The sequence below is a fragment of the Microbacterium marinilacus genome, assembly GCF_019753765.1.
Classification (GTDB): Bacteria; Actinomycetota; Actinomycetes; order Actinomycetales; family Microbacteriaceae; genus Microbacterium; species Microbacterium marinilacus.
Genome location: NZ_JAIJZW010000003.1, coordinates 167,015 through 280,993, shown reverse-complemented (window position 1 = coordinate 280,993; position 113,979 = coordinate 167,015). Strand labels below are relative to the sequence as shown.

105 protein-coding genes and 1 pseudogene (2 of these 106 only partly in view) are annotated in these 113,979 nt (G+C 72.0%); 44 read left to right on the top strand and 62 right to left on the bottom strand.

Annotation, left to right across the window (positions count from 1 at the left end):
• Positions 1-97, bottom strand: partial view of a hypothetical protein gene (locus tag K5S26_RS06995; protein ID WP_221857250.1) — the beginning only. Its footprint begins 2,102 nt before the window's first position; 97 of the gene's 2,199 nt are visible here — the first part of the coding sequence; its start codon is at positions 95-97; its stop codon lies off the left edge, out of view.
• Positions 98-287: 190 nt separating this feature from the next.
• Between K5S26_RS06995 and K5S26_RS06990 the strand changes: the two genes are divergently transcribed.
• The 6 genes from K5S26_RS06990 to K5S26_RS06965 all read left to right on the top strand — a co-directional run bounded on the left by K5S26_RS06990 (position 288) and on the right by K5S26_RS06965 (position 9,388).
• Positions 288-1,400, top strand: a complete 1,113-nt coding sequence (locus tag K5S26_RS06990) for a heme/hemin ABC transporter substrate-binding protein (protein WP_221857249.1) — start codon at positions 288-290, stop codon at positions 1,398-1,400.
• The gene (locus K5S26_RS06985; RefSeq protein WP_221857248.1) at positions 1,397-2,488 is read left to right on the top strand and encodes a FecCD family ABC transporter permease; all 1,092 of its coding nucleotides are present in this window, start codon (positions 1,397-1,399) and stop codon (positions 2,486-2,488) included. The genes K5S26_RS06990 and K5S26_RS06985 overlap by 4 nt, the downstream gene beginning before the upstream one ends.
• Entirely contained in the window at positions 2,485-3,354 is an 870-nt protein-coding gene (locus tag K5S26_RS06980) for a heme ABC transporter ATP-binding protein (RefSeq protein ID WP_221857247.1), read from the top strand. The genes K5S26_RS06985 and K5S26_RS06980 overlap by 4 nt, the downstream gene beginning before the upstream one ends.
• Before the next feature lie 58 nt (positions 3,355-3,412).
• Positions 3,413-4,330 (top strand): hypothetical protein, encoded by a 918-nt coding sequence (locus K5S26_RS06975; RefSeq protein WP_221857246.1) that lies wholly within the window; start codon positions 3,413-3,415, stop codon positions 4,328-4,330.
• Positions 4,327-8,040, top strand: a complete 3,714-nt coding sequence (locus K5S26_RS06970; RefSeq protein WP_221857245.1) for an immunoglobulin domain-containing protein — start codon at positions 4,327-4,329, stop codon at positions 8,038-8,040. Before K5S26_RS06975 ends, K5S26_RS06970 begins: the two co-directional genes overlap by 4 nt.
• Before the next feature lie 121 nt (positions 8,041-8,161).
• The gene (locus K5S26_RS06965) at positions 8,162-9,388 is read left to right on the top strand and encodes a DUF3137 domain-containing protein (protein WP_221857244.1); all 1,227 of its coding nucleotides are present in this window, start codon (positions 8,162-8,164) and stop codon (positions 9,386-9,388) included.
• Positions 9,389-9,415: 27 nt separating this feature from the next.
• Here K5S26_RS06965 and K5S26_RS06960 read toward each other — a convergent pair whose 3' ends face one another.
• The 5 genes and pseudogenes from K5S26_RS06960 to K5S26_RS06940 form a co-directional block, all read right to left on the bottom strand.
• Positions 9,416-10,201: an amino acid ABC transporter ATP-binding protein gene (locus K5S26_RS06960; protein WP_221857243.1), complete on the bottom strand. Its 786-nt coding sequence runs from the start codon at positions 10,199-10,201 to the stop codon at positions 9,416-9,418.
• A pseudogene (locus tag K5S26_RS06955) lies at positions 10,188-10,846 on the bottom strand (amino acid ABC transporter permease). Before K5S26_RS06955 ends, K5S26_RS06960 begins: the two are co-directional and overlap by 14 nt.
• 126 nt (positions 10,847-10,972) lie before the next feature.
• Positions 10,973-11,785, bottom strand: coding sequence for an amino acid ABC transporter substrate-binding protein (locus K5S26_RS06950; RefSeq protein ID WP_221857242.1), 813 nt, complete (start codon positions 11,783-11,785; stop codon positions 10,973-10,975).
• 119 nt (positions 11,786-11,904) lie between these two features.
• Positions 11,905-13,005: an NAD(P)-dependent alcohol dehydrogenase gene (locus tag K5S26_RS06945; protein ID WP_221857241.1), complete on the bottom strand. Its 1,101-nt coding sequence runs from the start codon at positions 13,003-13,005 to the stop codon at positions 11,905-11,907.
• 101 nt (positions 13,006-13,106) lie between these two features.
• Entirely contained in the window at positions 13,107-14,768 is a 1,662-nt protein-coding gene (locus K5S26_RS06940; protein WP_221857240.1) for a hypothetical protein, read from the bottom strand.
• Positions 14,769-14,850: 82 nt separating this feature from the next.
• On the opposite strand from K5S26_RS06940, the gene K5S26_RS06935 reads away from it, so the two are divergent.
• The 3 genes from K5S26_RS06935 to K5S26_RS06925 all read left to right on the top strand — a co-directional run bounded on the left by K5S26_RS06935 (position 14,851) and on the right by K5S26_RS06925 (position 18,368).
• The gene (locus K5S26_RS06935; RefSeq protein WP_221857238.1) at positions 14,851-15,807 is read left to right on the top strand and encodes an ABC transporter ATP-binding protein; all 957 of its coding nucleotides are present in this window, start codon (positions 14,851-14,853) and stop codon (positions 15,805-15,807) included.
• Positions 15,804-16,859: an ABC transporter permease gene (locus K5S26_RS06930; protein WP_308122821.1), complete on the top strand. Its 1,056-nt coding sequence runs from the start codon at positions 15,804-15,806 to the stop codon at positions 16,857-16,859. The genes K5S26_RS06935 and K5S26_RS06930 overlap by 4 nt, the downstream gene beginning before the upstream one ends.
• A gap of 294 nt (positions 16,860-17,153) precedes the next feature.
• On the top strand, positions 17,154-18,368 hold the full coding sequence (locus K5S26_RS06925; RefSeq protein ID WP_221857237.1) for a Fic family protein: 1,215 nt from the start codon (positions 17,154-17,156) through the stop codon (positions 18,366-18,368).
• A 207-nt stretch (positions 18,369-18,575) separates the two neighbouring features.
• Here K5S26_RS06925 and K5S26_RS06920 read toward each other — a convergent pair whose 3' ends face one another.
• Positions 18,576-20,126, bottom strand: a complete 1,551-nt coding sequence (locus K5S26_RS06920) for an OmpA family protein (RefSeq protein WP_221857236.1) — start codon at positions 20,124-20,126, stop codon at positions 18,576-18,578.
• 119 nt (positions 20,127-20,245) lie between these two features.
• On the opposite strand from K5S26_RS06920, the gene purL reads away from it, so the two are divergent.
• From purL to K5S26_RS06900, 4 genes are all read left to right on the top strand, one after another.
• On the top strand, positions 20,246-22,567 hold the full coding sequence (purL, locus tag K5S26_RS06915) for a phosphoribosylformylglycinamidine synthase subunit PurL (RefSeq protein WP_221857235.1): 2,322 nt from the start codon (positions 20,246-20,248) through the stop codon (positions 22,565-22,567).
• Complete coding sequence (locus K5S26_RS06910) at positions 22,567-22,728, top strand: hypothetical protein (protein WP_221857417.1); 162 nt, start codon at positions 22,567-22,569, stop codon at positions 22,726-22,728. The genes purL and K5S26_RS06910 overlap by 1 nt, the downstream gene beginning before the upstream one ends.
• A gap of 5 nt (positions 22,729-22,733) precedes the next feature.
• Positions 22,734-23,135 carry a hypothetical protein gene (locus tag K5S26_RS06905; RefSeq protein WP_221857234.1) on the top strand — a complete coding sequence of 134 codons (402 nt, stop codon included), beginning with the start codon at positions 22,734-22,736 and terminating at the stop codon, positions 23,133-23,135.
• Between the two features lie 139 nt (positions 23,136-23,274).
• Positions 23,275-23,982, top strand: coding sequence for a hypothetical protein (locus tag K5S26_RS06900; protein ID WP_221857233.1), 708 nt, complete (start codon positions 23,275-23,277; stop codon positions 23,980-23,982).
• A gap of 95 nt (positions 23,983-24,077) precedes the next feature.
• Here the strand turns inward: K5S26_RS06900 and K5S26_RS06895 are convergent, their stop codons facing one another.
• Positions 24,078-24,257, bottom strand: coding sequence for a hypothetical protein (locus K5S26_RS06895; RefSeq protein ID WP_221857232.1), 180 nt, complete (start codon positions 24,255-24,257; stop codon positions 24,078-24,080).
• A gap of 195 nt (positions 24,258-24,452) precedes the next feature.
• Here K5S26_RS06895 and K5S26_RS06890 point away from each other — a divergent pair, with 195 nt between their 5' ends.
• Positions 24,453-25,760, top strand: coding sequence for an RNA polymerase sigma factor (locus K5S26_RS06890; RefSeq protein WP_221857231.1), 1,308 nt, complete (start codon positions 24,453-24,455; stop codon positions 25,758-25,760).
• Positions 25,757-26,107, top strand: coding sequence for a YciI family protein (locus K5S26_RS06885; protein WP_221857230.1), 351 nt, complete (start codon positions 25,757-25,759; stop codon positions 26,105-26,107). The genes K5S26_RS06890 and K5S26_RS06885 overlap by 4 nt, the downstream gene beginning before the upstream one ends.
• Positions 26,108-26,231: 124 nt before the next feature.
• Here K5S26_RS06885 and K5S26_RS06880 read toward each other — a convergent pair whose 3' ends face one another.
• From K5S26_RS06880 to K5S26_RS06865, 4 genes are all read right to left on the bottom strand, one after another.
• Positions 26,232-27,062, bottom strand: a complete 831-nt coding sequence (locus tag K5S26_RS06880) for a DUF4303 domain-containing protein (protein WP_221857228.1) — start codon at positions 27,060-27,062, stop codon at positions 26,232-26,234.
• A 139-nt stretch (positions 27,063-27,201) separates the two neighbouring features.
• A complete protein-coding gene (gdhA, locus tag K5S26_RS06875) occupies positions 27,202-28,548 on the bottom strand; it encodes an NADP-specific glutamate dehydrogenase (RefSeq protein WP_221857226.1) in 1,347 nt (448 codons plus the stop codon).
• 98 nt (positions 28,549-28,646) lie between these two features.
• Positions 28,647-29,060: a GreA/GreB family elongation factor gene (locus tag K5S26_RS06870; RefSeq protein WP_221857224.1), complete on the bottom strand. Its 414-nt coding sequence runs from the start codon at positions 29,058-29,060 to the stop codon at positions 28,647-28,649.
• A gap of 102 nt (positions 29,061-29,162) precedes the next feature.
• Entirely contained in the window at positions 29,163-30,617 is a 1,455-nt protein-coding gene (locus K5S26_RS06865; protein WP_221857222.1) for a lyase family protein, read from the bottom strand.
• Positions 30,618-30,757: 140 nt separating this feature from the next.
• Here K5S26_RS06865 and K5S26_RS06860 point away from each other — a divergent pair, with 140 nt between their 5' ends.
• From K5S26_RS06860 to K5S26_RS06850, 3 genes are read left to right on the top strand one after another with little or no spacing between them, the layout of a single operon-like run.
• Entirely contained in the window at positions 30,758-31,150 is a 393-nt protein-coding gene (locus K5S26_RS06860; protein ID WP_221857221.1) for a GntR family transcriptional regulator, read from the top strand.
• A complete protein-coding gene (locus K5S26_RS06855) occupies positions 31,147-32,076 on the top strand; it encodes an ABC transporter ATP-binding protein (RefSeq protein WP_221857219.1) in 930 nt (309 codons plus the stop codon). The genes K5S26_RS06860 and K5S26_RS06855 overlap by 4 nt, the downstream gene beginning before the upstream one ends.
• Entirely contained in the window at positions 32,073-32,813 is a 741-nt protein-coding gene (locus K5S26_RS06850) for a hypothetical protein (RefSeq protein ID WP_221857217.1), read from the top strand. Before K5S26_RS06855 ends, K5S26_RS06850 begins: the two co-directional genes overlap by 4 nt.
• Before the next feature lie 2 nt (positions 32,814-32,815).
• On the opposite strand, the gene K5S26_RS06845 is transcribed toward K5S26_RS06850, so the two are convergent.
• The 8 genes from K5S26_RS06845 to K5S26_RS06810 all read right to left on the bottom strand — a co-directional run bounded on the left by K5S26_RS06845 (position 32,816) and on the right by K5S26_RS06810 (position 43,997).
• Positions 32,816-33,148: a chorismate mutase gene (locus K5S26_RS06845; RefSeq protein WP_308122819.1), complete on the bottom strand. Its 333-nt coding sequence runs from the start codon at positions 33,146-33,148 to the stop codon at positions 32,816-32,818.
• 140 nt (positions 33,149-33,288) lie between these two features.
• A complete protein-coding gene (locus K5S26_RS06840; RefSeq protein ID WP_308122831.1) occupies positions 33,289-34,581 on the bottom strand; it encodes a lactonase family protein in 1,293 nt (430 codons plus the stop codon).
• A gap of 163 nt (positions 34,582-34,744) precedes the next feature.
• Positions 34,745-36,031 carry an adenylosuccinate synthase gene (locus K5S26_RS06835; RefSeq protein ID WP_221857212.1) on the bottom strand — a complete coding sequence of 429 codons (1,287 nt, stop codon included), beginning with the start codon at positions 36,029-36,031 and terminating at the stop codon, positions 34,745-34,747.
• A 129-nt stretch (positions 36,032-36,160) separates the two neighbouring features.
• A complete protein-coding gene (locus K5S26_RS06830; RefSeq protein ID WP_221857210.1) occupies positions 36,161-36,967 on the bottom strand; it encodes a TerC family protein in 807 nt (268 codons plus the stop codon).
• Positions 36,968-37,086: 119 nt separating this feature from the next.
• Entirely contained in the window at positions 37,087-40,500 is a 3,414-nt protein-coding gene (locus K5S26_RS06825) for a DEAD/DEAH box helicase family protein (RefSeq protein ID WP_221857208.1), read from the bottom strand.
• 214 nt (positions 40,501-40,714) lie between these two features.
• Positions 40,715-41,428 carry an NYN domain-containing protein gene (locus K5S26_RS06820; protein WP_221857207.1) on the bottom strand — a complete coding sequence of 238 codons (714 nt, stop codon included), beginning with the start codon at positions 41,426-41,428 and terminating at the stop codon, positions 40,715-40,717.
• Positions 41,428-42,528, bottom strand: coding sequence for a restriction endonuclease subunit S (locus K5S26_RS06815; RefSeq protein ID WP_221857206.1), 1,101 nt, complete (start codon positions 42,526-42,528; stop codon positions 41,428-41,430). The genes K5S26_RS06820 and K5S26_RS06815 overlap by 1 nt, the downstream gene beginning before the upstream one ends.
• Positions 42,525-43,997, bottom strand: a complete 1,473-nt coding sequence (locus K5S26_RS06810) for a type I restriction-modification system subunit M (RefSeq protein WP_221857205.1) — start codon at positions 43,995-43,997, stop codon at positions 42,525-42,527. The genes K5S26_RS06815 and K5S26_RS06810 overlap by 4 nt, the downstream gene beginning before the upstream one ends.
• Positions 43,998-44,064: 67 nt before the next feature.
• Between K5S26_RS06810 and K5S26_RS06805 the strand changes: the two genes are divergently transcribed.
• From K5S26_RS06805 to K5S26_RS06765, 9 genes are all read left to right on the top strand, one after another.
• Positions 44,065-45,066, top strand: a complete 1,002-nt coding sequence (locus K5S26_RS06805) for an AAA family ATPase (protein ID WP_221857204.1) — start codon at positions 44,065-44,067, stop codon at positions 45,064-45,066.
• 34 nt (positions 45,067-45,100) lie between these two features.
• On the top strand, positions 45,101-45,994 hold the full coding sequence (locus K5S26_RS06800) for a DUF58 domain-containing protein (RefSeq protein ID WP_221857203.1): 894 nt from the start codon (positions 45,101-45,103) through the stop codon (positions 45,992-45,994).
• Complete coding sequence (locus K5S26_RS06795; protein WP_221857202.1) at positions 45,981-46,457, top strand: hypothetical protein; 477 nt, start codon at positions 45,981-45,983, stop codon at positions 46,455-46,457. Before K5S26_RS06800 ends, K5S26_RS06795 begins: the two co-directional genes overlap by 14 nt.
• Positions 46,448-47,440, top strand: a complete 993-nt coding sequence (locus K5S26_RS06790) for a VWA domain-containing protein (RefSeq protein WP_221857200.1) — start codon at positions 46,448-46,450, stop codon at positions 47,438-47,440. Before K5S26_RS06795 ends, K5S26_RS06790 begins: the two co-directional genes overlap by 10 nt.
• The gene (locus K5S26_RS06785) at positions 47,437-48,501 is read left to right on the top strand and encodes a vWA domain-containing protein (protein WP_221857198.1); all 1,065 of its coding nucleotides are present in this window, start codon (positions 47,437-47,439) and stop codon (positions 48,499-48,501) included. The genes K5S26_RS06790 and K5S26_RS06785 overlap by 4 nt, the downstream gene beginning before the upstream one ends.
• Complete coding sequence (locus K5S26_RS06780; protein WP_221857196.1) at positions 48,498-49,277, top strand: hypothetical protein; 780 nt, start codon at positions 48,498-48,500, stop codon at positions 49,275-49,277. Before K5S26_RS06785 ends, K5S26_RS06780 begins: the two co-directional genes overlap by 4 nt.
• Complete coding sequence (locus K5S26_RS06775; RefSeq protein ID WP_221857194.1) at positions 49,271-50,395, top strand: hypothetical protein; 1,125 nt, start codon at positions 49,271-49,273, stop codon at positions 50,393-50,395. The genes K5S26_RS06780 and K5S26_RS06775 overlap by 7 nt, the downstream gene beginning before the upstream one ends.
• A 139-nt stretch (positions 50,396-50,534) precedes the next feature.
• Complete coding sequence (locus K5S26_RS06770; protein ID WP_246603696.1) at positions 50,535-52,769, top strand: ABC transporter permease subunit; 2,235 nt, start codon at positions 50,535-50,537, stop codon at positions 52,767-52,769.
• A complete protein-coding gene (locus tag K5S26_RS06765) occupies positions 52,766-53,494 on the top strand; it encodes an amino acid ABC transporter ATP-binding protein (RefSeq protein WP_221857192.1) in 729 nt (242 codons plus the stop codon). The genes K5S26_RS06770 and K5S26_RS06765 overlap by 4 nt, the downstream gene beginning before the upstream one ends.
• 26 nt (positions 53,495-53,520) lie before the next feature.
• Here the strand turns inward: K5S26_RS06765 and K5S26_RS06760 are convergent, their stop codons facing one another.
• On the bottom strand, positions 53,521-54,234 hold the full coding sequence (locus K5S26_RS06760) for a ZIP family metal transporter (protein ID WP_221857191.1): 714 nt from the start codon (positions 54,232-54,234) through the stop codon (positions 53,521-53,523).
• A gap of 61 nt (positions 54,235-54,295) precedes the next feature.
• On the opposite strand from K5S26_RS06760, the gene K5S26_RS06755 reads away from it, so the two are divergent.
• The 5 genes from K5S26_RS06755 (at position 54,296) to K5S26_RS06735 (ending at position 58,339) form a co-directional block, all read left to right on the top strand.
• Positions 54,296-54,544, top strand: coding sequence for a hypothetical protein (locus K5S26_RS06755; protein WP_246603695.1), 249 nt, complete (start codon positions 54,296-54,298; stop codon positions 54,542-54,544).
• Positions 54,545-54,718: 174 nt separating this feature from the next.
• The gene (locus K5S26_RS06750) at positions 54,719-55,693 is read left to right on the top strand and encodes an ornithine cyclodeaminase family protein (protein WP_221857187.1); all 975 of its coding nucleotides are present in this window, start codon (positions 54,719-54,721) and stop codon (positions 55,691-55,693) included.
• A gap of 59 nt (positions 55,694-55,752) precedes the next feature.
• The gene (locus tag K5S26_RS06745) at positions 55,753-56,496 is read left to right on the top strand and encodes an IclR family transcriptional regulator (protein ID WP_221857186.1); all 744 of its coding nucleotides are present in this window, start codon (positions 55,753-55,755) and stop codon (positions 56,494-56,496) included.
• 14 nt (positions 56,497-56,510) lie between these two features.
• Positions 56,511-57,764: a dihydroorotase gene (locus K5S26_RS06740; RefSeq protein WP_221857184.1), complete on the top strand. Its 1,254-nt coding sequence runs from the start codon at positions 56,511-56,513 to the stop codon at positions 57,762-57,764.
• Positions 57,761-58,339, top strand: a complete 579-nt coding sequence (locus tag K5S26_RS06735; protein ID WP_221857182.1) for a UbiX family flavin prenyltransferase — start codon at positions 57,761-57,763, stop codon at positions 58,337-58,339. The genes K5S26_RS06740 and K5S26_RS06735 overlap by 4 nt, the downstream gene beginning before the upstream one ends.
• 31 nt (positions 58,340-58,370) lie before the next feature.
• Here K5S26_RS06735 and K5S26_RS06730 read toward each other — a convergent pair whose 3' ends face one another.
• The 10 genes from K5S26_RS06730 to K5S26_RS06685 form a co-directional block, all read right to left on the bottom strand.
• Positions 58,371-58,796 (bottom strand): hypothetical protein, encoded by a 426-nt coding sequence (locus tag K5S26_RS06730; RefSeq protein WP_221857180.1) that lies wholly within the window; start codon positions 58,794-58,796, stop codon positions 58,371-58,373.
• A 44-nt stretch (positions 58,797-58,840) separates the two neighbouring features.
• A complete protein-coding gene (locus K5S26_RS06725; protein WP_221857179.1) occupies positions 58,841-60,118 on the bottom strand; it encodes a Zn-dependent hydrolase in 1,278 nt (425 codons plus the stop codon).
• A complete protein-coding gene (locus K5S26_RS06720) occupies positions 60,115-60,702 on the bottom strand; it encodes an orotate phosphoribosyltransferase (RefSeq protein WP_221857178.1) in 588 nt (195 codons plus the stop codon). Before K5S26_RS06720 ends, K5S26_RS06725 begins: the two co-directional genes overlap by 4 nt.
• Positions 60,703-60,736: 34 nt before the next feature.
• Positions 60,737-61,507, bottom strand: coding sequence for an ABC transporter permease (locus tag K5S26_RS06715; RefSeq protein WP_221857177.1), 771 nt, complete (start codon positions 61,505-61,507; stop codon positions 60,737-60,739).
• A complete protein-coding gene (locus tag K5S26_RS06710; protein WP_221857176.1) occupies positions 61,504-62,274 on the bottom strand; it encodes an ABC transporter ATP-binding protein in 771 nt (256 codons plus the stop codon). Before K5S26_RS06710 ends, K5S26_RS06715 begins: the two co-directional genes overlap by 4 nt.
• 11 nt (positions 62,275-62,285) lie before the next feature.
• On the bottom strand, positions 62,286-63,089 hold the full coding sequence (locus K5S26_RS06705; protein ID WP_221857175.1) for an ABC transporter permease: 804 nt from the start codon (positions 63,087-63,089) through the stop codon (positions 62,286-62,288).
• Complete coding sequence (locus K5S26_RS06700) at positions 63,086-64,081, bottom strand: ABC transporter substrate-binding protein (RefSeq protein ID WP_221857174.1); 996 nt, start codon at positions 64,079-64,081, stop codon at positions 63,086-63,088. The genes K5S26_RS06705 and K5S26_RS06700 overlap by 4 nt, the downstream gene beginning before the upstream one ends.
• 180 nt (positions 64,082-64,261) lie before the next feature.
• On the bottom strand, positions 64,262-65,011 hold the full coding sequence (locus tag K5S26_RS06695; protein ID WP_246603737.1) for an SDR family NAD(P)-dependent oxidoreductase: 750 nt from the start codon (positions 65,009-65,011) through the stop codon (positions 64,262-64,264).
• Positions 65,011-65,757 (bottom strand): aspartate racemase/maleate isomerase family protein, encoded by a 747-nt coding sequence (locus tag K5S26_RS06690; protein ID WP_221857172.1) that lies wholly within the window; start codon positions 65,755-65,757, stop codon positions 65,011-65,013. The genes K5S26_RS06695 and K5S26_RS06690 overlap by 1 nt, the downstream gene beginning before the upstream one ends.
• Positions 65,754-67,181: a UbiD family decarboxylase gene (locus K5S26_RS06685; RefSeq protein WP_221857171.1), complete on the bottom strand. Its 1,428-nt coding sequence runs from the start codon at positions 67,179-67,181 to the stop codon at positions 65,754-65,756. Before K5S26_RS06685 ends, K5S26_RS06690 begins: the two co-directional genes overlap by 4 nt.
• Positions 67,182-67,315: 134 nt before the next feature.
• Between K5S26_RS06685 and argG the strand changes: the two genes are divergently transcribed.
• On the top strand, positions 67,316-68,758 hold the full coding sequence (argG, locus tag K5S26_RS06680) for an argininosuccinate synthase (protein WP_221857170.1): 1,443 nt from the start codon (positions 67,316-67,318) through the stop codon (positions 68,756-68,758).
• A gap of 222 nt (positions 68,759-68,980) precedes the next feature.
• The gene (locus K5S26_RS06675) at positions 68,981-69,403 is read left to right on the top strand and encodes a VOC family protein (protein WP_221857169.1); all 423 of its coding nucleotides are present in this window, start codon (positions 68,981-68,983) and stop codon (positions 69,401-69,403) included.
• On the opposite strand, the gene K5S26_RS06670 is transcribed toward K5S26_RS06675, so the two are convergent.
• The 4 genes from K5S26_RS06670 to K5S26_RS06655 all read right to left on the bottom strand — a co-directional run bounded on the left by K5S26_RS06670 (position 69,404) and on the right by K5S26_RS06655 (position 72,722).
• Positions 69,404-70,075: a methionine ABC transporter permease gene (locus K5S26_RS06670; RefSeq protein ID WP_308122815.1), complete on the bottom strand. Its 672-nt coding sequence runs from the start codon at positions 70,073-70,075 to the stop codon at positions 69,404-69,406.
• The gene (locus tag K5S26_RS06665; protein ID WP_221857168.1) at positions 70,072-71,103 is read right to left on the bottom strand and encodes a methionine ABC transporter ATP-binding protein; all 1,032 of its coding nucleotides are present in this window, start codon (positions 71,101-71,103) and stop codon (positions 70,072-70,074) included. Before K5S26_RS06665 ends, K5S26_RS06670 begins: the two co-directional genes overlap by 4 nt.
• Before the next feature lie 105 nt (positions 71,104-71,208).
• On the bottom strand, positions 71,209-72,117 hold the full coding sequence (locus K5S26_RS06660) for a MetQ/NlpA family ABC transporter substrate-binding protein (RefSeq protein WP_221857167.1): 909 nt from the start codon (positions 72,115-72,117) through the stop codon (positions 71,209-71,211).
• A gap of 95 nt (positions 72,118-72,212) precedes the next feature.
• Positions 72,213-72,722 carry an Lrp/AsnC family transcriptional regulator gene (locus tag K5S26_RS06655; RefSeq protein ID WP_221857165.1) on the bottom strand — a complete coding sequence of 170 codons (510 nt, stop codon included), beginning with the start codon at positions 72,720-72,722 and terminating at the stop codon, positions 72,213-72,215.
• A 117-nt stretch (positions 72,723-72,839) separates the two neighbouring features.
• Here K5S26_RS06655 and ald point away from each other — a divergent pair, with 117 nt between their 5' ends.
• Complete coding sequence (gene ald, locus K5S26_RS06650; protein ID WP_221857163.1) at positions 72,840-73,940, top strand: alanine dehydrogenase; 1,101 nt, start codon at positions 72,840-72,842, stop codon at positions 73,938-73,940.
• Between the two features lie 134 nt (positions 73,941-74,074).
• Here ald and K5S26_RS06645 read toward each other — a convergent pair whose 3' ends face one another.
• Positions 74,075-74,755: a helix-turn-helix domain-containing protein gene (locus K5S26_RS06645; RefSeq protein WP_221857161.1), complete on the bottom strand. Its 681-nt coding sequence runs from the start codon at positions 74,753-74,755 to the stop codon at positions 74,075-74,077.
• Entirely contained in the window at positions 74,752-76,224 is a 1,473-nt protein-coding gene (locus K5S26_RS06640; protein ID WP_221857159.1) for an APC family permease, read from the bottom strand. The genes K5S26_RS06645 and K5S26_RS06640 overlap by 4 nt, the downstream gene beginning before the upstream one ends.
• 216 nt (positions 76,225-76,440) lie before the next feature.
• Here K5S26_RS06640 and K5S26_RS06635 point away from each other — a divergent pair, with 216 nt between their 5' ends.
• The 3 genes from K5S26_RS06635 to K5S26_RS06625 are packed head-to-tail and all read left to right on the top strand — an operon-like array spanning position 76,441 to position 80,476.
• Positions 76,441-77,916, top strand: a complete 1,476-nt coding sequence (locus K5S26_RS06635) for an APC family permease (RefSeq protein ID WP_221857158.1) — start codon at positions 76,441-76,443, stop codon at positions 77,914-77,916.
• Between the two features lie 41 nt (positions 77,917-77,957).
• Positions 77,958-79,976 (top strand): primary-amine oxidase, encoded by a 2,019-nt coding sequence (locus tag K5S26_RS06630; protein WP_221857157.1) that lies wholly within the window; start codon positions 77,958-77,960, stop codon positions 79,974-79,976.
• The gene (locus K5S26_RS06625) at positions 79,964-80,476 is read left to right on the top strand and encodes a hypothetical protein (protein ID WP_221857156.1); all 513 of its coding nucleotides are present in this window, start codon (positions 79,964-79,966) and stop codon (positions 80,474-80,476) included. Before K5S26_RS06630 ends, K5S26_RS06625 begins: the two co-directional genes overlap by 13 nt.
• A gap of 3 nt (positions 80,477-80,479) precedes the next feature.
• Here K5S26_RS06625 and mnhG read toward each other — a convergent pair whose 3' ends face one another.
• The 6 genes from mnhG to K5S26_RS06595 form a co-directional block, all read right to left on the bottom strand.
• A complete protein-coding gene (gene mnhG, locus K5S26_RS06620; RefSeq protein ID WP_221857155.1) occupies positions 80,480-80,845 on the bottom strand; it encodes a monovalent cation/H(+) antiporter subunit G in 366 nt (121 codons plus the stop codon).
• Entirely contained in the window at positions 80,842-81,120 is a 279-nt protein-coding gene (locus K5S26_RS06615; protein ID WP_221857154.1) for an MrpF/PhaF family protein, read from the bottom strand. Before K5S26_RS06615 ends, mnhG begins: the two co-directional genes overlap by 4 nt.
• Positions 81,117-81,680: a Na+/H+ antiporter subunit E gene (locus tag K5S26_RS06610; RefSeq protein ID WP_221857153.1), complete on the bottom strand. Its 564-nt coding sequence runs from the start codon at positions 81,678-81,680 to the stop codon at positions 81,117-81,119. Before K5S26_RS06610 ends, K5S26_RS06615 begins: the two co-directional genes overlap by 4 nt.
• Before the next feature lie 70 nt (positions 81,681-81,750).
• Entirely contained in the window at positions 81,751-83,313 is a 1,563-nt protein-coding gene (locus K5S26_RS06605) for a Na+/H+ antiporter subunit D (RefSeq protein ID WP_221857152.1), read from the bottom strand.
• Positions 83,310-83,918, bottom strand: coding sequence for a Na(+)/H(+) antiporter subunit C (locus K5S26_RS06600; RefSeq protein WP_221857151.1), 609 nt, complete (start codon positions 83,916-83,918; stop codon positions 83,310-83,312). The genes K5S26_RS06605 and K5S26_RS06600 overlap by 4 nt, the downstream gene beginning before the upstream one ends.
• The gene (locus K5S26_RS06595; RefSeq protein ID WP_221857149.1) at positions 83,915-86,878 is read right to left on the bottom strand and encodes a Na+/H+ antiporter subunit A; all 2,964 of its coding nucleotides are present in this window, start codon (positions 86,876-86,878) and stop codon (positions 83,915-83,917) included. Before K5S26_RS06595 ends, K5S26_RS06600 begins: the two co-directional genes overlap by 4 nt.
• A 319-nt stretch (positions 86,879-87,197) precedes the next feature.
• Here K5S26_RS06595 and K5S26_RS06590 point away from each other — a divergent pair, with 319 nt between their 5' ends.
• A complete protein-coding gene (locus K5S26_RS06590; protein ID WP_221857147.1) occupies positions 87,198-91,097 on the top strand; it encodes an immunoglobulin domain-containing protein in 3,900 nt (1,299 codons plus the stop codon).
• Between the two features lie 94 nt (positions 91,098-91,191).
• Here K5S26_RS06590 and hemL read toward each other — a convergent pair whose 3' ends face one another.
• Positions 91,192-92,514 carry a glutamate-1-semialdehyde 2,1-aminomutase gene (gene hemL, locus K5S26_RS06585; protein ID WP_221857145.1) on the bottom strand — a complete coding sequence of 441 codons (1,323 nt, stop codon included), beginning with the start codon at positions 92,512-92,514 and terminating at the stop codon, positions 91,192-91,194.
• Positions 92,515-92,680: 166 nt separating this feature from the next.
• On the opposite strand from hemL, the gene K5S26_RS06580 reads away from it, so the two are divergent.
• Positions 92,681-92,908, top strand: a complete 228-nt coding sequence (locus K5S26_RS06580; protein ID WP_221857143.1) for an AbrB/MazE/SpoVT family DNA-binding domain-containing protein — start codon at positions 92,681-92,683, stop codon at positions 92,906-92,908.
• On the top strand, positions 92,898-93,311 hold the full coding sequence (locus tag K5S26_RS06575; protein ID WP_221857141.1) for a type II toxin-antitoxin system VapC family toxin: 414 nt from the start codon (positions 92,898-92,900) through the stop codon (positions 93,309-93,311). The genes K5S26_RS06580 and K5S26_RS06575 overlap by 11 nt, the downstream gene beginning before the upstream one ends.
• A 12-nt stretch (positions 93,312-93,323) precedes the next feature.
• Here K5S26_RS06575 and hemB read toward each other — a convergent pair whose 3' ends face one another.
• The 9 genes from hemB to hemE all read right to left on the bottom strand — a co-directional run bounded on the left by hemB (position 93,324) and on the right by hemE (position 100,721).
• On the bottom strand, positions 93,324-94,340 hold the full coding sequence (gene hemB / locus K5S26_RS06570; protein WP_221857139.1) for a porphobilinogen synthase: 1,017 nt from the start codon (positions 94,338-94,340) through the stop codon (positions 93,324-93,326).
• Complete coding sequence (locus tag K5S26_RS06565; protein ID WP_221857137.1) at positions 94,337-95,242, bottom strand: uroporphyrinogen-III synthase; 906 nt, start codon at positions 95,240-95,242, stop codon at positions 94,337-94,339. The genes hemB and K5S26_RS06565 overlap by 4 nt, the downstream gene beginning before the upstream one ends.
• A complete protein-coding gene (gene hemC, locus K5S26_RS06560; protein ID WP_221857135.1) occupies positions 95,239-96,273 on the bottom strand; it encodes a hydroxymethylbilane synthase in 1,035 nt (344 codons plus the stop codon). The genes K5S26_RS06565 and hemC overlap by 4 nt, the downstream gene beginning before the upstream one ends.
• Positions 96,273-96,977, bottom strand: coding sequence for a hydrogen peroxide-dependent heme synthase (gene hemQ / locus K5S26_RS06555; RefSeq protein ID WP_221857133.1), 705 nt, complete (start codon positions 96,975-96,977; stop codon positions 96,273-96,275). Before hemQ ends, hemC begins: the two co-directional genes overlap by 1 nt.
• A gap of 84 nt (positions 96,978-97,061) precedes the next feature.
• Entirely contained in the window at positions 97,062-97,349 is a 288-nt protein-coding gene (locus K5S26_RS06550; protein ID WP_221857131.1) for a hypothetical protein, read from the bottom strand.
• Complete coding sequence (locus K5S26_RS06545) at positions 97,339-97,761, bottom strand: phage holin family protein (RefSeq protein ID WP_221857129.1); 423 nt, start codon at positions 97,759-97,761, stop codon at positions 97,339-97,341. The genes K5S26_RS06550 and K5S26_RS06545 overlap by 11 nt, the downstream gene beginning before the upstream one ends.
• Complete coding sequence (locus K5S26_RS06540; protein WP_221857416.1) at positions 97,758-98,078, bottom strand: hypothetical protein; 321 nt, start codon at positions 98,076-98,078, stop codon at positions 97,758-97,760. Before K5S26_RS06540 ends, K5S26_RS06545 begins: the two co-directional genes overlap by 4 nt.
• A 157-nt stretch (positions 98,079-98,235) precedes the next feature.
• Complete coding sequence (locus K5S26_RS06535) at positions 98,236-99,669, bottom strand: protoporphyrinogen/coproporphyrinogen oxidase (protein ID WP_221857127.1); 1,434 nt, start codon at positions 99,667-99,669, stop codon at positions 98,236-98,238.
• 2 nt (positions 99,670-99,671) lie between these two features.
• The gene (gene hemE / locus K5S26_RS06530) at positions 99,672-100,721 is read right to left on the bottom strand and encodes a uroporphyrinogen decarboxylase (RefSeq protein WP_221857125.1); all 1,050 of its coding nucleotides are present in this window, start codon (positions 100,719-100,721) and stop codon (positions 99,672-99,674) included.
• A 143-nt stretch (positions 100,722-100,864) separates the two neighbouring features.
• Between hemE and K5S26_RS06525 the strand changes: the two genes are divergently transcribed.
• On the top strand, positions 100,865-102,154 hold the full coding sequence (locus tag K5S26_RS06525; RefSeq protein ID WP_221857123.1) for a glutamyl-tRNA reductase: 1,290 nt from the start codon (positions 100,865-100,867) through the stop codon (positions 102,152-102,154).
• Positions 102,155-102,190: 36 nt separating this feature from the next.
• Here the strand turns inward: K5S26_RS06525 and K5S26_RS06520 are convergent, their stop codons facing one another.
• Positions 102,191-104,002, bottom strand: coding sequence for a DUF2207 family protein (locus K5S26_RS06520; RefSeq protein WP_221857122.1), 1,812 nt, complete (start codon positions 104,000-104,002; stop codon positions 102,191-102,193).
• 173 nt (positions 104,003-104,175) lie between these two features.
• Here K5S26_RS06520 and K5S26_RS06515 point away from each other — a divergent pair, with 173 nt between their 5' ends.
• The gene (locus K5S26_RS06515; RefSeq protein ID WP_221857120.1) at positions 104,176-104,748 is read left to right on the top strand and encodes an HhH-GPD-type base excision DNA repair protein; all 573 of its coding nucleotides are present in this window, start codon (positions 104,176-104,178) and stop codon (positions 104,746-104,748) included.
• A 31-nt stretch (positions 104,749-104,779) separates the two neighbouring features.
• On the opposite strand, the gene K5S26_RS06510 is transcribed toward K5S26_RS06515, so the two are convergent.
• From K5S26_RS06510 to K5S26_RS06475, 8 genes are all read right to left on the bottom strand, one after another.
• Entirely contained in the window at positions 104,780-105,874 is a 1,095-nt protein-coding gene (locus tag K5S26_RS06510) for a tetratricopeptide repeat protein (RefSeq protein ID WP_221857118.1), read from the bottom strand.
• Positions 105,871-107,229 carry an ATP-binding protein gene (locus K5S26_RS06505; protein WP_221857116.1) on the bottom strand — a complete coding sequence of 453 codons (1,359 nt, stop codon included), beginning with the start codon at positions 107,227-107,229 and terminating at the stop codon, positions 105,871-105,873. Before K5S26_RS06505 ends, K5S26_RS06510 begins: the two co-directional genes overlap by 4 nt.
• A 169-nt stretch (positions 107,230-107,398) precedes the next feature.
• Entirely contained in the window at positions 107,399-108,730 is a 1,332-nt protein-coding gene (locus K5S26_RS06500; protein WP_221857114.1) for a CapA family protein, read from the bottom strand.
• Between the two features lie 8 nt (positions 108,731-108,738).
• Positions 108,739-109,857: an adenosine deaminase family protein gene (locus K5S26_RS06495; protein WP_246603694.1), complete on the bottom strand. Its 1,119-nt coding sequence runs from the start codon at positions 109,855-109,857 to the stop codon at positions 108,739-108,741.
• A gap of 91 nt (positions 109,858-109,948) precedes the next feature.
• A complete protein-coding gene (locus K5S26_RS06490) occupies positions 109,949-111,019 on the bottom strand; it encodes an extracellular solute-binding protein (RefSeq protein WP_221857112.1) in 1,071 nt (356 codons plus the stop codon).
• Between the two features lie 80 nt (positions 111,020-111,099).
• A complete protein-coding gene (locus K5S26_RS06485; RefSeq protein ID WP_221857110.1) occupies positions 111,100-112,095 on the bottom strand; it encodes an ABC transporter ATP-binding protein in 996 nt (331 codons plus the stop codon).
• Complete coding sequence (locus K5S26_RS06480) at positions 112,092-112,889, bottom strand: ABC transporter permease (protein ID WP_308122812.1); 798 nt, start codon at positions 112,887-112,889, stop codon at positions 112,092-112,094. Before K5S26_RS06480 ends, K5S26_RS06485 begins: the two co-directional genes overlap by 4 nt.
• A complete protein-coding gene (locus tag K5S26_RS06475) occupies positions 112,886-113,710 on the bottom strand; it encodes an ABC transporter permease (RefSeq protein ID WP_221857108.1) in 825 nt (274 codons plus the stop codon). The genes K5S26_RS06480 and K5S26_RS06475 overlap by 4 nt, the downstream gene beginning before the upstream one ends.
• A gap of 171 nt (positions 113,711-113,881) precedes the next feature.
• Here K5S26_RS06475 and K5S26_RS06470 point away from each other — a divergent pair, with 171 nt between their 5' ends.
• Positions 113,882-113,979 carry the 5' end (the start) of a LacI family DNA-binding transcriptional regulator gene (locus tag K5S26_RS06470; RefSeq protein WP_221857106.1) on the top strand. It continues 853 nt past the right edge of the window, so only the first 98 of its 951 coding nucleotides appear in the window; the start codon lies at positions 113,882-113,884; its stop codon lies off the right edge, out of view.

Sequence of the window (113,979 nt, the reverse complement as noted above, 5' to 3'; positions counted from 1 at the left end):
CGGTGGGCAGGGCGACGGCGCCGCCGAGGCCCAAGAGGCCGGCTATGCCGGCCGCGAGCGCGCGCCTCACGCGCCGCGGTGATGATGCATGACTCACGGGTGACTCCTTCGGGAAAGGACGATCCGTCGGCGCGGGACAGCCGCGGACCGGAGAAGAGCGACGAGACGTCGCGATTTGCTTAGGTTAGGCTTAGCTGGCCTGACCGTTCGCGGTTAGCGTAGCCTAACCTCACCCGCTCCCGACAGTCGCCGCCGAGACGCGCTCCCGCGCACGGCGGCTGAGGCCCATGAACAGAACCCCTCGTCTCGCCGCGCTCCTGATCGCCGCCGCGTTCGCCCTCACCGCCTGCGCTCCCGCGGCCTCACAGGCAGCGGGTGAGGACGCCACCGGCTGCCGCGACAGCGATGTGGCGCTCGCCGACCTCGCGATCCTCGAGGCGCCCCGCGAGCACGTCGGCGAGTCCACGGCGTGCCTGCCCACGACCTCGATCGAGCCCGTCGCCGACGACGTCACGCCGAGCCTGCCGGCGACCGTGACCGACAACCAGGGCACCGAGGTCACCGTGACCGACACCAGTCGGATCCTGGCGCTCGACATCTACGGCTCGCTCGCCGCGACGGTGTTCGGGCTGGGCCTCGGCGACAGCGTCGTGGGGCGGGACACGTCGACAGGCTTCCCCGAGGCCGCCGACCTCCCGCTGGTCACGCAGAACGGGCACGAGCTGAACGGCGAGGCGATCCTCGACCTGCAGCCGACGGTCATCATCACCGACTCGTCCATCGGCCCGTGGGACGTCGTGCTGCAGATGCGCGACGCGGGCGTTCCCGTCGTCGTCGTCACCCCCGAGCGCAGCATCGAGAACACCGGCGAGGTCATCATGGCCGTCGCCGACGCCCTCGGCGTGCACGACGCCGGCGTCGAGCTGGCCGAGCGCGTGCAGGCCGAGATCGACGACGTGGTGGCGCAGGTGGCGGGCATCGCGCCCGAGGACGTCGCCGACCGCCCGCGCATCATGTTCTTCTACGTGCGCGGCAACGCGGGCATCTATTACATCTTCGGCGCCGGCTCGGGCACGGACTCGCTCATCACGAGCCTCGGCGGCGTGGACGTCGCGACCGAGATCGGCTGGCAGGGCATGCGCCCGATGACGGCGGAGGCGCTCGTGGACGCGGCGCCGGACGTGATCCTGATGATGACCAAGGGGCTCGAGTCGGTCGACGGCGTGGACGGGCTTCTCGAGACCGTGCCCGCGATCGCCGAGACGCCCGCCGGTCAGCACCGACGGATCGTCGACATGAGCGACTACGAGGTGCTGAGCTTCGGACCGCGCACGGCCGCCGTGATCGAGGCGCTCGCCCGCGCGATCTACGCCCCGGAGCAGAGCGGGCCCGTGGAATGACCGCGACGCTGCCCGCGAGGTCCCGCGACCGCACCGCCCCCGCGGGGCGGCCTCCGGCCGGGCGACGCGTCGCGCTGATCGTCGGGCTCGTCGCCGCGCTCGCGGTCCTCGTCCTGTTCTCCGCGGGCACCGGGCAGCTCTACGTCGCACCGCTCGAGGTGCTGGGGTCGATCCTCCACGCCGTCGGCATCGACGCGCTCCCCCTGCCGGAGCACCCGAACGGCTACAGCGCTCTCTGGACCATCCGGTTCCCCCGCGTCGCGATGGCCGTGTTCATCGGCGCGGCGTTGGCCGCCGCGGGCCTGCTGATGCAGGCGATCTTCGGCAACCCCCTGGCCGAGCCCGGCGTCGTCGGCGTCTCGTCCGGCGCGGCGCTGGGCGCCGCCGCCACGATCGTCTTCGGCTGGACCTTCCTCGGCGAGTGGACGACGGCCGCCGTGGCGTTCGCGACCGGCCTGGCCGCGACGCTGCTCGTGTACGCCATGAGCCGCGCGAACGGGCGCACCGAGGTGGTCACGCTGGTGCTCACCGGCATCGCCGTCAACGCGTTCACCGGCGCCGGGCTGGCCTTCATGACGTTCCTCGGCGACCAGCAGGCCCGCGAGCAGATCGTGTTCTGGCAGCTCGGCAGCCTCAACGGCTCGCGGTGGGAGCAGTTCGGGATCGTCGCGCCGATCGTGATCGTCGGCGTCGTCGCGGCCTTCGCGCTCGCACGGCGACTCGATCTGCTCGCGCTGGGCGAGAAGAGCGCGCGCCACCTGGGCGTCAACGTCGAGGCGCTGCGCATCGTCGCGATCGTCGTCACCGCGCTGCTGGTCGGCGCCGCCGTCGCGTTCGCGGGCATCATCGCGTTCGTGGGGCTCGTGATCCCGCACCTGATGCGCATGATCATCGGCCCCGCGCACCTTCCCCTGCTGATCACCAGCACGCTCGGAGGATCGGTGCTGCTGCTGGCCGCCGACCTCGTGGCGCGCACCGCGGTGCCGATGGCCGACCTGCCGATCGGCATGCTCACCTCGCTCGTCGGCGGGCCGTTCTTCTTCTGGCTGCTGCGCCGCACCCGCAGCCAGGCGGGAGGCTGGGGATGAGCGTCCTGTTCGCCGCACGGGCGGCCGAGCTGCCGCGGGCCCTGGCGCCGGGCGAGCCGGCGATCGAGGCGGAGGGCGTCGGCGTCGAGATCGACGGCAAGCGCATTCTGCACGACGTCGACCTGACCGTGCGGTCGGGCGAGGTGGTCGCGCTGATCGGGCCGAACGGCGCCGGCAAGTCGACGCTGCTCGCCGCGATCGCCGGCGACCAGCGGATGACGGCCGGCACCGTGCGCTTCGCCGGCATGCCGCTCGGGGAATGGAATCTGCGCGACCTCTCGCGTCGGCGCGCCGTCCTGCTGCAGGAGCAGCGGGTCTCGTTCCCGTTCACGGTCGAGCAGGTCGTCGAGATGGGCAGGGCGCCCTGGAGGCGCACGGAGCGCGAGGACGACGACGAGGCCGCCGTCGACGACGCCCTCCGGCAGACCGACATCGAGCGCTTCCGGCCGCGACACGTCCCCTCCCTCTCCGGCGGCGAGCGCGCCCGGGCAGGTCTCGCCCGCGTGCTCGCGCAGCGCACCGGCATCCTGCTGCTCGACGAGCCCACGGCCGCGCTCGACCTGCGCCATCAGGAGGACGTGCTGCGTCTCGCCCGGGAGCGCGCGGCGCGCGGCGACGCGGTCGCCGTGGTGCTGCACGACCTCAACCTCGCGGGCGCGTACGCCGACCGGATCGCGCTGCTCTCGGACGGCCGGGTCGTCGCGACCGGGGCCCCCGGGGAGGTCCTGACGCCCGAGCGCATCGAGCAGGTGTACCGCCAGCGCGTCGAGATCCTGACGCACCCCGTGTCGGGGGCCACCGTGATCCTGCCCGTCCGAGACGCCGGCCCCTCGCCCGATCCCTCCGCACCCGCGAGTGCCACCTGACACTCGCCCGATACCCGTGAGTGCCGGACGGCACTCGAACGCACCGAAGGAAGCAGCCATGACCGCAGCAGCCACATCACGACCCGCTGCCTTCGCCCGCCTGCGCTCCCGACTGGCCGCGGCGCTGACCGTCGCCGCGATCGCGGGCGGCGCGCTCGCCGTGACGGGGCCGGCCTCGCCCGCCCACGCGGCGGCCGCCGTGTCCGTCTCCGTCGAGGGCAGCCCCGAGCTGACCAACGTCGCCGACCCGACGTACCTCACCCAGCTGCGGCTGAGCGGATCGGGGTTCCAGTCGATCCAGAGCGGCTTCGGCGGGATCTACGTGATGTTCGGCTGGGTGTCCGGCGACGGCTGGCAGCCGAGCCAGGGCGGATCCACCGGGGCGAACTACCGCTACGTGCCGGACGACGAGACCAACCCGACCGGTTACATCGCCTTCGTGACGTTCCCGGGCAGCTCGACCGCGTACGCGGCGAACGGCGGCGAGCTCGCCGCCGATGGAAGCTGGTCGACCGTCCTGAGCGTGCCGGGCTCGACGTTCACGGCCCTCGATCGCGAGGGCAACCCGAGCGAGGTGAACTGCCTCGAGATGCAGTGCGGCATCATCACGATGGGCGCCCACGGCGTGAAGAACGCCAACAACGAGACGTTCACGCCGATCGACTTCCGCGATCTCTACAGCGAGGGCGAGGCGCCCGCCGCGGCGGAGGCCGTGGAGGAGACCGCCGCGCCCGAGCCGTCGGAGACGGCCGCCGCCGTCCCGCAGCCCGCACAGACCACGTACATCGTCGAGGAGGCCGCGGCTCCGGTCGCCGTCGCGGACGACGAGGAGGACCCGCTGCTGCAGGTGCTGCTGTGGGCCGCCCTGGGCGTCGGGGTGCTCGCCGTGGGATCGATCGTCTTCCTCGTCTGGGCCGTGCTGTCGTCGCGACGCCGCCGGCCGGCGGGCGCCACGACGGGCGGGGGCGCCTCGTGATCCGCGCGGCCCGCCGTCCCGGCCGGCTGCTGGCTGCAGCGGCGGCCGTCGTCGCCCTGGTCGCCGCTCCCCTCGCGGCCGCCGCGCCCGCCTCGGCGGCCGCCGACGCGGGCGGCACGCGGACGGTCTCCGGTGCGGTGTTCGACTGGGGCCTCAACAACGAGACCAACGGCGGCGCGTACTTCGGCGGCTGCAACTTCCTCTCCGCCGGCATCGCCGGGGACACCGGCTCGGCCCGGCTCTGGGCGCAGGGTGACGGCTTCTACAAGACGCGCGACGGCAACACGACCATCGTGCGGCCGACCGCCAACGGCCAGGGCGTCGCCCAGCCCAGCTGGGCGACGAAGTGCCAGACGCCGAGCGGCGCGAGCGTGAACGGGAAGACGACCAACGCGGCCGACAGCTACACGCAGACGCGCGTGCAGATCGCGAACGGCACCGGCGTCGCGGACGCGGACGCCGACACGGCGCAGATCTCCTGGGAGGGGTCGTTCACCGTCGCCTACTACGGCGGCATGACCTACTGGTCGGCGTCCGACCCCGTGCTGACGGTCGAGGGCGGCGTGGGCACGATCACGGCGACGCTGTCCGGCTACGGCACCGACATGGACGACATGTCGATCTGGAAGAAGCTGACGCCGCGCGAGGTGACGATCGCGACCCTCACCGGCGTCGACGTCACCGCGGAGGGCCTCGTCGTCACCCCCGACTACCTCGGGGTCTCGATCCCCTCCGACGTGGCGGGGCGCAACCCGCAGGCGGCGCGCACCTCGGACAACGCGGCGTGGTGGGGGTCCTTCCCCGCCGACTTCCTCCGCTTCCAGGTCGACACCGGTCAGAACTCCTACTGGTTCACCACCGACGGCGGCGCGAACACCATCCAGCCCCGCAAGGTGACCCAGCCGGTCACCGTGGGGTACGCGCTCGGCGACCTCGTCGGGGACGCGCCGACCATCACCGGCCACCCGGCGACGCAGACGGTCGCAGAAGGCGCCACGGCCGCGTTCCAGGTGCGCGCCACGGGCACCGATCTCGCCTATCAGTGGCAGCGGACCCTCGACGGCACGACCTGGACCGACATCGCCGGCGCCACATCGGCCTCCTACTCGCTCACCGCCGCCGCGGATGCCGACGGCAGCCAGTATCGCGTGCGGGTGTCCAACCCGGTCGCCCCCGACGGCGTGCTCTCGCGGGCGGCGACGCTGAACGTCGCCGTGGAGACGCCGTCGCCGTCGCCCACGCCGACGCCGACCCCCACGTCGACCCCGACCCAGACGCCGACGCCGACCCCGACGCCCACGCCCGACGACGACGCGGACCCGGACGACGCGGATCCGTCGACATCCGACGACGGCCCGCTGCTGGCCTCGGGAGTCGTGTTCGACTGGGGGCTGAACGACGAGTCCAACGGCGGCGCCTACTTCGGCGGCTGCAACTTCCTCTCCGCCGGCGTCGCCGGGAACACCGGCTCGGCGCGGCTGTGGGCGGAGGGCGACGGCTTCTACAGGACCGAGGACGGCAACACCGCGCTCGTTCGGCCGACGGCCGACGGCGCGGATCTGACGCAGCCGACCTGGGCGACGAAGTGCGAGAACCCGGCCGGGACGACCGTGAACGGCAAGACCGACGGATCCGACCCGGCGACGTCCACCCAGACCCGGGTGCAGATCTCCGAGGGATCCGGCATCGTCGACCCCGCCGCAGAGGACGCGGACATCTCCTGGGACGGGTCGTTCACCGTCGCCTACTACGGCGGCATGACCTATTGGTCGGTCACCGACCCGCGCCTGGTCGTGGAGGACGGGAAGGGCACCGTCACCGCGACGCTCTCCGGCTACGGGACCGACATGGACGACATGTCGATCTGGACGCAGATCCCGCCGCGCGAGGTCGTGATCGCCACCCTCACGGACGTGGACGTCACGGCCGAGGGCTTCGTCGTCACCCCCGACTACCTGGGCGTGTCGATCCCGGACGACATCGCCGGACGCAACGACCAGGCCGCGCGCACCTCGACGAACGAGTCGTGGTGGGGCGCGTTCCCCGCCGAATTCCTGCGCTTCCAGCAGCTGACCGGCCAGAACTCGTACTGGTTCACGACCGACGGCGGGGCGAACACGATCCAGCCGCGCAAGGTCACCCTGCCGCTGACCGTCGAGATCGCGAGCGCCGAGCCGGCCCCGCGCGCCCCGGAGATCGCACGGCAGCCGCAGGACCGCACCGCGACGGAGGGCACCGACGTGGTCTTCTCCGTGACGGCGACGGGCGCCGACCTCGAGTACCAGTGGTCGTCGAGCACCGACGGCGAGAACTGGGAGGACGTGGCCGGGGCGACCGAGTCCGCGTACCGCGTCACGGCCGACGCCGATCTCGACGGCACGAGCTACCGCGTGCGGGTGAGCAACGAGCTGGGCGACGCCGAGTCCGACCCGGCGAGCCTGACCGTCGTCCCGGCGGACACGGATGATCAGGGCACGGTGCCCGGTGACGACGAGCCCGTCGAGAAGCCCGATGAGGGAAAGAAGGACGACGAGGACGACGAGACGGTCGACGCGTCGGGCGCGCTGTTCGACTGGGGGCTCAACAACGAGTCCAACGGCGGCGCGTACTTCGGCGGGTGCAACTTCCTCTCCGCCGGCATCGCCGGGGACACCGGCTCCGCCCGGCTGTGGACCGAGGCCGACGGCTTCTACAAGACGCGCGACGGCAACACCACCATCGTCCAGCCCGGCGCCGACGGCGAGAGCCTCGTCCAGCCCGACTGGGACAGCAAGTGCGACACCCCGACCGGATCGACCGTGAACGGCAAGACGACAGCGGCGGCCGACACGTACACGCAGACGCGCGTGCGCATCGCCGGCGGCACCGGCTCGCTCGACGCCGAGGCCAACACCGCGGAGCTGTCGTGGGAGGGGTCCTTCACGGTGGCCTACTACGGCGGGATGACGTACTGGTCGGCGTCCGACCCGAAGGTCGTCGTCGAGGCCGACGGCTCGGGGACGGTCACGGCGACGCTGTCCGGCTATGGGGCCGACATGGACGACATGTCGAAGTGGAGCCGGCTCGCCGAGCGCGAGGTCGTGATCGCGACGCTGAGCGGTGTGAAGGTGACGGAGAAGGGCCTCACCGTCACCCCCGACTACCTCGGCGTCTCGGTTCCCGAGGACGTCGCCGGTCGCAACGCGCAGGCGCAGCGCACCAGCGAGAACGAGTCGTGGTGGGGCGCGTTCCCGGCCGATTTCGTGAGGTTCCAGACCGAGACCGGCCAGTCGTCGTACTGGTACACGACCGAGGGCAGCGCGGGCACGATCCAGCCCCGCAAGGTTCCGCTGCCGCTGACCGTGTGCGCCACCGCCGACTGCTCGGTGACCTCGCAGGCGGCGACGTCCGGGCCCGCCTCGATCGACATCGTGCAGCAGGCGATCCAGCCCCCGGGGGCGCCCACGCCGCCGCGCGCGCTCACGGCGCCCGAGGCGCAGGCGGTCGCCGTGGCGGGAGCCGCGGCCCCCGTGCCCGCCGCAGAGCAGGTGGTCGTGATGCAGCGACAGGCGGCGCCGATCGTCGGCGACGGCGGCGCGGCGGATCGACGAGCCCTGGCGGCCCTCGCGCTGATCGGCGCGCTGGGCATGCTGACCCTGGCCGGAGCGGTGGGCGGCACGCTCTTCGCGACCGGTTCCCTCGGAGCCACGGCCCCCTCGCGGGCCGGCTGAGACCGGCGGCGGGCCGACAGTCGGGCGCCCGCCGCCACCGGGGCCGTGAGCAACGGATGGGGATTCATGCTCACGGCCCCATTCCGACTCGAGCGCGAACGGCCGCGCTAACGTGGCGGACGTGACGACGCCCCATCCCGCCCCGCGCACGTACCCGTTCGACGCGCGCCCGCTGACCGACCCGGTCGATCCACAGGCGGTCAAGCGCTTCCACACGGAGCTCACACGGCGGTTCCCCGGCACCGGCATGAACGTGGTCGCGCTGGTCGTGGTGCTGGCGGTGACGGTGCCGCTGATGCTCGGGATGCTGGGCGCCGTCACCGCGTTCATCAGCGTCGTCGCCGTGGGTGGGCTCGGCCTGCTCGTCGTCCCCGCCGTGCTGGGCGTGATCGCCGTCGTCGGCGTCCTGATCTGGCTGGCGGTGCGCCACTTCGGCGGCTCCGCCAAGGAGCGCCGCTACCGCCTCGACGGCTTCGCCCGCGCCAACGCGATGCAGTACATGCCCCGCCTCGCCACGCCCCCGCTGCCCGGGATGATCTTTGACCGCGGCAGCAGCCGGCTGGCCACCGACCTGCTGCGCGGCGAGCAGCCTCGGTTCGCCGAGTTCGCGAACTACCAGTACACGACGGGATCGGGCAAGAACCAGACGACGCACCGCTGGGGATACGTCGCGATCCACCTCGACACCCCGCTGCCCCACATCGTGCTCGACGCCGTCGGCAACAACGGCCTGTTCGGGTCGAACCTGCCGGCGTCCTTCTCGAAGCAGCAACGGCTGAGCCTCGAGGGCGACTTCGACCAGTACTTCACGCTGTACTGCCCGCAGGGATACGAGGCCGACGCGCTCTACCTCTTCACGCCCGACATCATGGTGCGGTTCATGGACAACCTGGCGCAGCTCGACGTCGAGATCGTCGACGACTGGCTGTTCCTCTACGCGGGGCGCCCGGTCTCGACGACCGATCCCGCCACCTGGGCCTGGCTGTTCTCGGCCGTCTCCGCGCTCATGGACAAGCTCGCTCAGTGGGCCCGGTGGCGCGACGAGCGCCTCGCCGCCGAGCACGCGCGACTCGCGCAGGCGGCGGCGCTCCCCGCGACGGCCGCCGCGCCCCCGGGATCTCCGGTGGCGGCCGGGATGCCGATGCCGCTGCAGCCGCACGCGCAGGCGCCGTCCGCCGTGGCGCCCCCGACGCCGACGGCATGGCTCGGCCCGAAGGGCGTCGCCCAGCCCGGTCGCCGCCTCCGCAGCGGCATCCCCTGGGCAGCGGTGGTCATCATCGTGGTGGCACTCGGCTTCATCGCCGTCCCGATGCTGCTGGGCCCGCTCAGCCTTCTGCTGTTCCGCTGATCCGCGCGCCCGGCGATCCGGTGCCGGTCAGTCGAAGGGGCGCAGGATGCGATCGAGGAAGCGCCGCGTGCGCTCCTCGCGCGGGGCACGGAAGATCTGCTCGGGGGCGCCGCGCTCGGCGACCACTCCCCCGTCGAGGAACAGCACCTCGTCGGCCACCTCGCGCGCGAACTGGAGCTCGTGGGTGACGACGACCATCGTCCATCCCTCGTCGGCGAGCTCCTTCATCACGACCAGCACCTCGCCGACGAGCTCGGGATCGAGCGCCGACGTCGGCTCGTCGAACAGCAGCAGGTCGGGCCGCAGCGCGAGCGCCCGCACGATGCCGACGCGCTGCTGCTGACCGCCCGACAGCTCGTGGGGGTAGGCGTCGCGCTTCTCGGCCAGCCCGACGCGCTCGAGCAGCGCCTCCGCGCGCAGCACGGCGTCGGCGCGCGGCTCGCGCTGCACCGTGACGGGCCCCTCGATCACGTTCTGGATCACGGTGCGGTGCGGGAAGAGGTTGTGGTGCTGGAACACCATCGCCGAGCGGTCCCGCACGGCGAAGCGCTGCTGCTTCGCGACGCCGCGGGCGAAGTCCACCTCGGGACCGCCGTCGAACGCCAGCACTCCGGCGTCGGGCGTCTCGAGCCCGTTGAGCGAGCGCAGCACGGTGGTCTTGCCCGAGCCGCTCGGCCCGATCAGCGCGATGACCTGGCCCCGACGCACCTCCAGGTCGATGCCGCGCAGCACCTCGTGATCGCCGAAGGCCTTGCGGAGCCCGGTGGCGCGCAGGAGGGGCGTCTTCTGCGCCGAGGGGTCAGTGGGCGACATAGCGGTCCAGCCTCTTCTCGAGCCGGTCCTGAGCGGCGGCCAGCACCGTGCAGAACAGCCAGTAGATGAACGCCGCCTCGATGTAGAGCGTCATGAACTCGAAGGTGACCGACGCGATCCGCTGCGCCTCCTTGAACATTCGGTGACGAGGATCATCGACGTCAGGGAGGTGTCCTTCACGAGCGAGATGAACGTGTTGGACAGCGGCGGCACGCTCACCCGGGCCGCCTGCGGCAGGATGATGCGCCGCAGGGTCGTGGCGTTGCTCATGCCGATCGTGTACCCGGCCTCCCACTGCCCCTTGGGAACCGAGAGGATCGCCGCGCGCACCACCTCGGCGGCGTACCCGCCCACGTTCAGCGAGAGCGCGATGATCGCGCTGGGCCACGGCTCCAGCGTGACGCCGATCGACGGCAGGCCGTAGAAGATCACGAAGAGCTGGACGAGCATCGGCGTGCCGCGGATCGCGGAGACGTACGCCCGCCCGATCCACGACAGCACCCGGTTGGGCGACAGCCGCAGCAGCGCGATCCCGATCGCGATGACGAGGCCGATCGCGAACGACGCCAGCGCCAGCGGGATCGTCGCCGTCAGCCCGCCGACCAGCAGCGGCCAGAACGACTGACCGATCAGCTCCCAGTCCATCCGGCTCCTCCCCTCCTCCGGTCATGTCCCACTTCGCGCCGCTCTCACGACGAGTGTGTCCCACTTCGCGCCGGAATGCGGATGCAGAGCGGCACGAAGTGGGACACACTCGTCGAGAGCGGGGGCCTACTGCGAGACGTCGGTGCCGAAGAACTGCTCGCCGAGCTCGGCCAGCGTGCCGTCCTCGGCCAGCTCGGCCAGCGCGCCGTCGACCGCCTCGGCAAGGTCGGCGTTGTCGTTCGTGAAGACGAACGCCGCCTCGCCGGCCTCGGGCGTCTCGGCCGCGATCTTGATCGGCGCGTCGGGGTTCTGCTGCTGGTAGTCGAGCACCGTCAGCTTGTCGTTGATGGTCGCGTCGATGCGACCCTGCTCGAGCAGCGCGACCGCCTGCGCCCATCCCTCGACGCTCTCCACGTTCGCGCCCGACTCCTCGGCCAGGGCGCCCCAGTTGCTGGACAGCGACTGCGCCGTGGTCTTGCCGTCGAGGTCGTCGAACGACGCGATGTCGGTGTTGTCCTCGGGAACCACGATGACTCCCGGCGACACGGTGTACGGCGCCGAGAACGTGTACTTCTCCTGGCGTTCCTCGTTGATCGTCACCTGGTTGGCGATGGTCTCGAAGCGCCCGGCGTCCAGCCCGGCGAAGATCGCGTCCCACTGCGTCTCCTGGAACTCGATCTCGACGCCCAGCTTCTCGGCGACGGCGCGTGCGACCTCCACGTCGTAGCCGGTGAGGTCGCCCGATCCGTCCTCGTGGTAGCTGAACGGAGGGTAGGTGCCCTCGGTGGCGACGACCAGCGTGCCGTCCGAGAGGGCGGCCGGGCCGTCGCCGTCAGCCGTCTCCTCGGCGGGCTGCGAGCACCCGGCGAGCGCGAGCAGGGCGACGGCGGCCGTGGCGCCGGCGGCGATGCGGGCAGGGGCGGTTCGGGTGATGCGCATGTGACTGGACCTCGTGGGATCGGGAAGGGATCGATCGATCAGGTCGTCAAGCACAGCACGTCGGGTGCGGGATGTCGAGCCGGTGTGACGCTTCGTATCGCCGCGGCGCGTCCGCGCGCTCAGAACACGACGACCGGCTTGAGCACCTCACCCGACTCGGAGTCGGCGAACGCCGTCGCGATGTCGTCGAAGGGGTACGTCTTCACGAGCCTGTCGTAGGGGAACTGCCCGGCGCGGTGGAGCGCGATCAGCTCGGGGATGAACAGCTGCGGCACGGCGTCGCCCTCGACCACCCACGTGATCCGGATGCCGCGGGACAGCGCGGTCGGCAGGTCGATCACGCCCTCGCTGCCGGCCGACGCCGCCCCGAGCGCCGCGGCGTGCCCCGCGACCCCGAGCGCGGCGACCATCTGCCGGAAGACCGCCGCGTTGCCCGTCGTGTCGAGGGCCGTCTGCACGCCGCCGCCGGTGATCTCCAGGATCCGGGCCACCGCGTCCTCGGAGGAGCCGTTGATCGTGTGGGTGGCGCCCAGCTCGCGCGCGAGCGCCAGGCGCCCGTCGTTGACGTCGACCGCGACGATCGTGCCGACGCGGCCGGCGACCGCTGCGAGCAGCGCGGACATCCCGACCGCCCCGGCCCCGAACACCACGAAGCTGCCGCCCGGCGCCGGACGCAGCACGTTCAGCACGGCGCCGGCGCCGGTCTGGATGCCGCAGCCGAGCGGGCCCGCGAGCTCGAGGGGGAAGTCGTCGGGGATCTTCACGACGCTGCGCACCGACGCGTTGACGACCTCGGCGAAGGAGGACTGCCCGAAGAAGTGCGAGCGGACGACGCTGCCGTCGTCCGCGGAGAACGCGCTGGACCCGTCGATCCGCCCGCCGGCGAAGTTGTGCGCATAGCTGTCCTCGCAGTACGCGGGGTGTCCGGCGAGGCACGAGCGGCAGGCTCCGCAGCTGTTCACGCTGAGCACCACGTGGTCCCCCGGCTGCAGGTGGGTCACGGCGGCGCCCACCCGTTCGACCACGCCCGCTCCCTCGTGGCCCAGCACGAGCGGCAGCGTGGTCGGGATCCAGCCGTCCCTGACCACGGCGTCCGTGTGGCACACGCCCGTGGCCGTCATCCGCACCTGCACCTCGTTCGCGCGCGGCTCGTCGAGCGCGAGCTCGCGGATCTCGAGCGGGCTTCCCAGCTCTTCCGCGACGGCAGCCTTGACCTTCATCCCGTACCTCCTGTGCCGGATGGCCCCGCCACGCTGCGGGCGCCTGATCGGACTCTACGCGCAGCGGCACGGGCCGCGCCCGCCTGGGGACGGCCCGCCTTTCAGGGGCGGGCGAGTCGCTCCCGCAGCTCGTCGCGGCGCGCGATGATGCGGGCCCGCGCGGCCGCGGTCAGCAGAGACGGATCGTCGAGGGCGGGATCGGCCGCCCACTCGGCGGGGTCGGGGACGCCGAGCAGGCCGAGGTAGGCCTCGGCGCGCGTCTGCGGCGATCGCCCGCGAAGGCCGAGCGCACGCATCAGCGCGACCTCGCGGTCGGCGTCGTCGACGCCCAGGGCGTCGTTCGCGCGCCCGGCGATCCAGCACACGGCGGCGGCCGCCAGCTGCGGCTTGCCGGCGACGAACACCCGCGGCGCGGCCTCGGCGAGCAGGTCGGCGACGCGCGCCGCCGCGATCGCGAGCTCGGCGTCGTCGAAGACCGCCCCCGCCGCGCGCTCGATCAGCCCGTGGACGGTCTCGAGCCCGGCGCGCGAGCGATCGTCCACGCCCCGCAGGTCGGGCACCACGCGCGTGATGGGGAGGCGGTCGAGAGCGTCGAGCCGGCGCCGACCTCCGACGCGCAGGGCGAGCAGCGCGAGCTCGTGCGCGACGGGGTCGTCGTCGGGGCTCTCGGCCTCCTCGGCCGTCGCGAGGTCGAGGAAGTCGCGCGCGAGCTCGTCGATCGCGTCGAGCGTGTGGCGGGTGAGCCGCTCCGCGACCCCCGCCGCGTCGTGGCCGGCCTCGACGAGCGCGCGCAGCGCGGCGAGGGCGCCGTCCGGGTCGGCGGCGGCCGCGTCGTCGAACGGCAGCAGGTCGAGCAGCAGGTCCTCGACGAAGGTGTCGCTCCACAGACGGGGGTCGCCCGACCCGCTGTGGGCGCGGTTCAGCGCGATGAGGGCTCGCACGTGGGAGTCGCCGCCTGCCGACCGTCGGGCGACGTCGGCGACCAGCGCGTCGTCCGTGGCCGGGTCCTCCTCGGTCCGCGCGAAGCCGGTGCCGCCCTCCGGGAGCGCGCGCAGGATCCAGGCCAGCATCGGACGGCAAGCCGGCCAGGTCTCGGTGACGAGCGGCGGGTCGACGGCGAGATCCTCGGCGACGGCACGCTCGATCCGCACGCGGGCGTCGGCCGGTGAGATCTCCTGCCGCGGGAACTCGTCGGCGTCGACCCCCTTCGCTCCTGCCGCGAGGGCCGCCTCGAACGTCTCCGGCGCGATGAACGCGTCGCCGACGACGGCCCCGGCGTCGCGGTCGATGAACACCGTGGCGGTGGCGGGCGTCCCGTCGGCCAGCTCGGCGCCGACGATGATCGTCGCGTCGGCGCCGAGGACGTGGCCGAACGCGGCGACGCCGGTGATCGTGGGGCTGCCGTCGCCGCGCGCCCCGGGCACGGCCGCTCGCGCATGCGTCGCGAGCCATTGCGGCAGGCTGCGCCAGCGCCCGGCCGCCTCGGCGCGGATCCGCCCGGCGAGGGCCGAGTCGGCCGCCCCCGCGCCGTCGAGCAGCGGAGCCATCGCGAGCAGCAGCGCGTCGCTCTGGCGCACCGCGTCCGCGAGCGTGCGGTCCACCATCTCGCCGAGCGTGGGCATGCCCGCCACGGGGGCGCCGTTCGGATCGAGGGGCCGGCGCAGCATCTCGAGCACGCGTCCGGCGTAGGAGACCAGGTCGAACGCGTCTCCTCGCAGTGCCTCGTCGACGTTGCGGATGAGGTCGAGGTCGCGCCGGGCCATGGTCCGAGGCTATCCGGGCTGGGGGCGCTCGTCCGCCGTGAGGCGCCGCTGCCGGCCGGGCGGCGGGGCATAGGGTCGAGACGTGGCAGACAATCCCGGCATCGCCGTCCGCGGCGTCCGTCGCTCGTTCGGAGACGTGAACGCCGTGTCGGACGCGACGTTCGAGGCCCCCGCCGGCCGCGTCACCGCGCTGGTCGGGCCGAACGGCTCCGGCAAGACGACGCTCCTGCTCATGCTCGCCTCGCTGCTGCGCCCCGACGCCGGCTCGATCGCGATCGCGGGGGCCGACCCCGTGTCGAGCCCGGCGGTCGTGCGGTCCCGCGTCGGCTGGATGCCCGACGCGCTCGGCGCGTGGCCCTCGCTCACGGCGCGCGAGACCCTCGCCGTGACGGGCCGTCTATATCGGCTGTCGGCGCAGCGCGCGGCCGCCCGGGCCGCCGAGCTGCTCGCCGTCGTCGGCCTGACGGACCTGGCGGATCGGCCCGCCCGTGTCCTCTCTCGTGGGCAGAAGCAGCGCCTCGGCCTGGCCCGAGCGCTCGTGCACGACCCGGCGGTGCTGCTGCTCGACGAGCCGGCCTCGGGCCTCGATCCGCAGGCCCGCATCGAGCTGCGATCGCTGCTGCGCAGCCTCGCGGCGGGCGGCCGCACGGTCCTGGTCTCGAGCCACGTGCTCTCGGAGCTCGAGGAGATCGCCGACGACGCCGTCTTCATGGTGAGGGGCACGGTCGTGTCGGAGGGCGACGTCGCCCGTGCCAGCGCCGGCGAGCGCGACTGGCGGATCCGGCTGCTGCCGGGCCAGGGCGATCCAGCCGGCAACCGCGAGATCGTCGTCCTGCTCGCGACAGCCGGCGTGAACACGGCGGCGCTCCGCCGTGACCGCGGCGATCTCGTGGCGCCGTTCCCCTCGGACGAGGCGGCGGCCGCGGCCCTCTCGGCGATGGTGACGGCGGGTCTGCGGATCACCGAGTTCGCCCCGGTCGCGGGGCGGCTCGAACAGACGTTCCTGGGTCTGAGCGCACCGGAGGGCCACGCATCGTGAGCACGCATCAGAGCGGCGCCGGCTACCTGCGCGGCATCGGGACCATCGTCGGCCTCGAGCTGCGCCAGCGGGTGCGGAGCGTGGCCTGGTACGTGCTGCTGGGGGTGTTCGCGGCGCTGCTGCTGGCGGTCACCGGTCTCGCCTTCGCCGTGTCCAGCAGCTGGGACTCGACGGGCGACACCGTCTATTCGATCGTCGTCTTCTTCGTGCTGCTGCTCGCCACGCTCGTCTCCCCCGCGCTGAGCGGCAACGCGATCAACGGCGACCGGGACGCCGCGACGCTCGCCCCGGTGCAGGTGACGCTCGCGACCACCGGCCAGATCATCCTCGGGAAGCTCCTCGCGGCGTGGGTCACAGGGCTCGCGTTCCTGGCGGTGGCGGTGCCGTTCCTGCTGGTGGCGACGCTCGCGGGCGGCGTCGAGCCGGGCGTGGTCGCGGTGTCGCTCCTGGTCCTCGTGTTCGAGGTGGGCGTCGTCGCGGCCGTGGGCGTGGGCCTGTCGGGCGTGCTCGCCCGGCCCCTGTTCTCGGTCGCCGTGACCTACCTCGTCGTCGCCGCACTGAGCATCGGCACCTTGATCGCGTTCGGGCTCGGCGGCGCGGCCGTGCGCAGCGAGGTCGTCGAGACCAGCCGCTACCTCTCCTACGGCGACGACAGCACGTACGACTGCGAGGAGTGGCAGACGTCCACGTACGACTCCCCCCGCTACGACAGGGTGTGGGGCTTCCTCGCGGCGAACCCGTACGTGATCCTCGCGGATGCGACGCCCACGACCTTCGACGGCAACGGGTATCCGGTCGACCTGTTCGGGCAGATCAAGCTCGGGATCCGCTACGCGCAGCAGACCCCCGAGCTCGAGCGCGTCTACGACGAATGCGAGCAGTCGGAAGAGGAGCTGTATCCGACCGGCGAGGAGATCATCGCGTCCACCACGCCGAGCTGGTTCGTCGGCATGGGCATCCACCTCGTGCTCGCCGCCGGAGCGCTGTGGTGGGCCTGGTGGCGCACCCGCACCCCCGCCGGGCGGCTGGCGCGCGGCACGCGCATCGCCTGACGGGCGCGCGCGACGTCCGGTGCCGACGGCGGTGAAACAGCGGAGACTCCCCCGTCCGGCCCCGGAACAGAACACCGCCACATGTCCAGGCTTGGTGTCAAGGATCGCTTCGGGCAGGATGCTCAGCGCGGGCCAGTGTCTGCGCTGAGCAGAGCGCCGAGGAACGGCTTAGGTCACGTGACGATCCGACCGCCACCGGGCGAGCCGCGCGAATCCTCGCGGAGGGCTTAATCATACAGATCGCCGCACGTATTATGAGTAACTGAATTACCCATACAGACATGAGTGGGGCGTATGACTTCCGCAGATCACCGCGCCTGGCCGGCTCTCGAGCACGAGACGCTCGAGTGGGTACCCGCGTCCGCGTGGGGACTCGCCGCGGGAGCCGACGGGCGTGGGCTGTACGACGCTGCCGCTCCCGCGTTCATTGCGGCGCGCATCCCCGACCTGTCTGCCCCCCTCGTCGCCGAGGCAGGCGCCGCCACGAGCGAGCTCGCGCGCTTCGACGCAGAACTGGGCAGCCGGATCCAGGGCTTCGCACCGCTGCTGCTGCGGTCCGAAGCCGCCTCGTCGTCGCAGATCGAGAACCTCACCGCGAGCGCACGGGCGATCTTCTCGGCCGAGTTGGGCGCGAGCCGCAGCCGCAACGCCGAGCTGATCGCGGCCAACACCCGCACGATGACGGCGGCACTCGACCTGGCCGACAGGATCGATGCCGACACGATCCTGCGGATGCACGCCGTGCTGATGCAGGATCAGCCGCGCCACACGCCCGGCGCGTGGCGCGGCGAGCCCGTCTGGATCGGCACGCGATCCGACTCGCCGATCGGGGCCGACTACGTCGCCCCGCACCACGCGCGGATCCCGGCACTGATCGAGGACCTCACCGCGTTCGCCCGGCGACCCGACCTCCCACCACTGGTCGCGGTGGCGATCGCCCATGCGCAGTTCGAGACCATCCACCCGTTCAGCGACGGCAACGGCCGCACCGGGCGCGCGCTGGCGCAGGCGATGCTGCGCGGACGCGGTGTGACCCGCAACGTCGCCGTTCCCGTATCCGCCGGGCTGCTCGCGGACGTCGACGGCTACCACCAAGCACTCACGTCCTACCGCGCGGGCGACCCGGCGGCGATCGTATCCGCGTTCGCGCACGCGGCGCTCCGCGCGATCGCCAATGCCCGGCAGCTCGTCGCGGAGATCGACGCGACCCGCGGCCGGTGGGAGACGCAGCTCACCGTGCGCCGCTCAAGCAACGCGTGGCGCCTGCTCGACGTGATCGTCCGGCGACCGGTGATCGACGCCGAGACCGCCGCCTCCGAGATCGGCGCGCAACGCCCGAACATCTACCCGCCGCTTCAAGCACTGGTGGACGCCGGAATCCTGAAGCCCAAGGCCGAGCATCGCCTGGGCCCGTTCTGGCGCAGCGACGAGATCCTCGCGGCGTTGGACCGGTTCGCCGAGCGGGCCGGCCGACGGAACGCGACGGGTCGGATCACTCGACGATCATGACCGTCAGCGACGTGAACCGCGAGAATCCCCGGTCGCGGGTGATCACCGGCCCCCAGGCTCAGCGCATGCCCCGCGATGAGCGCGTCCTTCCCCCGCATCGCCTGAGCGGAGGACGCCGCAGCCTCGCGTCGCCGCCCGAGGCGCGAGCGCCTTCATCGCGGCTCGTCGGCGAGACCCTGACCGCACGGGCGCAAGCGGCGCTGCGCCTCACTCCACGGGGATGTCCGTGAGGCGGTAGTTCGTGCTCGCGGCGCCCCCGAGGTTCTCGATCGTGATCTCGTCCGCGCCGGCCACGTCGGGGTAGAGCGCGACGAAGCTCAGCGTCTGGCCGCCACCGGCTCCCTGCTGCGCGTCGTTGTCGCCGGCGAGGCGGTACTCCTCGGTGCCGCTCTCCTGCGCGCCGATCGCGTAGTCGAGCGGGTACACGGCCGTGTCCCCGACGAGCAGCCGCGGCGAGAACGGGTACAGGTCCATCGACGTGCCCTCGCCGCGGTAGCCGAACGCGCTGGCCGAGAGGTTGACCGCCCACCCGCTGTCGTACGCGCCCTCGTCGGTGCGGGTCGCCTCGACGGTGACGGCGATCAGCCCGCCCACGCGGCGGGCCGACGGAGCGGAGACGTGGAACTCGCCCGCCCGCGACTCCTCGAGGTCGAAGCCCTCCGCACCGGTCGCGACGGGGCCGTCCTCGAACGGGGGCAGCTCGCCCGTCGTGGGGATCTCCGAGCGGGTGATCTCCTGGGTCGTGAGCGTCAGCGTCACCCGGCGGTTGAGCTGGCGGTTCTCCTCGGAGTCGTTCGCGACGAGCGGCTCCGACTCGCCGCGACCGGACGCCCGGATGTCGAACGCGTCGGTGTCGACGCGCTCCGACAGGGCCTGCGCCACCGAGTCGGCGCGCTCCTCGGAGAGCGTCTGGTTCGACGCGTCGTCGCCAACGTCGTCGGTGTGCCCCACGACGTCGACCTCGCCCGCCCCGCGGGCCTCGAGCGTGGCGACGGCGGCGTCGACCACCGCGTCCGCGTCGGGCCCAAGCTCGGCCGACCCGAACTCGAACAGCACGTCGCCGCTGAGGTCGATCCGCACCTCCTCGGTCGACTCGACCACCTGCACGGCGCCGTCGAGCTGGCGGGTGATGCTGTCCAGCGACGTCACCGTCGCCGACGCGACCTCGGCCACGTCGAGCGGATCGGCCGCGTCGTCGTCCGACAGCGTCGGGGCCGGGGGCTCCCCCTCGACCACGGGCAGCTCGTCGATGTAGTCGCCGGGCAGAAGCAGCCCCAGCGGCACGCCGTCCTCCGGCGCGGCGTAGACCTGCTGCACGCGCAGGCCGTCCGCGTCGACCGTGAACGATCCGCCGCTCGTGCCCACCGGCTCCTCGGCGTCGTCGAGGCCCGGCAGGTGGATGCGGAGGCCCTCGGCGTCGATGAGGCGCAGCATCCCTGCCGGCACGTACGCACCCTGCGCCGCGTCGAGCCCGAAGACGGATCCCGAGACCGTGGTCTCGCCGTCCGGCAGCTGCGTCGCCACGAGGTCCGCGGTGAGCACCACGTACTCGCCGACGCGGACCAACGGGTGGACGCCGACCTCGATCTCGCCGCCGTCGGTCGTGACCGTGCGCGTCTCCACGACCTCGTCGACGTCGGCGGCGGACGTCTGGGCCGCAGGCTCCTCCGTCTCGGGCGCGGGCGCCGGCGTTCCCGTGCATCCCGTCAGCAGCATCACGGCCGCGATCGCCGCCGCCGTCCCAACCCGCGCGCGCATCCGCACCATCCCCCGGAGAGTCTCGATCTACGGCCACCCTAGTGGGCGGCGCCGCGGCCCCCAGAAGCGCCGACTAGAATCGTGGCGTCCGGCCCGCTGCCCGCCGAGGAGCCTCCCGCGTGACCAACGCCCCCATCGACACCGTCGCCCACGCCGCCGCCACGCCCGAGCGCGAGCAGCCTTACGAGGCCCTCGGCCTCAAGCCAGACGAGTACGCCAGGATCCGCGAGATCCTGGGCCGTCGCCCCACCTCGGGCGAGCTGGCGATGTACTCGGTCATGTGGTCGGAGCACTGCTCGTACAAGTCGAGCAAGATCTACCTGCGCCGCTTCGGCGACAAGGTCTCGGAAGAGATGAAGCAGCGACTCATGGTGGGCATGGGCCAGAACGCCGGCGTCGTCGACGTCGGCGAGGGCTGGGCGGTGACCTTCAAGGTCGAGTCGCACAACCACCCCTCCTACATCGAGCCGTTCCAGGGCGCCGCGACCGGCGTCGGCGGCATCGTCCGCGACATCATCTCGATGGGCGCCCGCCCCGTCGCCGTCATGGACCAGCTGCGCTTCGGCGCGATCGACCACCCGGACACCGCGCGCGTGGTGCACGGCGTCGTGTCGGGCATCTCGTCCTACGGCAACTGCCTCGGCCTGCCCAACATCGGCGGAGAGACCGTGTTCGACGGCGTCTACCAGGCCAACCCGCTCGTCAACGCGCTCGCGGTCGGCGTGATGCGCCACGAGGACATCCGCCTCGCCAACGCCACCGGCGCGGGCAACAAGGTCGTGCTGTTCGGCGCCCGCACCGGCGGCGACGGCATCGGCGGCGCGTCCATCCTCGCGTCCGACACCTTCGCCGACGGCGGCCCCACCAAGCGCCCGGCCGTGCAGGTCGGCGACCCGTTCGCCGAGAAGGTGCTCATCGAGTGCTGCCTGGAGCTGTACGCGGGCGATCTCGTCGAGGCGATCCAGGACCTCGGCGCCGCCGGGATCTCGTGCGCCACGAGCGAGCTGGCCGCCAACGGCGGCTCGGGCATGAACGTCGAGCTCACGAACGTGCTGCTGCGCGACCCCACGCTGACCGCCGAGGAGATCCTCATGAGCGAGTCGCAGGAGCGCATGATGGCGATCGTCGCCCCGGAGAAGCTCGACGCCTTCCTGGCCGTCGTGCAGAAGTGGGACGTCGAGACCAGCGTGCTCGGCGAGGTCACCGGTGACGGACGCCTCGTCATCACCTGGGACGGCGAGACCATCGTCGACGTCGACCCGTCCACCGTCGCGGTCGACGGCCCGGTGTACGAGCGGCCCGTGGCGTACCCCGGATGGATCGACGCGCTGCAGGCCGACTCGGCCGCCGTGCTCCCCCGCCCGACCGACGGCGGGGAGATCCTGGATCAGGTGAAGAGGCTGGTGGCGTCGCCGAACCTGGCGGACGCCGGCTGGATCACGAACCAGTACGACTACTACGTGCTCGGCAACACGGCGCTGGCCTTCCCCGACGACGCCGGCATGATCCGCGTCGACGAGGAGTCGGGCCTGGGCGTCTCGATCGCCACCGACGCGAACGGCCGCTACTGCCAGCTCGACCCGTACGCGGGGGCGCAGCTCGCGCTGGCGGAGGCCTACCGCAACGTCGCCGTCACCGGCGCGATGCCGACCGCCGTCACCGACTGCCTCAACTTCGGCTCGCCGGAGAACCCCGAGGTGATGTGGCAGTTCTCGCAGGCCGTCGACGGCCTCTCCGACGCGTGCCTCGAGCTCGGCGTGCCGGTCACGGGCGGCAACGTGTCGTTCTACAACCAGACCGGTGACACCCCGATCCACCCGACCCCCGTGGTCGGCGTGCTCGGCATCATCGACGACGTCGCGCGCCGCATCCCGAGCGGATGGCAGGACGCGGGCGAGAACATCTACCTGCTCGGCACCACGGCGACCGAGCTGGACGGGTCGGCCTGGGCCGGCACGATCCACGGCCACCTCGGCGGACGTCCGCCCCGGGTCGACCTGGCGGCCGAGCGTCGCCTGGCGGGCCTGATCCAGGGCGCGAAGGACGAGATGCTCGTCTCGAGCGCGCACGACCTGTCCGAGGGCGGTCTCGCCCAGGCGCTGGTCGACGGCGTGCTGCGGTTCGGCGTCGGCGCCCGCGTCTGGCTGCGCGAGATCATGGAGCGCGACGGCGTGGACGCCGCGACCGCGCTGTTCTCGGAGTCGACCGGCCGCGTCATCGTGACGGTGCCGCGCGAGGAGGACGTGAAGTTCCGCGGGCTGTGCGAGGGCCGCGGGTACCCGGTGCTTCGGATCGGCGTGACCGACGCGGGCTCCCCCGAGGAGGGTCCGTCGCTCGACGTCCAGGAGCTCTTCGAGGTGCCCGTCGCCGAGCTGCGCGCCCTGTCGACCGGCACGCTGCCCGCGGCGTTCGGGGCGACCGTCGAGGAGCCCGTGGCCTGATGACGATGATCAACCACTCCGAGCTCGAGCCCGACGGCGAGGCCTCCGACTACCCGCTGGAGCGCCGCAACCGGCGGATCCGCGCGGTGGCGTGGATCGTCATCGGGGCCTTGCTCGTCACCGGCGGAGGCGCGACGCTGTTCGCGCTCCTGTTCGGCTGACCGCCGTGGCCGGGCGACGAGCGCAGACCCCGCTCCCCGCGGAGCCGTGGACCGGCGCGGAGACGACGGCGCGCGCGGAGAGCGTCGAGCTGCCGGGCGTGTTCGGACGGCGGCAGGTCGGCTGCGTGCGCTTCGAGGACGGGTCGGCGTTCCTCGTCGATGACGTGCGGGACGCCGTCCAAGGCCGCGCGACGATCCTCGAGACCCTCCGCGGAGAGCCCCTCGCGTTCCTCTTCCGAGCCGACGCGCCGTCGCCGAGCTCCGCGCTCGCACCGCTCTCGGACGGCGCCGCCCCCTCGTCCTGGCTGCTCGCTCAGGCCACCGGTCACGATGCCGCGGTGTTCCTCTCCGCGGTGCTGACGCCCGCCGAGCTGACCGCGCTCGGAGCCTGGCTCGACGGCGCGTAGCGCCGGGCATCCCACGAACCCGCACGACATCGTCGACCCGGCATCGAAACGCCTGCCGACTCGACGGAAAGTGGCGGGCTCGCCCGGTCGGCCTCGACCGGCGACGGCGGACGAGCGCGTCGGCGCCTAGAGTCGACCCGTGGAGCAGCTCTTCGGATTCCTCGGCAGCTACTGGTGGCTCTGGTTCGTCTTCGGCGGATCGATCGTCGCCGGCGTGCGCGGGATCGCCGCGTGGTCCGAGCGCGCGGCGAAGCGACGCCACAAGCGGCGCATGGAGCTCCTGCGCGCGAAGGCGTCGAGCCGGCCGCTGCCCTCCGGCGTCGAGGAGTCGGACGTCCGCAGCCGGGCCGACCGGCTGAAGCGGCTGATGGCGGCGCACGACGACGTCACCCGGCGCTGGCTGGAGTACGAGCTCGACGTCGGCAAGCTCATCGCGTTCCCGACCATGAGCGACGGTCGCGAGCCGCTCACCGCCGCCTTCCTGCGGGCCAAGAAGGCCGCGGACGGCCTGCGGCCCGCCTCGGTCGAGACGAGGCTCGACGCCGAGGCCCTGTCGGAGTACCGCGACGCCGTGCACGACTACGAGGTCGCCTTCGACGTCGCGGAGCAGGAGGCGCGTCGCGTCCGCGACAGCGGCTTCACCGACGCCGAGCGCAAGCGGCTCGACCGCGCCCACCAGCTGCTGCAGGTGGCGGTGGACCAGTCGGCGACGGCGGCGGAGCGGCAGGTCGCCTATCGCCGAGTGCGCGACGAGCTCGACGGGCTCATCGCGCTGTCCGACGCCGCGATCGAGAGCCTCGAGAAGCGCGTCGCGCCCGAGATCGAGCGCCGCCGCCGCGACGGATAGGCGTCCCCGCCGCCCGTGAGTGCCATGTGGCACTCACGGAACGCCGGCGAGTGCCATACGGCACTCACGGAACGTCGGCGAGTGCCATACGGCACTCACGGACGGGCGAGAAGGAACACCGCGGCCGGCAGCTCCAGGAGCCCGTCGGCCACGCGCAGCCAGAAGCCGCGAGGGCCACGCGCGCCCTCCTCGTCCCCGTCCTCGCGCTGCGGTCGATCGACGGACGACGACGGACGCACGGTGCTTTCCGTCGTGACGGTGACGTTCTGGATCATGCTGCTCGCCTGCTCTCATCGGGCGGCCCCAGCGGCCCCCTCACGCCCACCACGAACGCGGATGGCGCGTTCCGACGACGAGCGGACGCCCGCACCCCTTGAATCGGGGACGACGGACGTGTCGAATCGGAGCGGTGCCGTTCGTGGCACTGTCAGGCGCGGTCGCCGGACCGCCGGACACCCCGAGGAGCGATCATGGCGAACGAGACGCTCCGTGCGACGGCAGGACGCGAGGGTGTCGCGGACGCGATCGCGCGCGTCCACCGAGAGGAATGGGCTCGCATCGTCGCGGGGCTCGCCCGCCGCTATGGCGACCTGTCCATCGCCGAGGAGACGGCGGCGGACGCTTTCGCCACGGCGGTGGAGCGCTGGCCGCAGGACGGGGTGCCGCCCAATCCCGGCGCGTGGCTGACCACCACGGCGCACCGCCGGGCGATCGACCGGCTCCGCCGGGAGACGCGGCGCGACGAGAAGCAGCGCGAGGCGCTCAGACTGCGCGACGACTCGCCGGCCGAGGAGGTCGGCGCCGTGGAGGACGACCGGCTCCGTCTGCTGTTCACGTGCTGCCATCCTGTGCTGTCCCTCGATGCGCGCGCGGCCCTGACCCTGCGCATCGTCGGGGGGCTGACCGTGGCCGAGATCGCCCACGCCTTCCTCGTGCAGGAGACGACGATGGGGCAGCGCATCACCCGCGCGAAGGCCAGGATCAAGGCCGCCGGGGTGCCGTACCGCATGCCGCGCGCGGCCGACCTGCCGGAGCGCACCGGGGGCGTGCTGACCGTCCTGTACCTGATCTTCAACGAGGGGTACCTCACCTCGGGCCCGGGCTCCGCGCCCCTCCGCCACGACCTCACGGGCGAGGCGATCCGCCTGACCCGCCTGCTGCGCGAGCTGCGTCCGGAAGACGGGGAGGTCACGGGCCTTCTCGCGCTCATGCTGCTGACGCAGGCCCGCGCCCCGGCGCGGCTGTCGCCGGACGGCGAGCTCGTACGGCTGGACGAGCAGGACCGACGGGCGTGGGATCGCGCCCTGATCGACGAGGGCCTGGCGCTCGTGGGCGAGGGAGCCGACATCGCGCGACGCGGCACCGGCCGTGCGGGGCGCCACCAGCTGCTCGCCCGGATCAACGCCGTGCACGTCTCCGCACGGCACCCGCGGGACACCGACTGGGCACGGATCGTCGCCCTCTACGAGCAGCTGGAGCGTCTCGATCCGAGCCCGGTCGTGACGCTCAACCGGGCGATCGCGGTCGCCGAGCTGCGCTCTCCCCGCGCCGGCCTGGCCATCGTCGACGCGCTCGGAGAACGGCTCGCCGGGCACCACGCGTTCCACGCCACCCGCGCGGAGCTGCTGCGCCTGCTCGGCCGCGCGTCCGAGGCCCGGTCGGCCTACGACCGCGCCATCGCCCTCGCGCAGAACAGCGCCGAGGTCGTCCACCTGACCGGCCGCCGCGACCTGTCGGCGACGACGGCGCCGACGCCGACCGAAGGAGAACACTCGTGAACAAGTACCTCGTCATCCACATGACCGACTCGTCCGCCTCGCCGCTGCCGCAGGCCGACGACCAGCGGATGCTGGACGACTGGCTGGAGGAGGGCAGAGCCGACGGGCGCCTCGGCGACGGGTCTCCCGTCGCCGGCCCCGAGCGGGCCAAGTCGGTCGCGGTGCGCGGGGGCGAGACGCTGATCGCCGACGGCCCCTTCCCCGAGTTCAAGGAGTGGTTCGCCGGCTACGACGTGCTCGAGGCCGAGACGATCGGCGAGGCCGCGAGGTACATGGCGAAGCACCCCAGCGCCCTGCTCGGCAAGGTCTTCATCCTGCCGGTCGTCCCCCTTCCCTGGGAGGAGTGAGCCGGCACCGCCACGGTCTCTCTCCCGGCGCGGACGAGCCGCGCGCGTTCGCCTGCTCGGCGATCCTCTTCGAAGCCGCGACGGGGAGGACACCATGTGGTCGCCGGCGTTGTCACCGGCGTTGTCACCGTGTCGAAGCGCGCGGATACCCCTCGGCGGCCTCATCCAGCCAGGCGCTGAGGAGTTCGCCGGGAGGATTGAGTCTGCGCGCGAATCCTGCGTCGGAGTGGTCGGGCGGCATCGGAGACACCAGCAGCAGTGTCTGGGCCCGTTCTGCACCGACGCCGAAGAAGCCCTCGTCGTCCAGCGCGTGCAGGGCGGCTTCCATAGAGGCGAGACGTCGCCAGTACTCTGCGTCGGCGTCCGCGGGTGCCATGTCGAACAGGTCGCCTCGTGCGTCGTAGACCTGAGCCAACGGCGCGAAGAACTCGTCCCCGGCGAGCGCGAACGGGCTGTCGGCGAGGTCCCACCGGCCGGGACCGTGAAGCGTCACGGACAGATAGGGGCGCAGCGCCTCTCCGGAGGTGAGGAGCGCGTACACGCAGAAGGGCCCCGACGCCTGCGAGCGCAGTCGCGTGATCGCCTTCCTCGTGGCATCGGCGATCGAAGCCGTCAGCGCGGGGTCGGGCTCGCCGGGTGCGGAACCGGCCGCCTCGGGAGCAAGACCGGAGAGGGTCTGTCGCAACACCTCTATCGTGACCTCGTTCGTCGGTGACGGCGATTCACGACCGGCGCACTCGTGGATCGAGTGGTCGGTTTCTGCCAGCTGCTCGAGAACTGCTTCCACGACGCGCGACACCTCGTCGTGATCGTCGCGGAACAACTCGGCGTCGAGAAGCGGCCGCCCGGTCTGGATCCGCGCCCGGACCTCCGACAGGCCCATGCCGAGAGCACGGTGCAGGCCCATCAGCCCCCGCCCGGAAGGAACGCCGCGAACGACGATCACGACGCGCATCGTGTCATCCAGCTCGGTCACCCCTCTCGTCGCCCGACGGCAGTCTCGCAGAGAGAGGGCGGTCGCCGCCGATCGCGCCGGGACGCGGGAGTGCCATACGGCACTCGCGGAAGCGGCGTGGCCCTCCCCGCGACGGCCGTCAGATGACGCCGAGGGCGAGCATCGCGTCGGCGACCCTCGTGAAGCCGGCGATGTTCGCGCCGACCACGTAGTCGCCCGGGGTGCCGTAGCCGTCGGCGGTCTCGAGGCAGCGGTCGTGGATCGCGCGCATGGTCTCGGACAGGCGCTCCTCGGTGTGCTCGAACGTCCACGAGTCGCGCGAGGCGTTCTGCTGCATCTCCAGCGCGCTGGTCGCGACGCCGCCGGCGTTGACCGCCTTGCCGGGCGCGAACATCACGCCCGCCTCGCGCAGCACCCGGATCGCGTCGGGGGTGGTGGGCATGTTCGCTCCCTCGGCGACGATCTTCACCCCGCCGCGCACGAGCGCCGCCGCGCCGTCCGCGCCCAGCTCGTTCTGCGTGGCCGACGGCAGCGCGATGTCGCACGGCACGTCCCAGATCGACCCGCCGTCGACGTAGTGCGCGCCGGTGCGCTCGTTGACGTACTCGCTGATCCGGCCGCGGCGGCCGTTCTTGATGTCCTTGACGAGGTCGAGGTCGATGCCGTCCTCGTCCACGACGTAGCCCGCCGAGTCCGAGCAGGCGACGACGCGCCCGCCGAGCTGGTGGACCTTCTCGATCGCGAAGGTGGCGACGTTGCCGGATCCCGACACGACGACGCGCTTGCCGTCGAACGAGTCGCCGTGGTCGCGGAGCATCTCGTCGACGAAGAACACGGTCCCGTAGCCGGTCGACTCGGTGCGCACGAGCGAGCCGCCCCAGCTGATGCCCTTGCCGGTCAGCACACCCGACTCGTAGCGGTTCGTGATGCGCTTGTACTGGCCGAACAGGTAACCGATCTCGCGGCCGCCCACGCCGATGTCGCCCGCGGGGACGTCCGTGTACTCGCCGATGTGGCGATACAGCTCGGTCATGAAGGACTGGCAGAAGCGCATGACCTCCGCGTCCGACTTGCCCTTCGGGTCGAAGTCGCTGCCGCCCTTCCCGCCGCCGATCGGCATGCCGGTGAGCGCGTTCTTGAAGATCTGCTCGAACCCGAGGAACTTCACGATGCCGAGGTTCACCGACGGGTGGAAGCGCAGGCCGCCCTTGTACGGGCCGAGTGCCGAGTTGAACTCCACCCGGAAGCCGCGGTTCACCTGCGTGCGCCCCGCGTCGTCCACCCACGGCACCCGGAAGATGATCTGCCGCTCCGGCTCGCACAGACGCCGGATGACCTCGGCGTCGGCGTACTCGGGGTGCTTCTGCACCACCGGGCCGAGGCTCTCGAGCACCTCGTGGGCGGCCTGGTGGAACTCGGACTCTCCGGGATTGCGGCGGACGATCTCGTCGAAGATCGGGACAAGGTGAACGTGCAGCTGCGGCATGGGGCTCTCCATCAGCATCGGGGCGCGGGTCGGTGGGGACGTACCCGCGTGCAGGGGGTGGATACCGGGCGACGTCGGCCGGTGCTGACGCGATCGCGTCAGACGAAGGGGACGGCCGAGACGACCGTGACCTCGATGAGGCTACCGCTCGGCGCGCTGTACGAGAGGCGGTCGCCGACGTGGCGGCCGTTCAGCGCCGAGCCGAGGGGAGACGACGGGGACGACACGTCGACGTCCTCGCGTCCGCCCAGCAGCTCGCGGTCGCCGAGCAGGAAGGTCTCCGTCGAGCCGTCGGCCTCGAAGCGCACCGTCACGGTCATGCCGGGCTCGACGAGACCGTCGTCCGGCTTCGTGCCGACCTCGGCGCGCCGGATCAGCTCGCGCAGCCGCACGGCTCGGGCCGTCTCCTCGGACGACTGCTCGTGACCCGGGCGGGTCAGCTCCGACAGCTCGTCCTGGAGGCTCGTGAGCGCCTCCGACGTCATCCACAGCGGATCGCTCGCGAGAGACATGCGACGCATCCCCTTCCACCTCTGGCAGCGCAGAACAGAACCTTCACCGTACTACGGAACCGGGAGGAGGCCCGGACCCGACCGGTCGCGGCCGGCGGCGGCTCAGTCGTCGTCGCCGAGGACCGCCTGTCGCGCGCGTCGGGCGGCCTCCCGCGCGATCTGCGGGGCGAGGCCCACGTGGCCGCTCGGGTCGAGCAGCTGACGGATGCGGACGGGCGGCAGCGCGACGGTGATCCGCGGGTCGGAGACCAGCAGTCCCTCGAAGTCCTCGCCCTCGGTGGCACAGCGCATGGCCGCCTCGTAGACGATGCGGTGCGCCTCGTCGCGGCCGATCTCCTCGCCGAGCGCCAGCATGACGGCTTCGGAGCCGATCAGGCTGCCGCTGAGCTCGAGGTTGCGCCGCATCCGCTTCGGGAAGAGCTCGAGCCCCTCGAGGATGACCTTGAGCCGCATCAGCAGGTCGCCCATCGCGACGAGGCTCGTCTGCATCGCCGCGTCGAGCTTGCCGGTGGCTCCCCCGTCCGCCTCGTGCGCGTGGATCGTGGACGCCACCGCCTCGGGCGCCGTCGCGCGGACGAGCGCGGCCAGGTCGAGCACGTCGGACGACAGCTTGGGGTTGCGCTTGTGGGGCATGGTCGAGCTGCCCACCGACCCCTCCGGCACGGGCTCGGACACCTCGCCGAACTCCGTCTGCATCATGGTCTCGACCTCGATCGCGATGCGCGCGCAGGAGGCCGCCAGCAGCGCCAGGTCGGAGATGTAGCCCGACTGCGGGGAGAGCAGCGCCCGCGACGGCACGGGCATCGGCTCGAGGCCGAGCAGGTCGGCGACGCGACGCTGCACCCTCGGCCCGACCTCGCCCAGCGAGGCGAAGCTGCCGACGGCGCCCGCCATCATGACGCGCAGGCAGGGCCGCACGCCGTGCTCCACGCGGTCGAGGCCGCGCAACAGGTCGTCGATCCAGGTCGCGACCTTCAGCCCGAAGGTGATCGGCACGGCGTGCTGGCCGTGCGTGCGCCCGGGCATGATCATCGTCGCGGACCGCTCCGCCAGATCGGCGAGCGCGGCGAGGCAGTCGACCAGCAGGTCGTGGACGATCGCGTGGGCGCGCCCGATCAGGATCGCATGCCCGGACTGCATGATGTTCTGGCTCGTCGCGCCCCAGTGCACCCAGCCGCCGGCGCCCTCGCCCGCCGCCTCCGCGAGCTCCTCGATCAGCGGCACGAGCGGGTGTCCCTGGACCCGCATCCCGGCGATCACCTTCTCGCGGTCCAGCGCCGAGAGCCGGCCCACCTGAGCGATGCGCCGCGCCGCGTCCTCCGGCACGATGCCGGCCTCGGCCTCGGCCCGAGCGAGAGCGACCTCGACGTCGAGCCACGACTGCCAGATGCTCTCGGTCGTGTAGAGGGCGCGGATTCCCGCGTCGGGCACGCTGTAGTCGGTGAAGCGCCCCGCGTCGCCGGCCGCCTCCGCGATCGTCAGGTCGGCGGCGAGCGCCGCCGACCCGGGCCAGTCCTGGAACGGGAGCGGAAGGGGGATCGGCGACGTGTCGGTCATGCGCGCACCGGCCCCCTGGCGGGAGGGGCGCTGACGGAGGCCATGCCAGAAGGGTAACGCCGCGCGGGGCGACGGTTGACATCCGGCGCTGTTCATGGGTTACTTAGTCAAGTAACTAACCACCTAACCGGAGGAACGGTGTGATCGAAGAGGGAAAGCCGCTGTTCGTGCAGATCGCCGAGCAGATCGAGGACTCGATCGTCGACGGAAGCCTCGCCGACCACACGCAGGCACCGTCCACGAACGAGCTCGCGGCCTTCTACCGGATCAACCCGGCCACGGCCGCGAAGGGAGTCGCGATGCTCGTCGACAAGGGCGTGCTGCACAAGCGCCGCGGGATCGGCATGTTCGTCGCCGAAGGCGCCCGCGAGCTGCTGCTGCAGGAGCGACGCGGCGCGTTCGCCGAGCGCTACGTCGCCCCGCTGCTCGCCGAGGCACGGAAGATCGGCCTCGGCCCCGAAGACCTCGCCGCGCTCGTCCGCGAGCACGGCGCCACGACCGACCGCGACCACACGGAACGGAGCCGCGCATGACCGCCGTCATCGAGGTGAGGAACCTCACCAAGCGCTACAAGGACAAGCTCGCCCTCGACGACGTCAGCTTCGACGTCGAGAAGGACACCATCTACGGCTTCCTCGGCCGCAACGGCGCCGGCAAGACCACCGCGATGTCGATCCTGACCGCGCAGAACTCGGCCACGTCGGGATCCGTGCGCGTCTTCGGCGAGAGCCCGTACGAGAACGCCCGGGTGCTGAGCCGGATGTGCTTCGTCCGCGAGAGCCAGAAGTACCCCGACGACGCGACCCCGACGCACGCGTTCGCATCGGCCCGGCTGTTCTTCCCCAACTGGGACGACGACCTCGCCGCGCGCCTGATCGACGACTTCCAGCTGCCGATGAAGACCACGATCAAGAAGCTGTCCCGCGGTCAGCTGTCCGCCGTCGGCGTGATCATCGGCCTCGCCTCCCGCGCCGAGATCACCTTCTTCGACGAGCCGTACCTCGGCCTCGACGCGGTCGCGCGGCAGATCTTCTACGACCGCCTGCTGTCCGACTACGCCGAGCACCCGCGCACCGTCCTGCTGTCCAGCCACCTGATCGACGAGGTCGCCAACCTCATCGAGCGCGTGCTCGTCATCGACCAGGGCCGGATCATCATGGACGAGTCCACCGAGGACGCCCGCGAGCACGCCACGAACCTCGTGGGCGACGGCGCCGCCGTGGACGCCCTCGTCGGCGACCGCGAGGTGATCCACCGCGAGAGCCTCGGCCGCGTCGCGTCCGTGACGTTCCTCGGCGCGCTCTCGCCGTCCGAGCGGGCCGAGGCCGCCGCCGCGGGCCTCGAGCTCGCGCCCGTCTCGCTCCAGCAGCTCATCGTCCGCACCACCCAGCGGCCCGCACCCGGGGCGCCCGCGGCCGTGGACGACCACGCCGCCGACCGCGAAGGAGAACTCCGATGACCGCCGTCGCCACCGCCCGTCCCGCCACCGCGCGCAGGCCGCACAGCCGGGTGCTCGGCGTCGTGCGCCTGCAGTACGTGAACCGGCAGACCTTCATCTGGATCCCGCTCATCGTGCTGGGCGGGGCGTGGGGCATCACCCTGCTCATCTACTGGCTCGTCAACACCGTCGGCGGCGAGACCGTGATGATCGCGGGCGGCACGCAGGCGCCGCTCTGGTACTACCTGGTGGTCGGCATCTATGCCATGACCCTGACGTTCCCGTTCTCGCAGGCGATGAGCGTGACGAGGCGCGAGTTCTACCTCGGCACCCTGATCGCCGCCGCCATCAGCGCCGCCGCCATGGCCACCGTGTTCATCCTGATCGGGCTGCTCGAGCAGGCGAACGACGGCTACGGGCTGAACGGCTACTTCGCCTACATCCCCTGGCTGTGGGAGGCCGGCATCGCCGCCGCGTGGCTGACGTTCTTCACGACCACGATGCTGTTCTTCGTGGTGGGCTTCTGGTTCGCGACGGTGAACCGGCGGCTGGGCCCGCTCGGCCTCACGGTCGTGATCCTCGGGATCGTCGTGGTCCTTCTCGGGTTCGTCGCGCTGGTGACGCTGCAGGAGGCGTGGCCGCAGGTCTGGCAGTGGATCCTCGACACCGGCGCGCTCGGCCTGACCCTGTGGGGGCTGCTGCTGACGGCCGTGCTGGCGGGCGGCTCCTACCTGACCCTGCGCCGCCTGCCGGCCTGACGTCAGGGGCGCGGGTTCGCCTCGGCGCCCGCCTCGACGTGGTGGCGGATGACCTCCGCCACCACGAAGTTGAACCACTTCTCGGCGAACTCCGGATCCAGGTGCGCCGACTCGGCGAGCGCCCGCAGCCGGGCGACCTGCTGCTCCTCGCGCCGCGGGTCGGACGCCGGCATCTCGTGACGCGCCTTGAGCAGACCGACCTGCTGGGTGGCGCGGAACCGCTCGGCGAGCAGATAGACCAGCGCCGCGTCGATGTTGTCGATGCTGGCGCGAAGGCGCGCCAGGGTGTCCTCGGGGCTCTCGGTCGGCGCGGCGTCGGATGTCGACTCGGTCACTTCGTTCCTTCGCTCGATCTGGTCGCGGGCGGCGACCCGCATGCTTCGAGATTACCGGCGGGCGCGGCCGGCGGCGGGTCGCCGTCCTCGCGTGCACGGCGAAGCGCGGGGCCGGGACCGGGCGGGACGGGGACCGGGGATCAGCGGACGGGGAGGATGTGCTGCGGCGACGGGACCGCCAGGCGATGGCGGACGCGGCCGGGGACGCCCGTGCGCTGGTCGACGGACAGCGACGCCACCTCGTCCGAGTCCTGGCCCGCGACGAGCAGCGCGTCGCGCAGCACCACGTGATGCCGCGGCTTGCGGATCCCCGAGTCGACGAGCGCCACCTGCTCGAGACGCTCCCCCGCACCGCGGACGCGCAGAACGGCGATCGTGTCGCTCCCCCGCAGGCCCGCGTAGAGGAACTGACCGTCACGCGAGCGCGTGAGCTCGGCCGCGGTGTCGGTCGGCAGCGACCCCGGCGCGGCGGCGACGCCCGAGCGCAGCGCCCAACGCCCGTCCGGCCCCGCGGCCAGCACGAACACCTCGCACGTGTGCTCGGTCACGACGTAGAGGTGGCCGCTGGGATGCAGCGCCAGGTGCCGGGGCCCGGCGCCCCGAGGCAGGGCGACCTCGTGGTCGAGCACGATGCCGCGCGAGGACGAGCGCCAGAAACGCACGAGGTCGAAGCCCAGATCGGTCGTGGCGACCAGGCCGCGCGGCAAGAACACGCTGCAGTGCGCCCGCGGGGTGCGCGGATCGGCGGGGGCCGCGGGGGCCGACCCGCCCAGGTCGACGGCACCCGCGAGCGGGGACGCGCCGCCCTCCGCCGCCCCGCCCGACGGGCCGCCGCGCAGGATGTCGCGGACGGCGGGGTCGTCGAACGGGTTCTTGGACTGGCCGAGGATGGCGAGCACCTCGTCCAGCCCCGCGTCCGCGCCGATGGCGGGCGTCGGCGTCGAGCCGGCGAGCATCGCGGCGAGCTGCGAGGCGTCGGCTCCGCGGTCGACGAGGTCGCGCAGCTCGGCGACGCCGCCCTGCTCGTCCAGCAGGCCCGTCGCGTCGGGGGCGGGTCGCGGCGCGTCGTAGGGGTCCTCGGCGGGCTCCGCCTCGGTGCGCGCGCCCAGGCGACCCGCGGCGTCGAGCGCGACGTGCGTCACCACGCCGTCACCCCAGGCGGCGGCGATCAGGTGCGAGCCGTCCGGGGCGACCGTGACGTGGCAGGTCGTCTCGCCGGCGTCGACCGTCGCGCCGAGCGGCGCCAGGGTGGCCTCGCCGGTACGCCGGAACGCGGCGACGCGCCCCTCACCCTCCAGGGCGGCGTAGACGACGTCGAGCGACGGATGCGCGGCGAGCCACGTGGGCGAGAGCGCCGGCACGGCGTCGCCCGTGAGCGCCAGCGGACCGCCGGCCAGCGGCGATGCGGCGTCGCCGGCGGTAGCGGCCATGATCCCGCGCGCCTCCGACCCCATGTCGGCGCCGCGCGCCCCGATCCAGAACCTCAACGTTCCGCCTTCCTCACCGGTCGCTGTCGCGCCGAGAATTCATTTGTACGCCGACAATCCGGGCAGCACGCGGATTGTCGGCGCAAAGAGGGATTGTCGCGGATGCGGGTCAGTCGACGAGGTCGTGACGCACGATCACCGCGTCGCGGGCGGGGCCGACGCCGATCACCGAGATGCGCGTGCCGCTCATGCCCTCGAGCGCGAGGACGTAGTCCTGCGCGTTCTGCGGCAGCTCCTCGAACGTGCGGGCCGACGAGATGTCCTCGCTCCAACCGGGGAAGGTCTCGTACACCGGCTTGGCGTGGTGGAAGTCGGTCTGGTTCACCGGCACCTCCTCGAAGCGCACGCCGTCGACGTCGTACGCGACGCACACCGGGATCTCGTCGAGGCCGGTCAGCACGTCGAGCTTCGTCAGCACGAGGTCGGTGATGCCGTTCACGCGCGTCGCGTACCGGGTGATCGGGGCGTCGTACCAGCCGGTGCGGCGCAGGCGACCGGTGGTCGTGCCGTACTCGAACCCGGTCTTGCGCAGCCACTCGCCCTTCTCGTCGAACAGCTCGGTCGGGAAGGGGCCCGCGCCGACGCGCGTGGTGTAGGCCTTCACGATGCCCACGATGCGGTCCAGCCGACCCGGTCCGACGCCCGAGCCGGTCGCGGCGCCGCCCGCGGTCGCCGACGACGAGGTCACGAACGGGTAGGTGCCGTGATCGACGTCCAGCATGGTCGCCTGGCCGCCCTCGAAGACGACCACGTCGCCGGCGTTCAGCGCGTCGTTCAGCAGCAGGCCCGTGTCGGCCACGATCGGCCGCAGGCGGTCGGCGTACGACAGCAGGTCCTCGAGGATCTCGTCGACCGTGATCGCCCGCCGGTTGAAGATCTTCACCAGAAGGTGGTTCTTCTGGTCGAGCGCCGCCTCGATCTTCTGGCGCAGGATCGACTCGTCGAAGAGGTCCTGCACCCGGATGCCGACGCGGTTGATCTTGTCGGCGTAGGCCGGCCCGATGCCGCGGCCCGTGGTGCCGATCTGCCGCTTGCCGAGGAAGCGCTCGGTCACCTTGTCGAGGGTGCGGTGGTAGTGCGTGATGACGTGCGCGTTCGCGCTGACGCGCAGGCGCGACACGTCGATGCCGCGCGCCGACAGCGCGTCGAGCTCGGCGAACAGCACCTCGAGGTCGATGACCACGCCGTTCCCGATGACCGCGTTCACGCCGGGCGAGAGGATGCCCGACGGCAGCAGATGCAGGGCGTACTTCTCGCCGCCGACGACGACGGTGTGGCCGGCGTTGTTGCCGCCGTTGAACTTGACCACCCAGTCCGTGCGCTCACCGAGCAGGTCGGTGGCCTTGCCCTTGCCCTCGTCGCCCCACTGCACTCCGACGATCACGATGCCTGGCATGGATTACCCCCTGATGGGTCGGTGGGCCCGGACGCCCGCACGGCTCCCGGCGGAGGATCCGGCTCGCGCGCCGCCCTCCCGTGTCATCCTATCGGCGGCCGGTCGGGCGCCCCGAGGGACGGGCGGCGCTCAGGAGCCGGAGCGGCGCACCGCCTCGGCCTCCTCCTCCTTCGTGTAGCCGCTGTGCAGCTGCACGGTGTCGGTGGTCGTGCCGCCGCGGCGACGACGGCGCGCGGCCGCGATGAGGTTGAGCGCCTCGACGAAGATGGCGAACGCCATGGGGCCGTAGATGAGCGCCTTGTCGATGTGCACGCCGAAGCCGTCGGCGATGAGGAACACGCCGATCAGCACCAGGAACGCCAGCGCGAGCATCTTCACCGTGGGGTGCTTGTTGACGAACGTGAAGATGTGGCGGGCGGCGAACAGCATGAGCGCGAACGACAGCACGACGACCGAGATGATCACGACCAGGTTGGAGGTCATCCCGACGGCGGTGATCACCGAGTCGAGCGAGAACACGAGGTCGAGCGCGAGGATCTGGGCGATGACCGCGCCGAACGTCGCCTTCGCCCCGGCCGCGGAGCCGTGGTCGTCCTCGCCCTCGAGCCGCTGATGGATCTCGTGCACGGCCTTGTAGAGCAGGAAGAGCCCGCCGGCGATCAGGATGAGGTCGCGGCCCGAGAAGCCGAGGCCGAAGACGTGGAACAGGTCGTCCTGCAGCGTGATGATCCAGCCGGCGAAGAGCACCAGCACGATCCGCATCAGCATCGCGAGGGTGAGCCCGAGGGTGCGTGCCCGCGCCTGCTGCTCCTGGGGCAGCTTGCCGGCGAGGATCGAGATGAAGATGACGTTGTCGACGCCGAGCACCACCTCGAGGACGAACAGCGTCAGGAAGACGACCAGCAGGTCCGGGGTGAACTCGAGCGCGAACTCCATGCGAACATCATCCGGCACGCGCGGCGGTTCTCCCCGCGTTGGACGCCGGGCAGGTCTTCCCCGCGTCTCGGAGCCCGATCGTGGCGCCGGGCGGGACGCGCCGCGCTATGCCCCCGGGGTCAGGCCGCCGGTCGCGCCGTATCCTCGATAGCTCGCAACACGTCCACAATGACCTGTTGGTGCTTCTCGTCGGGGAACGCGTAGTCGATACGGGTCGTCTGCCGATCGGTGTAGGGGCTGTCGAACAATCGCCTCGGATCCATCTCGCCACGGCGGGTCAGCTCGTCGACCACCATGCGCAGAAAATCCATCTGCGTGGCGGTGAGCCCGCCGAACGCAAGGCGCGCGGCGAACGCCGCCTCGGCGGCGGACCGGTCAAGACCGACGAGGGAGCGGATGAAGATCCCGAGGCCGCGTTCGCCGGTGACCCTCGCCAGCGCCTCCGGCGTCCCCTCGCCCTGCTCGATGAGGATGCGCTCCAGCTCACTGAGATCGGTGTGCGTCAGGGGCTGGTTGCGACGCAGGCGCTGGATGGCGAGGTGATCGAGGTGCGAGCGGATGTACGCGGTCACCTTCTCGCGGAAGCGCGCCTGGTCGACGCCGACCGCGACCAGGGGCAGGTCCACGGCACGGCCCGCGCCGACCTCGTCCTCCCAGTCGACGACGACCACCCTGCGCGTCCTCTTGTCCAGGAACTGTGCGAGCCCGCGCAGCGCCCGGCGGGCGTGCTCGAGCATCGCGAGCGTGACGCCGTCCCACCAGTCATCGCCGATCAGCTCCTCGAGCAGCTCCGTCTGGTCCCGCACCTGAGGGATCGTCTGCTTCTCGAGCAACAGGCGAGCGACCTGCTGCACCGCCGCACGCGTGCGCGCGGCGGTGGCGTCGTCGCCCTCGAGCTGGGCGAGCTCGCGGCGCAGCACGATGAGATCGAAGCGCTTGGCCTGCTCGTCATCGTCGGTCACCGCCGTCGGCAGCGGCCCGAGCGAGGCGGCGAGGTCGCCCGCCTCGATCATGCCGAGCGACTCCTGCCATGCAGCCAGGTCACCGTATCGCCGGATCAGCTGGCGGTGGGGCCGCGCGAGGAACGAGTCGATCGGGATGCCGGCGACGAAGTCGCGCAGCCACGCCGCGGCGCTCGCCCGCGCCTCGCCCCGATCGTCTCCCGGCGCGATCCGGCTGACGAGCGCGACGCGCGTCGCGAACAGGCGTTGCCCCAGGGAGACCGACACGGAGGCGGCGCGGTCGGCGGGGTCGAGGCGGAAGTAGTCGAGGTTGCCGCAGAAGTCGAACACCCGGAAATCGGACTTGTCATCATGGGCCGGATCGCCGCTGTCGCCGAACACGTCCGGCGCGAGCCGGGTGCCACGGCCGATCATCTGCCAGAACTTGGTGGTCGAGTGCACGTCCTTGAACAGCACCAGGTTCAGCACCTCGGGCACATCGATTCCGGTGTCGAGCATGTCGACGCTGATCGCGATGTGCGGCGCCTTCGCCGGCTGTGAGAAGTCGTCGATCAGGCTCTGCGCGTAGGACGAGGCATGCGTGATGACCTGCGCGAAACCTCCGCCGAGGTGGGGATACTGCGCGTCGAAACGCTCCCTGATGAAGTCGGCGTGCCGCTGGTTCTTCGCGAAGACGATCGTCTTGCCGAGCCGGTCCCCGCCCGCCACGTGGTGTCCGTGCCGCATCAGTTCCGCGAGCGCCTTGTCGACGGTGTCGGCATTGAACAGCGTGCGGAACACCCGGGCGGCCTCGACGTCGGTCGGCGGATCCTGCGGGGTGTCGGCCTCCTCGTCCCAGTCGATCGCGTCCCATTCCTCGCGCTCTTCCTCGGAGAGCTCGTCGTAGTGGACGCCGCGACGATGGAAGCCGAGGTCGTACGCGTGACCGTCCGGGCGAACCAGGTAGCCGTCGGCGATCGCCTCCTCGAGCGGATACGAGTCGGTCGGCACCCCTGGCTCGAGCCCGAACAGGCGGTACGTGCTGCGGGCGATGTCGTCGACTGGTGTGGCGGTCAGCCCCAGCAGCAACCCGTCGAACCAGTCGAACAGTGCTCCGTATTTCCGATAGACCGAACGGTGCGCCTCGTCGATGACGATCAGGTCGAAGAACCCCGGGCCGAAGCGGCGCTCGCCGGCGGGACCGCGCGCCGTGTCGATGAGATTCATCATGGTCGGGTAGGTGGACAGGTAGACCCGTCCCTCCGTGAGCCGGTCCGCCGTGAGATCCACGCTCGCGACCTCCGGCAGGTGCTCCGAGAACGCGCGGCCCGCCTGCGTCACGAGAGCGGTGCGATCGGCGAGGAACAGCACACGCCTCACCCACCCCTGCGCCATGAGCTGCTTGACCAGCGCAACCGTCGTGCGGGTCTTGCCGGTGCCCGTGGCCATCACGAGCAGCGCGCGACGCTGGCGCGCGTCGAAGTGCTCTCCGACCTTCGCGACGGCGCGCAACTGGTACGGGCGCCCCGCGATCGCGGTGTCGACCGGCGCCGCGGTGAGCGGACGCCGCAGCGCGCGACGCTGCACCATCAGCTCGAGCTCGTCTCGGGTGAAGAAGCCTGCGACGGAGCGGCGCGGATAGCCGGACGCGTCGTCCCAGACCTGGTGCCGGTCGCCGTTGCTGAGGAAGATCACGGGCCGGCGCCCCGTCGCCGCTTCGAGCCGGTCGGCGTAGAGCGCGGCCTGAGGTGCTCCTGCCGAGGGATCCGTGCTGGTGCGCTTGGCCTCGACGATCGCGAGCGGCAGTCCGTCGGATCCCCACAGCACGTAGTCGACGAATCCGATGCCGGAGTCGTTCACGCCCGGGATCACGGGCATGCCGTCGACGCGGTACTCGCGGTCCCGGGGCTGGTCGAGCGCCCATCCGGCTTCGCGCAGGAGAAGGTCGATCAGCTGCGCACGCGTGTCGTCCTCGCGGTAGTCGTGCGTGTCGGCGGTGGTGTCGGCGTTCTGGGCCGCGGCGATCTGGGCCCGCAGCGTCGCGATCTCCGCCTCGTGCGCGGCGAGCCGCGCGTCGCGCTCGGCGATCGCCTTGTGCGCTGCCTCTTGCTCGTCCCGGAACAGCCGGGCCAGCGCGACGCGCTCGGCAGACGTCATGGGCGCCCTGCGCTGCACGATCGCCTCGTCGAACGCGGAGCCGAGGGGTGCGGCCTGCGGGAAGGTCGAGTGGTGCTTGACCGTCCAGACCAGCACGTCGAACAGGTGGCGCAGGATGCCCAGCGCCTCCTGCTGCGAGATCCGGCGCTTCTCGTGCACGGCGTCGTTGCCGACCCGTCGGATGAGGTTGAGCTTGGCGTTGATGACCGACGTGCGCACCTTGAACGCGTTGTCGTTCATGCGCGCATTGAGGTCGCTGCGATACGGCTCTGGCAGGCCGAACACGTCGACGAACAGATAGTCGACGAGGGCCTCGACCGCGCTGCGCGCATACTTGCCCGCCGCCTGCGGATCGGAGACGACGTACGACTCCGCCCGCTGGCACGACTCATACAGCTCGGGCCACTCGGCCCGAATGAACGCGAAGTTGCTCACCCGTCCCCCGATCATCCGCAGCGCAGGATCAGCGTATCGGCGGGTGGTGACGTCGTACGATGCGTCGGGCCTGGGGAATGTCTGCAGCCGGTGCTACGCCTGGCCGGTAGGTGGCCAGCGAAAAGACGTCCAGGGGATGTCTTCCTTCGGGATAGCTAGTTACCTCACGAGCCGGTATCGGCTAGTGTGGTGCGTACACCCCCAGATGCTTCGGCTACTGGTTAGAAGGCCTCGCTTCGGCGGGGCCTTCGGAATTTATGCTCCACTTCTCGGGCCGCCGCACGACGCCGTGTTCGTCCTGCAACTCGTCAGGGAGCTGACACTCAGCGAGCGCTTCCACAGGCACGCGACGGAACAGGTCGAGGTCGAGCTGGCGCAGCTCGTTGCTCGAACGCTTCTCATCGACCGGGGAGAGCAGTCCGATCTGCCGCCCGAGTTCTTCCTTGACCATGCGGATCGGCATCACGAGGTCCGAGTCGTTGCTGATCACGACGAAGCAATCGGCGATGCCGCGCATCGCGTCGATGAGGAGCATGCTCGCCAGGGCGACGTCGGAGCCCTTCTCCTCGGTCTTCTTCACTTTCACCGTCTTCGCGGTGCCGTCCGACCGCAACTCAACGGGGTGCACCGGCATCACCCGCGTATCGATCCGGAACTTGCCCTCGAAGATGCTCGTACGCGGCCGTGTGCGGAGCGCTCGCAAATACGCCTGTTGACGCTGAGGCGCGCTTCGGTCCTTGCCCGGGAGGGGCTTGATGACCGCGGTGAAATACCGAACCGCGATCACGTCGAACTCGGGCAGCACGCGTTCGGCAAGGGCTTCGAGGTCGAGCCACTTGTCCTGTGGCTGACCTTCGAGTAGGCGGCGATACAGATTGAAGCCATCGACGTACACAGCCACGGTGGGTCGCGCCGACGGCTCCTCCATCAGAGTTCTCCGCGGAAGGCGCGGTGCTGGAGCGCGGCGAACAGCTCGTCGTCCGTTTCGAGCGCGTGGGCGACGCGGGCCCGCTCCGCATGAATCGCCTCGACCTTGGCCGCGAACTCCTGCTGGAGCGAGAGGGACGGGAGGGGGATCGGCGCAGACTTTACGACACCCGTGCTGATTGTGTTGAGTCCCGACGTTGTCTTTCCATACCGTTGAAAGTGCCCAGCGCCCTGCGAAGAGTTGAGCCAGTGTGCCGCGAAGACCGGGAGACATTTCCCGCGGTCAAGACGAGCCCTAATGAGATGGTTCTGGTGCACGAAGACGCCGTCCGCGCCGGGCCAGACCGCGACCCGTCCAACCTCATGCGGGTTTGCATGCCCTTCAACGAACAGCAGATCACCCGACGTCAGCCTCGTACGCTCGATTTCAACGCGTGTCGCTCGCATCGTCTTTACCTCATCTAGGCGAAGACGCCCGCGGTGAACGTTGGCTACCCGGAGGTACGCCACGCACTCCGGCAAAGCCTTACGCTTCGCTGATACTTGCAACCCACCCTGAACCTGCGCCACCTCCTCCAGCTGGTGCTCCGCCTGCACACCATCGAACATCTCGTGGAACAGCGCCTGTGGAAGCTCGTCGAGGTGGGCGAGCTGGGCGCGGCGCTTCGCGCGGACCTCATCAGACGCGTCGAGGATCGCCGCGATGCGGCGCTGCTCCGGGACAGCGGGTTGCGGTACTTGCGAGTCCTTGAGGAACTTGAAGTGCCTCGAGTAACCGGCACTCGGGATGTCGAGCCCACGCAAGAAATGGAACAAGAACCTCGCGTCGAAATCCTCGCGCGCCTGTAGGAGCTTCGTTCCGTCGGCACCCATCGCAAACGGGAAGTCGACGTACTTCACAGCCCGGGTGTGATCGCCGAAAACAATCAGCGGCCCAGGAGTGGAAACAGCCGCGGCATAGTCATCCGTGTATCCCGCGATCACTGACTTGCCCTGATCAACCACTGGCAGAGCACCATCCGGCATGAGTTCAGAAAGTGGAATCTTACGGTTGCCCCCTGAAACATCCACAAAGGCATCGCCGAACCCAACCGTCCTCACGTGAGCAGCCCCCGCAGTTCCTTCACGCCGTCAGCGATTTCCGCGTTGAGCCGCTCAACGTCACCGAGGATGTCGGCCACAGGGCGGTGCTCGACCTCCTCGTGCACGACCTCCTTGTAGCGGTTGATCGAGAGGTCGTAGCCCTGCGCGCGAATGTCGTCGACCGGCACGAGGAACGACTGGTCGGTGCGCGCACGATCGGTTTCGCCGGCGAGGTTCTGCCATCGTTTGCGCACGTCATCGAGATCGGACGAGCCCAGCTGCGTGCGCTTGTCGTCGAGCGAGAAGCCGTCGCTGCGCACGTCGTAGAACCAGACGTCCTCAGTGCCGCCCGCGCCCGTCTTGGTGAAGAACAGGATCGCCGTGGAGACACCCGCGTAGGGCTTGAAGACACCCGACGGCAGCTTCACGATAGCGTCGAGCCGGTGTTCGTCGACGAGCATCCGGCGCAGGTCCTTGTGCGCCTTGCTCGAGCCGAACAGCACGCCGTCGGGCACGATGACCGCCGCTCGCCCGCCCGTCTTGAGCAGCCGCAGGAACAGCGCGAGGAACAGCAGCTCGGTCTTCTTCGTCTTCACGACCCGTTGCAGATCCTTGCTGGTCGCCTCGTAATCGAGCGATCCGGCGAACGGTGGGTTCGCGAGGATCAGATCGAACTCCCCGGCGTCCCCCGCCGCCCCCTCCGACAACGAGTCGCGGTAGCGGATATCGGGAGCGTTCACGCCGTGCATCAGCATGTTCATCGACCCGATGCGCAGCATGGTCGAGTCGAAGTCGAAGCCGTGGAACGCCGAGTGGTGGAAGTGCCTCGCCTGTGCCGCGTCGACGAGGGCCTCGGGGTGCTTGTCGCGGATGTACTCCGACGCGGCCATCAGGAAGCCTGCGGTGCCGCAGGCGGGATCCACGATCTCCATGCCGGGCGCCGGCGCCATCATGTCGACCATCAGCTGGATGATGTGCCGGGGTGTGCGGAACTGGCCGTTCACGCCCGCCGAAGCGATCTTCGACAGCAGGTACTCGTAGAGGTCTCCGTTGGTGTCGCGATCCCTCATCGGGATGCCGTCGAGCATGTCCATGACCTTGCTCAGGAGCGCCGCCGACGGGATCGTGAAGCGCGCGTCGCGCATGTGACCCGAGTACGTGGTCTCCTCTCCCGCGACCTCTGCGCCGACCCGCCGCAGGAAGGGGAACACCTCGTCCGCGACGGTCCGGAAGACCTGCTCGCTGTCGCCATTCGCCATCAGCCGCGACCAGCGCAGGTGGTCCTGATCCTGCCCGAACGGCATCGGTCGCTCGGTGCGTCCGGTCAGGCGCAGTTCGCGCTCTGCATCGGTGTGCTGGTCGTCGAGACGACGCAGGAACAGCAGGTACGTGATCTGCTCGATCACCTCGAGCGGGTTGGAGATGCCGCCCGACCAGAAGGCGTCCCAGACGCGATCGATCCTGCTCTTCAGCTCGCCCGTGATCACGGAACGAGCCTACGGCGCCCCTCGGACGTCGGATGCCCGCGGCTAGGCTGGCGCCGGGGAGGGACGCATGAATCAGCCAGCCGCCGCGCCGAGCGCGGGCGAGATGACCCGCGCCGCCGAGGTGCTGCGGGTCGTGTCCGAGTCGTACTCGTCGAAGATGGTCGGGCAGGAGCGCCTGCGCACCAGCCTGCTGATCAGCCTGATCGCGGGCGGGCACGTGCTGCTCGAGAGCGTGCCGGGGCTGGCGAAGACGACCGCCGCCTGGACGCTCGCCGACACCGTCGCCGCGGAGTTCAAGCGCATCCAGTGCACGCCCGACCTGCTGCCGAGCGACATCACGGGCACCCAGATCTACGACGCGAGCACCGGGTCGTTCCGCACCGTCCTCGGCCCCGTGCACGCCAACTTCGTACTGCTCGACGAGATCAACCGGTCGAGCGCGAAGACGCAGAGCGCGATGCTCGAGGCGATGCAGGAGCGCCAGACCACGATCGGCGGCGAGGTGCACCGCCTGCCCAAGCCGTTCCTCGTGATCGCGACGCAGAACCCCATCGAGCAGGAGGGCACGTACGAGCTGCCCGAGGCGCAGATGGACCGCTTCCTCATCAAGGAGATCGTCGACTACCCCAGCCCTCAGGAGGAGCTCGAGGTCCTCGAGCGGATCGACTCGGGCGCGCTGGACCCCGAGAACCACGTGCACACGTCGGTCACGCTGGACGACGTGCACCTGCTACAGGACGTCGCCCGGCGCATCCACGTGTCCCCCGCGATCCGCAACTACATCGTGGGCATCGGCTACGTCACCCGCAACGCGGCGCCCTACATCGGCGAGCAGCAGGCGCGCTACATCGCCTACGGCGCGAGCCCGCGCGGGTCGATCGCGTTCCTGCAGGCCTCGCGCGCCCTCGCGCTGCTGAACGGGCGGGCCCACGTGCTGCCCGAGGACGTGCGCGCGCTGCGCCACCTCGTGCTGCGCCACCGGGTGCTGCTCAACTTCGAGGCCGAGGCCGACGGCGTGCGCAGCGAGGAGATCATCGACGCGATCTTCGCCGCGGTCCCGACGCCCTGATCCCGGCCCGCCGCTCGCGACCGCCCCTCAGCCGATGACCTCTCTCCTCACCCGCGTGCGAGCGAAGCTCTTCATCCGCTCGTCCCTCACGTCGATGCACGCCCTCGACGGCGCCTACGCGTCGGCGGCGCGCGGACGCAGCAACGACTTCGAGGACCTGCGCGAGTACGAGCACGGCGACGAGGTGCGCGACATCGACTGGCGTGCCACGGCGCGGCTGCGCACGCCGATGATCAAGCGGATGCGGGCGACCCGGATGCACACGGTGCTGTTCGTCGTGGACACGGGCCGGTCGATGGCGGCGCTCGCGGCCGGCGACGAGCCCAAGCGCGACCTCGCGGTGATGACGGTGGGGGTGCTGGGGATGCTCGCGCTGCGGCACGACGACGACTTCTCGGTCGTGATGGGCGACGCCGAGCGCGTGCGGCGGCTTCCGCCGCGGCGATCGGAGGGCGCGCTGGAGCAGGCCCTGCGCGCGATCGACGGCGCCGCGACGCCCCGCTCGCCGGCGAGCGCCCGCGAGCGGCTCCTCGACCATGTGGCCAGGACGATCTCGCGCAGGATGATCGTGGTCGTCGTCACCGACGAGGCCCCGGTCGGCCCGGACACCGAGCGCCTGCTGCGGCGGCTGCGCGCGCAGCACGACCTGCTGTGGGTCACGCTGCGCGACGCGCTGCCGGTGCTGCCGACGGCGCAGGCGCCGGGTGCCGCCCGCCGGGACGTCGACAGCGGCTGGGAGGTGCCCGGCTTCCTGCACGGCGACGAGGCCGTGGTGCGCGAGGTGATCGAGCAGCGGACGGCCGAGCGGGCGCATCGCGACGCGCTGCTCTCGGCGCTGGAGATCAGCCACGCCGAGATCGGCGCCCGTGAGCAGGCGGTGCCCGAGCTGCTGCGCATGCTGCGCCGGAGGGCCCATGCCGGCGTCTGACGACCTGTATCCGCCCGTCCAGTACGCGCCCGGTTGGCTGCTGCTCGCGCTCGGCGTGATCGCGCTGGTGCTCGCGGCCGTGTGGCTGGTGCTGCTGCTCACGCGTCCCCGAGCGGGCGGCGTCGCCCCGCCCCCGCCCGTCGTCGCCGACGCCGTCACGATGCTGCGCCACGAGTACCTCGACGGCATCCAGCGGATCGAGGACGACTACCGCGCCGGACGCATCGACGCGCGGCGCGCCAACCTGGAGCTCAGCCGCACGGCCCGCGCCTTCGTGAACGAGCACAGCGGCCTCGAGGCGCCCGTGCTCACGCTCGACGACCTCGTCGCGCGCGGCGTGCATCCGAGCCTGATCGACGCGCTGCACCGTCACTACTATCCGAGCATCTTCGGCCGTGGTCCGGCCATCGATCCGATCGCCGGCGCCCACGCCGCGCGCAGGGTGGTGGGCGAATGGCGCTGACGGACCTCGCGAACCCCTGGGTGCTCGTGATCGCCGCGCTGGCGACCGCCGTCGCGGTCGCGGCGGGGTGGCTGCTCGCGCGCCGGCCCCGGCGCGGCGCCGGCGAGGCGGCGCCCATCGCCCGGGCGGAGCACGTGCGCGCCTTGCCGTCGGTCGCACGGGCGGCACGGCGCCGCGTGGTCGCGATCGCCGCCTCCGTCGCGCTGCTCGTCGCGGCGGCCCTCGTCGCCGGGGTGGTGGCCGCGCGCCCGATGGCCGCGCAGACGATCCGTCCCGTCGACACCAGCCGCGACATCATGCTGTGCCTCGACGTGTCGGGCTCCATGAGCGAGGTCGACATCGAGGTGCTCGAGGTGTTCGACGAGCTGCTCGACGGCTTCGAGGGCGAGCGCATCGGGCTGACGATCTTCAACAGCTCCCCCGTGCAGGTCTTCCCCCTCACCGACGACTACGAGTTCGTCCGCACGCACCTCGCGTCGATCCGCGACGCGTTCGACGACTACTCCAGCGACGTGCCCGAGCACTGGGTCGGCACCCTGAACGGCACGGGCTCCTCGCTCGTCGGAGACGGGCTCACGGCCTGCGCGCTGCGCTTCGACCACCTCGACTCGGAGCGGTCGCGGTCCATCGTGCTGGCCACCGACAACGAGGTGAACGGATCGGGGATCGTCTCGCTCGAGGAGGCGGCGACGTACGCGCGCGACGCGGGCGTCCGCGTCTTCGCCCTGAACCCGGTGGATGGCAAGGACGGCGGCGTCACCGCCGAGCTGACCGCCGCCGCGGAGACGACCGGGGGCCGCGCCTACGCCCTGCGCGGCGACACGACGGTAGCGGACATCGTCGACGATGTCCGCGAGCAGGAGGCGACCGCGCTCGAGGGGGAGGCGCGGATCGTCTGGCGCGACTCCCCCGACCTCTGGATCGTCGTGCTGCTCGTGCTCGCGTCGTCCGGGATCGTGCTGCTCTGGCGGGTGAGGCCGTGATCCTGCAGCCCGTTCTCCACCCCCTGCTGCTGCTCGCGCTGTGCGCGCCTGTCGCCTGCCTCGCCGTGCTCCGGCTGCGGCGAGCGCGCCGCGGCGGGGAGCGCCTGTCGTGGGCGCTGCGGCTCGCCGTGGTGATCGCGTGCGCCGTCCTCGCCCTGCGACCCGGCCTTCCCGGCGGCGAGACCCGGACGCTCGCGACCGAGACCGACGTGGTGCTGCTCGTCGACACGACGGCGAGCATCGTCGCGGAGGACTGGGGCGACGGGCGCCCGCGCCTCGAGGGGGTGCGCGAGGACGTCGAGGCCATCGTCGAGGCGTACCCCGGGGCGCGGTTCGCGCTGATCACCTTCGACTCGGCCGCCGAGGTCCGCCTGCCCCTCACCACCGACACGTCGGCGCTCCGTTCGGCGCTCGAGGTGCTGACGCCGGAGGTCACGCAGCAGTCGCGCGGCAGCTCTATCGGCGTCGCCCACCAGACGCTCGCCGAGACGCTCGAGGCCGCCGCGAGCGCGTCGCCGGACCGATCGCGGATGGTCTTCTACCTCGGCGACGGGGAGCAGACCGCCGAGAGCCCGCCGGAGTCGTTCGACGACAGCGCCGCGCTGATCGACGACGGCGCGGTGCTCGGCTACGGCACCCACGAGGGAGGGCCGATGAAGACGCAGCGCGGCGGCGTCCCCGGCGAAGGCGGCGACGAGTACATCCTGGACGGGTCGGAGCGAGCCCTGTCGATCGTCGACGAGGCGGCGCTGGAGGGCGTCGCGGCAGAGCTCGGCGTCGGGTACCAGCACCGCACGGCGGCGGAGCCGGTCGCTCTGCCGGAGGCCCCGACCTCGACGGTCGCGCCGGCGGCGGGCGAGGTGGGCGACGTCGTGGAGCTCGGGTGGATGGTCGCGATCGCGATCGCCGCGCTGCTCGCGATCGATGCGGCCGTCGTCGCGGGCGGTCTTCCCGCCGCGCTCGCGGTCGCGCGGCCGCCGCGACGGCCGGCTCGCGGCTCGGCTCGGGGCCCGGCCGCGGACTCGGCTCAGGACCCGGATCAGCACGGAGAGCGCGGATGACCGCCCCGCCCCCGGCACAGACGCCCGCCCACGCGGGCGCGGCGCTGCTGACCGCCAACCGGCGGCGCGCGCGGCTGCGGCGCATCCTGCTCTGGATCGTGGTGCCGGTGGGCCTCGTCGCCCTTCTGCTGCCCGCCCGGATCGTGTCGATGTACGCGTTCGCGCACGACGCGATCATCGCGTACGTCGCGGGCGACTACGCCGGCGCCACGGCGGCGGCACGGGCGCAGGGCGCGTTCAACCCGTTCCAGCCGTACGCGTCCCCGTACAACGCCGGCACCGGCCTGACGGAGGCGGGCGACCTGGCGGGCGGCCGATCGGAGTTCGAGCGGGCCCTGCCGCTGGCGCAGGGCCTCGAGTCGTGCGCCGTGCGCGTCAACCTCGCGCTCACGATCGAGCGGCAGGGCGACCAGGCGCTGCGCGACGGCGATCCCGCCGGCGCGACGCAGCTGTTCGGGGAGGCCCTGGCGGTGGTGGCCGAGACGCCGCGCGAGTGCCGCTCCGAGGAGGCCGACGCGCAGTCGCCCGATCCTGAGCGCAGCCTCGAAGAGAGCCTGGACGACCTCGAGGAGCGGCTCAAGGAGAAGCAGCAGCCGCCGCCGGAGCAGGAACAGCCGGATCCCGAGGAGCAGGAGGAGGAGCCCCAGGAGGAGCCGCAGCCCTCGGAGGATCAGCTCGGCGAGCTCGAGGACAGGCTGACCCAGGGCGAGGGAGAGCGTCAGCAGCTGCAGGACGAGGACGGGCAGAGCGGCTCGGGGACGGATCGGCCATGGTGACGCCCGAGGAGCGCCCCGAGGCGCGGCGGGACGCGCACACCGGACGCCGCTACGTGACTCGATCGGACGGTGCGCCGCCGCTGCCGCCGCCGGGCGGCTACCGGGGGGCGCGACGGGTGCCGACGGCGGCGCCGGTCGCGCCGCCCCAGCGGGAGGCGCCCGAGGCCTCGGCGCCGTCCCGGAACGGGCCGGGCGCGCTGGGCTGGACCTCTCTGGGCGTCAGCGCGGCGTTCGCGCTCGTGCTGCTGTCGATCCTGGCTTTCGCCGGGGCCGACGTGATCTACGGCACGACCGTGATCGCCCTGCAGCTGGTGGTCCTCGCCGTCGTCGTGGCGGCGCTGGCCATCCGGAGGGCGCGGTCGCTCGCCGCCGTCGCCCTCTCGCTGACGCTGCTTCTCAACGTGGGCACGATCGGCGCCGTGAGCGCCATGCAGACCACCGCGGCGAGCGCGGACGCGGGCGCCAAGACCGACGAGGAGCGTCGCTACGAGTCGTATCCGGGCATCGCGGGCGAGGACGCGTCGACGGCGCTCGCCCGGCCGTCCCTCGAGGAGGTGCGCGAGCTGAGCGACGCCCTGTCGGCCGAGATCCGCGAGGCGCTGTCGGACGAGTACGGGCTGACCTGGACGGAGGCGCCCGGAGAGGACGTCCGCCCCGAGCGCAACGGCCACGGCGGCGAGTCGATGCTCGTGCGGTACATGTCTCCCACGTGGTCGACCAACGAGCCCGTGTCCGGCACGGCGCTGAAGACGCCGGTGATGCGCTCCATCGAGGACGTGCTCGCCCGCAGCGGGTGGTGGGCCATGTGGTCGTTCAACGACCCCGCGTCGGGGCTCGACCCGTCGATCCTGGAGGACCTCTACGGCGGCGACGACATCGACGAGCAGGTGGCCTGGGAGTGGTACACGTCCGACCCGTCGAACGAGATCGTCGTGTACGCCACGATCACCGACCTCTCCCGCGACACGACCGGCGAATGGCGTGCCGACCGCGAGGCGGACAGCCGGCGCACCGGCGAGCCCCTGGAGGGCCTGCAGATCCGGTTCTACGCCGAGCGCCTGCTCAGCGAGGCCGACCGCGACGAGTTCGAGCGGCGGATGGCGGAGTTCGACGGCTGAGGCGCGCCGCCGTCCCGCCGCCGGCCGCGGCTCAGCCGGCCGTGGCCGATCCGCGCCGTCGCGCGGCCCGACGACGCCCGGTTAGGGTGAACGGGGCCATCCGGCCGCACTCACACGACCGTGGAGGAATCTCCCGAACATGGCGAAGATCACCCCGCCCACGCCCGAGCCGCGGAATGCGAGGACGTCCGTCCTCCCCCGGTTCGGCGCGCTGCTGACCGCAGCCGGCATCGCCGCCGGCTCGCTGCTCGGCGGCCTCGTCCCCGTCTCCCCTGCCTCCGCGGCGACCGACGAGACGTACGTCATCGGCACCGACACCACGTACGCGCCGTTCGAGTTCAACGACGGCACGTCGCTCAAGGGCATCGACATCGACCTGCTCGACGCGATCGCCGAGGACCAGGGGTTCACGGTCGAGTGGCAGCAGCTCGGCTTCGACGCGGCCGTGCAGGCGCTGCAGTCGAACCAGGTCGACGGCGTGATGGCGGGCATGTCCATCACGGACGAGCGCGAGCAGACGTTCGACTTCGGTGACGGCTACTTCACCGGCGGCATCCAGTTCGGCGTCCTCGACGGCAGCGACATCCAGGACCTCGAGGACCTGCAGGGCCAGACCGTCGCCGTGAAGACCGGCACCCAGGGCCAGACCTACGCCGAGTCGCTCGAGGACGAGCTCGACCTCTCGATCACGCCCTACAACGAGACGACCGACATGGTCGACGCCGTGAAGGCCGGGCAGGCGGTCGCGTACGCCGAGGACTACCCCGTCATCGGCTACGGCATCACGCAGGGCTCGGGCTTCCGCCTGATCGGCGAGCCGGCGCTCGGCGGCGACTACGGCTTCGCGGTCAACAAGGGCCAGAACCCCGAGCTCATCGAGAAGTTCAACGCGGGACTGGCCAACCTCAAGGCCAGCGGCGAGTACGACGAGATCATCGAGACCTACATCGGGTCCGGATCGGACGCGGGGTCGGGCGGCGGCGAGCAGACCCCGCCGCTCGGCGACGGCCAGAACTTCGTCATCGGCACCGACACGACCTACGCCCCCTTCGAGTTCAACGACGGCGGCCTCCGGGGCATCGACATCGACCTGCTCGACGCGATCGCCGAGAACCAGAACTTCACGGTCGAGTGGCAGCAGCTCGGCTTCGACGCGGCGCTGCAGGCGCTGCAGGCCAACCAGGTCGACGGGGTCATGGCCGGCATGTCCATCACCGACGAGCGCAAGCAGACCTTCGACTTCGGCGACGGCTACTTCACCGGCGGCATCCAGTTCGGCGTCCTCGACGAGAGCGAGATCGAAGGTCTCGAGGACCTGCAGGGGCAGGCCGTCGCCGTGAAGACCGGCACCCAGGGCCAGACCTACGCCGAGTCGCTCCAGGACGAGCTCGACCTGAGGATCACCCCGTACAACGAGACCACCGACATGGTCGACGCGGTCAAGGCCGGGCAGGCCGTCGCCTACGCCGAGGACTACCCGGTGCTCGCGTACGGCATCACCCAGGGCTCCGGCTTCCGGCTGATCGGCGAGCCCGAGCTCGGCGGCGAGTACGGCTTCGCCGTGAACAAGGGCGAGAACCCCGAGCTCATCGAGATGTTCAACGCGGGACTGGCGAACCTCAAGGCCAGCGGGGACTACGACGAGATCATCGAGACCTACGTCGGCACGAGCGGGTCGGAGGACGGCGGCGACGGCGCCTCGTCCGCCGCCCCGAGCGACATCTTCTCCATCACCGCGAAGTACTGGCCGACGCTGATGCAGGGCCTCGGCTGGACGATCCTCTCCACCGTCGTCGCGCTCGCCGCCGCCTTCGTGCTCGGCGTGATCTTCGGCTTCGGGCGCCTGTCTCGGATCCTGCCGTTCCGCTGGATCTCCACGGCGTACGTGTACGTGTTCCGCGGCACCCCGATCCTGATCCAGGCGTTCTTCGTGTTCTTCGCGGTGCCGCAGCTGCTCGCCGGATCGGACATCAAGTTCAGCCCGTTCGTCGCGGGCGCCATCACGCTCGCGCTCAACACGGGCGCGTACATGACCGAGATCATCCGCGGCGGCATCCTCGCCGTCGACCCCGGCCAGAACGAGGCGTCGCGCTCGCTGGGCCTCGGTCACTGGAAGACGATGCAGAAGGTCGTCCTCCCGCAGGCGTTCCGCATCATGATCCCGTCCTTCGTGAACCAGAGCATCATCACGCTGAAGGACACCTCGCTGCTGAGCGCGATCGGCCTCGCCGAGCTCACGTTCCAGTCGCGCCAGATCATCGCGTCGACCTACATGTCGGCGCAGATCCTGACCGTGGTCGCGGTGATGTACTTCGTCGTCATCACCCTGCTGACCGTGCTCGCCGACCGCCTGGAGAGGAAGTTCAACTCGTGAGCAAGATCGTGGTGAAGGACCTGCACAAGTCCTTCGGCTCCAACCAGGTACTCAAGGGCATCGACCTCGAGGTGGCCCAGGGCGAGGTCGTCGCCGTGATCGGGCCGTCCGGCTCGGGCAAGTCGACGCTGCTGCGCTGCCTGAACAAGCTCGAGGAGCCCACCGCCGGTCAGGTGATCGTCGACGGCGTGGACCTGACCGACAAGTCGGTCAAGCTCGACGACGTGCGCCAGCGGATCGGCATGGTGTTCCAGCACTTCAACCTCTTCCCCCACATGACCGTGCTCGAGAACATCACCCTCGCTCCCATCGAGCTCGGCAAGCTCTCGAAGGCGGACGCGCGCGAGCGCGCGCTCGCCCTGCTCGACCGCGTGGGGCTGAGCGAGAAGGCCGATGCCAAGCCCGCGTCTCTCTCGGGCGGCCAGAAGCAGCGCGTGGCCATCGCCCGCGCGCTCGCCATGGAGCCCGAGGTGATGCTGTTCGACGAGGCCACCAGCGCCCTCGATCCCGAGATGGTCGGCGAGGTGCTGCAGGTCATCCGCGACCTCGCGGAGGGCGGGATGACCATGGTCCTCGTCACCCACGAGATGGGCTTCGCCCGCGAGGTGTCGAGCCGCGTGGTGTTCATGGACGGCGGCGTGGTCGTCGAGCAGGCCCCGCCGGCCGAGCTCTTCGGAGCGCCGAAGAACGAGCGCCTGCGCGACTTCCTCTCCAAGGTGCTCTGACGCCGGCCGGCGCTCGCCGCGACGGATCAGCCGCCCAGAGCGGACAGCCCCGCGGCGAGCGCGAAGCCGAAGACGGTCGCGACCCCGGCCAGGTCCTTGGCGCGCTTCTGCGCCTCGGGGATCATCGAGTCGACCATCATCACGAGCAGCGCCCCAGCCGCGAACCCGTTCAGCCCGGTGCGGATCGACGCCGACGCCACATCGGCGAGGGCCCACCCCGCGACCGTCGAGAGCGCGCACAGCGCGGCCACGGCGGACCAGATGCCCAGCACGGCCGGCCGCTTCACGCCGCCGTCGAGCAGGTCGGACGACGATCCGATGGACTCGGGCAGGTTGGACACGAAGATCGCCACCACGAGCGCGACGCTGACGCCGGCGCCGTCGGCGAGGCCGAAGCCGAGCACCAGCTGCTCGGGGATGCCATCGAGCAGCGCGCCGAGAGCGAGCGGCACGCCCGCGGCGGCGCCTCCGCCCGCGCGCTTCGCCCAGCGCTCCACCAGGCGGTCGGCGGTGAAGTAGACGGCCGCGCCCAGGGCCACGCCGATCGCGAGCGGCACCGGCCCGCCCTGCTCGAGGCCGTCCTGCCACAGCTCGAACGCGATGCTCGCGATGAGCGCGCCCGCGCCGAACCCGAGCACGATGCCGAGCAGGCGGTCGGGCCAGGCGCGGATCCCGGCGAGCACCGCCCCGAGCACGAGCGGCGCGGCCGCGACCGCGCCCCACAGCAGACTCTCCAGCACGGGCTCACACTCTCACGATCCGCGGCAGCATGATGGATCCATGTCCACGAATCCTGCACGCATGACCAATCGCACCGCCTGGGCGGCATTCTGGGTGGCCCTGGCGGGGCTCGTGCTGATGCCGATCCCCCTCTTCATCGGGCTGATCCTGGGCGGCGGCCTGTCGCTGGTCGCCGCGGTGCTCGTCGTGATCGCTCTCCTGAAGGGGCTGAGCCGACAGGGCAAGGGGATTGCGCCGGTGGTGTTCGCGGGCATCTTCGTCGCGCTGACGTGGGGAGGCATCTCGGCAGGCGGCGGGATCGTGTGGTGATCAGACGGGCGGACGGGGCGACGAGGCGCTGAGAGCGTGGCGACGAGGCGTTGAGCGAGCGACGCACACGGCCACCCGAGCTCCGGCGAGAGACAGTTATCGCGTGTCGTGGAATGCGATATCGTGTAGCGGAATTATCCGACACGACATCCCGCACGTCCGGAAGGCCCCCGCATGCTGGTCCTGAGCGACTCCGAGGTCCGCACCCTCTTCACCGACGACCTCGCGCGGGAGACGGTCCGCTCGGCCGCCCGCCAGTTCTCCTCGGGCGAAGCGGACATCCCCGCGCGCGTGCAGATGCGGCTCCCGGTCGACCACACCGAGCTGCTCGTGATGCCGGGGAGCCTGCCCGGCATCGGCGCCCTCGGCGTGAAGACCGTCGGCGAGTTCCCCCGGAACGCCGCCGCGGGAGTCCCCACCGCGCCGGCGACCGTCCTGCTGTTCGATCCTGAGACGGGACTGCCCGAGGCGTTCCTCGACGGCACCTCGCTCACCCTCGCCCGCACGGCCGCCATGTCCGTCGTCGCGGCCGAGCACCTGGCCGTGGACCGCCCGACGTCGCTGGCCGTCATCGGCGCGGGAGGCCAGGCGCTGTCCCACATCGAGGCGTTCGCGCGCCGCTTCCCGCTGGAGCGCGTCCGCATCACCAGCCGCACGAGGGAACGAGCGCACGCCACCGCGGCCGCGGCATCGGCAGGCGGCATCGCGGTGGAGGTGACCGCCGATGCCGCGAGCGCGGTGGCGGGCGCCGACATCGTGATCTCGGCCACGACCGCGCGCCGGCCCGTGGTGCCCGACGACGCGCTGGCCGCGCACGCCTGCGTCATCGGCATCGGCGCGCACAGCCCCGAGCACGCCGAGATCGAGGCGGCCACCGTCGCCCGCGCCGCCCGTGTGGCCGTCGACACCCGCAGGGGGTCGATCGACGGCGCCGGCGACATCGCCCAGGCGATCGGGCTCGGGGCTCTCCGCCGCGACGACGTCGCCGAGCTCGGCGAGCTCGTCACGGGCGCGGTGCCCGGACGCGCCGCGCACGACGGGATCACGGTGTTCAAGAGCATCGGCTTCGCCGCGCTGGACCTCGTCGCCGCCCGCGAGCTCGTCGCCAGGGCCCGAGCCGAGGGCCTCGGCATCGACGTGGCGCTCTGAGCCCCCTCCCGTCCCGCATCCCCACCCCGACCGCCCATACAGACGAAGGAGCACGACGCATGCAGGTCGTCACCCGAGCACTCGACGTGCTCAAGACCATCGCGATGTCCGAGGCGCCGCTGTCCCTGGCCGAGACCAGCGCCCTCCTCGACCTGCCCGCGCCGACGGTGCACCGGTTCCTGGCCGTGCTCACCGAGGCCGGCTACGTCACCAAGGACGATCTGACGCGCCGCTACGCCACCGGCCCGGAGCTGGACGCCATCACGCGGCGCAGCTCGCTCGCCCGCATCGGCAAGCTGGCCGAGCCCGTGCTCGCCGACCTCCACGGCCGGTACGACGAGACCGTGTTCCTGACGCAGAAGGAGGGAGACGACGCGGTCGCGACGTCGGCGCTGGTCTCCACCCGCCCCCTGCGCCTGACGGTGCACGTGGGCCAGGTGCTGCCGTGGCACGCCGCGGCCTCAGCGCGATCCCTGCTGGCCTACCTCCCCGAGAACGCCGCGACGCCGCTCCTGGACGCGAGCGGGTTCAGCCGCTTCACGTTCAACACCCCGCAGTCGGCGGACGACGTGCGCGAGCACCTGAAGAACGTGCGGCTGCGCGGCTACGACATCTGCGACGACGAGCTCGACAGCGGGGTGTGGGCCGCGGCCTCCCCGATCCTCGACGCACGCGGCACGGTGCTCGGCTCGGTGACCGTCGGCGGCCCGGGAGACAGGATCGACGACACGCTCCGCGCCTCGATCATCGCGGACGTGCAGAGCGCGGCCAAGAGCGTGTCCGACGCTCTCGGGAACGCGTGACGGAGGGGACGCGCATGACCGACGACAGCCTCGAGATCCACGCCGTCCGCCTGTACGGCGAGGGCCGCCCCGTCGACGTCCTGGTGGAGGACGGGCGGATCGCACGGATCCGCCCGTCGACGTCGACGGACGGCCGCCGGGTGCTGCTGCCGGGTCTCGTCGACCTGCACACCCACCTCCGCGAGCCCGGCGGCAGCGGCGAGACCATCGCATCCGGCACCCGAGCGGCGGCGGCGGGCGGCTACACCGACGTCTTCGCGATGGCGAACACCGTCCCCGCCACCGACCGCCTGGAGCGCGTGCTCGCCGCCAGGGAGCTCGCGGCGGGCGCCTCGGCGCGCGTCCACGTGAACGCGGCCGCCACCCTCGACCTGGCAGGTCAGGCGCTCGTCGACGTCGAGGGTCTCGCCGCCGCGGGCGTGCGCGTCTTCACCGACGACGGCCGGTGCGTCGCCGACGACGGGCTCGCCTACGCCCTGCTGCAGCGCGTCGCCGCGACCGGCACGGTGTTCGCGCAGCACGCGCAGAGCCCCTCGATCGTCGGCGACGGCGTCATCAACGAGCCCGTCGCCGACGCCGCCGGCTGCGCCGGATGGCCGCCCGCCGGCGAGGAGGCGATCGTGGCGCGCGACATCGCGCTCTCGCTGCGCACCGGCGGGCGCCTGCACGTCTGCCACCTGTCGACCGCCCACACGGTCGACCTGCTGCGAGCCGGGCGGTCGCTCGGCGCACCGGTGACGGGCGAGGTCACACCGCACCACCTCCTCCTGACCGACCACGACGCCCTCGACCGCGGGGCCGCGCTGAAGGTCAACCCGCCCCTGCGGAGCGCCGACGATGTCGCCGCCCTGCGCAGCGCCCTGCGCGACGGCGTGATCGACGTCGTCGCCACGGATCACGCGCCCCACCCCGCCCACACCAAGCGCGGCGGATGGCACGAGGCGGCGTTCGGCCTGACGGCGCTCGAGACCGCCCTGCCGATCGTGGCGGAGGTCTTCGCCGACGGCGACGACGTCGACTGGCGGGGGGTCGCGCGCGTGATGTCGACCACCCCCGCGGCCATCGGCGGCATCGCCGGCCTGGTCCCCGTCGACCTCGCGGTCGGGGAGCCCGCCAGCGTCTGCGTCGTCGAGGAGACGCCGTGGACCGTCGATCCGGACGATCGCCACAGCGCCTCGGGCAACACGCCCTTCGCGGGGAGACGTTTCCGCCACCGGGTCTCGCAGACCGTGCTCGCCGGCAGGATCACACACGGAGACCCGTCGTGACGGCGGCTGCGCGGCGCATCGTGGTCGGGATCTCGGGGGCGTCCGGAGCAGCGCTCGGGGTGCGCGTCCTCGAGCTCGCGCGCGGGGCCGGCTACGAGACCCACCTGGTCGTGAGCCGCGGCGCGCGGGCGACCATCACGTCGGAGCTCGGCATGTCGCCGGCGGACGTCGCGGCGCGGGCGGACGTCGTCCACGCGGACGGCAACCTCGGAGCGACGATCGCGAGCGGGTCCTTCCGCACGGCCGGCATGATCGTCGCTCCCTGCTCGATCAAGACGCTCTCGGCCATCGCCAACAGCCACGCCGACACCCTGCTGTCGCGCGCCGCGGACGTGACGCTCAAGGAGCGCCGCCCGCTCGTGCTCATGGTCCGCGAGACGCCCCTGCATCGAGGACACCTGCGGCTGATGTCGCTCGCGGCGGAGTCGGGCGCGGTGATCTTCCCGCCGGTCCCGGCCTTCTACAACGAGCCGCAGACCATCGCGGACGTGGTCGACACCGCCGCGCGACGCGCGCTGGAGCAGGCGGGGGTCTTCCTCGACGACACCACCCGCTGGGCGGGCATGCAGGCCTGAGCCCGACCGGCGCCCGCCCGGCGAGTCGCCGTCACGTCCGCGCGAGGGGCGTCTCGCCCACCTCCGACGCGGGCGTCGCGTCGTCGACGGCGATCGCGAGGACGACCTCGTGGCCGTCCGCCGCGAGGAAGACCGCCACCGGCCCGACGGAGCGGTAGGCGTCGAAGGTCACGCCGACGAGCAGCACCCGGCTCGACGCCGGAAGCGCCCGAGAGAGGCTCATGAGCCCCTCGTCGACCGCGACAGCGAAGCGGGGGACGTCGAGCGCGGACGCCACGAGGTGCGCGAGGATCGCATCGGCGTCGCCGCTCCAGTGCACGACGGCCGTCGGGGCGACGGAGGCGGCCAGTGCGGCCGCGGCGGCGCCCAGGGCCTCCGCACGATGGGGCGCGATGCCCAGGTCGATGCGCCCGTGCTCCCGCAGCGCGTCCAGGTGCGAGGTGGGGGAATCGGTCATGGTCTCTCCTTCTGTCATCGGCGTCTCGGCCTGTGCAGCACGGCTCAGCGCCCGGCGGCCACGCGTTCGTCGCGCGCCGCCGCCAGCTGCGCGTCGAGGGCGCGGACCGCCGCGACCAGGGCGTCGACCCCGACGGCGATCTCCGAGGCGTCGGTCCACTCCTCCGGAACGTGCGAGAGCCCGTCCCTGCTGGGGACGAAGAGCATCCCCGTCGGCACGATCGTGTTGATCATCTGCGCGTCGTGGCTCGCGCCGGAGCTGAGCACGCGATATGAGGAGCCGCCGGACACGGCGGCCTGGACGAGCGCGTTGCGGACCCACAGCGGAAGGATCACGGGCGAGGTGTCGGCGATGAGCCGCACATCCACGCCCACGCCGCGTCGTCTGGCCGTCGCCATCACCCGCGAGACGATCTCGGTCGTCGCGCTGCGCTGCCGGTCGGCGTCGACGTCGCGCACGTCGAGGCTGAACGTCACGCGCCCGGGGATGGTCGTGATCGAGTTGGGCGACACCTCGAGACGGCCGACCGTCGCACGGGTGCCGCGGTGGGCATGGTCGGTCGCGAGCTGCTCGGCGGTCAGCACCGCCTCCGCAGCGGCGGCCAGGGCGTCCGCGCGGCCCGCCATGGGCGTCCCACCCGTGTGCGACGGCCGCCCGTGCAGGGTGAACGACAGCCTCGTGGAGCCGGAGATCGAGTCGACGGGCCCGAGCGCGGCCCCGGAGTCCTGCAGCACCCGCCCCTGCTCGATGTGCAGCTCGAGGAAGACCGCCCACTCCGACGGGTCCCAGCGCGCGGTCGCCGCGCGGTCGGCGTCGAAGCCCAGCGCGCGCATGGCGTCCGCGAGCGGGATGCCGTCGCGGTCGACGAGCTCGTCGACGAGAGGCCGCGGCGTGAGGCCCGCGGCGAAGCGCGACCCGAGGCAGGCCTGCCCGAAGCGCGCACCCTCCTCGCCGGCGAAGGCCACCACGCGCACGGGATGCGTGAGCGGCTCACCGCCCTCGACGAGAAGCCGGACGAGCTCCATCCCCGCCACGACGCCGGCGACGCCGTCGAAGCGCCCGCCCTCGTAGACCGAGTCGAGGTGGCTCCCGGTCCCGATCGCGCGGGCATCCGGGTCGGTCCCGGGCAGCTCGGCGATCGTGTTGCCGGCCTCGTCGACGCGGATCGCGCAGCCCAACGCCTGCATCCGCTCGGCGAAGCGGGCGTGCGCCTCGCGTTCGAGCGGGCTGTACGCCAGGCGGGTCACGCCCGGGCCGGGCTCCGTGAGCCGGGCGAAGTCGTCGAGCAGCTCCCCGACCGCCCGCGCGTCGGCGGCGTTCATCGCGCGCCGCCGTTCTCGTGCTGCGCGAGGAGGTCCTGCAGGTCGAAGAGGGGCTCGAACACGACGCCCGCCGCCGCGAGCGCGTCGCGCGCCCCGCGGTCGTTGTCGATGACGCTGCGCGCCTCGACCACGGTCGCGCCGCTCCCGGTCAGCGCCCGCGCCGCGGAGAGGAGGCGCGCCCCGGTGTTCGTCACGTCCTCGATGACCATGACGCGCTCACCCGGGTGGAGCTCGCCATGGGCATGCCAGGCGCCGTCGATCTCGCGCAGCGCGACGAACGGCAGGCCGGTCTCCAGCGCGAGACCCGACACGATGGCGAGCGAGCCGGGCTCCGTGCCCACGAGCCGATCGATGCCCGTCGGGATGAGCAGTCCCAGCACCCCGACGAGACGACGCAGCACCGTGGGGCGCGTCATGAACAGCGCGGGCTCAAACCACAGCCCGTCGGCCGCGCCGGGCTCACCGTGCCGGTCGGTGAAGAGGGACGCCGCGATGAGGTCGCGCGACAGCTCCCGCCTGCGCTGAGGCAGGTCCTGGAACACGTCGGTGTCGCGACGCAGGAGGGCGGTGAGGAGATCGTCCACGTGTGCTCCCAAGTGTCCTGTCAACGGTGCCGGGTCAACGCTGCCGGGGTCGCAGCAGGCGCTCCACGAGCACCTGCAGCGTGCCGGTGACGAGCAGCAGGACCGCGACGAGCGCATAGGTGTCGGCGGATCGCAGCCGACTCTGCGAGGCGTGGATCTCGTGCCCGAGGCCCATGGTCGACCCGAGCAGCTCGGCGAGGACCACCGAGATGGACACCACGGAGAGGCCGATGCGCAGGCCCGCGAGGATCATGGGCTGCGCCGCCCCCGCCTTGATGAAGAAGTCCATCTGCATCGGCGACGCGCGGAAGGCACGGCCGACCGTCACGAAGCGCGCGTCGACCGTCCGGAGGCCGCGCATCGTGTTGAAGGCGATGGGGAAGAACGCCCCGGCGGCGGCGTAGAAGATCTTCGACTCGACGCCCGCGCCCAGCCAGAGCAGGAACAGGGGGTACAGCAGCGCGAACGGCAGCATGTATCCCCACGCGAACATGGGCTCGAACGCCATCGCGCTCACCCGCGAGCGGGACAGCAGGAAGCCGGCGGCGAGACCGGCACCCGCGGCGATGACGAACGCGGCGGCCATCTCGCCGAGCGTCACGAGCATCTGGCCCCACATCGAGGGGGTCGTGACGACGTCCACGAACGCCTCGGCGAAAGACGACATGTCCGGCAGGATCAGCCCGGACACGCCGCCGGGACCGGTCGCGTACCACCACGCGAAGAGGACCGCGACGACCAGCAGCAGCCGGAGGAGCACGACGGCCGTCTTGCGCCGCACGAGCGCCGAGGTACGGGCGCTCATGCGGGCACCGGCGACTCGAGCATCTCGAACAGATGCACCCGGATGTCCTGGAAGGCGCGCGAGGTCATGAACTCCATGCCGCGCGGCCGGGGCGCGTCGACGCGGATCTCCTCCGCGATGCGGCCGGGGCGGGCGCTCATCACGACGATCCGATCTGCCCAGAAGATCGCCTCGTCGAGGCTGTGGGTGATCATCACGACCGACTGCTCGGCCTCCGTGAGCAGGGTGACGAGGTCGTGTCCGAGCTTGCGCCTGGTCTGCTCGTCGAGCGCGCCGAAGGGCTCGTCCATGAGCAGCATCCGCGGCTCCACGGCGAGCGCGCGCGCCATCGCCACGCGCTGCTGCTGACCGCCCGACAGCTGGGCGGGAAAGCGGTCGGCGAGATCGCCGAGGCCGACGAAGTCGAGCTGACGCTGCGCCATGTCCAGCGCCTCGGCCTTCGGCACCCCCTGGAACCGCAGCCCGGCGGCCGCGTTCTCGCGCACCGTCTTCCACGGGAAGAGGCTGTAGTCCTGGAACACGAAGGCGCCGCGGCGCGGGTCCGGCGCGGTGATGACGTCGTCCCCGAAGCGGATGGTGCCCGAGGTCGACTCCTGCAGCCCGCCGATGCAGTGCAGGAGCGTCGACTTGCCGCATCCGGACGGGCCGATGACGGTGACGAACTCGCCGGGCTCGGTGCGGAGGTTGATGTCGTCGAGCGCGGTGAAGACCGAGCCGTCGTCGGCGGTGTACTCCACCGAGAGGTTCGAGATGGTGAGGTTGCTCATGCGCTTCGCTCCTAGAACTCGTCGCGGACGCCGCGCCAGCGGCTGAGGTGGTTCTCGAGCCGCGTCCACAGGCTGCTCGCGAGGATGATGGCGACGGCGGTGACGACGATGAGGGCCATCGCCTCATCGACCTGGAAGTTGTTCGTGTACAGGCGCACGAGGTATCCGATGCCCACCGTCGACACGAACAGCTGGGCGATGACGACGCCCACGAAGCCGTTGCGGATGCCGTGCCAGATGCCGGCGAAGATGCCCGCCGTCGCCCCGGGCAGGATGACGTCGAGGAACAGCCGGACGGTGCCGGCCCGGTAGGCGGTCCCCACGCGCAGGTGGCGCGGCTCGATGAGATCGAGGCCCGCCACGACGTTGACCGTCACGTGCACGAAGGCGAGGATCGCGCCGAACACCGTCCCGGCTTCGACGCCGAGCCCGACGAGCAGCACGATGATGGGCAGGAACACCGACTTGGGCACGCTCATGAGCAGCTGCACGACGGGGAGGTACGCCTCGCGCAACAGCGCGCTGAGCCCGAGCGCGACGCCGGCGACGATGCCGAGGGCCGTCCCGACGACGAACGCCACCACGAAGGACGCCAGAGTCATGCCGATCGCGGACAGCGCGTCCGCGTCGGTGAAGATCTGGGCCACGCCGCCCAGGACGCCGCTGGGGCTCGAGGCGTACCGCGGATCGATGACGCCGACGCGGGCGAGCACCTCCCAGAGCACGAGGCCCGCGGCGATGACGGCGAGGCGGAGCCGCAACGCGGCGGCGCGGGTCGCGCGCTGCCGCGTTGCGGGGGCGGTGGTGCTGCTCACTGGTACAGCTCGCTCCACAGGGTGTAGGCGACCTCGTCGATCGTCTCCCCGTCGCCGAGCGTGTACTCCGCGTTCTCCTTCAGCCCGGCCAGCTCGCTGTCGGTGATGACGCCGTCGGACGACAGGCGCGGCAGCGTCTCCTCGGCGACGCGCTCGGCGACGGACTCCGGCACGCTCCACTCGTCGACCAGGACGTCGACGAACGGCTGCGGGTCGGCCTGCAGCGCCTCGACCTCGGCGAAGTACGCCTCGAAGAACTCCCTCACCGCGGCGGGGTGCGCGTCGCCGAAGTCGTTCATGACCGCGAAGGCCTGCTGCACGTTGTCGCCGACGTAGTCCGCGGCGTCCCCGACGATCACCCCGGTGCCCTCCTCCTCCATCCGGAAGGCGACCTGGCTGTTCCAGGCGAAGGCGTCGATCTGACCGGCGGTCAGCGCGGCCGTCAGCGACGACAGGTCGCCGATCGCGGTGACCGAGTAGTCGCCGTCCTCCCAGCCCATGCTCTCGGCCAGCTTCACGACCGAGTACTCGCCGGGCGAGCCGGCGCCGGTGACGCCGAAGTTCGCGCCCTCGAGGTCCTCGACGGCGTCGAAGCCCGGGCGGGCGATGATCTTCTGATCCCAGTAGGAGAGGTTGCTCGCGGCGATGGTCGCGTCGAGCCCGAGGTCGATGCTCGACGCCATCGTGTTGCCCGAGGCGAGCGCGATGTCGGCCTCGCCCCCGGCCATCACCTGGGCGATCGTCGGCGTGGTGGCCTCGATGACCTCCACCTCGAGGTCGGTGTCGTCGAAGGTGCCGAGCGCGTCCATGGCCTGGATCGCGATGAAGGGGAACGAGTTCGAGACCGAGGTCGCGACCCGGACCGTGACGGGACCCTCCTCCTGGTCCGCGCCCTCCGCGCCGCCGCCGCAGGACGCCAGCACGAGAGCTGCGGGAAGAACGGCCGCGACGAGACCCGCGCGGAGGAATCGGTGGGGATGCTTCATGCTCATGTGGGGTTCCTTGGGTGACGACGAGACGAGAATTCCGTGTTACGGAATTCAATTACGTGGTGCGAACTCCCCGAGAGTAGAGACTTCCGACCGGGGATCGCAATCCCAGGGCGGCCCCCACAGCCGAACGAAACATGGAATTTACGCAGAGCCGCTCCGTCGCCCCGCGAGACCGCCCGTTCAGGCGAGGGTCTGACCGCCGTCGATCACGATCGACGCGCCGACGGTGAAGCCCGCGGCGTCCGAGCAGAGGTAGACGACGGCCCCCGCGACCTCCTCCGGGCTGCCGAACCGCCCCTGGGGGATCGTCGCCGTCCGCGCGGCGACGAACGCGGGATCCGTCACATAGCCGGCGTTGAGCCCCGTCGGGATGGTGCCCGGGGCGATGCTGTTGACCCGCACGCCGCGCGGGGCGAGCTCGAGCGCCATCGAGCGGGTGAGCATCGCCACCGCCCCCTTGGAGGTGGCATAGGCCGAGCTGCCGACGGCCGCCTGCACCTGACGCGTCGACGCGACGTTGACGATGCTTCCGGCGCCCGCCACGACCATGCGCCGCGCCGCGGCCTGCCCGAAGAGGAAGTAGCCGTCGACATTCGTCTCGAGGACGCGGCGCCACTCCGCCAGGCTCGTGTCGAGGAACGCGTCGGTGCTGGTCACCCCCGCGTTGTTGACCAGGATGTCCAGCCCGCCGAAGGCCGCGTCGGCCGCGTCGACGGCGCGCGCAGCGGTCTCGGGGTCGCGGACGTCGCCGCTCACCGACACCGCCTCGCCGCCGCGCGCGCTCAGCTCCGCCGCCAGCCCGTCGGAGGCTCCGGCATGACGCGTGTGCAGCACCAGCCGCGCCCCCGCGTCGGAGAGCCCGCGCGAGATCGCCGTGCCGAGTCCGCCGTCGGCGCCCGTGACGATCGCGACCCGGCCGTCCAGCCGCATCACGACGCGACTCGCGATGCGACACCCGCCAGCAGCGCGCCGGGGCGTGACAGCTCCTCCGCAAGGCCGAACGTGCGTGCCGCCCACCACAGGATCGCGAGGTTGCTCGAGACGACGGGCGCCCCCAGCTGCGCCTCCAGCTCGGGCAGGCGGCGCAGGGTGGGCCAGTTCGTCGAGGCGATCACGACGCCGTCGGCGTCGGCGACGAACGAACCCCGCGCCAGCAGGCTCGCGGAGTCGTCGGCGAGCCGGTTGGTCGCGAACCACTCGCGCGGATCGCCGCTGCCCACGCGGAAGTCGCGCGACACGGAGGCCACGGGCGGGATGCCCTCGGCACGGAGCACCGTCTCCAGCTGCCGGCGAGAGCGATCCGTGTAGGGAGCGACCAGCACGGGGCGGGCGATGCCGGCGGCCCGCGCCGCGGCGATGGTCGCGTTGGTCGCCGTCACCACCGGCACCCCGCACCGCTCGGCGATGAGACCGGCCAGAGACCGCCGCGAGTCCTCCCCACCCGAGAAGCTCGTCTCGGCGCAGGCGTACACGACCGCGTCCACGCCCGACTCGACGATCGCCGCCGCCAGCTCGACCGCCTGCTCGCGCATGGCCGCGTGCTCGATCGCCGTGAGCCGGAACCCGTGCACGCTGACGCCCTCGAGCGCGAACTCCGCCAGCTCGGGCTCGATCACGACGTTGTCGGCCGGCAGGATCAGGCCCAGCCGTCCGCGCGAGCCGTAGGGAGCGCTCATCGAGCGGCACCCCCGCCGGCGAGGTAGACGGTCTCGTCGGGCATCCGCCACCCCGCACGCTCCAACTCGGCAGCCAGCGAGTAGCCGTCGTACCCGACCGGGACGGGCGCCTCGTACATCCGACGCGCCTCCCCCAGCGGGGCCGTCGCGTCGACGCCCATCTTGGCGCTCGTGCGCGCGGCGGGCGCCGACGGGTCGAGCGTGGGGCTGTAGAGGTTCGGCACGATGACCACGTCCTGGTCGGGCTGGACGCGGGTGTTGACGGCCCACTCCACCTGCAGCATGTCGTACGGGTCGATGTCCTCGTCCACCACGGTGACGAGCTTCGCTCCGAGGTTGCCGGCGAGCATCGCGAGCATCAGGTTGCGCGGCTCCGCGGGGTGCCGCTTCTTCATGGAGACCACGACGTGGTGGCGCGTCGTGCCGCCGGGGGTGACGTGCACCGAGCGCACGTCCGGCGAGATGCGCAGCGCCTCGCGATACGCCATCGCGGTCGCCCCCGGCTGCATCATCCAGTGGTTCTCGGTCATCGGCGTGCCCGTGAGGGTGTTCTGGTAGAACGCGTCGCGACGGTGGGTGATGGCGGTCACGCGCATGACCGGTGCGGGCTTCGCCTCGCTGTAGGTGCCGGGATACTCGCCGAACGGGCCGTCCGACTCGAGCCGCCCCGGCTCGATCACGCCCTCGATGACGATCTCGGCGTGCGCCGGCACGTCGACGTCGATCGTCTTGCAGCGGACCATCTCGACCGGCTCGCCGCGCATGCTGCCGGCGATGGCGAACTCGTCGACCCCGTAGGGCGCGCGGGCCTGGCTCGCGAGCTGGGTGACCGGATCCGCGCCCAGGACGACGGCGACCTCGGCGCCCTTGCCCTTGTCGTTCCAGCGCTCGATGATCGTGCGCAGGTGGCGTCCGGGAGGCGCGAAGAGCGTCAGGTGGTCGCGGTCGAGGGGCAGCTGCCGATGGATCGAGACGTTGGCGACGCCCGTGTCGGGGTCGCGAGCGACCTGCAGGCCCGCCGTCAGATAGCGGCCCCCGTCGAGCTCGAAATGCCGCAGTAGGGGCAGCGACAGCACGTCGACGTCGTCGCCGGTGACCACGACCTCCTGGACGGGCGCGTCCGCGCCGAAGGCGACGGGGTCGATCGGGTTGCGCTCGAGCTGGTCGAAGTTGCGCAGCAGCCAGTCGTAGTCGCGCCCGAGCGCGAGCGCGACGCGGCGCGAGGCGCCGAAGACGCCGCTGACGCATCCGAACGCGCTGTCGCGCATCGACTCGAACATCAGGGCGGGTCCGTCCTGGGCCGAGCTCTGCCGCGTGAGGGCGACCGCCTCGTACTCCCAGTCGACCTCGCGCGAGATGCGCACCAGGTCCCCCCGATCCTCGAGGGCCGTGAGGAACTCACGAAGGTCACGCCAGGCGGCCATCGCACACCAACTTCCGTGTCATGGAATTGAATTTCATTCAACGACAGTCCACCACATCGGGGGGCGCGCCTTCAAGACGCTCGCGCCGATGCCCCGAGACGGAGGGGCGGAGGCCAGACCCTAGACTTGGGTCCATGTCGAAGGTCCTCGAGTCCCTGCCCGTCGGCGAGCGCGTCGGCATCGCCTTCTCCGGGGGTCTCGACACCTCCGTCGCCGTGGCGTGGATGCGCGACAAGGGCGCCGTCCCGTTCACCTACACGGGCGACCTGGGCCAGTACGACGAGGACGACATCGCCTCGATCCCCGGCCGCGCGCTGAACTACGGCGCCGAGGCCTCGCGGCTGATCGACTGCAAGCCGATGCTCGTCGAGGAGGGGTTCGGCGCGCTCGCCTGCGGCGCCTTCCACATCCGCTCGGGCGGCCGGACGTACTTCAACACCACCCCCCTCGGTCGGGCCGTAACCGGCACGCTGCTCGTGCGCGCCATGCGCGAGGACGGCGTCGAGATCTGGGGCGACGGGTCGACCTACAAGGGCAACGACATCGAGCGGTTCTACCGCTACGGCCTGCTCGCCAACCCCCGGCTGCGCATCTACAAGCCGTGGCTCGACGCGACGTTCGTGACCGAGCTCGGCGGCCGCAAGGAGATGAGCGAGTGGCTCGTCGCGCACGGCTTCCCCTACCGCGACTCGGCCGAGAAGGCCTACTCGACGGACGCGAACATCTGGGGCGCGACGCACGAGGCCAAGACGCTGGAGGAGCTGGACGTCTCGCTCGAGATCGTCGACCCGATCATGGGCGTGCGGTTCTGGGACCCGTCCGTGGAGATCCAGCCCGAGGACGTGACCGTGACCTTCGAGGCCGGCCGCCCGGTCGCGATCAACGGCGTCGAGTTCGCCGACGCGGTCGCGCTGGTGCAGGAGGCCAACACGATCGGCGGTCGGCACGGCCTGGGCATGAGCGACCAGATCGAGAACCGGATCATCGAGGCCAAGTCGCGCGGCATCTACGAGGCGCCCGGCATGGCGCTGCTGTTCATCGCGTACGAGCGACTCGTCAACGGCATCCTCAACGAGGACACCCTCGCGACGTACCACGAGCAGGGCCGCCGCCTCGGCCGCCTGATGTACGAGGGCCGCTGGCTCGAGCCGCAGTCGTTCATGCTGCGCGAGTCGATCCAGAAGTGGGTCGGCACCGCGGTCAGCGGCTCCGTGACCCTGCGCCTGCGGCGCGGCGAGGACTACACGATCCTCGACACGTCGGGCCCCGCGCTGTCCTACGCCGCCGAGAAGCTGTCGATGGAGCGCGTGGGCGACGCCGCCTTCGGCCCCACCGACCGCATCGGACAGCTCACGATGCGCAACCTGGACATCGCCGACTCGCGCACCCGCCTCGAGCAGTACGCCGGGCTGGGGCTCATCGGAGGCCCGACGGCAGAGCTCGTCGGCGCGCTCGAGTCGGGCGAGGCGGTCGAGATCACGCACGCCGCCGCGCCCGCGGGCCTCGGCGAGGAGGAGTTCGCCGACGCCGTGGAGGCCGCGAGCGAGTCGGCCGCCTTCGACGCCGGCACCGACTGACCCGCCGCCCCGCCCCGCCCCCACCGCGAGACCGCAGATCCTGCGCGAGACCTGAAGTCTCGCGCGAGACCTGAGCCGACGGCGACGGTCTCGCACAGCGGATGCGGTCTCGCACGGCGGATGCGGTCTCGCACGGCTGCAGGCCGACGCCTACCGGATGCGCGCGGCGGGTGGGATCCTCATCTTGATCCGGGCGTCCGTCCCGGCGATGAGAGGAACCCCATGGGCTACAAGGTCTCTCCGTACATCTCCTTCCGCGACGGCGCGGCGGAGGCGCTGGACTTCTACCGGTCGGTGCTCGGCGGACGGCTCGACATCACGCGGATGGGCGACATGCCCAGCCCGGATCTCCCGGAGAGCGACCGCGACAAGGTCATGCACGGCCAGCTCGACCTCGAGAACGGCTTCGTCCTGATGGCGTCGGACACCCCGTCGGACATGGAGTTCGACGCCGGCCAGCGCGTCAGCGTGACGCTGTTCGGCGACGACGGTCCGGAGCTCTCGGAGCTCTTCGACCGGCTCGCAGAGGGCGGCAGCGTGGTCGAGCCGTACGCGCAGGCGCCGTGGGGCGACTACTTCGGGATGCTCACCGATCGCTTCGGGGTGTTCTGGATGCTCAACGCCTCGAGCGGCCGGCCGGACTGATCAGCGGCGCAGGATGCGCCGGGCCAGCCAGTTGCCGAGGCCCTGCACGATCTGCGTGACGATGATGATGATGACGAGCGCCGACCAGGTGACGACCTCGTCGAAGTTGCGCAGACCGTAGGACACCGCGTAGTAGCCGAGACCCTGGCCGCCGGCCAGGCCGGCCACGGCCGACATGTCGATCAGCGCGACGATCGCGAACGTGTAGCCCAGGATGAGCGGTCCCGCGCCCTCGGGCAGGATCACCGTGCGGATGATCCGCCACGGGCTCGCCCCGGCGGCGCGCGCCGCCTCGATCACTCCGGGGTCCACCGTGACCAGGTTCTGCTCGACGATGCGCGCGATCGCGAACGTCGCGGCGATCGAGAGCGAGAAGATGATGGCCTCGTTGCCGATGCCCTTGCCGATCACGAGCCGGGTGAAGGGCTGCATCGCCACCAGGAAGATGATGAACGGGATCGGGCGGATCGTGTTCACGAGCGCGTTGAGCACGCCGTAGACGACGGGCTGCTGCAGGATGCCGCCGCGACGCGTGACGGTGATCGTCGTGCCGATGGCGAGACCGGCGATGCCGCCGAAGACGAGCGCCGCGACCACGATCCACAGGGTGATCCCGGTCTGCTCCAGCAGTTTCGGGGAGAGCTCCGACAGGCGGTCGAGCAGGTCGTTCACAGTGCCACCTCCGTGACGGTCACGCCCGCCCCGACGCCCGCGAGCGCCGAGCGCACCGCGGCCTCGTCTCCGCGCACGGCGATCGTCAGCAGGCCGTAGACGCGCCCCTGGATGTCGTCGACGCCGCCGTGCACCAGGTTGAAGTCGACTCCGGCGCGGGCGAGCGCGGCGAACACGCGCGCCTCGGAGGCACCGGAGTCGGTGAACGAGATCGTGAAGAAGCGTCCGTCGTGCTGGGCGCGCAGCGCCGCCAGCGCCTCGCCCTCCGGCAGCGCGCGGACCACCGTGCGCACGAACCGCTTGGCCGTGTCGGTGCGCGGGGCGGTGAAGACGTCGTACGTCGGCCCCTGCTCGACCACCCTGCCGCGCTCCATGATGGCGACCTTGTTGGCGATGCGGGTGATGACGTCCATCTCGTGGGTGATCACCACGATCGTGACGCCGAGCTCGCGGTTGACCCGCGCGAGCAGGTCGAGCACCTCGTCGGTCGTCTCCGGGTCGAGGGCGCTGGTGGCCTCGTCGGCGAGCAGGATGCCGGGCTCGGCCGCGAGGGCGCGGGCGATGCCCACGCGCTGCTGCTGGCCGCCCGACAGCTGCTCCGGGTAGGCGTCGGCCTTGTCGGCGAGGCCGACGAAGTCGAGCAGCTCGGCGACGCGCGCCGCCCGCTGCTGCCGGGGCATCCCCGCCACCTCGAGCGGATAGGCGACGTTGCGGCGGATGTTGCGGGAGCGCAGCAGGTTGAAGCGCTGGAAGATCATGCCGATGCCCTGCCGCACCTCGCGCAGCTTGCGCTCGGGCAGCTGCGCGACGTCGACGCCGTCGATCTCGATGGAGCCGGACGTCACGGGCTCGAGGCCGTTGATCAGTCGGACCAGCGTCGACTTGCCGGCGCCGGAGTATCCGATGACGCCGAAGACGTCGCCGCGTTCGATCTCGAGGCTGACGTCCTCGACGGCGGCGACCGGATCACCGCCCCGGCGCTGCGGCGGATACGTCTTGAAGACGTCGGAGATGCGGATGTGCGGCATGGATCCTCAGGTCGGCAGAACGGAAGGAGGCGCGTGTGCGGGAATCCGCGGGGCCGGACTGCGGCACCCGACAGGGGGATTCTCGCGCACGCGCCTCCCGTGGTGTCACTTGCTGGCGGCGAAGGCTTCCTGCGTGTCGGCGAGGGAGGCCTGCAGCTCGTCGGCCGGGGTCTGGGCGAGCACCGCGGTGCCGCCGGAGACCTCCAGCACGCCGTCCTGCACGTCCTGGTTGGTCTGGTAGATCTCGACGAGCTTGTTCAGCACCTCGTTGTCGACGTCCTCCGACCGCACGGCGAAGACGTTGACGTAGGGCAGGGCCGACTCGTCCGACGCGCTGTCGGCCGCGATGGCGGTCTCCGGGTCGATGCCGGCCTTCGTGACGTAGTCGTTGTTCGCGATCGCGGCGGCGACGTCGGGCAGCGAGGTGAGGGTCAGGTCGGCGGCGACGGTCTCGACCTCGACGCGCGACTCGTCCTCGATGATGTCCTCGGGGGTCGAGTAGGCGCTGCCGCCGTCCTCGAGCGCGATGAGACCCGCCTCCTGCAGCACGAGCAGGCCGCGCGCGAGGTTGGTCGCGTCGTCCGGCACGAGCACCGTCTCGCCGTCCGGGATGTCGTCCGGAGAGTCGTACTTGTCGGAGTACAGGCCGAGGGGGTAGATCGCGGTGGCGCCGATGGGCTGCACGTCCTCGCCGCTCTCCTCGTTGTACTGCGCGAGGAAGAGGATGTGCTGGAACTGGTTGATGTCGAGGTCGCCCTCGGTCAGCGCGGGGTTCGGCTGCGAGTACTCGGTGAAGTCGACGATGTCGATGGCGATGTCCTCGGCCTCGACCGCCTCCTTGTAGACGTCCCAGTAGGGGTCGCTCGCTCCGACGACGCCGAGCTGGACGGGGTTGTCGGCGGTGCCGAGCGCGGGCTCGTCCGAACCGGCGCCGTCGTCGCCCGAGGCGCACCCGGCGAGGGCGAGCAGGCTGAGGGCGGCGATGGGGACGATCGCGCGGGTGATGCGAGACATGTGGTGCTCCTTCGGTGCTGTCCTCCCACGCTAGGCGACGCCCTCTCGGCCGCACGAACCGGCCGACACATCGCGAAACAGACCTCGCAGCGGGGTCAGCGAAACGGTGCGCCGACCGCGTTGCGGTGGTACTCGAAGATGATGCTCGTGCGGGTCGAGGCGACCGACTGCTGCGCGGAGAGGTGGTCGACGACGAAGCGCCGGACGTCACTCGATCCCTCGACGGCGATGTGCACGAGGAAGTCGTCGACGCCGCCGACGAAGAACAGCTGCAGCACCTGCGGCAGCCGTCGCACCTCGTCGGCGAACTGGACGATGGCGTCGTGGCGCGCCCCGGGGCGCAACGTCACCCCGATCATCGCCTGCAGCCCCCGGCCGAGCCGGTTGTGGTCGACGCTGGCGTGGAAGCCGCGGATCACGCCCCGCTCGACGAGCGAGCGCGTGCGCGCGTGGGCGGTCGAGGGTGCCACGTCGAGCGCCGCCGCGAGGTCGGCGTTCGTGATGCGTCCGTCGCGCTCCAGGATCGCGACGATGCGCTCGTCCAGCTCGTCGAGACGCGCGGGATGTGGATTCTTCGGCGTCGATCCGGCTTCTTCGTCGATCATCGTCGTTCTCGTTCGCACTCGAGGCACATCACCGAATGATCTTCGCATGTAACCCCTTCGAAACGAACAGACTGCGATCCTTTCCCCTGACCTGCCCCCGCCCTGAGGAGCGAAGACATGCGGATCGGGATCCCGACCGAGATCAAGAACAACGAGAACCGCGTGGCCATCACCCCGGCCGGCGTCGACGCGCTGGTGGCCCGTGGCCACGAGGTGCTCGTGCAGAGAGGCGCGGGGCTCGGCTCGCGCATCGCGGACGCCGACTTCGCCGCTGCCGGGGCCCGCGTCGTCGCCGACGCCGAGGAGGTGTGGGGCGGCTCCGAGCTCCTCGTCAAGGTGAAGGAGCCCGTCGCCGCCGAGTACGGCCTCCTGCGCGACGATCTCACGTTGTTCGCCTACCTGCACCTGGCCGCCGATCTGCCCCTGACCCGTGCCCTGGTCGACGCGGGCACCACCGCCGTCGCCTATGAGACCGTGCAGCTGCCGGACCGCTCCCTGCCGCTGCTCGTGCCGATGAGCGAGGTCGCGGGCCGCCTGTCGATCGCCGTGGGAGCCCACTCGCTGATGAGCGCGCACGGCGGCCGCGGCACGCTGCTCGGAGGCGTCGCCGGCACGCCGCGCGCGCACGTCGTCGTGATCGGCGGCGGCGTCGCGGGAGAGCACGCGGCAGCCAACGCGCTCGGCCTCGGCGCGCAGGTGACGGTGCTCGACGTGTCGCTGCCGCGACTGCGCGAGCTCGAGCGCCGCTACGGCGGCGCGCTGCAGACCCGCGCGTCCACGCGTTTCGCCGTCGCGGAGGCCGTCGCCTCGGCCGACCTCGTGATCGGATCGGTCCTGATCCCCGGTGCCGCCGCGCCGAAGCTCGTCACGCTCGACATGGTCGAGGCGATGAAGCCCGGAGCGGTGCTGGTCGACATCGCGATCGACCAGGGCGGCTGCTTCGAGGGGTCGCGCCCCACCACCCACGACGACCCCACGTTCGCCGTGCACGGGTCGCTCTACTACTGCGTCGCGAACATGCCCGGGGCGGTGCCGGAGACGTCCACCCGAGCCCTGACGAACGCCACCCTGCCCTACGTCGCCGCGATCGCCGACAAGGGATGGGATGCCGCGTCCGCGGCCGACCCGGCGCTGGCGAAGGGCTTGAACGTGCGGGGCGGGACGATCGTCAACGACGGCGTCGCCGCCGCCTTCGCGCAGCCGGCGCCGGTCGGCTGACACCGCCGCGGTGCCGGCGCTCCACCCCCGCGAGTGCCATTTCGCACTCACGAACCGAGGGCGAGTGCCATCTGGCACTCACGAACCGAGGGCGAGCGCCATTTGGCACTCACGGATGGCGCCTCGCGCGCGCCTCACGTCAGCAACGACGAGAGCCGCTCCGCGGATGCGGCATGGCGGTGGGCGGCGGCGAGCAGCAGGTCCATCCGGTCGCTCGGGCCACCGGCGCACAGGGCCGCGGCGAGCGCGCCGGACTCGCGCCGCAGAGGCACGGCGACGCACGCACGACCGCGGGCCAGCAGATCGGACTGCACCGCCATGCCGGATGCGCCGCCGTCGCGCTCCGCGAGCAGCAGCCGCCCGGCGGCCGACCTGTCGAGGTCGTGCTCCATGGCGACCGGATCCGCCAACGGCCACGCGGGATCGACGTCGAACGGCACCGGTGCGCCCGAGTCGTAGACGACGAGATGGACCGCGACGCCGCCGGCCGCATCGCGCAGCCGCGCGAGCAGCTCCCGCGCGGCGCGCGGCGGGCGGTCCAGGGTCCAGCCGCCGGCCGCCGTCGACCCGGAGGAACCCGTGAGGCGCGCGACGCGCGTCCCCAGCGCGAGACCGGCGATGTCCGCCAGGCGTACGAGGTACTCCTCCTCGACCAGCAGGTTGACGAGCCGATAGACGGTGGCGCGCGGCAGCGCGAGCCTGTCGACCAGCTCGCGGACCGTGACGCCGGGCCCCGCGCTCGCGACCTCCTCCAGCACCAGCAGCGCCGAGTGGATCGCGCGCGGCTGTTTCGGATGCAGGTCCCACTGCGTCACGGCGTGCCTCCGCGACGCCTCGGCGGCTCGCCGCTCGTGCCGGCCAGCGTGCGTGCGCCGCCCAGGACGTCGGACGGCAGCGGCACGTCGCGCGCCACGCTGCGCGTGGGGCGGCCGGCCGCCGATCGCAGCGCCGCGAGCACACCGACGACCGCGGGCAGCGCGATGCCGAAGAGGAGCACGCCGTTCACCTGGCCGGACAGCGCGGCGACGACGAGGAAGGCGACCAGGCTCGCCCCGAGCACCGCCGTCAGGACGACCGCCCGCACCACCGGCCAGGCGGTGGCCTCGCCGATGCGCCGCAGGAACGGCGGGACCGCCGCGCAGACCAGGACGTAGCCGAGAACGAACGAGCCGACCGCCGCCACGACGATCGTGTCCATCGCGTCGCGCAGGCCCATCCCGGCCGCGCGCAGCGCCACGGGCGCGACCACGAGCGGCACGCACGCGAGGGTCGCCGCCATCGGCACCCCCGTTCGCCGATGAGTGCGGCCGAACGCCCGCGGAAGGGTCCCCTCGCGCGACATCGAGAACAGGATGCGCACGAACGCCGTCGATGCGGCCACCGCGGCGGCGAAGAACGAGAAGCCGATGAGCACGTCCAGGGCGACCCCCGCCCAGCCCACGCCGTAGGCCTGCGCGATCGTGTCGAACGGCGACTCGTTCACGAGCCGGTCGAAGCCCAGCGTGCCGGCCGCGACCAGGCCGGCGACGGCGACGAAGACGAACACCGCGCCCGACACCGCGACGGTCCAGAGCAGCACGCGCGGGATCGTCGCGAACGGCCGCTTGGCCTCGACCCCGAGCGCGGCGGCGCTCTCGAACCCCACGAACGCGCTCATGGTGACGACCACGCCCAGCACGATGCGGTCGGGCTCGTCGACGCGCGGCACGAGGTGGACCGGGTCGAACGGCAGCACGGTGAGAAGCACCGCGATGACGGCGACGAGGGTGACGACCGTCGCCACCTCGACCACGAGCATCAGCCGGGTCGACAGGCGTATGCCGCCCAGCAGGACCGCGAGCAGCAGCACGCCCAGCGCGGCGCCCGCCGCGAGCATCACGCCCGGTCCGGCGCCGAACGCGTGGCCGACGAAGTGCGCGGCGGCGAAGAGCTCGAACACCGCGATCAGGCCGTACCCCACCAGCATGGCGGCCCCCGACGCGACGGAGGCGCGCGGGCCCAGCCCGAGCGACACGAACGTGTAGACGGAGCCGGCGGCGGCGACCCGCTTCGCGAACACGTTGATGCTCGCGGCGACCCCGAGGGCGATGAGGGCCGCGATCGTGACCGCCAGGGCCGAGCCGGCGCCCGCGACGGCGAACGTCAGCATCGGGATCGTCGTGGCGGCCGCCGAGGGCGCGAGAGCGGCGACCGACTGGCCGAGCACGTCGAAGAAGCCCACCGTGCGCCGGGCGAGGCCGTGCACCGGCGACGCCGCCGCGATCCGGCCGCCCGCTCCGCGCATCCGTCCTCCTCTGCCCGGCGGATCCTGTCGAGACGGTAGCGCCGCCGTGTGTCGGCCATGTGTCGCGGCGTGTGTCGAGGAGCGCGCGGCAAATGAGACCGACCCGTCTCACAGGCGGTGCAGGACTCGTCACGACCGGGCAATCGGGCGGCAACCGCCGCACGACACAGTGGGCGCAACCCACCCGAGCTCCACCGATCCCCCTTCGGAGGACCCATGACCGCCACCCCCGTCCGCCCCGAGCAGACGCGCTCCCTGTCGGGCACCCTCGGCGTCGGCGCCATCGTGCTGATGGTCGTCGCCGCGGCGTCGCCCCTCACCGTCATCGGCGGCGCCGCTCCGCTCGGCGTGCTGCTCGGCAACGGCATCGGCTTCCCCGCGATGTACGCCGTCGCCGGCGTCGTGCTGCTGCTGTTCACGATCGGCCTGTCCGCCATGTCCCGCGCGGTGCCGCGACCGGGGGCGTTCTTCACGTACATCGGCCACGGCCTCGGGCGCTCGACCGGCGTCGCGGGCGCCTGGCTCGCCCTGCTCACGTACACCGCCGTGCAGCTGTGCGTGTACGGCTACATCGGCGCGATCCTCGCCGTGACGTTCGAGGGCCTCGGCGTGGCCGGCATCCCCTGGTGGGTCTACTCGCTCGCCGTCGTCGCCGTCGTCGGCGTGCTCGGGTACGTGCACATCGATCTCAGCGCCAAGGTGCTGGGCGTGCTGCTGATCGGCGAGATCCTGATCGTCCTCGCCCTCGTCGTCGCGGTGCTGGCGACGGGCGGCGCCGAGGGGCTCTCGGCCGAGCCGTTCGCCCCGTCGCACGTGCTGTCGGGCGCCCCGGGGATCGGGCTGATGATGGCCATCGCCGCGTTCATCGGCTTCGAGTCGACGGCGATCTACCGCTCCGAGGCGAAGGACCCCGACGTCACGGTGCCGCGCGCCACCTACGTCGCCGTGATCGGCGTCGCGCTGTTCTACACGGTCTCGGCCTGGGCGCTCATCATGGCGTGGGGCCCCTCTCAGGCGATCGACACGGTCGCCGCCGACTACGCCAACGTCGTCATCATCACCATGGGCCAGTACCTCGGCCCGGTCGGCTACGTCGTCACGAACGTCCTGCTGGTGACCAGCATGTTCGCGTGCGTGCTGTCGTTCCACAACGTCCTCACGCGCTACCAGCACTCGATGGCCGGCGGAGGGCTGCTGCCGATCGAGCTGACGTGGGTGCACAAGAGGCAGCAGTCGCCGTATCGCTCGTCGCTGCTGCAGACGATCACCGCCGCGGTGCTGGTGACGATCTGCGCGGTGCTGGGCCTCGACCCCGTGCTGCAGGTGTTCACCTGGTTCTCCGGCGTCGCGACCCTCGCGATCGTCGTGATGATGGCCGTCACCGCGGTCGCGGTCGTCGCCTACTTCGTCCGGGCGCACACTCGGGGCCGGCTCTGGAGCACCCGGATCGCGCCGGTGCTCGGCTTCCTCGGTCTCGTCGGATTCGCCGCCGCCGTGGCCGTCTACTTCCCCGTCCTCGTGGGCGACGTCGACGCCGAGGGCGAGCCGGTGTTCGGTGTCGTGAGCGCGCTGCTGGTGGGGTCCATCCCCCTGTTCGCGCTGATCGGCTACGGCCAGGCCCTCTACCTCAAGCGGTTCCGGTCCAGCCGGTACGCGCGCGTGCTCGACACCATCGCCGACGCCGGCGCGTGACCCGCGCCCTTCCCTCTCCCCGCATCACCCGAAGGAGCACCATGACCATCGACCTCACCCCCGCGACGACCGTCACGCATCCCCTCGACCTGCTCACCGCCGCCGAGATCGACGCCGCTCGCGAGATCCTCGCCGAGGCCGGGCTCGTGTCGGAGACGACCCGCTTCGCGCACGTCACGTTCGAGGAGCCGCCGAAGGCCGAGCTGCTGGGCTGGCGGCCGGGCGACGCGATCACCCGCCGCGCCACCGCCACGCTCGTCGACACCGCCACCGGCGACGGCACGATCGCGACCGTCGACCTGACCGCCGGGGTGCTGCTGACCTCGCGTCTGATCGACCGGGCGCTGGAGGGGCAGCCCGCGATCCTCGACGAGGAGTTCGAGCGGATCGAGGGCTGGCTGCTCGCCAGCGCCGAGTGGCGGGCGGCGCTGGAGCGGCGCGGGATCGACCCGGGCATGGTGCGCGCCGCGCCGCTTTCGCCCGGGAACTTCGGCAGGCCGGAGGAGGCGCAGCGCCGGATGGCGCGCGTGCTCGGATTCCTGCAGCTCGATGCGGAGGACCTGATGTGGGGCCATCCGATCGACGGCCTGGTCGCGCACGTCGACCTCGTCACGGGCGAGGTCTTCGAGGTCGTCGACGTGGAGGAGTACGCCGTCCCGGCCGAGCGGAGCGAGTGGGACGCGGCTCCCCACGGCGACGGCCGCGCGCGCACCGACATGAAGCCGATCGAGATCGTGCAGCCCGACGGCCCGAGCTTCACGGTCGAGGGCAACCTCATCCGCTGGGCCGACTGGGAGTTCCGGTTCGGCTTCGACCCGCGCGAGGGCCTCATCCTGCATCAGCTCGGCTTCTCGGACGGTGGCCGCGTGCGCCCCGTGATCCACCGCGCGTCGGTCGCCGACATGGTCGTGCCGTACGGCGACCCGCAGCCCGCCCGCAACTGGATCAACTACTTCGACTCGGCCGAGTACATCTACGGCCGCTACACGAACTCGCTCGAGCTGGGCTGCGACTGCCTCGGCGACATCACCTACTTCGACGCGACGATCGCGGACGAGCGGGGCGCACCCCGCACGATCCCGAACGCGATCTGTCTGCACGAGGAGGACTTCGGCGTGCTCTGGAAGCACTCCGACATGTTCAACGGCATGAACGAGACGCGCCGCAACCGTCGCCTCGTGATCTCGTTCTTCGTGACGATCGGAAACTACGACTACGGGTTCTACTGGTATCTGTACCTCGACGGTCAGATCGAGCTCGAGGCGAAGGCGACCGGCATCGTGTTCACCTCGGCGTACCCGGGCGACGACTACCCCTACGCCACCGAGATGGCGCCCGGCCTGGGCGCGCCGGTGCACCAGCACCTGTTCTCGGCGCGGCTCGACATGGCGGTGGACGGGCACGCCAACGCGGTCGACGAGGTCGACGTCGTCCGCGTGCCGATCGGGCCCGACAACCCGATCGGCAACGGCTTCGCCCAGCGCAGGACCCGGCTGGTCACAGAGGGCGACGCGCAGCGGACGGCGGACAACCTGGTCGACCGGCACTGGCTCGTGACGAGCACCGAGAGCACCAACCGTCTCGGGCGCCCCGTGGGCTATGCGCTGTACCCGGAGGGCAAGCCCGTGCTGCTGGCGGACCCGTCGAGCGCGATCGCGCACCGCGGCGCCTACGCCACCAAGCACCTGTGGGTGACGCGGCACGAGGACGACGAGCGCTGGCCGCAGGGCGAGGTCGTGAACCAGAGCCCGGCGTCCGGGGAGCCGCACGGCCTGCCCCGGTACGTCGCGGGCGACGACCCGATCGACGGCGAGGACATCGTGCTGTGGCACACGTTCGGGCTGACCCACTTCCCCCGCACCGAGGACTGGCCGGTGATGCCGGTGGACCGCACCGGCTTCACGCTCAAGCCGGTGGGCTTCTTCGACCGCAACCCCGCGCTCGACGCCCCCGCCTCCACATCGGATCACTGCGCCGCGCCGACGGCCGGCGGCGCCCCCGCCGGGGCGCCGTGCCCGCACTGCAGCACCGGCGAGGGCCCCTGCACGTGCCACCACTGATCCTCTCGCTCGCGATGATCGTCCCGGGGGCGGTGTGCGTGGTCTGCGCGGCCGCCGCCCGCCCCCGGGCGTCTCGTACCGCGGTGGCCGGGGCCGCGGCGATGCTCGCGGCGATGGTCGCGATGAGCGCCGGCGCGCTGGCGGCGCCGATCGCGTGGACGGCCGCGCTGATCGCCCTCGCCCTCGCCGCCGCGATGGCGCGCAGGGTGCGGCGAGGCCGCGGCGCGGCCGGATCGCACGAGGCGTTCGACTGGCACCGGCCGATCGGCATCGTGGTGACGGGTGCCCTGATCGCGGGCATGTCCGCCGGCACCGCCACGACCGGCCACGCGCACGGCCCGTCCGCCTCGCTGATCGTCGTGGCCGCCGTCGTCTACCTGGGGGCGCTCGTGACGTGGATGGTGCGCCGTCGCCGCGAGCTCACGCCGCGCCACGCCGCCGAGGGGATCAGCATGGCGATCATGACGGCGGCGATGCTGGCCATGCCGTCCCTCGCCTGACCGTCAGTCGTCGTCGCGCTCGCGCAGCTCGTCGATCACGAGGTTCGAGCCGTGGTCGTCCGGGGTACCGCGCAGGCGCACGTCCCCGTTGCGATAGGCCTGCCGTCCCACCATGTGCGCGCTGAGCGGTGCCGTCGCCATCTGGATCAGCACCACGGGCACCAGGGAGAACACGACGGTCCACGAGTGCAGGTCCAGGGCGATGGCGACCGCGATCAGCATGAGCCCCAGCACCTGCGGCTTGGTCGCCGCGTGCAGCCGGGACGGCACGTCGCGGAAGCGCAGCAGACCGATCGCCGCGGTGAGGCACAGCAGCGCGCCGAGCAGCACGAGCGTCAGCGCGACGAGGTCGAGGATCGTGTCGGTCACTGGTCCCTCCTCGCCACGAAGCGCGCGACGGCGATCGAGCCGAACACCCCGATCGCCGCGATGATCAGCATCACCGGCAGGGTGCGCGTGTGCTGGTTCACCACCATCTCGGTGCCCAGCACGCACAGCACCTCGGTGAGCAGCACGTCGCTCGCCACCGCGCGGTCGAGGATCGACGGGCCCTTCACGATCCGCACGATCGTCAGCGCGGCGGCCACGGCGAACACGAGCAGGATCGCGGCCATCAGCACGGCCCTCACCGTCTCGGGGTTCATGCGTCGACCTCCTTGGACGCGGCGCGCACGGCCTCGAGGTCGGCCCGCGAGCCCACGGCCCGCACGATGCGCTCCTCCCAGAGCAGGATGTGCCGGCGCTGAGCCTCGGCGTCCTCGCGGTCGCTCACGCCGAGCACGTGCAGGTAGAGGATGCGCCGCTCGCGGTCCGCCTCGACGATCAGCGAGCCGGGGATCAGCGACGACGTCACCGCGACGTGGGTCATGATCAGGTCGGCATCGGTGCGCAGGGGCACGGCGATGATGCCGGCTGTGGTCTCCTTCGGCCGGACCACCTGCCACGCGACCGTGATCGCGCCTCGCACCACCTCGAACAGGAACAGCACGATGAACAGCAGGCCGTACCAGAGGTTCAGGCGCCCCGACAGCTCGGCCGTCGGGAGGTGGAACACCTTGGTGACGAAGACCGCGATGGCGATGCCGGTGAGCGCCGCGAGCACCGTGAACTGGCCCCACAGCATCATCCAGAGCAGCACCAGCCAGACGAAGAACGGCAGCTGGTTCCAGAAACGGTGGGCCTCGTGGCGGAAGGTCGGGCTCATCCGATCGCACCCCTGCGGAATCCGGCGGCGGGCCACGGGCACGAGCCGGACGGCGTCATCTCGCGCATCGTCATGACGACTGCTCCACCTCTCCGAGGTCGACCAGCGTGACGGGCTCGATCAGGCCGGACCCGATCCGCTCGCAGATGTCGTACAGCGGCCCGGCGAACACCGTCAGGCCCACGGACACGACCACCATGCCCGCCGTCGCCGCCGTCATGATGCGCGGGATCACCCGGCGCTCGCCGACCTGGTCGGCGGCGGGCGCGGTGCCCAGGTGCTGGATGCGCGCCTCGGTCTCGGCCGAGTCGTCCTCCTCGCGCCAGAACGACAGGTTCCAGGCCCGCATCAGCGCGTACAGCGTGAGCAGGGACGTGACGATGCCGGCCACGATCAGGGCGTACATCAGCGGCGTGCCGACCGCCGCGGCGGCGTCGAACAGCGCGAACTTCCCGATGAAGCCGGAGAAGGGCGGCAGCCCGCCCAGGTTCAGGGCCGGGATCAGGTAGAGCGCCGCGATCACCGGCGCGGCACCGAACAGCCCCTTGACCTTGAGGATGGACGTGCTGCCGGCGCGGCGCTCGATGAGCCCCACGGCGAGGAACAGGGTCGTCTGCACCACGATGTGGTGGACCATGTAGTAGATCGTCGCCCCGATGGCCGCCTCGGTCGCGATCGCGAGCCCGAACACCATGTAGCCGACGTGGCTCACCAGCGTGAACGACAGGATGCGTTTGAGCTCGGCCTGCGCCACGGCTCCCAGCACGCCGACGATCATGGTCGCGAGCGCCACCACGAGGAGCAGCACGTTCACGTCGCTGTCGGGGAACAGCTGGGTCTCGGTGCGGATCAGCGCGTACACGCCGACCTTGGTCAGCAGCCCGGCGAACACGGCGGTCACCGGGGCCGGGGCCGTGGGGTACGAGTCGGGCAGCCAGAACGACAGCGGGAACACCGCGGCCTTCACGCTGAACGCCACGAGCAGCAGCAGGTGCAGGACGAGCTGCACGTTGTCGGGCAGCTCCCCCATCCGCTCGGAGATCTGCGCCATGTTCACCGTGCCGAGCGCGCCGTAGATCACGGCGATCGCCGAGAGGAACAGCACGGAGGACACCAGGGAGACGACGATGTAGACGACGCCGGTGCGGATCCGCGACTCGGTGCTGCCGAGCGTGATCAGCACGTACGAGGCCACGAGCAGCATCTCGAAGCCGACGTAGAGGTTGAACAGGTCGCCCGCGATGAACGCGTCGAAGATGCCCGCCGCGAGGATCAGATAGGACGGGTGGAAGATCGACACCGGGGTGTCGTCGTCGCCGTCGGCCGCGCCCTGGCCGACGGAGAAGAGCAGGACCGCGAGCAGCACGATGCTCGAGACCGCCACGAGGAGCGCTGCCAGCCGGTCGACGTAGAGGACGATGCCGAACGGGAGCGGCCAGCCGGCCACCGAGACGGCGAGCGGCGTGCCGGCGTCGACGATCACGAACATCGCCACGGCGAGGCCGAACGTCACGGTGAGCGTGATGATCGAGACGGCCACCTGCAGGCGACGGCGACGGCCGGCGATCAGGGTGATCGCCGCGCCCAGCAGCGGGAGGGTGACGACCAGGGGCACGAGGTGGCTCGGGCTCATGAGCGGTCCTCCTCGTCCTTGTCGCGGGCGTCTTGTCCGGGTGCGTCCTGTTCGGCGGCGTCTTCGGGCTGCGCCGACGGATCGTCGGGGCCGGTCACGCTGTATGCCTTGGTGGGAATATCCACGGGCGCGTCGGGCAGCAGGCCGAGGGCATCCGCCCCGTCGATCGCCCGCAGCGGCGACGCGACCACGTCGACGAAGTCGGTCGTCGCCTCGTCCCCCGCCCCCTCGGCGCCGAGCACGCGCTCGGCCTCCGCGGCGCGCATGCGCAGGGCGAGGTCCTCGGCGTCGTCCTCGACGGTGTCGGCCTGGCCCAGCTGCCAGGAGCGGTAGATGAGCGCGAGCAGGAACGCGCTGACGGCGAACGTGATGACGATGGCCGTCAGCATGAGGGCCTGAGGCAGCGGATCGCTCTGCTCGCCCTCGTCGCCGGCGAACGGCGCGATGCCGGGGAAGCCCATGACGATGAGCAGCAGCAGGTTCGTCGCGTTGCCGAGCAGCAGGAAGCCGATGAGGACGCGCGTGAGGCTGCGCTCGAGCATCGCGTAGACGCCGGCCGCGTACAGCACGGCCATGATCACCACGAGGGTGAGGGAGACGCTCATCGCTCGCTCCCCGCCTCGGCCGGGGCGCTCGCGCGCCAGGGGGTGTCGATGCCCTTCATCTGGCGGTCGACCTCGGCGCCGAGGCTGCGCAGCACGTCGAGCACCAGGCCGATCACGACGAGGTAGACGCCGACGTCGAAGAACGTGGAGCTGACGAACTCGATGTGCCCGACGACCGGCAGGTCGGCCTCCCAGACGGCCCGCGTGAGCGGGTTCTCGCCGAACAGCAGCGGGGCGACCGTGGTGCCGACCGCGAGGATCATGCCCGACCCCAGCAGCCATCCGGCGTCCGTCGGCGCGGCCACGCCCAGCTCGTACCGACCGCCCGCGATGTAGCGCATGACGAGCGCCATGCCGGCGACGAGGCCACCGGCGAAGCCGCCGCCCGGAAGGTTGTGGCCCGCGAACAGCAGGTAGATGGAGACGACGATGATCGTGTGGAACAGGATCCGGACGATCACCTCGAGGATGATCGACCGCGACTCCGCGCTCATCTTCTGCCCGCCCACGAGCCAGGCGCGCGGCGAGCTGGACGCCTCGGCCCCGGAGGCGGCCTCGTCGCGGGCGCGGCGGCGGGCGGCGATGCGCTTGGCGCGCGGCGGACGCACCGCTCCCGGAAGCCCGTGGGTCAGCCGCTGCAGGGTGTCGCTGCGGTCCGTGACGAACACGAGCGACGCGACGCCCGTGGCGGCGAGGATGAGCACCGACAGCTCGCCCATGGTGTCCCACCCGCGCAGGTCGACGAGCGCCACGTTCACGACGTTCCGGCCGTGCCCGATCTCGTAGGCGAGCTGCTCCCAGGAGGTCGACACCGGCTCGTGGATGCGGGCGCTCGTGGCGATCACGACGAGCGCCGCCATCGTGATGCCGACCGCGGCACCCAGGAGCGCGCGCAGGATCGGCGCGGACGTGCCGTTGTGGGCGCCCATGCGCGACGGCAGACGCCGCAGCACGAGCGCGAACGCGATCAGCGTCACCGACTCGACCAGCACCTGCGTGAGGGCGAGGTCGGGCGCGCCCATCACCGCGAAGAGCGTGACCATGCCCAGACCGGTGATCGCCGCCAGCACGACGCCCGTGTAGCGCTTGCGGGAGCGGACGGCGATCACGCCGCCCGCGATCATGATGGGCGCGACGGCGAGCTGTGCGGGGTGCTGCCAGAGGTCCAGCTCGACCCGCCACTCGGGGCTCGCGAACAGCACCACGCCCTCCCCGACGACCAGCACGATGAAGATCGTCGCGACGTAGATCGGCAGGGAGCCGCGCTGGGTGAGCGTGGTGACGGCGACGGCCGCCCGGTCGATGCCGCGCGTGAGCGCGTAGTAGGCGTCGGCCGCGCTGAAGCGCATCACGCGTCCGGTCATGTCGAAGCCGGTGGCGCGGGTGAGCCAGAGGATCACGGCACCGCCGACCAGCGTCACCGCGGACAGCAGCACGGGCAGGCCGAGGCCGTGCCACAGCGCGAGGTGCGAGACGTGCTCCGCGACGGGCTCGATGGCCGCGGCGGTCTCGGCGTAGGGCGTCAGCAGCGTGTCGAGCATCGGCGCGACGAGTCCGCCGGCGAGACCGAGGGTGGCGAGCACCAGCGGCACCCCGAGGAACCCGATCGGCGGGTCGGGCCACTCGGTGCGGCCGCGCACGGCGCCGTGCGCGTCGCGCTTCGTCCAGAACGCTCCCCACAGGAAGCGCGCGCCGTACGCGACGGTCAGCATCGATCCCGCCGTCACGCCGATCAGCGCCACGAGCGCCCACACCTCGCCCTGTCCGGCGGCATCGATCAGGGCGACCAGCGCGCCCTCCTTGGCGACGAACCCCAGGGTCGGCGGGACGCCGGCCATCGAGGCCACGGCCACGAACGAGATGACGGCCATCACGGGCGCCTGTCGTCCCACCCCGGACAGCTCGTCGATGTCGCGGGTCGACAGCTGGCGGTCGATGACGCCGACGACGAGGAAGAGCGTCGACTTGAACAGGGCATGCCCCAGCAGCAGGGCGAGCCCGGCGAGCGCGGCGTCGCGCGTGCCGTAGCCGATCACCACCGAGATGAAGCCGAGCTGGCTGACGGTGCCGAAGGCGAGGATGCGCTTGAGATCGCTCTCGCGCAGCGCCTGCACGCCGCCGAGCAGCATGGTGAACACACCGAGCGTCACGATGACGGGGCGCCAGGGGTCGGCGTCGCCGAACACCGGCGCGAACCGCGCCAGCAGGTAGATGCCGGCCTTCACCATCGCCGCCGCGTGGAGGTACGCGCTCACGGGAGTGGGGGCGGCCATCGCACCCGGCAGCCAGAAGTGGAAGGGGAAGATCGCCGACTTGCTCAGCGCCCCGACGAGCAGCAGCACGAGCGCCACGTCCACGAGAGCGCCCGTGGGCGCGAGCTCCAGGATCTCGCTGAGGCTGGTGGTGCCGGTCACGGCGACGAGCATCACGACGCCGACCAGCATGACCAGACCGCCGAGCGTGGTCACCAGCAGCGCCTGCAGGGCCGCGCGGCGGCTCGCGGCGCGCAGGTGGTAGTGGCCGATCAGCAGGTAGGACAGGATGCTCGTGATCTCCCAGAACATCACGAGCATCACGATGTCGTCGGTCAGGACGAGCCCGTACATCGCACCGGCGAAGGCGAGCAGGACGCTGGAGAACCGCCCGAGGCCGTCCGTCTTGCCGCGGAAGTACCAGCGGCAGTAGATCATGACGAGAGCGCCGACACCGCTGACGACGAGCGCCATGACCCAGCTGAGCGTGTCCATGCGCATCGAGATCTCGATGCCCAGCGGTCGGATCCATTCGTATGCCGCGAAGGGGGTGTCCCCCTCCAGCACGCGCCCGCCGAGGAAGGCGGCGTGCACCAGGGCGGCGAGCGGGAACACCGCGGCGACGTAGAACACCCGCGCGCCGAGCGGCTTCGCGAGGAGCATCAGCAGGACGGACCCGATGGCGAACGACAGCAGGAGAGGCAGCATGGGCGTCTCCTCGGGCTCGGGTTCGTCAGTGCAGCAGACGAAAGCGGCGGCTCAGGCAGGCGGAAAGGGGTGTTCTTCCATCCTACCCGGGGCCTTATGCCCTCGGGGCACGCGGAACCAGGTCGTTCTGCTCAGTCCATCGCGCACCCCTCCGGAGGACGACCGCGTCTCCCAGAGGGGAGCCAAGTATGGGTAGGCTTGCCTTACTTCGACTCTCCCGACGTCGAAGCGCCAACCATCGCGCCCGTGACGCCGCGAATCCGCGGGCGGGGGGCCAGCGCGGAGCGCGTCGCGGATGCTCGTCATCCGAGAGGAATCCGTGCGTTCCACACCACGCCGGCACAGGCCGAGCCTGTCCGGGATCACCATCGCATCCGTCCTGGGGGCGAGCCTGCTGGCTCCCCTCGCCGCCGCCCCCGCATATGCCGAGGAGGGAGACGACGCGAGCGACGTCGCCTACGCGTCGTTCGACACCCTCCCCCGCGCCTCGGCGCCCCTGTCGCCCGGCACGGTCGCCCTGTCGCTCCCGGTCACGGCGTCGTCCGAGTTCGGCTACTCGAACCGGCACATGCAGACCGTCGCCGACCCCGGGTCGGGCGCGGTCGCGCTGCAGGCCACGAACGCGGACGGCACCCTCGACTCGAGCGTGGACCTGTCCGGGCTGCTCGACGAGGTGCACGGCGGGTTCCCCTTCAACGACTGGGACGCGGGCAACGTCCTCAAGGCCTACGTCTGGGGCGCGAAGGACGGCGCGGGAGTGCTCGTCCGCGTCGTCTCCCCCGAGAAGCGCACGCTGACCGGCGCCGCCGCCGAGGCGGTGTCGACCGATCTCATCGAGCCGACCCGGGTGGTCGCGTTCGGCGAGGCGGGCTCCGGGCTGCTGGTCGTGCAGCAGGAGGACGACGGCGCCTATGTCGCGCAGCGCACCGACTACGCCGCGACGGGCGCCGTGGGCGCCGAGTTCGTGCTCGACCTGCCGGACGCGGAAGAGCGCTCCTTCGCGATCGACTCCTCCTACAGCAACATCGTCTCGAGCCGGGACGGCGCCGTCGACGTGATCTCGCGGTACGCGCCCGAGACCGTGTACACGGTCGAGTCCGAGGGGCTCGGCGTCGCCGACGTCATCGACCTGAGCGGCACCACCGCGGCCGTCGCGGACGCCGACGGCGACCTGGCGCTGTTCGAGCTCGACTTCAGCGCCACGCACAAGCTCGTCGGCACGGCGCGCGTCGACGGCGGCGTCCGCTCCCTCGCGGTGGCGTCGAACCTGTCCGAGCTCTTCGCCGTGCCGGAGGACGGCCACTCCGTCCAGCGCTTCTCCACCTCCGACCTCGCCGCGCTCGACCCGATCGCACTCGGCGACCTCACGGTGCTGGACGGCTCGCTCGAGAGCCTCAGCCGCGACCGGGGCGGCCGCTTCCTCGCCGCGATCGGCGGATCGGTCTACCGCTACACCACCGACCTGCAGCAGGCAGCGTCGATCTTCGTGTACGACGGCACGCAGTCGGTGAACGTCTCGAACCCCGCGACTCGCGGGGCGAACATGTCGTGGTCGTTCGCCGCGAGCGGCACAGGATCGATGAGCCGGGCCTGGGAGTACAGCCTCGACGGGGGCGCCCACTGGGCCGAGCGAGGCGCGTCGTGGGACACCGCGGTCGCCGACCGGGGCGACCAGGCCATCGAGCCCGCCGCCCTGCCCGAGCCTCTGGACGGCGTCGCGCCGGCGCTGCGCTCGGAGGTCGACCCGTCGAAGCTGCACGCGGCGTCGAGCTACTCCGCCTACGAGTCCTCCGTCGCCGTCGCCGACTACGCGTACGACGGCCTCTGGCGGGTGCGGGTCACCAACCCGCTGGCGTCGGTGGCGAGCACGCCGTTCTCGCTCACGATCGCCGACGAGGCCGAGAGCCTCGCCCCGAAGCTCACGCGGCATCCCGTGTCGGCCACGGTGGCACAGTCGAAGACCGTGACGCTCGAGGCCGCGGCGACCGGCACGCCGGAGCCGTCCGTGGCCTGGGAGCGCAGCCTCGACGGCGGGGAGACCTGGGCGGCCATCGCCAACCAGACCTCCGCCACGCTCACGGTCGCCGGCCGGCTGCACGAGGACGGCGCCCGTTACCGGGCGGTGTTCACCAACGACGCCGGCACGGCGACGACCCAGCCCGCCGTCGTCCGCGTGACCGGCGCCGACGCGCCCGCCATCGGGGCCGCGCCGGAGGGCGCGGTCGTCGCCTCGGGCGCGGAGCTCGCCTACGACGTGTCGCAGTACGCGCACGAGTGGCTGCGCGCGGCATGGGGCGAGAACGTGTCGGTCGCCGATCCCACCGGGTTCTCGTTCTCGTCGGGCTCGGGGTGGATCGAGCCGGCCGGCGGCGCCACGCAGGTGGTCTGGAGCGGCGCGGCGATCTTCCAGCCGTACGGCGGCATGAACGGCCTGCACGTCACGATCGCCAACCCGTACCTGGCGGTCGCCGCCGACGGACGCGGGAGCCTCACGGCCGACGTCGCCTGGAACAACGGCGGCGGCATGTACGGCACGGGGGACGCCTCCGAGAGCGACGGCTTCAAGCGCGTCGTGCTCGCGACGTTCGCCGACTCCGAGGTCAGCATCGCCGCCGACGGCACCGCGGCCTTCGCGGGCACCCCTGAGTGGGAGGGACGCACCTACGTCAAGCCGGGGCTGGCCGACTCGACGGTCTACCCGTCGAGCTGGCCCGCGTCGCTCGTCGACTGGATCGACGAGGGCAGCCGCGGCTGGTTCCTCGCGACCGGCAACAGCCGCGACCCGGAGAAGGCTCCCCTGCCGGTGGCCGCCTCGTTCGCCGTCACCGTTGACCCGGCCTCGGGCGAGGGCGAGCCGGTCGATCCGGTCGAGCCGCTCGACGCCGCCCCCGTCGTGAGCGAGCGCCCGAAGTCGACCAGCGTCACGGTCGGCGAGACCGCCACGTTGAGCGCCGCGGCGACCGGGCGACCGACCCCCACGGTGCGCTGGCAGCGCCAGACGGACGGCGCGTGGACGGATGTCGAGGGGGCGACGGCGACGACCGTCGAGCTCTCGGGTCTCGACGTCGGCGCGCACCGCTACCGCGCGGTGTTCGCCAACCGGGCGGGCGAGACCGCCAGCGCGGCCGCCACCGTGACGGTGAAGGCGCTGCCCGTCGTGTCCTCGGCCGCGCCCGAGATCGAGGGGACGGCGAAGGTCGGCCAGAAGGTCACCGTCGCCCCCGGCGACTGGCAGGAGGGCGCGAGCCTGTCCTACCAGTGGCTGCTCGACGGCGAGGCGATCTCCGGGGCGACGGCCGCCGGCTACACGCCGACGGCCGCGCAGGCGGGCAAGAAGCTCTCCGTCACGGTGACGGGCGAGCTCGACGGCCACACCTCCGCCTCGGAGACCTCCGAGACGTCGACGGTCGCCAAGGGGACGCTCGCCTCGGCGACGCCGAAGGTCACCGGCACCGTCAAGATGGGATCGACGCTGAAGGCCGCGGCCGGCAGCTGGACGAAGGGCACCGCGCTCACCTATCAGTGGCTGCGCGACGGCAAGGCGATCGCCAAGGCGACGTCCGCCTCGTACACGCTGGTCGCCGCCGACGCGGGCAAGCGCATCTCCGTCAAGGTGACCGGAGCCCTCTCCGGCTACACCACCGCGGCGAAGAGCTCGGCCGCGACGAAGGCCGTGGCGAAGGGCACGCTGACCACGAAGACCCCGACGATCTCGGGCAGCCTCAAGGTCGGCTCCACCGTCACCGCCAAGCCCGGCACCTGGACCTCCGGCACGAAGCTCACCTACCAGTGGCTGCGCGACGGCAAGGCCATCTCGGGAGCGACCGCGAGCACCTACAAGCTCCGCAGCGCCGACGCCGGCCACAAGGTCTCCGTCAAGGTCACCGGCACCAAGACCGGCTACACCACCGCGACGAAGGCCTCGGCCGCGACGAAGGCCGTGGCGAAGGGCACGCTGACCACGAAGACCCCGACGATCTCGGGCAGCCTCAAGGTCGGCTCCACCGTCACCGCCAAGCCCGGCACCTGGACCTCCGGCACGAAGCTCACCTACCAGTGGCTGCGCGACGGCAAGGCCATCTCGGGAGCGACCGCGAGCACCTACAAGCTCCGCAGCGCCGACGCCGGCCACAAGGTCTCCGTCAAGGTCACCGGCACCAAGACCGGCTACACCACCGCGACGAAGAGCTCGGCGGTGAAGTCCGTGACGAAGAGGTAGCGCTCCGACGCGTCAGGGGCCGTCGCATCCGCGCGATGCGGCGGCCCTCGCCGCGTGCGGGTCCGCCGTCCGGAGGGCCGGCCGGCCGCGGGCCTCAGGGCCGGGCGGCGGCGGCTGCCCGCGCGGCGGCCGGCAGCGCGTCGACGACACGGCCGAGCGCCGTCTCGTCGTGCGCGGCGGTCAGGAACCAGGCCTCGAACACGCTCGGCGGCAGGGAGACCCCGGCGTCCAGCATCGCGTGGAAGAACGGCCGGTAGCGCCAGGCCTCCTGCGCCTGGGCGGACGCGTAGTCCGTCGGCGCCTCGGCCGCGAAGACGGGAGAGAACAGGCTGCCCGCCCGGGAGACGGCGTGCACGACGCCCTCCGCCGCCAGCGCCGCCGACAGCGCATCGGCGACCGTCGCGGCCGCCGCGTCGACGCGCGCGTAGACCTCGGGCGTCGCCAGCCGCAGGGTCGCCAGCCCGGCCGCGACCGAGAGCGGGTTTCCCGACAGGGTGCCGGCCTGGTAGACCGGCCCGACCGGGGCGAGCCGGTCCATGATCTCCGCCCGGGCGCCGAGCGCCGCGAGCGGCATCCCCCCGCCGATGACCTTGCCGAACGTGAAGATGTCCGGCTCGTACGCCTCCCCGCGCGACACCTCGAGTCCCCAGTGACCCGCGGGGTGCACCCGGAAGCCGGTGAGCACCTCGTCCAGGATCACGAGCGCGCCCGCGGCATGGGCGATCTCGACGAGCGCGGCGTTGTAACCGGGTGCCGGTGCGACGACGCCCATGTTCGCCGGGGCCGCCTCGACGATGATCGCGGCGATCCGGTCACCGCGATCGGCGAACGCCTCGCGCACGGCGTCGAGGTCCCCGTAGGGCAGCACGAGGGTCTGCGCCGCGATCGGGGCCGGCACCCCGGCCGAGCCCGGCAGGGCGAGCGTCGCGACGCCCGACCCCGCCTCGGCGAGCAGCCCGTCGGAGTGGCCGTGGTAGTTGCCCGCGAACTTCACCAGCAGATCTCGACCGGTCACGCCGCGCGCCAGACGGATGGCCGTCATGGTCGCCTCGGTGCCGGTCGAGACCAGGCGCACCCGGTCGATCGGCCGACGTCCGCCCGCCTGCACGCGCTCGGCCACCAGGTCGGCGAGCTCGACCTCGCCCTCGGTCGGCGCGCCGAACGACAGGCCCCGACCCGCCGCGTCGCGCACGGCCTCCACGACCTCGGGATGCGCGTGGCCGAGCAGCGCGGGGCCCCACGAGGCCACCAGGTCGACGTACTCGCGGCCGGCGGCGTCGGTGACGTACGCCCCTCGTGCGGACTGGAGGAAGCGCGGCGTCCCGCCCACCGCCCCGTACGCCCGCACCGGCGAGTTGACCCCGCCGGGGATGACCTCACGGGCGTGGGCGAACAGTGAGTCGTTGCGATCTGCCATGGGATCCATTGTCTCGCGTATCCCCGACCTGGATCGTCGGCAAGATGCGACAACTCGGAACCGGCGCACTATCGGATGCGCCGAGCGAAGCGCGTGACCGAGGCCTTCCGTCCATCGCTGGATTAGTATTACATCGAGGACACGAGACGTAATACATGGAGGGCGCATGAAGCTCAACAGCAAGGGGCAGGTGACGATCCCCGCCTCTCTGCGCCACAAGCTCGGGTTCGCAGAGGGCGACGAGGTCGACGTCGTAGAGGACGGCACGACCCTCCGCATCGTCCGCAGCGAGCCTGGTCTGAGCGCGGCGGAGCGCTGGATCCGCCTGGTCCGCGGGAGCGCGAGTCGCGGCATGAGCACGGACGAGGTCATGAGGCTGACGCGTGGAGACTGAGGGCACGCTCGTCGACTCGAACGTGATCCTGGACGTGTTGACGGGTGACACCGAGTGGGAGGGGTGGTCGTCCGCCGCCCTCGCCCACGCGGCCGATGAAGGACCGCTCGTCATCAACCCGATCGTGTTCGCCGAGGTGTCGGTCCGCTTCAAGACGCCAGCGGACGCGGATGCCGCACTACCCGAGAGCGTCTTCCGCCGTGATCCGCTGCCGTACGGGGGCGGGTTCCTGGCCGGCAAGGCGTTCGCTCGGTATCGCCGACGCGGGGGAGCGCGCGTGACGCCGCTTCCCGACTTCTACATCGGCGCTCACGCAGCGCACCAGGGACTCGTGCTCCTCACCCGCGACGCACGGCGCTACCGGACGTACTTCCCGGGCGTCACGCTCGTCGCGCCCGCCTGAGGGCCGGAGAACCTAGAGCTGCTCGCGGAGCCAGCCCGCCGCCTCGACGGCCCAATAGGTGAGGATCGCGTCGGCGCCGGCACGACGGATGCCGAGGAGCGACTCCAGGATCGCGCCGCGGCGGTCGATCCAGCCGTTCGCCGCGGCCGCCTCGACCATCGAGTACTCGCCCGACACCTGATAGGCCCACACCGGCACGTCGACGGACGCGCGCACCTCGGCCAGCACGTCGAGGTAGGGCAGGGCGGGCTTGACCATCACGACGTCGGCACCCTCCTCGACATCGAGCAGCGCCTCCTTCACGCCCTCGCGACCGTTGCCCGGATCCATCTGATAGGTGCGACGGTCGCCCGTGAGCTGCGAGTCGACGGCCTCCCGGAAGGGCCCGTAGAACGCACCGGCGTACTTCGCCGAGTACGCGAGGATGAGCGTGTCGATGAACCCCTCGGCGTCCAGCGCCTCGCGCACGGCGGCGACCTGGCCGTCCATCATCCCGGACAGGCCGAGCAGGTGGGAGCCGGCCCGTGCCTGCGCCAACCCCATCGCGGCGTAGCGCTCCAGCGTCGCGTCGTTGTCCACGCGGACCTGATCGGGTCGGCGGCCGGCGGTCGCCTCCTCGTCAGCCACGAGCACACCGCAGTGGCCGTGGTCGGTGAACTCGTCGAGGCAGAGGTCGGTCTGCACGACCAGCGCGTCGCCGACCTCCGCGACGACCGCCTCTGTCGCGACGTTGAGGATCCCTCTCGGGTCGTCGGCACCGGACCCCGTCGCGTCCCGGACCGCCGGCACGCCGAACAGCATGAGCCCGCCCACGCCCGCCTCGGCGGCCTCGACGGCGGCGCGGCGGAGCGAGTCGATCGTGTGCTGCTGGACGCCCGGCATCGACGAGATCGCCGTGGCCTCGGCGATGCCCTCCCGCACGAACGCCGGCAGCACGAGCTGCGACGGCACGAGGTGCGTCTCGTGCATCAGGCGGCGCACCGCGGGCGACCGGCGCAGCCGGCGCGGGCGATGCACCGGGAAGCTCATCGGTCGGTCTCCGTGCGTGCCGCGGCGATCGTGTCGATCGCTCCGGTCGGCGTGGCGTCGAGCGTGCGGATCGTGCCGGTCGGCACCGGGCCGGTGTCGGGCACCGCCGCCGCCTCGGGCGTCAGCTCCGGCACCGGGATGTCGGCGAGCGCGCGGATGAGCGAGTCGATGGTCTGCTCGGGTGCGATCACGTGGATCGGTAGGCCGAGCAGATCGGCGTCGTGCGCGGTGCGCGGGCCGATCGCGGCGATGACGGTCGTGTCGGGGATCTCGGGGAACTGGTCGCGCACCTGCTGGGCGACCGATCCGCTCGTGACCAGGATCGCGTTGATGCGGCCCGAGAGCACGTCGCGCACGACGGAGTCCTTGGCCGGCAGCCCCACGGTGCGGTAGGCGACGACGCTGCGGACGTCGTGCCCCGCCTCCATGAGCATGTTCGTCAGCACGGGCTTGGCGATCTCGCTGCGCAGCGTGAGGACGCGCCGCGGCTGCGGCTCGAGCTCGTTCATCTGCCGCGCCATGCCGGCCGCGGAGTTGTCGCTGTCGGGCACGAGATCCACGCGGTAGCCGACGGCGGTCAGGGCCGCCGCCGTCGTCTCGCCCACGGCCGCGACCTTCGTCGACTCCGGGATCTTCGCGTCGTACGCGTGCAGCACGTCGACGGTCGTCGCGCTGGTGACGGTGAGCCAGTCGAACCCGCCGTCGGCGAGGTCGCCGAGCGCACGCTCGAGCGTGGCGGAGTCGTCGGTCGGCGCGAAGTTGATGAGCGGCGCGATGACCGGCACCGCGCCCTGGCCGCGCAGCGTGGCGGCGACGCTGTCGCCCCACGGGCCGCCTCGGGGCACGAGGACGCGCCAGCCCGTCAAGGGCTTGTGCGGTCGGTGGCTGGGGGTTGTGTTCATGAGGGGGACTCTCGCGATACGAGGTCGGCCGCCCCACGTTCGAGCAGCCGACGTGCGACATCGGATCCGATGTCGCGCGCGTGGTCGATCTGATCCACGCCATCGGCAGCATCCGCGCCGTTGCCGCTGCCTGTGTCCCGAATATACCCCCAGCCCGTCACGCGTGTGTCCACCCGCTCGCGGGACTCCCACTCGACGACGCGCTCGCCCCGCAGCCCGTAGACGACCGCCTGCACCCGCAGCTCGTCGTCCTCGATCCGGGCGTGGACGCCGACGGGGGCGTGGCATCCGGCCTCGATGCCGGCCAGCACCGTGCGCTCGACCGTCACCGCGAACCGCGTACGGGGGTCGTCCAGCTGACGCAGCGCGGCAGCCAGCTCGGGGTCGGCGTCGGCGCGCGTCTCGACGGCCAGCGCGCCCTGGCCGGCGGCCGTCGGCCAGGCGTCGAGATCGCGGTGCTCGAGGCGCAGAGGCGTGCGGGCGTCGAGCCGGTCGAGGCCCGCGGCGGCCAGCACGATCGCGGAGAGCTCTCCGTCGATCACGCGCTGCATGCGCGACTCGACGTTGCCGCGGAGGTCGTGCAGCTCGACGTCGGCGTTGGCGCGCAGGACCTGAGCCATCCGCCGGGGCGAGCCCGTGCCGATGCGGGCGCCCGGGGCGAGGTCTGCGAGCGGCGTGCCCTCGCGGGTCAGGACGACGTCACGCGCGTCGGCACGCACGGGGTTGGCGGCGATCACGAGGCCGTCGGGCTGGGCCGTCGGCAGGTCTTTCAGCGAGTGGACGAGCAGGTCGCACTCCCCCGCCAGCAGCGCCTCGCGCAGGCGGGTGGCGAAGACGCCCGTGCCGCCGAGCTGCGACAGCGACGCGCGGTTGGTGTCGCCCTCCGACACGATCGGCACGAGCTCGACGCGACGGCCCGACACCTCCTCGAGCGCCCGCGCCACGTGCCCGGACTGGGTCATCGCGAGCGCGCTGCGCCGCGTCCCCAGGCGGATCGGCGGCGCGCTCGCCGACGAGGCGGCGGGGCTCATCACTGCAGGATCTCGGCGATCTCGGAGATCTCGATCCGGCGCCCCGTGAAGAACGGGACCTCCTCGCGCACGTGGCGGCGTGCCTCGGTATAGCGCAGCTCGCGCATCATGTCGACGAGGTCGGTGAGCTCGTCGGCCTCCATCGGCAGCATCCACTCGTAGTCGCCCAGCGCGAACGATGCCATCGTGTTCGCGGTGACGCCGCGGAACGCCGCGCCCTTCTTGCCGTGGTCGACCAGCATGTGCCGCCGCTCCTCCTCCGGCAGGAGGTACCACTCGTAGCTGCGCACGAACGGGTAGACCGTCAGCCACTGCTTCGCGGCGATCCCGCGCAGGTACCCCGGAACGTGCCGCTTGTTGAACTCGGCGTCCCGGTGCACGGACATCGCGTTCCACGTCGGCAGCAGCGTGCGCAGCAGCTCGGTGCGGCGCAGCCGTCGGACGGCGCGCTGCAGGTCCTGTGCCACCGGGCCGTGGACCCAGACCATCAGGTCGGCGTCGGCGCGCAGGCCGCTGACGTCGTAGAAGCCCCGCACCGTGACGTCGCCGTCCGACAGGAACGAGACGATGTTCTCGAGCTCGATCTCGTCGGCGTCGCCCAGCGGGTGGGCGGGGTCTCGGCGCCATACGGCGAAGAGGCTGTAGTTGTCGCCGACGATCTCGGGCTCGTCAGCCGCAGGGGAACCAGGGTGAAGCTCAGCCATGGGTCCATCCTCCCCCTCCCGACACGCGCGGCCAAATGGGTTCGCCCCGAAAGGAGGCCCCGAGCGCCCGGGCGCCCGGATCCGTCAGCGCGCGACGAGCCGGGCGACGCCCCAGACGGCGGCACCCAGCGCGGCGGCCACACCGGCGACGACCGCGATGCCCGCGGCCGGGTTGCGCCGGGTGAGACGCCGGACGCCCGCGACGCCGTCCTCGACCTTCTCCGCGGCACGCGCGGGGAGGTTCGCCTTGTGCTCGATCGCGGCCAGCGCCGCCGACAGCTCGGCGCGGGCGCGCTCCACGGGGTCGCTGATGCCGCTCGGCACCACCGTTCGCGCGGTCTGCGTGGTGTACGCGAGGCTCTCAGAACTCATCGGCGACATCCTTCACGATCTTCCCGTCGGTGTGGGCGGCCTGGATCGGCCCCTCGCGCTTGCCGATGCGTCGGTAGAAGACGAGGCCGGCGAAGCCCGCCGCGATGGCCAGGACGACCCCCACGCCCATCACGATCAGGGCGGACGCCCACACCGGCAGCCACAGCGAGAGCAGCGCGATGAGGAACGTCAGGAACACCGGGATGACCCAGGCGATGAAGAACAGGGCCACGAACATCAGGCCCGTGCCGATGCCTGCGTCCTTCGCGGTCTTGACCAGCCAGCCCTTGACCGCGTTGAACTCGGCGACGACGAGGTTCTTGACGAGCTGCGGCACGTCTCCGATGAGGCGGAACAGCCCGTCGTCGGCGCGGTCGCGCACGGGGGACGGCCCGTGGTGCGGCTCGGTCATCGGTCGTCCGCCGCCTTCCTCACGTCGTCGGCGGCGTCCTTGGTGGCGTCGAGCGCCGCGTCGAGCTTGCTGCCCGGCGTGCCCTGCTTCGACACGGCCTTCGAGACCCCGACGACCCCGTTCCACGCGGCTCGCGGCAACGCGAGGGCGCTGGAGGTGGCGAGCTTCTTGGCCTTCGCGACCTGCTCCTGCACCGGATCGAGGCTCCAGACCTTCAGCGCCTGCGTCTTGATCTGCTCGTACCGCTCGCGGCCCGCTCGGGTTCCGAGCACGTAGCCCGCACCGAGTCCGATCACGAGTCCCAATTTCCCCCGCATGGGTTCTCCTCACGTGTCTCCGGTCGCGCGCCGCGCGACGCCGCGATTGATCCGTGGATGCTGCGTCGCAAGCCAGGCTATCCCCGTATGCCGAGAAGGGCATCCGGTTGCGGTGGGCAGGACTACGCGCTAAAGGGGACGCGCCGCGCGGCGGCGGTCAGAACAGCGCGGCGGCGCGCAGGCGGTCGGCCTCGGCGACCGCATCCGGCACCACCTGCGCCAGCCCCGTGCCCGCGAGCCACGCGCCGACCGCCCCGAGGGTCGGAACGGACCGGATCGCCGCGCGCGTGCGGTCGGTCGCCTCGCGCAGGCCGATCGTGGCCGCCGGCTGCGACTGCGAGAAGCGCTCGATCGCGTACCCCTGCAGCTGCGCCGGCGTCAGGCTCACCCCCAGCAGCGCGGACGCCTCCTCGAGGGCGAGGGCGGCGATGCGCTCGGGGTCGAGCCCGGAGGTGACCGGAGCCTCGTCCTGCGCGCCGAACGAGACACGCACCACGTGACGGCCGGCCGCACGCTCGGCGACCCAGGACCACTTCGCCGTCGCGTGGGTGAGCGCCTTGGCGCGGAACGCCCCGGGCACGGTGAGCACGCCGGTTCCCCGGGGTGCCGCGTCGAGCGCGGGCGCCTCGACCACGAGCGTGACGATGTGCACGACGGGCCCGGGGCGCTCCGGCTCCTCCGCCAGCCCGGCGACGTGCGGCGCGAGCAGGCGTCGCGCCGGGCCCTCCTCGGTCGCGACCAGGACGACGTCGGCGTCGATGCTCTCGTCGCCCGCGACGGCGGTCCACCCGTCGTCCCCGCGGCGCAGCTCGTCGACCGGCAGGTCGGTGCGCACGTCGACGCCGAGGTCGCGCGCGGCCGACGCGAGCGCGTCGACGAGCCGCCCCATGCCGCCGTCGAGCCCCTGCACCGCGGCGCCGGGCTTGCGGCCCTCCCGCGGGGCCGCGAGCTCCGCGACCGCGCCGGTGAGGGAGCCGGCCCTCGTGAGGGCCGCGTTCAGCCCCGGGGCGGCGACGTCCACGTCGATGTCGTCGGGCCTGGCCGAGTAGACGCCGGTCGTCACCGGGGCCACCAGGCGCTCGAGCACGGCGGGACCGAGCCGCGACCTGACCAGTCGGCCGAGGCTGTGCTCATGGCCGATCGTGAGGGGCGGGCGCAGCCGGTCGAGGTACGCGCGCCAGGCCCCTCGCCAGCCGATCACGCGCCGCACGTCGTCCGCGAACGGGTTCGCAGGGATGCCGAGCACGCCGCCGCGGGGCAGCGGGGCGGCGCCCGCCCGCCCCGGCAGACCGGCGACCCAGGCGCCGGCGGGGTTCGGGGCGACGACGGCATCGCCGAGGCCCAGCTCGTCCACGAGACGCCGCACGTGTCCGCCGCGGGTCGCGAAGCTCTCGGCACCGAGGTCGAGCGGCACGCCCGCGACCTCGCCCGAGCGGATCGCGCCGCCGAGCGAGGCGGTCGCCTCCAGCACCGTCACCGTCATCCCGAGCTTGGCGAACTCCCGCGCGGCGACGAGCCCGCCGATGCCGCCTCCGACGACGACCACACGGGTCGCGCTCGCCTGCTCGTGGAGGTGCTCGAGGTCGACCATGGTCAGAGGCTGTGGACGAGCTCGACGACGCGCGTCAGGACGGTCGGGTCGGTGTCCGGCGGAACGCCGTGACCGAGGTTCACGATGTGGGCGCGCGCGGCACGGCCGCGGGCCACCACGTCGCGCACGTGCGCCTCCAGGACCTCCCAGGGGGCGCCCAGCAGAGCGGGATCGATGTTGCCCTGCAGCGTCGTGTCCGCGCCCACGATCGCGGCGGCCTCGTCGAGCGGCAGACGCCAGTCGACCCCCACCGCCGCCGCCGTGCCGCCCAGCCGCATGTCCTCGAGGAACGCCCCCGTGCCCACGCCGAAGTGGATCACCGGCACCGGCAGGTCCCGCACCGCCGCCAGCGAGTGCGGCGCGACGAACGACCGGAACACATCGGGCGCGAGCGATCCCGCCCACGAGTCGAACAGCTGCACGGCCGAGGCCCCCGCGTCGATCTGCGCCTGCAGGAACGCCCGCGAGACGCCGGAGAGCCACCCGGCCAGGCGGTGCCACGACTCGGGATCGGCCTGCATCATCGCCCGGGCCCGGAGGTGCTCCTTGGACGGGCCGCCCTCGACCAGGTAGGCGGCGAGGGTGAAGGGCGCGCCGGCGAAGCCGATGAGGGGCGTGCCCGCGCCGCTCAGCTCGGCGACCGTGAGGCGGACGGCCTCGCGCACCGGCTCGGCCGCCGCCGCGACCTCCGCCGGGTCGATCGCCGTGATCCGTGCGACGTCCTCGGCGGTGCGCACGGGAGACGCGAACACCGGGCCGCGTCCGGGCTCGATCTCGACCTCGATGCCCGCGAGCCGCAGCGGCACGACGATGTCGCTGAAGAAGATGCCCGCGTCGACGCCGTGCCGGCGGACGGGCTGCAGGGTGATCTCGGCGGCCAGGTCGGGGGTCAGGCACGCGTCGAGCATGCGCGTGCCGACGCGCAGCTCGCGGTACTCCGGCAGCGATCGTCCGGCCTGGCGCATGAACCAGATCGGGGCGGTCTCGGGACGGTCTCCGCTGAGGGCGCGGAGGAGGGGCGCACGAAGCAGGGACGCGGAGGCATCGGGCATGGGTCCATCTTGCCGCGTGCGATGTCGAGAGAACGCCGAGGCCGCCGCCGACGGCGCCGTAGTTCTCTCGACGTCGAACCATTCCGGGGCCGCGTCCAGCCGGGTTTCAGCCCCCGGTTTCGACACGGCGTAGAATCCTGTGCGTGCTGCTCTGTGTCACCGCGAGTCATAAGACCGCGCCCTTCGACGTGCTCGAGCAGCTCTCCGCGCCCGGCGCCGACACGATCACCCCGCTGATCGCCCCCTCGGTCGACGGCGTCGTCGTGCTGTCCACCTGCAACCGGGTGGAGGCCTACGTCGACACCGACAGCGACGACTCGGCCGAGCTCGTCGCCGACGCCCTGCGCGCCGCATCCGGCCTCACGGCCGAGGAGTTCGCCGGCGCCTACTCGATCAAGACCGATGCGAAGGCCGCCGAGCACCTGTTCGCCGTGGCCGCCGGCCTGGAGTCGGTCGTGATCGGTGAGGGCGAGATCGGCGGCCAGGTGCGCCGCGCCCTCACCGAGGCCCGCCACCACGGGACCACGACGAGCGACCTGGAGCGGATGTTCCAGCGCGCCACCGAGACGCAGAAGGCCATCAAGAACGCCACGGCGCTCGGTCGCGCCGGTCGGTCGCTGGTGCGCCTGGCGCTCGAGCTCACCGACAGCCGCCTCGCCGACTGGACGACGCAGCGCGTGCTGCTCGTGGGCACGGGCATGTACGCGGCGGCGACGATCGCGGCGCTGCGCGACCGCGGCGTCACCGACATCACGGTGTTCTCCCCCTCGGGTCGCGGCGCGAAGTTCGGCGCCAAGTACGGCATCGCCCACGTCACGCGCGCCGAGCTGGTCGAGACGGCGACCGCCAGCGACATCGTCATCACCTGCACGAACGCCGACGAGCCCGTCGTCACGCCCGAGACCATCGAGGGGCTCGCGAAGCCGCTGTTCGTGGTCGACCTGGGCATGCCCCGCAACGTCGACCCGGCGATCGCCGACGTGTGGGGGGTCACGCTGCTCGACCTCGAGACGATCCGGCTGCACGCCCCGCTCGAGGAGCTCCAGGCCACCGACGCCGCCCGCGCCATGGTCAAGGACGCCGCAGCGCGCTTCGCCGATGTGCGCCGCAGCCGCAGCGCTCAGCCCGCCATCGTGGCGCTGCGCCGACACGTGTTCGAGCTGCTCGAGGCCGAGATCGCCCGGCGCCCCGAGAGCGAGGCCGCCCTGCGCCACATGGTGGGGGCTCTGCTGCACACGCCGACCGTGCGCGCCTCCGACTACGCGATGCAGGGCCGCGCCGACGAGGTCTTCGCCGCGATCGAGACCCTGTTCGGGGTCGACGCGCGGCCCGCGGCCGAGCAGGAGGCCGAGGAGCCCGCTGAGGAGGTCCTCGCCTACGCCCCGGTCACCGCCGGGCACAGCGCGTCCTGCCCCTTCGACGCCGCCGTCTGACCCGGCGAGGGACGCAGGGCGTTCCGGAGCGGGCCGTCAGCGGCCGCCGGAGAACCCGCCTCCGCCGCCGCCTCCCGCGAACCCGCCGCCGGACGAGAACGCGCTCGAACCAGACGACGTGCCCGCCGGAGCGAACCTCGACGGCTCCAGCCTCTGGTTCACGTGCGAGAGCGACCCGATGAACAGGCCCGTGCTGAACCCGTCGCCGCCCGTCCACCACCCGGGGGCGCCCAGCGCCTCGTAGCGCACGGCCAGGGCGTCCGACCACGACTTCTCCTGGCCGAACAGCACGGCCCACGGCAGCAGACGCTCGTAGAGCCGCACGACGGCGCGGTCGTCGCCGACGTCGACGCGCTCGGCACCCGACACGGACTGCAGCACGCGCAGGCGGTCGGCCTCGGCCAGCTCGATGAACTCGCGCAGGCCCTCGAGGTGCTCGCGGGCCTCGCTGCCCGCCGCCGTGCGCAGCCGTGGCCGTGCGCTGAGCGCCAGGGACAGCACGACGTGGGCGATCGTCGCGACGAGCACGAGCACCGCGATCGGTCCGACGTCCAGGACGAGGCACGCGATCAGAAGGCCGAGGCCGATCACGGCGCCCACCGCCGCCGACACGCGGCCGGCGATGCTCGGCACCCTGTCCTCCGGCTGCGTCAGGTAGGGCGCGAGGCGCTTCTTGTCGCCCTTGCCGAGCCGCTCGATGCGCTTGTGCAGCTTCTCGTCCTCGTCGCTGAGCTCGTTGACCGTGCGGTCCTTCGGGAAGAGCGCCGCGAAGGCTCCGCGCAGCGTGACCGATGTGGCGTCGTCCCCGGCGGGCGGTTCGCCCGTGCGCTCGACGACGAACTCGTCCTCGCCCTTCGCCACGAGTCGCAGGGAGCCGTCGACGGCCAGCGCGAGCACCTCGGCGGGGAACACGCGGGAGCCCGCTCCGCCGCCGAGCAGCGCGGCCGCGATGCGGGGAGGGACGCGGGGATCGGCCTCGTACTGCGCCACGACGATGCCCCGGCCCGGCGCGTGGCGCCAGCGGCGACGCAGCAGGGCCGGGATGGCGATCCCGATCGCGGCCACCGCGCCGGAGATCCACCCGACGGCGCCCGCGAACGGCGTCTCGCTGCCGATGTAGGGCCGCGCGAAGGTGCCGGGCTCGAACTGCAGCGCGACGGTCCATTCCTGGTCGGGCGCGCGCTCGGTGAGCGCGGTGCTGAACACGTCGCCGTCGCGCTGCAGCTCGCACTGCTCCTCCGAGCCGTACGCGCCCGTGAAGCAGCGCGTCTCGCCGGTGAGGGCCCCGGCGATCGCCGGGTCGACGACGATGGTCGCGGTGGCCTCCGCGATCGGCTGCGCCGTGGCGCCCGGCAGCAGGTCCCAGTAGAACTCGTCGGGCGTTCCCTCCCCGCCGTCCGGGGCGAACGCGACGTTCTCGACGGTGTACGAGACGGCGTACGTGGTGGCGCCGTGCTTGTACGTGTCGTCGTCGATCGAGAGCACCGTGTAGTCCTCGTCGTCGACCTCGTCCTCGTCCGTCTCGAACACGACCGGGTCGCCGTTCTCGTCGGTCACGGAGATGTCGGAGATCTCCGTGGACGCGCCCTCGTACCGCAGCGGGATGCCGCGCACGATGCCGCGGTTCTGGTCGGCCTCGGGGAACTGCGCGACCCACGTCTCGGTCACGTCGAGGCGCGCGCGTCCGTCGTCGGTGAGGCCGAGGCGCATCTCCACGTCGTAGGACGAGTAGGAGAAGTCGTCGACATCGGCGTGGGCGGCGCCCGCGGTCGCGAGCACCGCGGTCGGGGCCAGCGCGATCACGACGAGCGCGAGGGCGGCGGCGGGGCGGGTTCGTCGGCGCTGCATCGCTCCAGCCTAGGAATCGCCCGACGCCGCCCGCATCCCCCGTGCGGCGGATCCGCCCGCCGGACCGCCACCGGTCGAGAATCCGTCCCCGCGCCGAGAATGCGTGTGGCGGGTGCATTCTCGACGCGAAGAGGGATTGTCGGGGCGAGGGGGTGGGGCGGGAGAATGGGCGCATGGCCCTGACGATCACCGGCGACGAGTCCGCCGACGCGCTGCTCACCGACAACCCGCTCGCGCTGCTCATCGGGATGCTGCTGGACCAGCAGATCGCGATGGAGACCGCCTTCACCGGGCCCGAGAAGATCCGGCAGCGGATCGGAGCGGTCGACGCGGAGACGATCGCCGGGTACGACCCCGACGCCTTCCTCGAGGCGTTCCGCCAGAGCCCCGCGGTGCACCGCTTCCCCGGGTCTATGGCCGAGCGGGTGCGCACGCTGTGCCAGACCCTGGTCGACGACTGGGACGGCGACGCCGCCGCGATCTGGACGCAGGGCGCGCCCACCGGCGCGGAGGTGCTGCGGCGCCTCAAGGCGCTGCCCGGCTTCGGCGAGCAGAAGGCGCGGATCTTCCTGGCCCTGCTCGGCAAGCAGTACGGCTTCGCGGGCGATGGCTGGCGCGAGGCTGCCGGCGCCTACGGCGAGGACGGGTCCTTCCGGTCGGTCGCCGACATCACGAGCCCCGAAACGCTCGCGAAGGTGCGCGAGCACAAGCGGGCGGCGAAGGCCGCCGCCAAGCAGAAGGGCTGACCGGAGGCCCGGCGCGCCGGGCGCGCCGCCGTCACCGCGGCAGGCCCCACGCCGCGTATCCCTGCAGGATCCAGGCGAAGAGCATCAGCATCGGCACCATCGGGATCGCGAAGGGGAACCCGAGGACGAGCGCCACGAGGTACAGCAGCACGGCGAGGCCGACGAGCACCGCCTGGATCCACGCGGATACCCGCCGTCGCGCGTACCGCAGCACCGGCGTCCTCACCGCCGGGTCGATGAGCGGCCCGAACGTCCACCTCCCGACGAGCGCCACGACGCCGAGACCGAGCGCGCCGGCGACCCGCGACGCCACCGCCACCCCGGGCGAGAGGTCGAACCCCGAGTTCGTCGCGTCGGACGGCCACACGGCGTCGAGCGCCTCGCCCCCGCCGAGGAGCACGTACACCAGCGGGATCGACAGCAGCAGCAGGCGGCCGACGAAACGTCCGAGGAGGATGTGCACGGCGTACCGCGCGACGACGGGCAGCCCCGCGTCCAGCGGCGTCTGCCGCAGCACCGACAGGGACGTGGCGAGGGCAGGCCCCGCTCGGCGCGAGGCGAGCTGGGCCAGCGCGAGCACGGACGCCGCCTCGAGGTCGCTCGGCTCGGTCGACAGCGCCTCCTCGGCCGCCTGGAGCGCGAGCTGCGGGCGGCCCCTCGTCGAGAGCAGGATGCGCGCGTAGCCCACCAGCGCCCGGGCGCGGTCGGCGGGGTCCCCGCTGCGCGTGGCGACCTCGACGCCCTCGTGGGCGCTCACCTGCGCGCCCTGACGATCGCCCTGCGCCTCCTGCACGGACGCGTACATGAGGTAGGTGGACCAGTCCTCGGGAGCGAGGGCGAGGGCGACCCGCGCCCATTCGGCCGCCTCGTCGGGGCGCCCCTGCGCCAGGAGAGCCCCCGTCAGGATGCGCGCAGCGCCCTCGCGCAGCTCGGTTCCGGCGACCAGCAGCGCCGCGCGCTCGGCCTCCGCGGCGTCCCCCGCCATCAGGCTGAGGTGCGCGTGCAGGAACACCCCGCGGGCGTCGTCCGGATGCTCGGCCAGGTGGGAGCGCACCAGCTGCTGGGCGCGGGCGACCTCCCCGACCTGGGCGAGCTCCCCCGCCCGGGCCAGTCCCTCCTCACTCATCGGATGCGGTGCTTCCGGAGGTAGGCCTTGAGCTGGGCGAAGGTGCCGTCGTCGACGCCGTACTCGAGCACGGGAGCGACCTGTTCGAACCAGCTGCGGGTGGACGGCACGACGGCCCCCGTGGCGCGCAGGAGGTCGTTCGTGTCGATCATCCGCGGCACGCCGTCGCGCATCGAGTCGACGAAGGCCTGCTGCACGGCGGTGTCGACCACGTAGGTCAGGTCGGCGCCGGAGAACTCGGCGGTGCGCGCGGCGATCGCGTCGGCGTCGACCGCGGCCGCCGGCTTGTCGCGCAGCCGGCCGCGCACGATGGCCGCGCGCGCCGGCTCGTCCGGCGGCAGGATCAGCACGGTCCGGTCGAGCCGTCCGGGACGCCGCAGCGCGGGGTCGATGTCCCACGGCCGGTTCGTGGCCGCCAGCACGTAGATGCCGTCGTTGGCCGCGCGCACCCCGTCGAGCTCCTCCAGCAGCTGGCTCGTGACCATCCTGAGCGACTGCGCGCTCGCGCCGCCGGATGAGCGCCGTCCGCCGATGGCGTCGAACTCGTCGAGGAAGATCACGCACGGACGTGAGGCGCGGGCGGTCTCGAACAGCTGGTGCAGGGCCTTCTCGCTCTGGCCGAAGTACTGCCCCATCAGGTCGGCCAGCGTCGCGTGGACGAAGCCCGCGCCCAGCTCGCCGGCGATCGCCCGCGCGATGAACGTCTTGCCGCATCCGGGCGGGCCGTACATCAGCAGGCTGCCCCCCGCGGACTTCCCGAACATGCGCGCCAGCTCGGGGTTGCGAAGCGGGGCGAGGAACGCCGCCTCGAGGTGTCCCTTGACCTCCGCCAGGCCCGCGACGTCCGCGAGCGTCACGGCGGGCCGCTCGACGTCCCACACCGGCAACTCCTCCTCGCCCGAGACGCCGACGGGCGCGCGCTCGGCGTCGGAGGGCGGATCCTGCGCCTCGGTCGGCGCGGCCGGGCCCGCCGGGACGCCCCGCGGCGCCACGTCCTGGACGGAGGCGGGCCTGGGCTCCGGCTCGCGCTCGGCGGGCCCCGGCTCGCGCTCGGCGGGCCTGGCCTCGGCGGGTCCGGCCTCGGGTCCGGCCTCGGCCGCGGACGCGGGCGGGACGACGTCCGCCGGTGCCGCCGCGCCGGAGCGCAGCTGCGCGGCGGCCGCGCGTGCGCGCAGCACCTGCACGGTCTGGGTGTTCGCGCCGAGCCGCTCGAGCTCGGCGATCTGCGCCAGCGCGCCGGGAGGGTCCGACTGCAGCATCAGCTCGACGAGGTCGATCCGCAACGCGACGTTGTCCGGATCCGTCTGGACCGCCGCCTGGATCACCGCGATGAACTCGTCGTTCGCTCCCGCCATGTTTCCTCCCCGAGCCGTCTGGACGCCCTGATCACAGTAGTCACCCGACCGCGTGCATCCATCCGCGCCGAGAATCCCATCCTGCGCCGACAATGCGTGCAGCGCCTGCATTCTCAGCGCAGGAAAGGATTGTCGCGGGCGGGGAGGGGCGAGGCGGGCGGTCGGGGGGTCAGCCCGGGAGCCGCACGCGCGCCCGCGCGCCGTCGATCCGCAGCTCGGTGCCGAACGGACGCGAGAGGTCGGCCAGGCGGGACAGCAGCGCCGCCGACTCGTCCGGGCCGGCCAGGGCGGGGACCCCGTGCGAGGCGCCGCCGCCGGCGCCGGCGAGGTCGACGGGCAGGATCTCGACGTCGGCGAGCGCGCCGTCGTCGTAGCCCAGCAGGACGACGGCCGACTCGTCGAGCGCACGGTCGCCGAACAGGGCGGCGTTGCGGGCGCCGAGCAGCTCGGGCACCGTCACGTGCGCGGGGTCCGCCCCGTACAGGCGGTAGGTGTCGCGGGTCACGACGTCGAGGCTGTTGCTCATCATCGCGAAGTTGCCCAGCGAGTGCAGGATCGGCGCACCCCGGTACAGCTCGATGCCGCGCAGCCGGTGCGGGCCATGTCCCACCACGACGTGCGCGCCCGCGTCGACGGCGCGGCGCGCGAAGTCGGCGGCGAACGGCGCGGGCACGTCGCCGTTGTCGGGCTCGTGGCTGTGCAGCGAGAACAGCACGAGGTTGCCGTTCTGGCGCGCCTGCCGGATCGCGGTCAGGATCTCGGACGCGTCGCCCTCGTCCACCACGCGGTCGATCCGCGCCTCGCCCCGGGGCACCGAGTCGTCGGCGACGAACTCGCCGCCCATCAGCCGCACGGAGTCGTCCCGCACCGCGTTGGAGTAGCTGGGCGCCGTGGCGAGGCGGCGCAGCACGGCGTGGTCGTCCGGATGGACCGCACCGACCTCGCCGGTGCGCAGCACGCTGATGCCGCCGCGCCCGGGCACGCGTCCGAACGGGTCGGCGGCGGGCGACATGGGCGTGAACGTCGCGGAGGCGGCGATCACGCTGACCCTCCCCTGCGCCACGTCGAGGGAGCCCGCCGCGCGAGCGGCGCTCATCGTGCCTCCCCCGCCGGCGTGCACGATCCCGGCCCGCCGCAGCCGCGCGGCCGTCTCCCGCAGACCCTCGACGCCCCAGTCGGTCGCGTGGTTGTTCGCCAGCGCCACCGCGTCGAAGCCGAGCTCGCGGAGGTCGTCGGCCACGCGCGGGTCGGCGTGCATCCAGGTGCCGCCGGACTCCGCCTGCGGCGACCCGGCGAACGCGTCGACGTCGATGATCGCCGTCTCCAGGTTGCCGAACGTCACGTCGGCGCCGCGCAGCGCGGCGACGAGCTCGGGCTGCTGCGCCGCGAGCGTGCGGGCCATCGGACGCAGGTAGATCAGGTCTCCGACAGCGGCGAGCGTGAACCTGCCGCGGAGCGGCTCCCCCGGGATGTCGCGCACATCGAGGCTGATCGCCTCCATGCGCATGCTCACGCCCCGGCCGCCCCGAGCTCGGCGTCGAGCGCCGCCAGCTCCCGCTCGAACCGGGCGCGGACCTCCGCCTTGCGCGCGGCCGGCAGCCAGCTCGCGTCGACGCCGGCGAGGGCCATCTCCCGCAGGCGCTCGCGCGGGACCTGCAGGTCGTCGGCGAGGATCCGGTACTCCGCGGCGAGCGTCGTCGGGAACATCCCCGGGTCGTCCGAGGCGGGGATCACGTTGAGGCCGGCGTCCAGCATGGCGCGGATGGAGGCGCGGCGCCACGGGCGCCAGGACCGCCGCGACGTGGTCGAGATGACGCTGAACGGCACCTGCTCGTCGCGCAGGCGCTCCACCACGGCGTCGTCCTCGAGCACGAAGTAGCCGTGGTCGATGCGGTCGCACCCGAGCACGTCGAGGCAGGTGATCGTGTTCGCGGCGATCGGCGCGTGCTCGGACGAGTGCGCGGTGCGGTGCAGCCCCGCCTCGCCCGCGAGCCGGTACGCCGCCTCGAAGCGCTCGGGGGGGCCGACGGTCTCGAGGTTGTCGAGGCCGATGCCCGCGACGTACTCGTGCGGGTTGTCGACGACCGTGCGCACCCAGGCGAGCGCCTCGTCGCCGGTGCGGCTGCGGTCGACGGCCGCCATCAGCAGACCGGTCATGCCGAAGTCGCGCTCGGCCATCCGGATGCCCTCGGCGTACGCCTCGACGACGCCCGCATACCCGATCGGGCGCAGGTGCTCGGAGAGCTCGTCGAACGAGATCTCCAGGTGCCGGGTGGCGCTCGTGCGGTGCGCAGCCTCGAATGCCTCGTAGACGATCCGCGTCAGGTCCTCGGGGCTGCGCAGCACGTCCACGACCCACTTCGACGCCTGGAAGAGCGAGTACGACACCTCCGGCTCGTCGGCGGAACGCCCGAGCGGGACGGGGATGCGCGTGTCCCGGTAGAGGGCGGGGTCCGGCGGCAGCGAGTTGATGTCGGCGTAGACGCGCTCGGGATCCGCGGGCAGCTCGAGGCGCTCGCGGCGAGCGAGCTCGGCGAAGGTGGACGCGCGCACAGTGCCGATGAGGTGGCAGTGCAGATCGGCCTTCGGCATGCGGTCGATGTAGTCGTGCAGGGACGTGGTGCTCATGTGCCTTCGTTCGATCGAGGGGGACGGGCTGCCGGCCGGGGGGACCGGCAGCCCGCGTCGGCGGGGACGCCCGGCGGGTCCGGGCGTCGCGTCAGCCTCCCGTGACCTCGCGCGCGAAGCGCTCGACCAGGTCGTCGCGGATCGCGACGACCTCCGCCGGGTCGAGCGTCTGATAGCCGGCGCCGATCGGGTCGGCGGGCACGTCCCCCAGCACCGCCGTCGCGCGCTCGGGCACGGCGGCGTCCGGGTTGACGGGCAGGTCGCCGACGAGCTCGCCCGCGGCGGTCTGCGCCTCGACGCCCAGCAGGTAGTCGATGAACTGCTTGGCGGCGTCCTCGTTGGGCGCGCCCTCGGGGATGACGGCGTGGTTCGTGGTCATGTACGCACCGCTCGCGGGCTGAGCGAACGCGTACCGGTCGTCGTTCTCGGCGAGGGTGATCGCGAACCCGCTCAGCGAGTTGGCGGCCACGATCTCGCCCTGCGTCAGCAGGTTCGTCACCTCGGTGGAGGAGGTGTAGAACTGCAGCACGCCCGGCGCCCAGCCGGCGAGCTGCTCGAGGGCGGCGTCGACGTCGTACGGGCCGTCGCCGTAGGTGGAGCCGACGCCCGCCACGAGCAGCTGGCCCGACGAGGCCGAGATGTCCGGCAGCGCGACGCGGCCGGCGAGCCCCGGGTCGCCGTAGAGGCTCCAGTCGGCGGCCTCCTCGGCGCTGAGCGCCTCGGTGTCGTACAGCGTGCCGTTGAGCTGGTACGTGTAGGCCGGGCCCGCGTAGGCGCCCTCCGGGACGAGCTCGGTGACGTCGTCGATGGTCGGCACGTCCTCGGCGTCGATCCACTCGAACAGATCGCTGTCCTGGCCGAGGGCGACGTACGTGTCGGACAGGAGCATCACGTCCACGCCCGGGTCGCCGGCCGACAGCTCGAGCTGCGACAGACGGTCGGAGTTCGAGCCGGTCTCGACCTCGACCTGGATCCCGGTGGCCTCGGTGAACGGGTCGACGATCGCCTCCTGGAACTGCTCGACGCCGAACGGGAACGTGCTGACGACGATCGTGTCGGACGCCTCGTCGGAGGAGGGTGCGGAGCATCCGGCGAGCGCGACGGCGCCGATGACGACGCCCGAGGCGATCCCGAGCGAGCGGTGAAGGGTGTGGCGCTGCATGTGCGCGTCCTTTCGGGGAGAAGGATGGCGGCGGCCGCCGCCGGTGGGGTGGGGCGGACCCGCCGCCCTGGGGGTGGGGATCAGTCGGGAAGACGGACGAGCCGCGACTCGGGAGCCGCGACCGTCACGCTGTCTCCGGGCACGAGGCGCGGAGCGTCGCCGTCGGCGCGCATGTCGGCGCGCAGCGTGACCTCGCCGTTCGCGTCGCGGGCGATGACCGTGACGAGCAGGTCGACGCCCCGGTAGGCGACGTCGGTGACGACGGCGGGCAGGGCGAGGCCGTCGGCGGGCACGGACGCGGGCAGCACCGCGAGGTGCTCGGGGCGCACGGTCAGCGTGCCCTCGGCCGTGGCGACGAAGTTCTCGTACCCGAGGAAGTCGGCGACGAACCGGCCGGCAGGCGCCCCGAAGACCTCGCTCGGGGCGCCCTGCTGCATGATGCGGCCGGCGCGCATCAGCACCATCTCGTCGCTCATCTCGAGCGCCTCGTCCTGGTCGTGGGTGACGAGCACGACCGTGAGCCCGGTCTCCGACTGGATGCGCCGGATCTCGGCGCGCATCTGCACCCGCAGGCGGGCGTCGAGGTTGGACAGGGGCTCGTCGAGCAGCAGCAGCTTGGGACGGATGGCGATCGCCCGCGCCAGGGCGACGCGCTGCTGCTGGCCGCCCGACAGCGCCCGCGGACGCCGGTCGGCGAGGTGGCCGAGGCCGACCATGTCGAGGCTCTCGGCGACCCGGGCGCTCCGCTCGGTGCGCCCGACGCCCCGCAGCTTGAGGCCGTATCCGACGTTGTCGGCGACCGTCATGTGCGGGAACAGCGCGTACGACTGGAACACCATGCCGAGGCCGCGCTTCTCCGGCGGCGTGCGGGTGGCGTCGACGCCGTCGATGAGGATCCGCCCGCTCGTGGGCCGGGTGTACCCCGCGAGCATCCGCAGCGACGTGGTCTTGCCGCATCCGGACGGGCCGAGCAGCGTGGTGAGCCGGCCGGCGGGGATCGACAGGTCGATGTCGTCGACGGCGGTGACGTCGCCGAACACCTGGCTGACGGAGACGAACTGGGCAGCGGCTTTCATCGGTTGATGCCTCCGAAGATCTTGGCGAAGCCGACCGTGCGCTCGGCGATGACGGCGACGACGACGGTCGCGGCGAGGATGAGCGTCGAGGTCGCGGCGACCATGGGGTCGTAGCTCTGCTGCACGTAGTCGAGCATCGTGATCGGCAGGGTCTGGGTCTGGCGGCTCTGCAGCAGCAACGACAGCGGCACGTTGTTGAACGAGGTGATGAAGCTCAGCAGCGCGGCCGAGAAGATCCCGGGCCGCAGCACGGGCAGCGTGATGGTCCAGAAGGTGCGCATCGGCGAGGCGCCCAGGCCGCGTGCCGCCTCCTCGAGCCCCGGGTCGGCGCCCGCCAGCGACGCGCCCGTGACGCGCACCGCGTACGGCAGCAGCAGCGCGGTGTGCCCGATGAGCAGCACCGGCCAGTTGTCGATCCGGAACGTCACGACGAGCTGCTGGAACAGCGCCAGCCCGACCACGAGCTCGGGCACGATCAGGGGCGAGAGGAACAGGTTCTCGACCACGGCCTTGCCGGGGATGCGTCCGCGGTGGATCGCGAGGGTCGCGGGCACCCCGACCAGCAGCGCGATGAGCGTGGCGAGCACCGCGATCTGCACGCTGCTGACGAGGGCGCCGACGAACGGCCGGTAGCCGAGCGCCTCGCCGAACCAATGCAGCGAGAGCCCCTCGGGCGGGAACCGCAGGGTGTTGCCGGCGGTGAAGGCGGTCGCCACGACGAACAGGATCGGGACGATCATGATCACGTAGCCCGCGACCGCGAGGGCGGTGGCGACCGGGCGGCGCTCGCTCACGAGACGGCTCCCTTCCGCCCGGCGAGGGACGACAGCGCGGAGACCGCGAACACCAGGACCGTCATGATCACGGCGGTCGCCGACGCGCTCGCCCAGTCGATCGAGACGCTGGAGTAGGTGAACAGCTGGGTCGACAGCATGCGGTTGGACGACCCGCCGAGCAGGTAGGGGGTGGTGTAGGCGGTCACCGAGCCGGCGAACACGAGCGTCGCGGCCACGACGATGCCGGGCAGCGACAGCGGCAGCACCACGTCCCAGAAGGTGCGCGTACGGCTCGCCCCGAGGCCCCGCGCTGCGTCGTCGAGGCCCGCGTCGACCTGCGACACCGCCGAGTAGCAGGTGATGATCGCCAGCGGCAGGAACAGCTGGGTCAGACCGAGCACGACCGCCAGCGGCGTGTAGAGCAGCTGCGGCGCCTCGTCCACGATGCCCAGCCCGGTGAGCAGCTGCCCGATCGCGCCGTTCGATCCCAGCACCACCAGCCACCCGAAGGTGCGCACCACGTTGCTGAGCAGCAGCGGGAAGATCGCGAGGGCGAGGAACACGCCCGACCAGCGCGACGTGGAGCGCGCGAGCAGGTACGCGATCGGGAAGCCGAGGACGACGCAGATGGCCGTGACGACGAGGCCGATCAGCAGGGTGCGGCCGATGATGCGCAGGTCGTACGGATCGGTGAGCATCTCGCCGAGTCGCACGAAGATGTCGGCCGTCGCCGTGCCCGGGGGCGAGAACAGCATCGCCAGCGACGGCACGAGGAAGCCGATGAGCAGGAACGCGAGGCCCGGCAGCAGCATGAGCGCGGGCGTGAGACGGGTTCTCATCGCGGCCTCCATCGCGGCAGAAACGGGATCACCGGCAAATGTAACCGGTTGCATTCCACCGTAGGATCATCTTCCTCAAGGTGCGAAATCGCCTGTGTAAATATCGTGTTACGAGATGCTGCAACCGGTTACGCGGCTGTGCCTATGATGTGCGGAGCAGAGGGGGTGAGCATGGCCACGATCGCGGACGTCGCGGCTCTCGCCGGCGTCTCCAAGGCCACCGCCTCGCGGGCCTTCTCCCGACCGGAGGTCGTGTCGCCGGCGACGGC

Coding starts and splice junctions, on each gene's coding strand:
- K5S26_RS06770 (WP_246603696.1), top strand. CDS start 50,535: ATGGCGAAGATCACCCCGCCCACGCCCGAGCCGCGGAATGCGAGGACG.
- K5S26_RS06800 (WP_221857203.1), top strand. CDS start 45,101: ATGACCTCTCTCCTCACCCGCGTGCGAGCGAAGCTCTTCATCCGCTCG.
- K5S26_RS06740 (WP_221857184.1), top strand. CDS start 56,511: ATGACCGACGACAGCCTCGAGATCCACGCCGTCCGCCTGTACGGCGAG.
- K5S26_RS06880 (WP_221857228.1), bottom strand. CDS start 27,062: ATGCGCGTCGTGATCGTCGTTCGCGGCGTTCCTTCCGGGCGGGGGCTG.
- K5S26_RS06975 (WP_221857246.1), top strand. CDS start 3,413: ATGACCGCAGCAGCCACATCACGACCCGCTGCCTTCGCCCGCCTGCGC.
- K5S26_RS06580 (WP_221857143.1), top strand. CDS start 92,681: ATGAAGCTCAACAGCAAGGGGCAGGTGACGATCCCCGCCTCTCTGCGC.
- K5S26_RS06515 (WP_221857120.1), top strand. CDS start 104,176: ATGGCCCTGACGATCACCGGCGACGAGTCCGCCGACGCGCTGCTCACC.
- K5S26_RS06940 (WP_221857240.1), bottom strand. CDS start 14,768: ATGGCCCGGCGCGACCTCGACCTCATCCGCAACGTCGACGAGGCACTG.
- hemL (WP_221857145.1), bottom strand. CDS start 92,514: ATGGCAGATCGCAACGACTCACTGTTCGCCCACGCCCGTGAGGTCATC.
- K5S26_RS06505 (WP_221857116.1), bottom strand. CDS start 107,229: ATGGCGGGAGCGAACGACGAGTTCATCGCGGTGATCCAGGCGGCGGTC.
- K5S26_RS06755 (WP_246603695.1), top strand. CDS start 54,296: ATGACCAATCGCACCGCCTGGGCGGCATTCTGGGTGGCCCTGGCGGGG.
- K5S26_RS06610 (WP_221857153.1), bottom strand. CDS start 81,680: ATGAGCCCGACCTTCCGCCACGAGGCCCACCGTTTCTGGAACCAGCTG.
- K5S26_RS06830 (WP_221857210.1), bottom strand. CDS start 36,967: ATGGAGTTCGCGCTCGAGTTCACCCCGGACCTGCTGGTCGTCTTCCTG.
- K5S26_RS06805 (WP_221857204.1), top strand. CDS start 44,065: ATGAATCAGCCAGCCGCCGCGCCGAGCGCGGGCGAGATGACCCGCGCC.
- K5S26_RS06865 (WP_221857222.1), bottom strand. CDS start 30,617: ATGACCGACACGTCGCCGATCCCCCTTCCGCTCCCGTTCCAGGACTGG.
- K5S26_RS06615 (WP_221857154.1), bottom strand. CDS start 81,120: ATGAACCCCGAGACGGTGAGGGCCGTGCTGATGGCCGCGATCCTGCTC.
- K5S26_RS06640 (WP_221857159.1), bottom strand. CDS start 76,224: ATGCGCGGAGCGGGCGGCCGGATCGCGGCGGCGTCGCCGGTGCACGGC.
- K5S26_RS06715 (WP_221857177.1), bottom strand. CDS start 61,507: ATGAGCGCCCGTACCTCGGCGCTCGTGCGGCGCAAGACGGCCGTCGTG.
- K5S26_RS06985 (WP_221857248.1), top strand. CDS start 1,397: ATGACCGCGACGCTGCCCGCGAGGTCCCGCGACCGCACCGCCCCCGCG.
- argG (WP_221857170.1), top strand. CDS start 67,316: ATGTCGAAGGTCCTCGAGTCCCTGCCCGTCGGCGAGCGCGTCGGCATC.
- hemE (WP_221857125.1), bottom strand. CDS start 100,721: ATGCCCGATGCCTCCGCGTCCCTGCTTCGTGCGCCCCTCCTCCGCGCC.
- K5S26_RS06550 (WP_221857131.1), bottom strand. CDS start 97,349: ATGAGTTCTGAGAGCCTCGCGTACACCACGCAGACCGCGCGAACGGTG.
- ald (WP_221857163.1), top strand. CDS start 72,840: ATGCGGATCGGGATCCCGACCGAGATCAAGAACAACGAGAACCGCGTG.
- K5S26_RS06495 (WP_246603694.1), bottom strand. CDS start 109,857: ATGAGCACCACGTCCCTGCACGACTACATCGACCGCATGCCGAAGGCC.
- K5S26_RS06835 (WP_221857212.1), bottom strand. CDS start 36,031: ATGCCAGGCATCGTGATCGTCGGAGTGCAGTGGGGCGACGAGGGCAAG.
- K5S26_RS06920 (WP_221857236.1), bottom strand. CDS start 20,126: ATGCGCGCGCGGGTTGGGACGGCGGCGGCGATCGCGGCCGTGATGCTG.
- K5S26_RS06775 (WP_221857194.1), top strand. CDS start 49,271: ATGGTGACGCCCGAGGAGCGCCCCGAGGCGCGGCGGGACGCGCACACC.
- K5S26_RS06685 (WP_221857171.1), bottom strand. CDS start 67,181: ATGGCCGCCTGGCGTGACCTTCGTGAGTTCCTCACGGCCCTCGAGGAT.
- hemQ (WP_221857133.1), bottom strand. CDS start 96,977: ATGGCTGAGCTTCACCCTGGTTCCCCTGCGGCTGACGAGCCCGAGATC.
- K5S26_RS06855 (WP_221857219.1), top strand. CDS start 31,147: ATGACCGCCGTCATCGAGGTGAGGAACCTCACCAAGCGCTACAAGGAC.
- K5S26_RS06485 (WP_221857110.1), bottom strand. CDS start 112,095: ATGAAAGCCGCTGCCCAGTTCGTCTCCGTCAGCCAGGTGTTCGGCGAC.
- K5S26_RS06565 (WP_221857137.1), bottom strand. CDS start 95,242: ATGAACACAACCCCCAGCCACCGACCGCACAAGCCCTTGACGGGCTGG.
- K5S26_RS06950 (WP_221857242.1), bottom strand. CDS start 11,785: ATGCGCATCACCCGAACCGCCCCTGCCCGCATCGCCGCCGGCGCCACG.
- K5S26_RS06510 (WP_221857118.1), bottom strand. CDS start 105,874: ATGAGTGAGGAGGGACTGGCCCGGGCGGGGGAGCTCGCCCAGGTCGGG.
- K5S26_RS06600 (WP_221857151.1), bottom strand. CDS start 83,918: ATGAGCGTCTCCCTCACCCTCGTGGTGATCATGGCCGTGCTGTACGCG.
- K5S26_RS06980 (WP_221857247.1), top strand. CDS start 2,485: ATGAGCGTCCTGTTCGCCGCACGGGCGGCCGAGCTGCCGCGGGCCCTG.
- K5S26_RS06545 (WP_221857129.1), bottom strand. CDS start 97,761: ATGACCGAGCCGCACCACGGGCCGTCCCCCGTGCGCGACCGCGCCGAC.
- K5S26_RS06745 (WP_221857186.1), top strand. CDS start 55,753: ATGCAGGTCGTCACCCGAGCACTCGACGTGCTCAAGACCATCGCGATG.
- K5S26_RS06665 (WP_221857168.1), bottom strand. CDS start 71,103: ATGCCGCACATCCGCATCTCCGACGTCTTCAAGACGTATCCGCCGCAG.
- K5S26_RS06475 (WP_221857108.1), bottom strand. CDS start 113,710: ATGAGAACCCGTCTCACGCCCGCGCTCATGCTGCTGCCGGGCCTCGCG.
- K5S26_RS06895 (WP_221857232.1), bottom strand. CDS start 24,257: ATGATCCAGAACGTCACCGTCACGACGGAAAGCACCGTGCGTCCGTCG.
- K5S26_RS06500 (WP_221857114.1), bottom strand. CDS start 108,730: ATGGAGGCGATCAGCCTCGATGTGCGCGACATCCCGGGGGAGCCGCTC.
- K5S26_RS06700 (WP_221857174.1), bottom strand. CDS start 64,081: ATGAGCATGAAGCATCCCCACCGATTCCTCCGCGCGGGTCTCGTCGCG.
- K5S26_RS06890 (WP_221857231.1), top strand. CDS start 24,453: ATGGCGAACGAGACGCTCCGTGCGACGGCAGGACGCGAGGGTGTCGCG.
- K5S26_RS06795 (WP_221857202.1), top strand. CDS start 45,981: ATGCCGGCGTCTGACGACCTGTATCCGCCCGTCCAGTACGCGCCCGGT.
- K5S26_RS06925 (WP_221857237.1), top strand. CDS start 17,154: ATGACTTCCGCAGATCACCGCGCCTGGCCGGCTCTCGAGCACGAGACG.
- K5S26_RS06695 (WP_246603737.1), bottom strand. CDS start 65,011: ATGCGGCTGGACGGCCGGGTCGCGATCGTCACGGGCGCCGACGGCGGA.
- K5S26_RS06910 (WP_221857417.1), top strand. CDS start 22,567: ATGACGATGATCAACCACTCCGAGCTCGAGCCCGACGGCGAGGCCTCC.
- K5S26_RS06535 (WP_221857127.1), bottom strand. CDS start 99,669: ATGGTCGACCTCGAGCACCTCCACGAGCAGGCGAGCGCGACCCGTGTG.
- K5S26_RS06750 (WP_221857187.1), top strand. CDS start 54,719: ATGCTGGTCCTGAGCGACTCCGAGGTCCGCACCCTCTTCACCGACGAC.
- K5S26_RS06635 (WP_221857158.1), top strand. CDS start 76,441: ATGACCGCCACCCCCGTCCGCCCCGAGCAGACGCGCTCCCTGTCGGGC.
- K5S26_RS06675 (WP_221857169.1), top strand. CDS start 68,981: ATGGGCTACAAGGTCTCTCCGTACATCTCCTTCCGCGACGGCGCGGCG.
- K5S26_RS06655 (WP_221857165.1), bottom strand. CDS start 72,722: ATGATCGACGAAGAAGCCGGATCGACGCCGAAGAATCCACATCCCGCG.
- K5S26_RS06630 (WP_221857157.1), top strand. CDS start 77,958: ATGACCATCGACCTCACCCCCGCGACGACCGTCACGCATCCCCTCGAC.
- K5S26_RS06710 (WP_221857176.1), bottom strand. CDS start 62,274: ATGAGCAACCTCACCATCTCGAACCTCTCGGTGGAGTACACCGCCGAC.
- hemB (WP_221857139.1), bottom strand. CDS start 94,340: ATGAGCTTCCCGGTGCATCGCCCGCGCCGGCTGCGCCGGTCGCCCGCG.
- K5S26_RS06990 (WP_221857249.1), top strand. CDS start 288: ATGAACAGAACCCCTCGTCTCGCCGCGCTCCTGATCGCCGCCGCGTTC.
- K5S26_RS06780 (WP_221857196.1), top strand. CDS start 48,498: ATGACCGCCCCGCCCCCGGCACAGACGCCCGCCCACGCGGGCGCGGCG.
- K5S26_RS06595 (WP_221857149.1), bottom strand. CDS start 86,878: ATGCTGCCTCTCCTGCTGTCGTTCGCCATCGGGTCCGTCCTGCTGATG.
- K5S26_RS06730 (WP_221857180.1), bottom strand. CDS start 58,796: ATGACCGATTCCCCCACCTCGCACCTGGACGCGCTGCGGGAGCACGGG.
- K5S26_RS06945 (WP_221857241.1), bottom strand. CDS start 13,005: ATGAAGGTCAAGGCTGCCGTCGCGGAAGAGCTGGGAAGCCCGCTCGAG.
- hemC (WP_221857135.1), bottom strand. CDS start 96,273: ATGAGCCCCGCCGCCTCGTCGGCGAGCGCGCCGCCGATCCGCCTGGGG.
- gdhA (WP_221857226.1), bottom strand. CDS start 28,548: ATGCCGCAGCTGCACGTTCACCTTGTCCCGATCTTCGACGAGATCGTC.
- K5S26_RS06520 (WP_221857122.1), bottom strand. CDS start 104,002: ATGCAGCGCCGACGAACCCGCCCCGCCGCCGCCCTCGCGCTCGTCGTG.
- K5S26_RS06850 (WP_221857217.1), top strand. CDS start 32,073: ATGACCGCCGTCGCCACCGCCCGTCCCGCCACCGCGCGCAGGCCGCAC.
- K5S26_RS06790 (WP_221857200.1), top strand. CDS start 46,448: ATGGCGCTGACGGACCTCGCGAACCCCTGGGTGCTCGTGATCGCCGCG.
- K5S26_RS06605 (WP_221857152.1), bottom strand. CDS start 83,313: ATGAGCCCGAGCCACCTCGTGCCCCTGGTCGTCACCCTCCCGCTGCTG.
- K5S26_RS06960 (WP_221857243.1), bottom strand. CDS start 10,201: ATGTCGCCCACTGACCCCTCGGCGCAGAAGACGCCCCTCCTGCGCGCC.
- K5S26_RS06540 (WP_221857416.1), bottom strand. CDS start 98,078: ATGCGGGGGAAATTGGGACTCGTGATCGGACTCGGTGCGGGCTACGTG.
- K5S26_RS06725 (WP_221857179.1), bottom strand. CDS start 60,118: ATGAACGCCGCCGACGCGCGGGCGGTCGGGGAGCTGCTCGACGACTTC.
- K5S26_RS06660 (WP_221857167.1), bottom strand. CDS start 72,117: ATGTCTCGCATCACCCGCGCGATCGTCCCCATCGCCGCCCTCAGCCTG.
- K5S26_RS06690 (WP_221857172.1), bottom strand. CDS start 65,757: ATGAGCGCTCCCTACGGCTCGCGCGGACGGCTGGGCCTGATCCTGCCG.
- K5S26_RS06820 (WP_221857207.1), bottom strand. CDS start 41,428: ATGGAGGAGCCGTCGGCGCGACCCACCGTGGCTGTGTACGTCGATGGC.
- K5S26_RS06490 (WP_221857112.1), bottom strand. CDS start 111,019: ATGCAGCGCCACACCCTTCACCGCTCGCTCGGGATCGCCTCGGGCGTC.
- K5S26_RS06870 (WP_221857224.1), bottom strand. CDS start 29,060: ATGTCTCTCGCGAGCGATCCGCTGTGGATGACGTCGGAGGCGCTCACG.